The organism is Pedococcus sp. P2_A3, from assembly GCF_056405035.1.
Window position 1 is genome coordinate 1 of record NZ_JBFUCW010000021.1, and the last position, 83,087, is coordinate 83,087.

General features: G+C 71.3%; 81 protein-coding genes. 32 read left to right on the forward strand and 49 right to left on the reverse strand.

Annotation, left to right across the window (positions count from 1 at the left end; all coding sequences use genetic code 11):
* From AC1DX8_RS15990 to AC1DX8_RS16005, 4 genes are all read left to right on the forward strand, one after another.
* Positions 1-340, forward strand: a 340-nt coding sequence (locus tag AC1DX8_RS15990; protein ID WP_477630930.1) for a hypothetical protein, incomplete at its 5' end; no start/stop codon positions are given.
* 11 nt (positions 341-351) lie between these two features.
* Positions 352-765 (forward strand): hypothetical protein, encoded by a 414-nt coding sequence (locus AC1DX8_RS15995; RefSeq protein ID WP_477630931.1) that lies wholly within the window; start codon positions 352-354, stop codon positions 763-765.
* 16 nt (positions 766-781) lie between these two features.
* Entirely contained in the window at positions 782-2,482 is a 1,701-nt protein-coding gene (locus AC1DX8_RS16000) for a hypothetical protein (RefSeq protein WP_477630932.1), read from the forward strand.
* A gap of 104 nt (positions 2,483-2,586) precedes the next feature.
* Positions 2,587-2,709, forward strand: coding sequence for a hypothetical protein (locus tag AC1DX8_RS16005; RefSeq protein WP_477630933.1), 123 nt, complete (start codon positions 2,587-2,589; stop codon positions 2,707-2,709).
* A gap of 24 nt (positions 2,710-2,733) precedes the next feature.
* Here AC1DX8_RS16005 and AC1DX8_RS16010 read toward each other — a convergent pair whose 3' ends face one another.
* The gene (locus AC1DX8_RS16010) at positions 2,734-3,132 is read right to left on the reverse strand and encodes a hypothetical protein (protein ID WP_477630934.1); all 399 of its coding nucleotides are present in this window, start codon (positions 3,130-3,132) and stop codon (positions 2,734-2,736) included.
* Positions 3,133-3,288: 156 nt separating this feature from the next.
* Between AC1DX8_RS16010 and AC1DX8_RS16015 the strand changes: the two genes are divergently transcribed.
* The gene (locus AC1DX8_RS16015) at positions 3,289-4,143 is read left to right on the forward strand and encodes an ATP-binding protein (protein ID WP_477630935.1); all 855 of its coding nucleotides are present in this window, start codon (positions 3,289-3,291) and stop codon (positions 4,141-4,143) included.
* Between the two features lie 68 nt (positions 4,144-4,211).
* Here the strand turns inward: AC1DX8_RS16015 and AC1DX8_RS16020 are convergent, their stop codons facing one another.
* The gene (locus tag AC1DX8_RS16020; RefSeq protein ID WP_477630936.1) at positions 4,212-4,805 is read right to left on the reverse strand and encodes a YdeI/OmpD-associated family protein; all 594 of its coding nucleotides are present in this window, start codon (positions 4,803-4,805) and stop codon (positions 4,212-4,214) included.
* A gap of 124 nt (positions 4,806-4,929) precedes the next feature.
* On the opposite strand from AC1DX8_RS16020, the gene AC1DX8_RS16025 reads away from it, so the two are divergent.
* Positions 4,930-5,493, forward strand: coding sequence for a dihydrofolate reductase family protein (locus tag AC1DX8_RS16025; RefSeq protein ID WP_477630937.1), 564 nt, complete (start codon positions 4,930-4,932; stop codon positions 5,491-5,493).
* 43 nt (positions 5,494-5,536) lie between these two features.
* On the forward strand, positions 5,537-6,262 hold the full coding sequence (locus tag AC1DX8_RS16030) for a hypothetical protein (RefSeq protein WP_477630938.1): 726 nt from the start codon (positions 5,537-5,539) through the stop codon (positions 6,260-6,262).
* A gap of 25 nt (positions 6,263-6,287) precedes the next feature.
* Here the strand turns inward: AC1DX8_RS16030 and AC1DX8_RS16035 are convergent, their stop codons facing one another.
* The gene (locus AC1DX8_RS16035; protein WP_477630939.1) at positions 6,288-7,286 is read right to left on the reverse strand and encodes an AraC family transcriptional regulator; all 999 of its coding nucleotides are present in this window, start codon (positions 7,284-7,286) and stop codon (positions 6,288-6,290) included.
* An 83-nt stretch (positions 7,287-7,369) separates the two neighbouring features.
* Between AC1DX8_RS16035 and AC1DX8_RS16040 the strand changes: the two genes are divergently transcribed.
* Positions 7,370-7,636, forward strand: coding sequence for a hypothetical protein (locus AC1DX8_RS16040; RefSeq protein WP_477630940.1), 267 nt, complete (start codon positions 7,370-7,372; stop codon positions 7,634-7,636).
* An 18-nt stretch (positions 7,637-7,654) separates the two neighbouring features.
* Here AC1DX8_RS16040 and AC1DX8_RS16045 read toward each other — a convergent pair whose 3' ends face one another.
* The 3 genes from AC1DX8_RS16045 to AC1DX8_RS16055 form a co-directional block, all read right to left on the reverse strand.
* Positions 7,655-8,353 carry a class I SAM-dependent methyltransferase gene (locus AC1DX8_RS16045; protein ID WP_477630941.1) on the reverse strand — a complete coding sequence of 233 codons (699 nt, stop codon included), beginning with the start codon at positions 8,351-8,353 and terminating at the stop codon, positions 7,655-7,657.
* A gap of 62 nt (positions 8,354-8,415) precedes the next feature.
* Entirely contained in the window at positions 8,416-9,453 is a 1,038-nt protein-coding gene (locus tag AC1DX8_RS16050; protein ID WP_477630942.1) for an alpha/beta fold hydrolase, read from the reverse strand.
* Between the two features lie 8 nt (positions 9,454-9,461).
* Complete coding sequence (locus tag AC1DX8_RS16055) at positions 9,462-9,596, reverse strand: hypothetical protein (RefSeq protein WP_477630943.1); 135 nt, start codon at positions 9,594-9,596, stop codon at positions 9,462-9,464.
* Between AC1DX8_RS16055 and AC1DX8_RS16060 the strand changes: the two genes are divergently transcribed.
* Positions 9,595-10,077 carry an Hcp family type VI secretion system effector gene (locus tag AC1DX8_RS16060; protein WP_477630944.1) on the forward strand — a complete coding sequence of 161 codons (483 nt, stop codon included), beginning with the start codon at positions 9,595-9,597 and terminating at the stop codon, positions 10,075-10,077. The genes AC1DX8_RS16055 and AC1DX8_RS16060 overlap by 2 nt on opposite strands.
* A gap of 35 nt (positions 10,078-10,112) precedes the next feature.
* On the opposite strand, the gene AC1DX8_RS16065 is transcribed toward AC1DX8_RS16060, so the two are convergent.
* Positions 10,113-10,463 (reverse strand): hypothetical protein, encoded by a 351-nt coding sequence (locus AC1DX8_RS16065; RefSeq protein WP_477630945.1) that lies wholly within the window; start codon positions 10,461-10,463, stop codon positions 10,113-10,115.
* A gap of 195 nt (positions 10,464-10,658) precedes the next feature.
* Between AC1DX8_RS16065 and AC1DX8_RS16070 the strand changes: the two genes are divergently transcribed.
* A complete protein-coding gene (locus AC1DX8_RS16070) occupies positions 10,659-10,991 on the forward strand; it encodes a hypothetical protein (protein ID WP_477630946.1) in 333 nt (110 codons plus the stop codon).
* A 114-nt stretch (positions 10,992-11,105) separates the two neighbouring features.
* On the opposite strand, the gene AC1DX8_RS16075 is transcribed toward AC1DX8_RS16070, so the two are convergent.
* A complete protein-coding gene (locus tag AC1DX8_RS16075; protein ID WP_477630947.1) occupies positions 11,106-12,335 on the reverse strand; it encodes an AGE family epimerase/isomerase in 1,230 nt (409 codons plus the stop codon).
* Between the two features lie 80 nt (positions 12,336-12,415).
* Here AC1DX8_RS16075 and AC1DX8_RS16080 point away from each other — a divergent pair, with 80 nt between their 5' ends.
* Together AC1DX8_RS16080 and AC1DX8_RS16085 are read left to right on the forward strand one after the other, a co-directional pair.
* Positions 12,416-13,738 carry a DUF1727 domain-containing protein gene (locus AC1DX8_RS16080; RefSeq protein WP_477630948.1) on the forward strand — a complete coding sequence of 441 codons (1,323 nt, stop codon included), beginning with the start codon at positions 12,416-12,418 and terminating at the stop codon, positions 13,736-13,738.
* On the forward strand, positions 13,735-14,556 hold the full coding sequence (locus tag AC1DX8_RS16085) for a type 1 glutamine amidotransferase (protein ID WP_477630949.1): 822 nt from the start codon (positions 13,735-13,737) through the stop codon (positions 14,554-14,556). The genes AC1DX8_RS16080 and AC1DX8_RS16085 overlap by 4 nt, the downstream gene beginning before the upstream one ends.
* 113 nt (positions 14,557-14,669) lie before the next feature.
* On the opposite strand, the gene AC1DX8_RS16090 is transcribed toward AC1DX8_RS16085, so the two are convergent.
* From AC1DX8_RS16090 to AC1DX8_RS16100, 3 genes are read right to left on the reverse strand one after another with little or no spacing between them, the layout of a single operon-like run.
* A complete protein-coding gene (locus AC1DX8_RS16090; RefSeq protein ID WP_477630950.1) occupies positions 14,670-15,110 on the reverse strand; it encodes a hypothetical protein in 441 nt (146 codons plus the stop codon).
* Complete coding sequence (locus tag AC1DX8_RS16095) at positions 15,103-16,209, reverse strand: lysylphosphatidylglycerol synthase transmembrane domain-containing protein (protein WP_477630951.1); 1,107 nt, start codon at positions 16,207-16,209, stop codon at positions 15,103-15,105. Before AC1DX8_RS16095 ends, AC1DX8_RS16090 begins: the two co-directional genes overlap by 8 nt.
* Positions 16,206-17,027, reverse strand: a complete 822-nt coding sequence (locus AC1DX8_RS16100; RefSeq protein WP_477630952.1) for a PIG-L deacetylase family protein — start codon at positions 17,025-17,027, stop codon at positions 16,206-16,208. The genes AC1DX8_RS16095 and AC1DX8_RS16100 overlap by 4 nt, the downstream gene beginning before the upstream one ends.
* Positions 17,028-17,068: 41 nt before the next feature.
* Between AC1DX8_RS16100 and AC1DX8_RS16105 the strand changes: the two genes are divergently transcribed.
* Positions 17,069-18,190: a glycosyltransferase family 4 protein gene (locus AC1DX8_RS16105; protein ID WP_477630953.1), complete on the forward strand. Its 1,122-nt coding sequence runs from the start codon at positions 17,069-17,071 to the stop codon at positions 18,188-18,190.
* Positions 18,187-18,897: an NUDIX hydrolase gene (locus tag AC1DX8_RS16110; protein WP_477630954.1), complete on the forward strand. Its 711-nt coding sequence runs from the start codon at positions 18,187-18,189 to the stop codon at positions 18,895-18,897. The genes AC1DX8_RS16105 and AC1DX8_RS16110 overlap by 4 nt, the downstream gene beginning before the upstream one ends.
* A gap of 82 nt (positions 18,898-18,979) precedes the next feature.
* On the opposite strand, the gene AC1DX8_RS16115 is transcribed toward AC1DX8_RS16110, so the two are convergent.
* Both AC1DX8_RS16115 and AC1DX8_RS16120 read right to left on the reverse strand, forming a co-directional pair.
* Positions 18,980-19,534 carry a hypothetical protein gene (locus tag AC1DX8_RS16115; RefSeq protein ID WP_477630955.1) on the reverse strand — a complete coding sequence of 185 codons (555 nt, stop codon included), beginning with the start codon at positions 19,532-19,534 and terminating at the stop codon, positions 18,980-18,982.
* A 5-nt stretch (positions 19,535-19,539) separates the two neighbouring features.
* Positions 19,540-21,048, reverse strand: coding sequence for a PspC domain-containing protein (locus AC1DX8_RS16120; RefSeq protein ID WP_477630956.1), 1,509 nt, complete (start codon positions 21,046-21,048; stop codon positions 19,540-19,542).
* 125 nt (positions 21,049-21,173) lie between these two features.
* On the opposite strand from AC1DX8_RS16120, the gene AC1DX8_RS16125 reads away from it, so the two are divergent.
* Both AC1DX8_RS16125 and AC1DX8_RS16130 read left to right on the forward strand, forming a co-directional pair.
* Positions 21,174-22,643 (forward strand): ATP-binding protein, encoded by a 1,470-nt coding sequence (locus tag AC1DX8_RS16125; protein ID WP_477630957.1) that lies wholly within the window; start codon positions 21,174-21,176, stop codon positions 22,641-22,643.
* Positions 22,630-23,310 carry a LuxR C-terminal-related transcriptional regulator gene (locus AC1DX8_RS16130; RefSeq protein WP_477630958.1) on the forward strand — a complete coding sequence of 227 codons (681 nt, stop codon included), beginning with the start codon at positions 22,630-22,632 and terminating at the stop codon, positions 23,308-23,310. Before AC1DX8_RS16125 ends, AC1DX8_RS16130 begins: the two co-directional genes overlap by 14 nt.
* An 84-nt stretch (positions 23,311-23,394) precedes the next feature.
* On the opposite strand, the gene AC1DX8_RS16135 is transcribed toward AC1DX8_RS16130, so the two are convergent.
* The 3 genes from AC1DX8_RS16135 to AC1DX8_RS16145 all read right to left on the reverse strand — a co-directional run bounded on the left by AC1DX8_RS16135 (position 23,395) and on the right by AC1DX8_RS16145 (position 26,851).
* On the reverse strand, positions 23,395-24,567 hold the full coding sequence (locus AC1DX8_RS16135) for a DNA polymerase IV (protein ID WP_477630959.1): 1,173 nt from the start codon (positions 24,565-24,567) through the stop codon (positions 23,395-23,397).
* Positions 24,568-24,633: 66 nt separating this feature from the next.
* A complete protein-coding gene (locus tag AC1DX8_RS16140; RefSeq protein ID WP_477630960.1) occupies positions 24,634-25,626 on the reverse strand; it encodes a quinone oxidoreductase family protein in 993 nt (330 codons plus the stop codon).
* 22 nt (positions 25,627-25,648) lie between these two features.
* Positions 25,649-26,851 (reverse strand): hypothetical protein, encoded by a 1,203-nt coding sequence (locus tag AC1DX8_RS16145; RefSeq protein WP_477630961.1) that lies wholly within the window; start codon positions 26,849-26,851, stop codon positions 25,649-25,651.
* Between the two features lie 144 nt (positions 26,852-26,995).
* Between AC1DX8_RS16145 and AC1DX8_RS16150 the strand changes: the two genes are divergently transcribed.
* Complete coding sequence (locus AC1DX8_RS16150; protein WP_477630962.1) at positions 26,996-27,796, forward strand: response regulator; 801 nt, start codon at positions 26,996-26,998, stop codon at positions 27,794-27,796.
* Complete coding sequence (locus tag AC1DX8_RS16155; RefSeq protein ID WP_477630963.1) at positions 27,793-29,163, forward strand: HAMP domain-containing sensor histidine kinase; 1,371 nt, start codon at positions 27,793-27,795, stop codon at positions 29,161-29,163. Before AC1DX8_RS16150 ends, AC1DX8_RS16155 begins: the two co-directional genes overlap by 4 nt.
* A gap of 22 nt (positions 29,164-29,185) precedes the next feature.
* On the opposite strand, the gene AC1DX8_RS16160 is transcribed toward AC1DX8_RS16155, so the two are convergent.
* From AC1DX8_RS16160 to AC1DX8_RS16170, 3 genes are read right to left on the reverse strand one after another with little or no spacing between them, the layout of a single operon-like run.
* A complete protein-coding gene (locus AC1DX8_RS16160; RefSeq protein ID WP_477630964.1) occupies positions 29,186-29,755 on the reverse strand; it encodes a GNAT family N-acetyltransferase in 570 nt (189 codons plus the stop codon).
* Between the two features lie 2 nt (positions 29,756-29,757).
* Positions 29,758-30,591, reverse strand: a complete 834-nt coding sequence (locus tag AC1DX8_RS16165; RefSeq protein WP_477630965.1) for a uracil-DNA glycosylase — start codon at positions 30,589-30,591, stop codon at positions 29,758-29,760.
* The gene (locus tag AC1DX8_RS16170; protein ID WP_477630966.1) at positions 30,588-31,148 is read right to left on the reverse strand and encodes a GNAT family N-acetyltransferase; all 561 of its coding nucleotides are present in this window, start codon (positions 31,146-31,148) and stop codon (positions 30,588-30,590) included. Before AC1DX8_RS16170 ends, AC1DX8_RS16165 begins: the two co-directional genes overlap by 4 nt.
* Before the next feature lie 80 nt (positions 31,149-31,228).
* Here AC1DX8_RS16170 and pcrA point away from each other — a divergent pair, with 80 nt between their 5' ends.
* Positions 31,229-33,685 carry a DNA helicase PcrA gene (pcrA, locus tag AC1DX8_RS16175; RefSeq protein ID WP_477630967.1) on the forward strand — a complete coding sequence of 819 codons (2,457 nt, stop codon included), beginning with the start codon at positions 31,229-31,231 and terminating at the stop codon, positions 33,683-33,685.
* A gap of 151 nt (positions 33,686-33,836) precedes the next feature.
* Here the strand turns inward: pcrA and AC1DX8_RS16180 are convergent, their stop codons facing one another.
* Both AC1DX8_RS16180 and AC1DX8_RS16185 read right to left on the reverse strand, forming a co-directional pair.
* Complete coding sequence (locus AC1DX8_RS16180; RefSeq protein ID WP_477630968.1) at positions 33,837-34,616, reverse strand: M23 family metallopeptidase; 780 nt, start codon at positions 34,614-34,616, stop codon at positions 33,837-33,839.
* Between the two features lie 124 nt (positions 34,617-34,740).
* The gene (locus AC1DX8_RS16185; RefSeq protein ID WP_477630969.1) at positions 34,741-35,724 is read right to left on the reverse strand and encodes a lipase family alpha/beta hydrolase; all 984 of its coding nucleotides are present in this window, start codon (positions 35,722-35,724) and stop codon (positions 34,741-34,743) included.
* Between the two features lie 316 nt (positions 35,725-36,040).
* Between AC1DX8_RS16185 and AC1DX8_RS16190 the strand changes: the two genes are divergently transcribed.
* Positions 36,041-36,442: a cobalamin B12-binding domain-containing protein gene (locus tag AC1DX8_RS16190; RefSeq protein WP_477630970.1), complete on the forward strand. Its 402-nt coding sequence runs from the start codon at positions 36,041-36,043 to the stop codon at positions 36,440-36,442.
* An 89-nt stretch (positions 36,443-36,531) separates the two neighbouring features.
* Here AC1DX8_RS16190 and AC1DX8_RS16195 read toward each other — a convergent pair whose 3' ends face one another.
* The gene (locus tag AC1DX8_RS16195; RefSeq protein ID WP_477630971.1) at positions 36,532-37,113 is read right to left on the reverse strand and encodes a hypothetical protein; all 582 of its coding nucleotides are present in this window, start codon (positions 37,111-37,113) and stop codon (positions 36,532-36,534) included.
* Positions 37,114-37,314: 201 nt separating this feature from the next.
* Between AC1DX8_RS16195 and AC1DX8_RS16200 the strand changes: the two genes are divergently transcribed.
* Entirely contained in the window at positions 37,315-37,647 is a 333-nt protein-coding gene (locus AC1DX8_RS16200; RefSeq protein ID WP_477630972.1) for a helix-turn-helix domain-containing protein, read from the forward strand.
* 40 nt (positions 37,648-37,687) lie between these two features.
* On the opposite strand, the gene AC1DX8_RS16205 is transcribed toward AC1DX8_RS16200, so the two are convergent.
* The 3 genes from AC1DX8_RS16205 to AC1DX8_RS16215 form a co-directional block, all read right to left on the reverse strand.
* On the reverse strand, positions 37,688-38,290 hold the full coding sequence (locus AC1DX8_RS16205; RefSeq protein ID WP_477630973.1) for a ClpP family protease: 603 nt from the start codon (positions 38,288-38,290) through the stop codon (positions 37,688-37,690).
* Positions 38,287-38,904 (reverse strand): ClpP family protease, encoded by a 618-nt coding sequence (locus tag AC1DX8_RS16210; RefSeq protein WP_477630974.1) that lies wholly within the window; start codon positions 38,902-38,904, stop codon positions 38,287-38,289. The genes AC1DX8_RS16205 and AC1DX8_RS16210 overlap by 4 nt, the downstream gene beginning before the upstream one ends.
* 79 nt (positions 38,905-38,983) lie before the next feature.
* Positions 38,984-40,897 (reverse strand): CocE/NonD family hydrolase, encoded by a 1,914-nt coding sequence (locus tag AC1DX8_RS16215; protein ID WP_477630975.1) that lies wholly within the window; start codon positions 40,895-40,897, stop codon positions 38,984-38,986.
* A 395-nt stretch (positions 40,898-41,292) separates the two neighbouring features.
* Between AC1DX8_RS16215 and AC1DX8_RS16220 the strand changes: the two genes are divergently transcribed.
* Together AC1DX8_RS16220 and AC1DX8_RS16225 are read left to right on the forward strand one after the other, a co-directional pair.
* Positions 41,293-43,347 carry a M4 family metallopeptidase gene (locus AC1DX8_RS16220; RefSeq protein ID WP_477630976.1) on the forward strand — a complete coding sequence of 685 codons (2,055 nt, stop codon included), beginning with the start codon at positions 41,293-41,295 and terminating at the stop codon, positions 43,345-43,347.
* A 235-nt stretch (positions 43,348-43,582) separates the two neighbouring features.
* A complete protein-coding gene (locus AC1DX8_RS16225; protein ID WP_477630977.1) occupies positions 43,583-45,133 on the forward strand; it encodes a M4 family metallopeptidase in 1,551 nt (516 codons plus the stop codon).
* An 81-nt stretch (positions 45,134-45,214) separates the two neighbouring features.
* On the opposite strand, the gene AC1DX8_RS16230 is transcribed toward AC1DX8_RS16225, so the two are convergent.
* A complete protein-coding gene (locus tag AC1DX8_RS16230) occupies positions 45,215-45,697 on the reverse strand; it encodes a hypothetical protein (protein ID WP_477630978.1) in 483 nt (160 codons plus the stop codon).
* Positions 45,698-45,777: 80 nt separating this feature from the next.
* On the opposite strand from AC1DX8_RS16230, the gene AC1DX8_RS16235 reads away from it, so the two are divergent.
* From AC1DX8_RS16235 to sucD, 4 genes are all read left to right on the forward strand, one after another.
* Entirely contained in the window at positions 45,778-46,749 is a 972-nt protein-coding gene (locus AC1DX8_RS16235) for a threonine dehydratase (protein WP_477630979.1), read from the forward strand.
* A gap of 60 nt (positions 46,750-46,809) precedes the next feature.
* The gene (locus tag AC1DX8_RS16240) at positions 46,810-47,823 is read left to right on the forward strand and encodes a DUF3048 domain-containing protein (protein ID WP_477630980.1); all 1,014 of its coding nucleotides are present in this window, start codon (positions 46,810-46,812) and stop codon (positions 47,821-47,823) included.
* 180 nt (positions 47,824-48,003) lie between these two features.
* Positions 48,004-49,191, forward strand: coding sequence for an ADP-forming succinate--CoA ligase subunit beta (gene sucC / locus AC1DX8_RS16245; protein ID WP_477630981.1), 1,188 nt, complete (start codon positions 48,004-48,006; stop codon positions 49,189-49,191).
* A gap of 22 nt (positions 49,192-49,213) precedes the next feature.
* Entirely contained in the window at positions 49,214-50,104 is an 891-nt protein-coding gene (gene sucD, locus AC1DX8_RS16250) for a succinate--CoA ligase subunit alpha (protein WP_477630982.1), read from the forward strand.
* 103 nt (positions 50,105-50,207) lie between these two features.
* Here the strand turns inward: sucD and AC1DX8_RS16255 are convergent, their stop codons facing one another.
* Entirely contained in the window at positions 50,208-51,626 is a 1,419-nt protein-coding gene (locus tag AC1DX8_RS16255; protein ID WP_477630983.1) for a hypothetical protein, read from the reverse strand.
* Positions 51,619-52,119 carry an RNA polymerase sigma factor gene (locus AC1DX8_RS16260; protein ID WP_477630984.1) on the reverse strand — a complete coding sequence of 167 codons (501 nt, stop codon included), beginning with the start codon at positions 52,117-52,119 and terminating at the stop codon, positions 51,619-51,621. Before AC1DX8_RS16260 ends, AC1DX8_RS16255 begins: the two co-directional genes overlap by 8 nt.
* Before the next feature lie 168 nt (positions 52,120-52,287).
* On the opposite strand from AC1DX8_RS16260, the gene AC1DX8_RS16265 reads away from it, so the two are divergent.
* From AC1DX8_RS16265 to purH, 3 genes are all read left to right on the forward strand, one after another.
* Positions 52,288-53,523 (forward strand): cell division protein PerM, encoded by a 1,236-nt coding sequence (locus AC1DX8_RS16265; protein WP_477630985.1) that lies wholly within the window; start codon positions 52,288-52,290, stop codon positions 53,521-53,523.
* Positions 53,524-53,663: 140 nt separating this feature from the next.
* Entirely contained in the window at positions 53,664-54,275 is a 612-nt protein-coding gene (gene purN / locus AC1DX8_RS16270) for a phosphoribosylglycinamide formyltransferase (protein ID WP_477630986.1), read from the forward strand.
* Positions 54,272-55,912: a bifunctional phosphoribosylaminoimidazolecarboxamide formyltransferase/IMP cyclohydrolase gene (purH, locus tag AC1DX8_RS16275; RefSeq protein ID WP_477630987.1), complete on the forward strand. Its 1,641-nt coding sequence runs from the start codon at positions 54,272-54,274 to the stop codon at positions 55,910-55,912. The genes purN and purH overlap by 4 nt, the downstream gene beginning before the upstream one ends.
* A gap of 98 nt (positions 55,913-56,010) precedes the next feature.
* Here purH and bar read toward each other — a convergent pair whose 3' ends face one another.
* The 3 genes from bar to AC1DX8_RS16290 form a co-directional block, all read right to left on the reverse strand.
* On the reverse strand, positions 56,011-57,153 hold the full coding sequence (gene bar / locus AC1DX8_RS16280; protein WP_477630988.1) for a barbiturase: 1,143 nt from the start codon (positions 57,151-57,153) through the stop codon (positions 56,011-56,013).
* Positions 57,154-57,158: 5 nt separating this feature from the next.
* The gene (locus AC1DX8_RS16285; protein ID WP_477630989.1) at positions 57,159-58,184 is read right to left on the reverse strand and encodes a carbamate kinase; all 1,026 of its coding nucleotides are present in this window, start codon (positions 58,182-58,184) and stop codon (positions 57,159-57,161) included.
* 132 nt (positions 58,185-58,316) lie between these two features.
* Complete coding sequence (locus AC1DX8_RS16290) at positions 58,317-59,657, reverse strand: PucR family transcriptional regulator (RefSeq protein ID WP_477630990.1); 1,341 nt, start codon at positions 59,655-59,657, stop codon at positions 58,317-58,319.
* Positions 59,658-59,741: 84 nt separating this feature from the next.
* On the opposite strand from AC1DX8_RS16290, the gene AC1DX8_RS16295 reads away from it, so the two are divergent.
* A complete protein-coding gene (locus tag AC1DX8_RS16295; protein ID WP_477630991.1) occupies positions 59,742-60,851 on the forward strand; it encodes a ferredoxin reductase in 1,110 nt (369 codons plus the stop codon).
* A gap of 9 nt (positions 60,852-60,860) precedes the next feature.
* On the forward strand, positions 60,861-62,165 hold the full coding sequence (locus AC1DX8_RS16300) for a fatty acid desaturase family protein (RefSeq protein ID WP_477630992.1): 1,305 nt from the start codon (positions 60,861-60,863) through the stop codon (positions 62,163-62,165).
* A gap of 75 nt (positions 62,166-62,240) precedes the next feature.
* Here the strand turns inward: AC1DX8_RS16300 and AC1DX8_RS16305 are convergent, their stop codons facing one another.
* From AC1DX8_RS16305 to AC1DX8_RS16390, 18 genes are all read right to left on the reverse strand, one after another.
* Positions 62,241-63,092, reverse strand: coding sequence for a class I SAM-dependent methyltransferase (locus AC1DX8_RS16305; RefSeq protein WP_477630993.1), 852 nt, complete (start codon positions 63,090-63,092; stop codon positions 62,241-62,243).
* Positions 63,093-63,223: 131 nt separating this feature from the next.
* Positions 63,224-64,354 carry an alpha/beta fold hydrolase gene (locus AC1DX8_RS16310; protein ID WP_477630994.1) on the reverse strand — a complete coding sequence of 377 codons (1,131 nt, stop codon included), beginning with the start codon at positions 64,352-64,354 and terminating at the stop codon, positions 63,224-63,226.
* 29 nt (positions 64,355-64,383) lie between these two features.
* The gene (locus AC1DX8_RS16315) at positions 64,384-65,586 is read right to left on the reverse strand and encodes a CaiB/BaiF CoA transferase family protein (RefSeq protein WP_477630995.1); all 1,203 of its coding nucleotides are present in this window, start codon (positions 65,584-65,586) and stop codon (positions 64,384-64,386) included.
* Between the two features lie 8 nt (positions 65,587-65,594).
* Positions 65,595-67,523 (reverse strand): hydantoinase B/oxoprolinase family protein, encoded by a 1,929-nt coding sequence (locus AC1DX8_RS16320; protein ID WP_477630996.1) that lies wholly within the window; start codon positions 67,521-67,523, stop codon positions 65,595-65,597.
* Positions 67,520-69,712 (reverse strand): hydantoinase/oxoprolinase family protein, encoded by a 2,193-nt coding sequence (locus tag AC1DX8_RS16325; RefSeq protein ID WP_477630997.1) that lies wholly within the window; start codon positions 69,710-69,712, stop codon positions 67,520-67,522. Before AC1DX8_RS16325 ends, AC1DX8_RS16320 begins: the two co-directional genes overlap by 4 nt.
* Positions 69,713-69,787: 75 nt before the next feature.
* Positions 69,788-71,005 (reverse strand): FtsX-like permease family protein, encoded by a 1,218-nt coding sequence (locus AC1DX8_RS16330; protein WP_477630998.1) that lies wholly within the window; start codon positions 71,003-71,005, stop codon positions 69,788-69,790.
* Positions 71,002-71,802, reverse strand: coding sequence for an ABC transporter ATP-binding protein (locus tag AC1DX8_RS16335; RefSeq protein WP_477630999.1), 801 nt, complete (start codon positions 71,800-71,802; stop codon positions 71,002-71,004). The genes AC1DX8_RS16330 and AC1DX8_RS16335 overlap by 4 nt, the downstream gene beginning before the upstream one ends.
* Before the next feature lie 8 nt (positions 71,803-71,810).
* Positions 71,811-72,716, reverse strand: a complete 906-nt coding sequence (locus tag AC1DX8_RS16340) for an efflux RND transporter periplasmic adaptor subunit (RefSeq protein WP_477631000.1) — start codon at positions 72,714-72,716, stop codon at positions 71,811-71,813.
* Between the two features lie 68 nt (positions 72,717-72,784).
* Complete coding sequence (locus AC1DX8_RS16345; protein ID WP_477631001.1) at positions 72,785-73,279, reverse strand: hypothetical protein; 495 nt, start codon at positions 73,277-73,279, stop codon at positions 72,785-72,787.
* Positions 73,280-73,319: 40 nt separating this feature from the next.
* Positions 73,320-73,718 carry a hypothetical protein gene (locus AC1DX8_RS16350; RefSeq protein ID WP_477631002.1) on the reverse strand — a complete coding sequence of 133 codons (399 nt, stop codon included), beginning with the start codon at positions 73,716-73,718 and terminating at the stop codon, positions 73,320-73,322.
* A gap of 126 nt (positions 73,719-73,844) precedes the next feature.
* Entirely contained in the window at positions 73,845-75,353 is a 1,509-nt protein-coding gene (locus tag AC1DX8_RS16355) for a serine hydrolase domain-containing protein (protein ID WP_477631003.1), read from the reverse strand.
* A 131-nt stretch (positions 75,354-75,484) separates the two neighbouring features.
* A complete protein-coding gene (locus AC1DX8_RS16360) occupies positions 75,485-76,402 on the reverse strand; it encodes a carbon-nitrogen hydrolase family protein (RefSeq protein ID WP_477631004.1) in 918 nt (305 codons plus the stop codon).
* Positions 76,381-77,016 (reverse strand): SRPBCC family protein, encoded by a 636-nt coding sequence (locus AC1DX8_RS16365; protein ID WP_477631005.1) that lies wholly within the window; start codon positions 77,014-77,016, stop codon positions 76,381-76,383. The genes AC1DX8_RS16360 and AC1DX8_RS16365 overlap by 22 nt, the downstream gene beginning before the upstream one ends.
* Positions 77,013-79,460 carry an aerobic carbon-monoxide dehydrogenase large subunit gene (gene cutA, locus AC1DX8_RS16370; RefSeq protein ID WP_477631006.1) on the reverse strand — a complete coding sequence of 816 codons (2,448 nt, stop codon included), beginning with the start codon at positions 79,458-79,460 and terminating at the stop codon, positions 77,013-77,015. The genes AC1DX8_RS16365 and cutA overlap by 4 nt, the downstream gene beginning before the upstream one ends.
* Complete coding sequence (locus tag AC1DX8_RS16375; RefSeq protein ID WP_477631007.1) at positions 79,457-80,029, reverse strand: (2Fe-2S)-binding protein; 573 nt, start codon at positions 80,027-80,029, stop codon at positions 79,457-79,459. The genes cutA and AC1DX8_RS16375 overlap by 4 nt, the downstream gene beginning before the upstream one ends.
* Positions 80,026-80,928: an FAD binding domain-containing protein gene (locus tag AC1DX8_RS16380; RefSeq protein WP_477631008.1), complete on the reverse strand. Its 903-nt coding sequence runs from the start codon at positions 80,926-80,928 to the stop codon at positions 80,026-80,028. The genes AC1DX8_RS16375 and AC1DX8_RS16380 overlap by 4 nt, the downstream gene beginning before the upstream one ends.
* A gap of 115 nt (positions 80,929-81,043) precedes the next feature.
* The gene (locus AC1DX8_RS16385) at positions 81,044-82,525 is read right to left on the reverse strand and encodes a uracil-xanthine permease family protein (RefSeq protein ID WP_477631009.1); all 1,482 of its coding nucleotides are present in this window, start codon (positions 82,523-82,525) and stop codon (positions 81,044-81,046) included.
* A 314-nt stretch (positions 82,526-82,839) separates the two neighbouring features.
* A partial coding sequence (locus AC1DX8_RS16390; RefSeq protein ID WP_477631010.1) for an integrase core domain-containing protein occupies positions 82,840-83,087 on the reverse strand: 248 nt, incomplete at its 5' end.

Consider the following 83,087-nt stretch of genomic DNA (forward strand, 5'->3'; position numbering starts at 1 on the left):
TCCCCAGATCCAGGGTCGGTACGCCGAGCTCGGCGGCTACACCGTCGGCTTCGAGACCTATCCGGAAGACGCGGACCCTGCGCCGCTCTTCGTCGGGCTGGCGGACAACCGTTGCCAGTGCCCCCACTGGGGCGTCGTCCAGTCCGGCCAGATCACGTTCCGATGGGCCGACCACGTGGAGACCTACGCTGCCGGTGAGGCCTACTACGCAGCGCCCGGCCACCTGCCGCTGGTCTCGGCCGGCACCAGCGTCGTCGAGTTCAGCCCGACCGACGCTCTCGGCGAGACGATGGCGGTTGTCGAGCGCAACCTCGCCGCAGCGGGAGCGGGTGCGAGATGACGACCTCGACGATGTCATTGTCRCCCACCGTCCAGACCAGCCTCGACAAGTTCGTCGAGTTCCTCGAGAGCGGAGGCATTGCCCCCGAGGGCCTGTTCGCGCCGACCGTCTTCGGCGACCTGACCTTCCCGCACTGGCGCATCCAGACTGACGGTGCGGACGAGCTCATCGCCGGCCGGCGGCGGCTGCATGCCCCGCCCGGGCGCGTCCGGCTGGAGCGGGTCACGCCCACGGAGACCGGCTACCTGATCAAGCTGGAGGAGCGCTGGGACGATGGCGGCCAGCAGTGGTACTGCCGGGAGGGCTTCATCCTCGACCTCGACGAGAACGGTGCCGTTTCTGACTTCACGCTCTACTGCACCGGCGACTGGGACGAGGACCGCCAGCGCGAGCACGCGAGCACGGTGACCCTGCTGCGTCCGTAGTGCCACCATGGAGCCTGTGGGACCCACCGCGGGGGACCTCCCGAACCCGGCAGGCCAGGCGCTGCGCCTGGCTGAGACGTATGTCTTCGGCACCGAGCCCGGCAGGATCCCCGCGGTCCTGCACGAGGCCTTCGAGGCCTCCAGCGACGACCGCGCCCGCGCCCGGCTTGGCGCCACCCTGGCGCGCTGTTGGGCCTACGCCGGGGCCCACACCCGCGCGGTCCCGTTCGCGGATGCCGCCCTCACCCACGCGGCCGCAACCGGTGACGGGGCACTCCTCGCCGATGCGCTCGACGCCGCGCTGGCCACGCACTGGGGGCCCGACGAGCTGACGGTCCGCACGGGGTTGGCGCGGCAGCTCGACGATGTCACCGCCCACCTCACCGACGTGGAGGCACGCACTCAGGCCCACCTGTGGATGCTCACCGTCGCGATGGAACTGCTCGACCTACCGGCGATGAACCGCCAGATGCGTGCCCTGGAGGTGCTCGGGGAGGAATCGTCGCGAGCGATGTTCTTCGCGGCGTCACGACGCCTCACCCTCGACCTGCTTCGGGGGCGGACGGACACCGCCGCAGCACTCGTCGAGCTGGCAAGCAGGGCCTTGGAGCCAGCCGGGCTGGCCGACGGCTGGCTCGTGGTTTCCGGCATGCGTGGGTATGCCGCGGTCCACAGTGGCGACCGGGCCACGGCCGCCGAGCTGGCCCAGTTGGCAGAGGAATTCGCGACCGCTGAAGGCATCCGCGAGCTCTACGCCGAGGCGGCCTGGATGTGGGTCGGCGCGGGCGAGATCGAGCGCGCGCACGCGCTGGCGGCGACCTTCGATTTCGGTGTGCTGGCTGCACTGCCGCGCGACTTCAGCTTCCTGCCGACGGTCCAGCTGGTCCTGGACGTCGCTCTGCAGGCCGACGACGCTGACCTCATCGCTCGGGTTGCACCTCTGCTCGCGCCATACGCCGGCCGGCCAGTTGTCGCCTCAGGTGGGGTGATGTTCCACGGCGTCACCGACGACACGCTCTCCCGAGCCGCGGAGCTCCGCGGCGATCACGCGCAGGCCGCACGCCTTCGGGCGCAGGCGCTGGCGACGTACACGCGGATCGGCGCCACCTGGTGGCACCAGCGGCTCGAGCAATGGGCTCCCACGGTGCCGGCGGTCGGCAGCGTGAGCCGGACGACGGACAGCCGGATGACGCTGCGTCCCGGCCCTCCCGGGACGTGGCTGGTCGGCCACGGCGGCACCACGACCCCAGCGCCAGCACGCAAGGGAATGGCCCACCTGCACGTGCTGCTCTCCCGGCCGGGCACCGGGATCGACGCCTTCACGCTCGCCGGGGGTGCCGTGGCTGAGAGCGACCTCGGAACCCGAGCCGACGCAACGGCGCTAGCCGCCTACCGCCGTCGCCTCCGACAACTTGATGAAGCGCTCGATGCCGCCGACGCGACCGGCGACTCCACGGGCGCGGAGACCCTGGTCGCGGAGCGAGCCGCACTGCTGGCCGAGGTCTCGGCGGCCACCGGACTCGGTGGACAGCCCCGGCACGTCGGAGGCAGCAGCGAACGCGCCCGCGTGACAGTGCGCAAGGCGATCGTCTCTGCCATCGACACGATCACGACTGCCGATCCAGTCGTCGGCCGCCACCTGGCAACCCACATCCGGACCGGCTTCACCTGCAGCTACGAGCCGGACGCCGACCATCCGTCGACCTGGGAACTGTGACCCTGCCCTGAGGACGACCGAGGACAAGCCGCATCACACCGAGCGGTAGGCGGCCACCACTGCCCCGACTGACTCAGGTCCATGAGGCGGGGTAGACATGCCCCATGCGTATGGGAAGAGTCGACGTCCGGCCCCTCGGTGGCGCTGCAGGCTGCCTCACGATGATCCTCGTGTCAGTGCTTCTGTCGGTCGTGCTGACGGTCGTGCTCAACCTGCTCGTGCGCTGAGCTACGCATCGCAGCTTCGGCGAGTCAGGCGGCGAGCATGATCCCGACGAACAACGTGGCAAGCGCAGTGAGTCCGGTGAGCGCCCCGAAGATCGCCATTGCCTTGCGCGAGGCCACTCGAGCGTGCAGAAAGGCGGTCACGCCGGAGGCGATCACCAGGGTGTACTTGACCATCAGGGTGTGCTGGTATGCCGGTCCCTTGTCGCCCTCCGCGAGCACGTTCCAGATTCCGGTCAGCAGCAAGACCCCGAAGGCGGGCCAAGCGATTCGGTTGAAGGCATTGGCGGCAGCCTTCGGCACGTCGGTCCCGGCCACGCGAAGCGCCGGGACCAGTGCGGCGAGAGTGATCTGGCCCCCGACCCAGACCGTCGCGGCCAGTACATGCAGGAAGAGGCGCAACGTCTCCAGGTTCACAGGACTCATGCTGGGAGAGCCTGCCACGTCGCCGACAGACTTCGTGAGGTGCCCCCGCGGACGCCCGCGGGGTTTCGGGCTTCGGTGGCACGCCGCTAGCCTGCGAGGGTGACGCCTCACGTCGCAAGCAGACCCGTCCCTGAGGGGGAGCCATGGGCTCGGTCCGTGCTCGCACAGCTGGCCGATGTGCCAGGCGCCTATCGGGCGGGGCTGGCGCTCGCGGAGGGCGGTGGGCGACGGCTGTTGTTCACCGCGAGCGACCGCGACGGCGGCAGCAGCATCCCGTGGTGCGAGATCGACGCCTATGAGGACGTCCCGCTGACCCACACCGTACGCACCGGGAAAGCCGTGCTGGGGTCACTGCACGAGCTGGCTCGCCGCTATCGGGCATTCACCGAGCGCCAGCCCCCGAACACGCGAGCGCTGGCAACGGTCCCCATCGTCGCGGCCGGCCACGTCCTCGGCGGATTCGCGTTGTTCTTCGACACGCCGCAGCCCTTCGACCAGCCACAGTTGATGGACCTGGAGAAGCTGGGGGCACGGCTGGGCGCTGAGCTCCGCCGGATCCAGCGGGCCACCACCCGGGCCAGCCTGTCCTTGCAGGCAGAGCCGGTGCCCGAGGGTGCCCGCGCGGCCACCTTCTCCGTCACTGCGGACCCCCAGGCAGTCGCTCATGCGCGCCACTTCGCGTCCAGAACCCTGACGGCATGGGACGTCGACGGAGCCACGATCAGCAGCGCCCTCCTGTGCCTGAGCGAACTGGTCACCAACGCCGTGATCCACACCGAGGCCGGCTGCGAGCTTCGCCTCGTCCTCGACGAAGGGGTGCTCACCACCACCGTTCGCGACAGCGGCTCGAACGTCATCATCGATCCCACCCACGTCAGTCAGGATCCGTTGGCCGTCCACGGTCGGGGGCTGCAGCTCGTGGACGCCTTCTCCACGAGGTGGGGTTCCCAGCTGGACGCAGGAGGGATGGCTGTGTGGTTCGTGCTCGAGCCGGCGCAGCCAGCCGAGTGAGCAATGCGTCCACCGGTCACCCTGCACACTTCGACATACGCACGCGGTTCGCCGCAGCTCGCCACGAGTCAGTGGAGGGTCTCCTGGTCGTGGCACATCTGGACGAACTTCGCGATGCGCGCGGCCCGAGTCTCCGGCCGCTTCGCCTCGTGGACGCGGTAGAGGATCGCAAAGCGGTTGGAGCCCGAGAGGGTGTCGAAGAACGCCTTGGCTTGCGGGTCGGTCGCGAGCGCGGCAGCCAGGTCCTCGGGAACGGTCGCGCTGTTCTGGCCGGCATACGCCGCCGCCCACCGGCCGTCCGCCTTGGCCGCGTCGACCTGTGCCTGACCGGCGGGGTGCATGCGACCCGCCTTGATCAGCGCCTCGGCCTTGTCCCTGTTGATCTGCGACCACGTGCTCCGCGGCCCGCGCGGGGTGAAGCGCTGCAACCAGTAGGACTCGTCGTGTGCCCGCTTCTGCCCGTCGATCCAGCCGTGGCAGAGGGCGATCTCGAGCGCCTCGGCGTAGTTGACTGTCTCTGCCGCGCCCACCTTCCCGATCTTGAGCCAGAAGCCTCGATGGGGGACGCGCTGTTCGGCGAACCATGCCTCGCAGTCGGGCACACTCGCGAACGAGATCACTGGCTGGCCAGCCAGCTCCTCGGGCGTGTYGTCGCCTGACATGCTGCGATCCTGTCACCGCTCACCGACAGAGCTCTCGTCAGGTCAGCCTGGGATGCACCGCTGAGTTCCGGAGCCCGGCGCGGTCTCTTCTTCGCCCCACCCCACCAGCGATCCAGGAGTCCCCATGCGCAAGGTCGTGCTCTACACCCTGATGTCCCTCGACGGGGCCGTTGACGACCCGGACCGGTTCTTCGCCTCGAGCCAAGAGCAGGCCGAGGTCCCCGAGTTCGATGCCGTGATGGAGGAGAACGAGGCGAGCGTCATCGCGACGCAGGATGCGGTCCTGCTCGGTCGGACCATGTACGACCAGTGGTCACGGTTCTGGCCCACTGCGAAGTACGAGCCGTTCGCCAGCTTCATCAACGGCGTGCGGAAGTACGTCGTGACGTCATCGCCCTTGTCGACGCCATGGCACAACGCCGAGGCGGTTCATGGCCCCCTGGCGCAGGTCGTCGGTGACCTCAAGGCTGGGACCGGCGGCGACATCGGTGTCCACGGCAGCGTCCAACTGGCCCAGTCGATGCTGGCCGCGGGGCTCGTCGACGAGCTCCAGCTGGTGGTGGGGCCGACGGTCGGGTTCAGCGGACGACGCCTGTTCTCCGGTGTCGACGGCACCCGGCAGCTCGACCTCGTCAGCGCCAGACCCACGCCGAGTGGAGCACTGCTGCTGAACTACCGCGTGGGCTGAGCAAACGACGACGCCGGCCGAGTGTCCTTCGTATGCTCCCGGTGTGTCCAACCCGGCTCTCAAGGCGTGGCCTCCTCTCGTCGCCGACGGCTGGCGCAAGCGCGCCGACGCCTTCTACACGCTCCCCCTCAGTCCGGGAGTCAGCGGGCTGCTGGCGCTCGCCACCAACCGCGGGTTGCCGCACCAGTGGCGGCTCAACCCCTGGGTGGGAGTCATCCATGAGCGCGTGAACGCCATTGCCAGTGCACTCACCGCGGCCACGGCGAAGAGCCCGTACCCCCAGCCGACCATCCGCCACAGCCTCGTCGCGCTCCTGGATGGGCCGGATGACCTCACGCGTGATCGTTGGCTGATCGCGGCCGCGGCCCCGGAGGCCAATGAAGCCGTGAGCCACGAGGTGGCCCGTGCTGTGCGGGGATTCGGGCTCCCGTGGATCGAGCAGCGGACCAGTCTCGACGCGATGGTCCGTGAGCTGCGCGCAGGCCATGGACCGATGCGGCTCACGCCCTATCTGACCGCCGCGCTGTGGCTGCAGGGCGACGTGGCGGCCGCGGAGGAGCGCCTGACCGAGATCGCTGCGCGGTTCAGTGGTCCCCCTCCAGAGGTTCCGGAGCCGCTGCGCGGCCTCCGGGTGACCAGCTACGGATCCTCCGCGCCCCCCGAAGGCTGGCCACGCCACGCTTTCGATGCGTTCGCGGCGAGACTGCGCGAAGGCATGGAGCAGTACCCGCAGGGTCCACCGGAGCACTGGCTTCCTCGACCGGACTGACCCTCCCGAGGATGCCTCGGTGAAGTCAGCGCACGACGCGCCAGACGCTGGGCGCCGTCCCGTGGTCGCGCTTGAAGGCGCGGCTGAACGCCTCCTCCGACTCGTACCCGACCCGCGGGGCGATCGCGGCGACAGGCAACGTCGTGGTCCGCAGGAGATCCTCAGCCACGTGCATCCGCCAGCCGGTGAGGTAGCGGATCGGTGCGAGCCCGAGCGCCGCCCGGAATCGTTCGTCCAACACGGTGGATGAGGTGGTGGCCTCCCGGGCGAGGTCCGCGAGCGTCCACTTGCGGCCGGGATCCCCATGGATGGCAGCCAGCGCGGGCGCAACGACCGGGTCGCGGAGCGCGCCCAGCCAGCCGGTGTCCGTCGTCGGCGCGTTGGCCAGGTGCAGCTTGAGGACCTCACGCAGGAGCAGTTGAGGTATGTCGGTCGGTGCCGCGATGCGGTCGTCGGCGAGACTCGTCTGCTGGAGGACCAAGTCGCTGCTGGCCCTGACCCACGAGCGGATCGGCCCCTCGGGCGGCGTGACGACGAACACCGGAGGGAAGACACCGAGGCCCGGGTCGAACAACCGGTCGTCACACGCGAGGAAGCCGCACACGAGCTCACTGCGCGCGCCGCCGAGGCCATGGACGATGTGCGGCAAGGCATTCCACGGCGGTGGGTCGATGAGCTGCATGACGGGGACGATCTCCGCCGTCTCGTGCCCGCCCATCCGGTGCTGGTCGTTGTAGGGCAGCACGATGACGTCGCCCTCGTGGGCCCAGACCCTGTGGGACCCAGCCTCGACCCAGCAGCTGCCGGAGACGACGACGTGGAAGATGACGATCTGCGCAGCGTCGGGAGCCAACACCGCGGCCAGGTCGTGCGACGCCATCGACTCGTACGCCCACGCCTCGGTGTACTCGCTGTGCAGGAAGATCGCCCCGGTGAGGCGGATCCGTGCGAGGGCACCCGCCAGTCCGGCGGATCGGTCAACTGGTGCGGCATCCCGGTCATGGTCCGAGCGCGCCGTGGTCATGAGACTGAGTTTGTCACCACGACACACGGGAATCAGCACACGAAGGAGACCGCGATGACGCACTACGGGGATGGGCGACTCTGATGTCGCGCGCCGAGCGGTTCAACGCGAGCGACTTCTCCCGCTGGGTCAATGGACCCACCGGCCGCGCCTTCCGGCTGGGGGCCGGCGTGACCTGGTTGGCGTTCGGCATCCTCTTCCTCGACCGCTGGTGGGGGATTGCGGCGGTGGCCTGGAGCGTCTTCCCGCTCTCCGCCGGGCTGCTCGACATCTGCTGGATCAGTGCCGCCCTGGGTGGGCCCTTGCAGGGCAGGACGATCCGGGCGCGGCAAGGGGTGCACGCGTCGTGACGGGGCCCACCCTCACTGCTAGGAGATGGCGGTGCCGGCGATGTGGGTGTTGAACGGCACGAGCGGCGACCGGATCCGGTAGTGGGTGAGGTCGACGCTCGTGAAGCCGGCTGACTCGACCGCCCCGGCCAGATCCCTTTCGCAGGAGCAGCCTTCGAAGACCCACGCCCACGGCCGACGCAGGATCCTCTGCACGACGCGCGTCGGAGTGCCGGACTTCGCCGCCACGTGCTCGGCGAAGCTGAACCGCCCACCGGGCCGCAGGATGCGACGGACCTCGGCCAGGACCGCGTCGGGGTCGCGGACGCTGCACAGCACGAGGCTGGAGATCACCGCGTCGACGCTGGCATCGGGCAGGTCGATCCGCTCGGCGACGACACTGTGGATCTCGAGGTCGACGTCATGGGCGCCAGCCGCCTGCCGGAGCCGGGCGTGCATGTGGGGGTTGGGTTCGATCGCGACCAGGCGAGCCCCGGGCGGCAGGTAGCGCAGGTTCGCTCCGACGCCCGCGCCCAGCTCGACCACGGTCGACGGGAGGTYGGCGAACGCCGTGGACTTGCGGGCGTTCATGTGCCAGTTGATGTATCCACCCATGAGCCAGAAGAAGGCGGAGTTGAAGCGCCCGCGAACGGGGTGCTCGTCGAACGGGTCGGCGTCCGTGCGGGTCTCGGCGCGCGTGGTCGTGGATGTCTCGAACTGCTTGGGGTGAATGGTCATTCGTCGAGCCTGCCGGACGTGGGGTGACGCCGTCAGCAGTGGAAATACCGCAGTTGCGAGGGTCAGTCCGCCCGGTTGGACGAGACGTACCAGGCCGCGATCTGGGCTCGGGACCGGAAACCCAGCCGGGCGCGGATCCGTTCGACGTGCGACTCCGCGGAGCGCTCGGTGATGACCAGCGCGTCGGCGATCTGCCGATTCGACCGGCCCTGCGCCACCAGCTCCGCCACCTCCATCTGGCGCTGGGTCAACGAGGGCCGAGCTGCCTCGCGTTCCAGTGGGGGCAGGCCCAAGCCGTGACGCATGGCGTCCAGCACCGAGTGCGAGTCACCGGCGAACGGGATGTGGGTCCGTCCCGGCAGCACGGTCAGCGTGGCGCCGTCGATGCCTGCGGCCAGGCGTTGGCCCTCGGCAAGGGGCACGGCTCGATCGCCCTCGCGGTGGATGACCGACGTGCGTGCAGTGATCCTGCTCAGGTCGCCGGACACATCGATGGCGTAGCATGCCGCCAACAGCCGGTGCGCCCAGGCTGCGGGCGCGGACTCGCGCTGGTAACGCGAGAACATCCGGCGGAACCCGGCCTCCGCGTCGGGGGCGAAGATCTCGGTCAGGACGTCCGACGCGAATCCCCAGTGTTGGTCGACCAGCCCGAGCACGTGCTCTCGCACGGCAGGGTCGGCCACGCCGTCGCCGTCGACCCAGCCGCCGTAAAGGACCAGCCGATCCACCGACTCCGGATGGCGGGCAGCCCACCTCACCGCCAGTGGTGCGCCGAACGAAGCGCCAACCAGGTCGAAGGGCTCGACCCCGACCCTCACCCCGGCGGCGGTCGCGACGGCCTGGAGGACCTCGAGCTCCAGCTCGACCACGTCGGTGCGGGTGGTCTGTCCGGAGAGGCCGCAGCCGGGCCGGTCGTACCGCACCAGGGTCCGGCCGGTCGCGAGCCCTTCGTAGAACTGCCGCTCCGCCGGAACCGCCCACCCCAGGTCGAGGTGGGAGACCCAGCCCGGCACGTAGATCGCCACCGGGCCCTTGCCTGCGACAGCGAACCGGATCACTGTGCCGTCCGCCAGGGTGGTCTCGCCGAGCTCTTGCTCCACGGTCGACATCATGCCGTCGAGGACGCGGTGAAGACGACCCGGGGAGTGAGGCCCCACCCGTTGTCAGCGGGGCGGTTGACAGCAGCACCCGACAGGTCGACCTTGGGGTGGTCCGAGCGCCGAGCCCGAGGAGGACACGTCATGGCCAGCTCGATCTTCGCCCGGATCGGCACGATCAAGGGCGAGTCCAAGGACGCGAGGCACAAGGACGAGATCGAGGTCCTCTCCTGGGCCTGGGGCCTGTCCCAGTCGGGTGCCACCGGGCAGGGAGGCGGTGGCGGCGCCGGCAAGGTGAGCTTCCACGAGTTCACCTTCACCCACCACGTCGACAAGGCCTCGCCGAGCCTGATGAAGGCCTGCGCCACCGGCGCGCACCTCAACGACGCGACGATCACGGTGCGCAAGGGCGGCAGGGGTCAGCAGGAGTACCTCGTCATCACGATGACCGACCTCCTCGTGACGAGCGTGTCGACGAGTGTCACCGCAGAGGGCGACGCCACCCTCGAGAGCGTCGGGCTCTCGTTCGCGAAGGTCGACCTCGAGTACAAGCCGCAGAAAGCAGACGGCTCGCTCGACGCCGGCGTCCACTTCAGGTACGACCTCAAGACGCACAAGGAGGGATAGCCGGCGCCGCGCGAGCCGCGCTGGGCCTCAGCGGTTTACGGCTCTCCGCCGCCCCCGGCCAGGAAGCCGGTGTGACCGTTGCAGGAGTCTCCCGGCTGGAAGCCGGAGGCCTTGAGGTCCTGCACGGTGGCGCCGTTGGCCCGCTCCGCCTGCTGCACGTGTCCCCAGTTCTGGGGCGGTGCTCCACCGGGTCCGGGGAAGCCGGCACCATCGCCGTCCTCCAGACCGGAGAACGCACAGATGGAGTTGGCGTGGGCCGACCCGAGACCCTCACCGCCAGGTGGCTTGCCGCTGCCGGTGATCTCGCCGGCGCTGGCCGCCGACATCCCGACGAGAACGAGCGCCCCGGCGAAGGCCGGGACGATGACCAGACGAGAAAGGCGCATGGTGCTCCTCCGATTGCGGATGTCCGCCCTGCCCATCGCGGGGCGTGCCCCGACGCTAGAGCCAGCCCCGGTGGCACCGCCTCCACCTGCGCCATTAGAACTTCTGCAGTGTTCAGGGTGACATTTCAGGGCAATCTCGCCCAGCCGTCCCGTATTTCGGTTGCCGACGACCGGTCGGCCATGGACCCTCGGCACATGACCACAGCTGCCTTCGAACCGCCGTACGACCAGCTGCTCGCCACCGCCGCGCGGGTGTCACGGGAGCGACCCGAGGTGGATCCCGACATGGCACGGGAGGTGTTCGAGGAGGCGGCGACGTTGCTCTACAACGGGCTCGCCCTCGACGGGCTGGACGACCACGACGCCCACCTGGTCGTCGCAGGGCTGTGCGAGGACCTCGTGTCCGGCGCCCCGAGTGAGGCGGTGCGCCGACGTCCGCAGTCGGTGCTCGACGACCCGGGCGAGCTGCACGACCCCAGGGGCGTCGCCGCGGCATACGAGATCAGTGCTCGGGTCCTGCAGCTCTGAGGAGCCGCACGCGCGGCAAACCCGCCAGCGCGCGTGCGGAGTTTGAGTGATCCGACGGACCCTGGTCCGTCGGATCACTCAGACTCGCGGGGGTCAGGGGACCCTCGGGCAGTCCTACCCTCGGCGGAGCAGCGCGYCGGCGAAGGACCCTGCGGCGGGCAGTGACGGCAGGAGGGCGGCCTGGTAGGCGTGGTAGACGTCCGGCTTGCCGGCCCAGACGGTCGACGCGGGACGGTTCGACGGGTCCAGCTCGTGCCGCCAGGAGCCGTTCGTGCGGTCGATGAAGTGTCGTTCCGCCTGGGCCCACCACGCGGCATACCAGTCTCGGTATGCCGCGTCGTCGACCTGGAGCCCCAGCGCCCAGGCCGCGCCGATCCCCTCCGCGAGCACCCAGTGCAGGCGGTTGCGCACGACCGGCTGCCCGTCGAAGTCGGTCGTGTAGACGAAGCCGTCCTCGCCGTCGACGTGCCAGCCGGTGCCGACCGCGGTGTCGAAGAGCGACACCGCGTCGTCGAGCAGCCATGCCGGTGCGGCGTCACCGAGGGCGGCGCGCAGGTGCAAGGAGAGGCGCGACCACTCGAGGAGGTGGCCGATGGTGACGCCGTAGGGGCGGAACTGGTCGTTCGGCTGGTCACGGTTGTAGTCGGGCTGCGGCTGCCAGTCAGGGGTGTAGTGCTCGACCAGTCGCCAGTCGTTGCCCCGGGCGAACCCGTGCACGACCTGCTCGGTGATGCGCGCGGCCTGGGCCCTCGGCGCGGCATCACCGGTCACCTCGTGCACCGCGAGCAACGCCTCGACGGTGTGCATGTTGGCGTTGGCGCCGCGGTAGTCCTCGGGGGTGCGCCACCCACGGTCCCAGCTCTCCATCGCCAGGCCGTCTGACTCGCTCCAGAAGTGCGTGGCGAAGACGTCACGGGCGTCGTCGAGGAGGGCCTGCCCATCGGGGTGCCCGGCCGCAGTGGCGCTCGAGGCGGCCAGCAGCACGAAGGCGTGGGCGTAGCACTCCTTCGTCGACGACACCGGCTCGTGCGTGGTCGCGTCGACGGCGCTGAACCAGCCCCCGTGCTCCGGGTCGCGGAGCGCCCCGCGCAGGGCTCGGACGCCGTGGTCGAGCGCCGCCTCTGCCTCGGCGTTCCCCTGCATCACCTCGAGCGCCGCGACGTGCGTCATCCGGCATGTCAACCACGCGTGCACCGGTCGCTCGAGCTCGGGTGCGCCATGGTCGTCGAGCCAGGCGAAGCCACCGGCCGGGTGGACGGACCCACGCGCGAAGCTCCACAGCCGTCGGCGCTCACCCGCCAGCCAGGCCTCGTCGGGAGCGGACGGCAAGGGCGCGGACGACATGCGTGGATGGTATGCCGCGTGGCGCCGCAGGGCGCGGGGCGCTCCTAGCGGGTGCCACGGCACGCACTAGGGTTTGGGGCGTGCTGAGGACGACGGCGGCGGTGGTCGCGGGCAAGGCGGCGAGGGCTGTCTCGCGACTGCGGGGCGGCGGTTCCGCGCTCCCGGGTCTGGTCGCGGAGCGCGTCGACCCCGGGTTCCTGGCCCACGCGCTGGCCGACGTGCCCGGCGGGATCGTGGTCGTCACCGGGACGAACGGCAAGACCACGACCACGAAGATGCTGGTCGCGGTGCTGCGAGCGCACGGCCGGACCGTCTTCACCAACCCGACCGGCTCGAACTTCACCCGCGGCGTCATCTCGTCGATGCTCGGGGAGCTGCCCCTGCGGGGCCGGCTGGTGGCCGACATGGCGGTGCTCGAGCTCGACGAGGCGCACGCGCTCAAGTTCGCCGCCGCCGTCCGGCCCACGCACGCCCTGCTGCTCAACGTGGCCCGTGACCAGCTCGACCGCTTCGCCGAGATCGACCACACCGCCCAGCTGCTGGCGTCGCTGGCCGAGCAGGCGACCACCGGCGTCGTGCTCAACCTCGACGACTCCTTCGTGTCGCGGATCCGCGACCGGGTCGGCGAGGGCGTCGCCGTCCGCTACTTCGGGGTGGACGCCTCGATCGCCGACCGGCTTCCGGAGCTCCAGGAGCAGGACGTGCGGTTCGAGGACGACTTCGTGCCGCCGGTCGCGGGCCCTGAGGACGGCCTGCTCAAGCCGAGCGACGAGCGCACCTTCGAGGTGCTGTTCGGTGCTGGCGACGGCGGGCCGGGCTCAGGCACGGTCGGTCCGCTGGAGCTCCAACAGCGCGGGCTGGCCGCCATGATCAACGCCACGGCAGCCACGGCCACAGCCCGGATGCTGCTGGGCGATGCCTTCGACCCCGAAGCGGCCGCGACCGCCCTGCGTGCGGTGACGCCGCCCTTCGGTCGCGGCGAGGTGGTGATGGTCGACGGCCAGCCGCTGGAGCTCGTGCTCGTCAAGAACCCGGCCGGGTTCACCGTGGCGCTCGGCACCTACGGCTCGACCCCTGTCGCGACGATGATCGCCATCAACGACAACTACGCCGACGGCCGCGACGTGTCGTGGCTCTACGACGTGAGCTTCGAGAGCCTGCGCGAGCGCGGCGTCGCGGTGACCTCGGGTGTGCGCGGCTACGACATGGCGCTTCGCCTCCAGTACGACGACGTCCCCGTGGCCGCGGTGCAGCCTGACCTCGACGAGGCGCTCGACGCCTTCCTCGCCCAGCACCCCGACGAGCCGAAGCGGATCTTCTGCACCTACACCGCGATGATGGCGCTGCGCCGCACGCTCGCCTCGCGCTACGACCTGCCCGACATCGGCGAGGAGGCGTCATGAGCACCCCCGGTGACTCCGCGGCATACCCGCAGGACGTCCACATCCCCGGTGAGCCCGCCGGCTCCGCGCTCGTCCCCGACGCCGACCGCGCCGGCAAGGGCGCCATCCACGTCGTGCACCTCTACCCGCGGGAGATGAGCATCTACGGCGACCTCGGCAACACCCGCACGCTCGCGGCCCGCATCCGCCGCCACGGCTACAGCCCGGTCGTCCACCAGCACCACCCCGGCGGGGTGTTCCCCGAGCAGGCCCACCTCGTCGTCGGCGGTGGCGGCCAGGACTCGGGGCAGGTGCGCGTGGAGGCCGACCTCGAGCAGATCGCCGACCGACTGCGGGCGCTGGCCGACGGTGGCACCCCGATGCTGATGATCTGCGGCATGTACCAGCTGCTCGGCAATGCCTTCATCACCGTCGACGGCAAGCGACTCCCCGGGCTGTGCATCCTCGACGTCACCACGCAGGGCAACGCCAAGCGGATGATCGGGCCCGTGGTGCTCTCGACCGACTTCGGTGACGTCGTCGGCTACGAGAACCACTCAGGCTCGACGACGCTCGGCGACGGGCAGGCTCCGTTCGGGACGGTGCGGTCCGGGTTCGGCAACAACGGCAGCGACGGCACCGAGGGCGCGCGCACCGGCAACGTGTTCGGGTCCTACCTCCACGGCCCGATCCTGCCGGCCAACCCGCGGCTCGCCGACGCACTGATCGCGCTCGCCGCCGAGCAGGCGACGGGGCGACCCTTCGAGCCGGCCCCGCAGGACGACGCCATCGCCGACGAGGCGCGCTCGCGCCAGGTCCGTCGCCTCCTCAAGCGCTGAGTCCCGCCCCTTCCCCTGACTTCGGGCCACGGGTGCTGCACGAGACCCCTGAAACCGGCTGGCGCTGACGGCTGGGTGGCCAGAAGTGCCGGGGGTGAGAAGTGGCGGGTGGCTCAGGCGAACGTGGTGGGACCGGCGTCGAGCCGCAGCTTCAACAGGGCGTCGAGCGCGATCGACTCGCCGTCCCGGGCGCCCGCTCCGACCTGCAGCGGGGGAGGGCTCGGCTCCAGCGGCACCGTGCGCCACCGCCCGAAGCGCTGCGGCGCCGTGACGAGCACGTAGTAGCCACCGTCGGTCCCGACGCCGATGGAGAGGTCGCGCCGCAGGTACCAGCCCTGCACCCCGGTGCGGTAGCGCCCGCTTCCGGACCACGGCTTCGCGGTCAGCTCCTCCGTGGGGAACCCCGCCTCACGGGCGCTCGCCACGAACGCGTCGACCAGCACCTGGGCCTTCGCCGACTCGCGTTCACGCCGCTTGCGGTCCGCCTCGACGTGGTATGCCGCCCGCTCGGCTCGCTCGGCCTTCTCCCGTTCGACGTCGTCCGCGTCAGCCATCGAGGCGCTCCTCCAGCTCCTGCTCGGGCACCGCGGTCTCCTCGACCGGGGCCTTCTTCGGGCTGATCGACCAGGCCGCCCAGCCCAGGGCACCCAGCGGGATCTCGATGAAGTGCGTGAAGACGGAGAAGAGCACCACGGTCGCGGCGGCCTCGGGCCGACCCGCGCCCCACCCGACCAGCGCCACGGTCGTCGCCGCCTCGGTCACGCCCAGCCCGCCGGGGGTCACCCCGACCGCCGTCAGCAGTCGACCGATGGCGTAGGCCGCGAAGAGCTGCCCGTAGGGCAGGTTGACCCCGGTGGTGTGCGCGCACACGAGGAAGAGCAGGTAGTACACCCCGAAGAAGCCGACCAGCCCCAGCGTCATGCTCAGCCAGCCCGTGCGGACGACGTCGTTGATGCGCGTGCGCAGGTCGATGACCAAGGACCGAACGGCCATGCTGCGTCGTTTCCACAGCCGACCGATGACCTTGTCGATGCCCTGCCCGATCGCCACCGCCGCGCGCTCCGACGCGAGGATCGAGACGAACACCGCGAGGATGACCGACCCGCTGATCGCCCCTGCGACCGCCAGGTCCTCGAGCTTGCTGGGGACGTCCTGGTCGTTGCCGGCGAGCAGCCCGAGGATGGCCAGCACCGGCAAGGCGATGCGCGCCAACACGTTCCAGACCCCGGTGACGATCGCCGACGTCGAGATGTCGCGGCGGGAGAAGCCCCAGGAACGGCAGATCGTGTACGTCGCGGCCAGGCCTGCGGCGCCGCCCCCGGGCAGCAGGTTGCCCACCGAGGACCCTGCGACGTTGACGATCAGCGCCTGCCAGTGGCGCAGCCCGCGCATCGACCCGGTGAGGGTGAACGTGTAGCAGTAGAGCCCCACCACGACCCCACCCAGCAGCAGCACCGCCGAGCCGGCCGGCACCTGGGTCAGCACGTCCCAGATCTTCGACCACGAGGTCTTCGCGAAGTGCGGCACTCCCCACGCGAGCAGGAACGCCGCCAGTCCCAGCCCGAACGCCCCCTGCACCACGGTCCGCACGCGCGACCGCGGTCGCGTGCCCGGGCCGTCGGCGGGCGCTCCGCTGACCTCGGCCGTGCTCACGAGAGCCCCTCGAAGACGTCGTGCGACACGGGAAGGCCTGCTGGGCGGGCGCGGTCGACGAACCACTCGCGTCCGAACACGAGGTCGTAGACCGGCCTCGGGATCCGCAGGAACGCCGCCAGCGTGCGGTCGGCACCGTCCTGCGCGCTCGCCTGCGAGGCGTGCGCGCGCATGGAAGCCCGCTTCGCGGCGGCATACCGACGCACGTCGATGCGGTGGGTGATCTCGGAGCGGGCGCTGAAGGCGCGCCCGAACGCCGCCCGGTCGAACTCGGGCGGGAAGCGGTAGAACTTCGCGGCGAGGTCCACCGCGCGGGCGATCGTGTCGCGGGGGACCGTCGCCTCCAGGACGCGCGGCGTGCCCGCGAGGTATGCCGCCCGCTCACCGACCTCGTGCACGCGGACGTGGTCGCGGTGGCCGTAGCCGCCGTTGCGGTCGTAGCTGAGCAGGACGTCGGCGTGCTCCTCGCGCAGGATGTCGGCGAGGCGTCCTGCCGCCTCGTCGAGCGGGGCGTTGAGGAAGCGCAGACGGTCAGGCGGGTCGGGGTGGAGCTCGGGGCCCATGCCGCTGTCGGCGTAGCCGAGGTAGACGACCCGCGCGACCCCCAGGGCCGACGCCGAGCGGCGCAGCTCCTCGAGCCGGCGCGCACCCAGGTTGCCATCGGCCGTGAAGGCGTCGGACGCCAGCCCGAGGTTGCCGTCGGTGGCCACCACGACGACCACCCGGTGGCCCTCTGCGGCCGCCCGCGCCAAGGTGCCCGAGGTCAGCAGTGCCTCGTCGTCGGGGTGGGCGTGGAAGGCCACGAGCGTGTGGGTCATCACCGGCCATCCTGTCGCATGGCAGGCTCTTGCCTGTGAAGGTGGCCCTGCTGACGGACTGTTACCTGCCCAGGTTGGGCGGGATCGAGGTCCAGACGCACGACCTCGCGGCCCAGCTGCAGGCGCGCGGGCACGAGGTGGAGGTCTTCACCGCCACCCTCGGGGCGCAGGGCGAGCGACACGGTTTCGTCGAGGACGTCGACGGCGTCCCGGTCCACCGGATGGCGCTCCGGCTCCCGTGGCAGCTGCCCGTCAACCCGTTCGCCCCACCCGAGGTGCGGCGTCGGCTGACGGCCGGTGGGTTCGACGTGGCACACGTGCACATGGGGGTCGTCAGCCCGTTCGCCACCGACCTCGCCGGCGTCGCCCTCGGGCTCGGCATGCCCACCGCCATCACCTGGCACTGCCTGATGGAGCGCTCGCAGCCCGTCTTCAGGGCCCTCGGCCACGCCCGGCGGTGGGGTGCCCGAGGTGCCGCACTCTCGGCCGTGTCGGAGGTGGCGGCGGTCTCCGTGCAGGCGGTCGTCGGGCGCGGGCCCGAGGTGCGCGTGTTTCCCAACGGCATCGACACCGCGCTGTGGCGACCCCCGCAGCGGCCCTCGGTTGAGCCTGGGTCACCTGTCGAGATCGTGGCCGCCATGCGGTTCGCGGCACGCAAGCGACCGCTGGCGGTCCTCGAGGTCGCAGCCCGGGCTCGCGACCTCATGGCGGGCGACGTGCCGATGCGGCTGACGCTCTTCGGGGAGGGGCCGGAACGAGCGCGGCTCGAGCGGTTCGCCGAGCGCCACGACCTGACGGACTGGGTGTCGATGCCCGGACGCGTGGGGCGCGACGAGCTGCGTGAGCGCTACTGGCAGAGCGACATCTACCTCACACCGGCCCGGCTGGAGGCGTTCGGCATCGCAGCCCTCGAGGCCCGGACCGCAGGGCTTCCCGTCGTCGCCCGCGCTGACACCGGCGTGGGGGACTTCGTCGTCGATGGGGTCAGCGGCCTCCTCGGCGCCGACGACGACGCGCTCGCCGAAGGGCTGGCACGACTCGTCACCGATTCGGGGCTGCGCGCCCGCATCGCGGGCCACAACCGCGACGTGGCACCCGACCAGGACTGGCCGTCGGTGGCCGCGCTGGCCGAGAGTGAGTACCAGCGGGCGGGTGCCTCATGACCGAATCCGTTGTGCCGCAAGGAGACCCGATCATCGTCCGCGCCGACGTAGCCCACGGCCGGCGCGTGGCAGAGTTCGTCCTTGCCCACGGTGCCGACCCCGTGCGAGAGCTGGCCCGGCTCGGGTGGTCACGTCCGCACCTCCACGACGCGCGCCGCGGGGAGGACGGCTCGCTCGTCCTGCACTACACCGTGACGCCGGCCTCGGCCGTCTCGCACGTCGACGCACCGGTGCCCACCGACCCCGGCCTCGTGCTCGCACCCGGGGAGGAGGCGAGCCCCTACCAGCGCACCGCGGCATACGGGGTCGTCACCAGCGAGCGTGGGGTGCTGCTCACCGAGCTCTCCGAGCTCACCAGCGCCCCGGGTCGCTGGACGCTCCCCGGCGGCGGGTTGGACCCCGGCGAGGACCCGGTCGCAGGCCTGCACCGCGAGGTCTGGGAGGAGAGCGGGCAGGAGGTCGAGTCGGTCCGCCTGCTCGAGGCGCACACCTCGCACTGGATCGGGCGTGCCCCGAGCGGCCGGCTCGAGGACTTCCACGCCGTGCGCATCGTGTATGCCGCGTGGTGCCCGCAGCCGTCCGACCCGGTCGTGCACGACGTGGGCGGGTCCACGGCCGACGTGCGCTGGGTGGCCCGGGACCGGCTCGACCGCTACCACCTGAGCCGGTCGTTCTCCCCCCACATGCGGCGCTGGCTCGCGACCTGACGCCGCGATCCAGTCCCCACCCCTCACCAGCCAGCCCGGCCCCGTCCCACGCCGCCCAGCCCCGGGTGAGGTATGCCGCGGGTCAGCTGGTCTTGCTGTTGCGGCGGGAGGTGAGCAGGCCGACGAGGCCGAAGAGGACGAGCACGGCCCCGGTGAGGACGATGCCGAACGGGCCGATGTCGCCCCAGTCGACCGTCAGGCTGCCGAGCTCCTGGGCGAGGATGATCCCCGCGACGGCGAGGCAGACCAGTCCGAGCACGATGGCTGGGGCGTGCGGCCCGGTCGGCCGCTCCGGCAGGGGAGCGATGACGTGCTCGTCCGCGACGGCGGCGCTGGAGGTGGCGAACGGGGTATCGGCGTGGTGCACCGGGTTGCCGAACAGGTCGTGGCCGGTGGTCGACTCACCGACCCCGAGGGCCCGCGTGGCATCGGTGCCGTCGAGCTGCTCGGTGCGGTCGAACTGCTCGGTGCCTTCGAACTGCTCGGTCGTCTCGGACTGGTGGGTGGTGTCGCTGTGCACGGTCTGCTCCAACTGCTGGGTGTCGTCGGACGTGTCGCCGGCGGTCGTCTCGAACGTGGTGTCGTCGAGGGGGTCGTTCTGCTGGTCGTCGTTGCGGGGGGTGTCGGGCGTGGCCATGGGGATCACTCCTTGCCGATCAGGATCTGGCCGAGGCCCACGTGGGCATCGACGATGACGTCAGGGGTGCCGGTGCCGAAGGTCTCGACGGTGCTGATGTTGCGGCCGTCATTCCCGTCGAGCTGGATCGGGCCACCATCGCCGTTGACCCCGAGCGGGGCGACCGGGCCGAGGCCGGCCGTGTCCATCCGTGAGATGTCACCGGCGCCGACGGAGCTGTGCACCTCGACGGTGAGGTTTTCCGGGATGTAGATCCTGAGCTCGCCGATGCCGACCCGGGCCTCGATCGTGCGAGGGGTGCCGGGGTTGTCCGGGGCGTCGGCGAGGTCGAGTGCGGCCGAGCCGATGCTGAGGCGGTACCTGTCGGCCGTGTCGGTGGCTGACGGGCGCCACGTGCGCTCGCCGACCCCGCCGCCGAAGGTCACGTCGGGCACCACCGAGGCGGTCCAGGTGACCAGCGCCAGGACGATCGCCAGGAAGCCGGTGAAGCCGGCGCGGCGGCCCAGCAGGCCCAGCACGAGGGTGCCGAGGCCGAGGACGCCGAGAGCTGCGGCCAGGGCCACCGTCTCGTCACTACCCGGCCAGTTGGCCGCGTCGTGGATCGACAGGGYCGCACCGTAGGCCGCCAGGGCCAGTCCGCCGACGAGCAGGGTGGCGACGAAGCCTCCACTGCGACGGCGGGGCACCTTCGGCGGCTTGGGCCGCGGCGCGACCGGGGTGGGTGGCGGTCCGTAGACCCCACCGGGGGGTGTGGCCACGGGAGCAGTGGCTCCGGGGGCGGGGGCGTAGGTGGTGGACACGGCGGCATACTCCTGCGTCGGGGAATCGGTGGTCTGGGGAACGGCGCTGGTTTGCGCCTGGTCAGCGGGCGAGGTGGCGGTGGGCCACGCTGCGGCGGGCGAGGTGGCGGCGGGCCAGGAGGCTCCGGGCTGGGGGCCGTACGCCGGTGGTGCGGCGTAGGGAGCCGGTGGTGGTGCGTAGGGGGCGGACGGTGGGGTGTAGGAGGCGGGCGGCGGGCCGTAGGTCGGCTGGCCCACGCGCCCCTTGCGACCGTCACGGTTGCGGGTGACGAGCCACACGACGAGGCCGACCGGGACGACCACCCACCAGACCCAGCCGAGGCCGGAGTTGTCGCCGCTCAGGCCGGCGCCGCCGATGAGCGACAGGCCGATCACGACGAGCAGGATGATGCCGAGCACGTCACCGTCGCGCAGCGCCTTCTCGGCGATGATCTCCTCGTGGTTGTTGGGCAGGAACGCCCACGCGATGAGGTAGACGGTGATGCCGACGCCCCCGAGCACGACCAGGAGGACCAGGACCGCGCGGATCACGATCGGGTCGACGCCGAGGCGGGTGGCGATGCCGGAGCACACGCCGGCCAGCCACTTGTCGTCGCCGTCGCGGCGCAGGTCCACGGAGCGGATCCAGCCGAAGAAGCGGTCCAGCCCGCTGGCGTGGCCGTCGGGGTGGGTCTGGTTGGTCGGGCCTGCGGACGGCCCAGGGTTCTGCGTCATGTCATCCATGGTGTCGCCGGCGGGAGCGTGCTGCCATGAGGGTCGACCCTGAACCGACCCTGAAGGGTGCCGAGACCACCCTGAATACGTTCGGTATCCACGCGTTCGTGCGTCAGGATGAGGTCATGCCGACTCCCTACGAGCGGCCCGTCCCCCCAGCGGTGGCGAGGGCCGCAGAACGCCGCGCCGCACGTCCGCAGCTGACCCGCCCCGCCGAGGGCAAGGTCATCGCGGGGGTCGCGATCGGTCTGGCCCACCACCTGGGCTGGCCGGTGCGGTGGATCCGGTTGGCGTTCGTGCTGCTCTCGATCCCCACCGGCGCAGGCCTGGTCGCGTACATCTTCCTCTGGGCGCTCACGCCACAGTCCCGTGGAGGAGTCGTAGGTCGAGGTCGTCGGGCCGTCGACCCGGCCGACCCCGAGGCCGTCGCGAGGGCTGGAATCGTCGCCGAGCCCGTCACCGGCGCCGGCGAGCGTGACGCGACCCGGGTGCTGCTGGTCGGTGGGTTGATGCTCGGCATCGGACTCGTCGTCGTGGCCCAGAACGCCGGCCTCAACGCGCGCCTCGGCATCCTCGTGCCCCTGCTCGTCGTCGCCGCCGGAGCCGTCCTGGCGTGGTCCCAGCTCGATGACTCGCAGCGCGGTCGTTGGCTCGGATCCGAAACGGGCACCAGGAGATTCAGCGTTGCCCGCCTCGCGTTCGGTGGGGTGCTGGCACTGACCGGTCTGGTCATCATGGCTACTCGCGGTCGCTCCCTCGCCGCGATCTGGGACATCGGGGCAGCGGTGCTCGCCGTGCTCGCGGGCGTCGCGCTCATCGCCGCCCCGTGGGCGTTGCGGTTCTGGTCCGACCTGCGCCACGAGCAGGCCGAGCTGGCCCGGGCGACCGAGCGCGCCGACATCGCCGCGCACCTGCACGACTCGGTGCTCCAGACCCTCGCCCTCATCCAGCGCAAGGCCGGCGACGCGGGGGCGGTGACCCAGCTCGCCCGCGCCCAGGAGCGCGAGCTGCGCTCGTGGCTGTATGCCGGGCCCGCGGACTCCGATGCGACGCTCGCCACCGCGGTGGTCGAGGCGGCGCACGAGGTGGAGGACCTGCACGGCATACCCATCGAGGTGGTCTCCACCGGTGACCGTCCGCTCGACGACGGCGGCCAGGCCCTCGTGCGGGCTGTCCGCGAGTCGCTGCTCAACGCGGTCCGTCACGGTGCGGCGCCGGTCTCGCTCTACCTCGAGGTAGGACCTGCCGGGGTCGAGGCGTTCGTCCGCGACCACGGCCCGGGCTTCGAGGTCGGCGAGGTCCCCGAGGACCGCCTCGGGGTGCGCCAGTCGATCCTGGGGCGGATGGAGCGCCACGGCGGTGCGGCCAGGGTCCGCCGGCTCGAGCACGGCACCGAGGTCAGCCTCAGCCTGCCACCCGACCTGCGCCCGCCCCAGCCCGCGACCGACGCCGCCCAGCCACCGACCGCCCAGCCACCGACCGCCCAGCCACCGACCGCCCAGCCACCGACCGTCCCGCCCCCGCCCGTCCCGCCCCCGCCCGTCCAGCCCACGACCATCCAGCCCACTGCGGAGGAAACCCGTGAACACGCCTGAGAAGAAGTCCGTCGAGGTCGTCCTCGTCGACGACCACCGCATGTTCCGGTCAGGGGTCCGAGCCGAGCTGGGCGGCGCCGTGTCGATCGTGGGCGAGGCTCCCGATGTCGATGCCGCCATCGCGGTGATCCGTCAGGTGAAGCCGCCGGTGGTGCTGCTCGACGTGCACCTGCCCGGCGGCAACGGCAACGGCGGCATCGACGTCATCCACGGCTGCAAGGGACTGGAGACCGCTGACGGGCAGCCCGTGCGGTTCCTGGCGCTGTCGGTCTCCGACGCAGCCGAGGACGTGATCGCCGTCATCCGAGCCGGTGCCCGTGGTTACGTCACCAAGACCATCAGCGCCGTCGACCTCACCCGCGCCATCCAGCGGGTGGCCGACGGTGACGCGGTGTTCTCGCCGCGACTGGCCGGGTTCGTCCTCGACGCGTTCGGCGCTGCAGCCGGAGAGGTCGCCCAGGTGGACGAGGAGCTCGACCGGCTGTCGGCTCGGGAGCGCGAGGTGATGCGGCTGATCGCCCGCGGCTACCAGTACAAGGAAGTCGCCAAGGAGCTGTTCATCTCGGTCAAGACGGTCGAGACCCACGTCTCGTCAGTGCTGCGCAAGCTCCAGCTGTCGTCGCGCCACGAGCTGACCGCCTGGGCGATGGGACGCCGCCTCCTCTGAGCCTCGCTGCCGGCGCGACCTGTTGCGTTCTGGTGGTCACGGACGGCCGATCTGGCGGGCTGGTGACCACCGGGTCGCAACAAGTCAGGCCTCGGGGGTGAGGTCGTCGGTGCCGCCACCGGTGCCGGCTGCCCTGGCGCTCGGACCGCCGCGACCGGTGGTCCGGGGGTCGACGTACCCTCCCTCGGGCGGGACCATCTCGGCGCGCACGCCCAGCAGCCGGATCGGCCGGTCGTCCTCGAGTGCCCCGAGGAGGTCGAGCGCAGTCTGTGCGATGAGATCGGCGTCGAAGGTCGGCTCAGCCAGCTTGCGCACCCGGTTCGTGGTGAAGAACGGCGCGAACCGTACCTTGAGGAAGACCCGTTGGCAGGCCCGCTCCTCGCGCCGGATGTCTTCGACCACCTGACCGGCGAGCGAGCGGATCGCCTCAGCGATCTCGGAGGGTTCGACGAGGTTGGTCTGGTAGGTCGTCTCCCGACCGTGGGCCCTCGCGATCCACGGGGTGTCGTCGACCGTGGCCGAGCTCACCCCGCGGCCCAGCCGGGCGTAGTGCGGACCCATCGACGGACCGAACTCCGCCACGAGGGTCGCCTCGTCGGCGGCGGCCAGGTCGCGGACCGTGCTGTAGCCGTGGGACGCCAACCGCTGCGAGATCTTCGAGCCCACGCCCCACAGCGCGATGGTCGGCCGGTCGCCCATCACCTCGAACCAGTTGTCCCGGGTGAGGACGAAGACCCCGCGGGGCTTGCCGAAGTCGGTGGCGATCTTGGCCCGCACCTTGGTGTCACCCACCCCCACCGAGCAGTGCAGGTCGGTCGCCTCCAGCACGGCTGCCCGGATCGACTCGGCGTACGCCACCGGGTCCGAGGTCGTCACCCCGACGAACGCCTCGTCCCAGCCGAGCACCTCGACGACCGCACCCGGCATACCTCTCAGCGTCTCCATGACCCGCGCGGACGCCTCTTCGTAGGCCGACCCGTCGACGGGGAGGAACACCGCCTCCGGGCACCGGCGCACCGCCACCTTGAGCGGCATCCCCGACCGCACGCCGAACTCGCGCGCCTCGTAGGAGGCGGTGGACACGACGGCGCGTTCGGTGGGGTCGCCGCGCCCCCCGACGACGAGGGGCACCCCGGCCAGCTCAGGGTGGCGCAGGATCTCGACCGCCGCGATGAACTGGTCCATGTCGACGTGCAGCACCCACGGCCGCGCCGCGGGTGCTGGGGGCTCGGTAGACCCGGTGGGTTCCGTCGTCACGGGTCCATCCTGCCGCGTGCCGGTGTCAGCGCCCGGGAGCCAGGGCAGCTGGGGCAGCCGGGGGACTCAGGGGACCAGGAGCAGCTTGCCGGTGGTGCGGCGGGCCTCGAGGTCGTCGTATGCCGTGGCCGCGTCAGCGAGCGGGTAACGGCCCCCGATCTCCACGACGAGCCGGCCGGCCGCGATGTCGGCCAGCACGGACGTGCCGCGCTCGAGCAGCTCCTCCCGGGTCGCGGTGTAGCTGCCGAGCGTGGGACGGGTGAGGAACAGCGATCCGGCAGTGTTGAGCCGCTGGATGTCGAACGGCGGCACCTGCCCGCTCGCGCCGCCGAACAGCACGAGCATGCCGCGCGGCCGCAGCGACGAGAGCGACGCGTCGAAGGTCGCCTTGCCGACGCCGTCGTAGGCCACGTCGACCCCGGCACCACCGTTGGCTTCGCGCACCTGAGCGGCCAGGTCGTCGGCCTCGCGGTAGTTGATGACGGCGTCTGCGCCCAGTCCGCGGGCGATCTCCAGCTTGTCGGGTGACCCGGCCGTCGCGACCACCCGGCCGCCCTTGGCCTTCACCATCTGGACGAGCAGCTGGCCGACGCCACCCGCCGCGGCGTGGACCAGCGCCGTGGTGCCGGGCCCCACGGCATACGTGGAGTTGACGAGGTAGTGCGCGGTCATGCCCTGCAGCATCGCGGCCGCCGCGACGTCGAGCTCGACGCCGTCGGGCACCGGGACGAGGCTGTCGGCGGCCCGGTTCACCACGCTGGCGCCCGCGCCGAGGCCGGAGCCCCACGCCACCCGGTCGCCGACGGCGACGCCGGTCACGCCCGACCTGACCGCCGTGACCGTGCCGGAGCCTTCGGAACAGGACACGAAGGGCAGGGAGAGGGGGTAGATGCCCTGTCGTTGGTAGACGTCGATGAAGTTGACGCCCACCGCAGCGACCGCGACCTGAACCTCGCCGTCCCCCGGCGGCGAGACCTCCACGTCCTGGACCTCCAGGACCGAGGAGTCACCCGTGCGGGGGACGACGAGGGCGCGGGCCGTGGTCGAGTCAGAAGCCATGCTCCGACCCTAGGCGAGAGGCCTAGGAGAGCGCCCTCTGGTAGGCGGCCATGGCCTTGAGCGGAGGCTTGACCGCGAACGCCTGGGCCAGCTGCGACGGGTCGACGAACCACAGGTGGGTCATGGCGCCGGACGTGCGCAGCGTCGTGCCGGCGGCGCAGTTGCCGTTGGCAGGATTCAGCCCGTCGACCGGCTTGAGCTTCTGCACGCCGCCACCGACGCAGGCCTCATGGGTGTGCCAGCGGACGTACGGCTGGTAGCTGGTCGGCGGAGCCTTCTTCTCGGCGGTGAACATCACGCCCACGAGGGTGAACGACCCGTCGGCGCTGCGGCGGTAGATCAAGGTCTCGGGAGCGTTGGGGTCGAGGATCTTCCCGTCGGTGCGGTTGGCTTTGTTGGGCACGTGCACCAAGCCCTGCTTGAGCGTCTTGTCACTGCCCTTCTTGCCTGCGGCGGCCAGCAGCTTCTGCTTGCGGTCCCAGGCGGCCTGCACGTCGAACCCCGCCCTGGTGGCGACGGCCGGGTCGCGGTAGGCCGCGGTCGCAGCGATCGTCCGGGCGAGGAGGTCCTTCGCTGCGGCGGTCTGGGCAGGAGTCGCCGCCGTGGTGTCGGGCAGGTTCGGCACGTCGGCGTGGTCGTGTGCGGCAGTGCCGTCGGCGGATCCGTCGGCGGACCCGTCGGCGTCGGCGAGCAGGTGGCTGTGCCCCGCAGCCGCCCCGGCGACGTCGGCCGTCGGGTGGTCGTGGCTCGGTGCCGCGATCGCCGCACCGCTGGCCACGAGCGTCAGCGCGGCGACGGCGCCGGTGAGCACGGCTGCTCGGCGTGGTGTCGACGGCGCCTTGAGCCGCGCGGGCGCCCAGCCGGTCGCGGCCACGACAGCGAGCCCGGCGCTGAGCACCTCGAGTGCGACGCAGACCGAGTCGGCGACGCCCACGGGCTCGGCGACGCCGGCCCCCGGTCCGAACGGCAGGCCGCTGGTGCGCGACACCACCCAGACCAGGGCCAGCGCCACCGAACCCCCGGCCCCCGCCAGGAGTACGCGTCGCGACGACGGTCGCGACCAGCACCACCCGGCCCACCCGAGCTGCGCGGCTGCTGAGACGAGGAAGAAGAGGCCTGCGGCCCACCACTGCTGGAAGTGGTCGGTGCTGACCCCGACGTGGATGAGCGCGGCGCCCACGGTGAGCAGTGCCGCGCAGCGGATGAGGAGGGTTCGTGTGTCCATGGCTCGACGATGGACCGCCGATGTGCGAGCGAGGTGATCGCAGTGTTCGGGGAATGTTCGGGTTCGGCCACGACCGGGCACCGATTCGCCGGTATGCCGCGAGGCCGCTTGCCGACGCACCCTCGCGTCAGCGACCGTTGCGCCATGACGACGACCTCGGGCGCGACGCCGGGCGGCGAACCCTCGGGCGCGCGGCCGGGCGGCGAACCCTCGGGCGCGCGGCCGGGCGCTCAACCCTCGGGCGCGAACACCGGCGCGACCTCGCGGGTGCTGCTCGTCGAGGACGAGCCCGCCCTCGCCGAGCTCGCGCGCCTCTACCTCGAGCGCGACGGCCACCGCGTCGACGTGGTGGGCGACTCCGATGCCGCGCTCGCTGCCCTCGACCGCCGCGACCACGACCTGGTGCTGCTCGACATCGGCCTCCCCGGCAGCGTCGACGGGATCGAGCTGTGCCGTCGCATGCGCGCCCGGGACGACTGGACGCCGGTCATCTTCGTGACCGCTCGGGACGACGAGGTCGACCGGATCATCGGGCTGGAGCTGGGCGCGGACGACTACGTCACCAAGCCGTACTCGCCGCGTGAGCTCGCCTCGCGGGTGCGCGCGCTCCTGCGCCGCCAGCAGCGGGCCGCCCGGTCCGCGGGGGAGCAGCCGCGGTCGCTGGCCGTCGGCGCCCTGGTCCTCGAGACCGACACCCGCCGCGGCCGGCTCCACGACCGCCCGTTGCCCTTGACGACAACGGAGTTCGACCTGTTGGCGCACCTCATGGCACGGCCCGGGCGCGTGTACACCCGCGGCGAGCTGCTGGCGGCGGTGTGGGACTACCCGGCCGACGACCCGACCCGCACCGTCGACGTCCACATCGCCCAGCTGCGCGCCAAGCTCGGGGACGACAGCCCGATCCGCACCGTGCGCGGCGTCGGCTACAGCGTCGAGCGACCATGAGCGTCGGAGACCCGGTCGGCCGGGGTTCGCTGGAGCGTCGGACCGCCGCCCTGATGGCGGCTGTCGTCACCATCGCGGTCGTCGTCGCCGGACTGGTCTCGGTCGGCCTCGTGCGTGGCGCGGCACAGGACGAGGCGCGAAAAGCATTGCGTAGCAAGGCCGATCTCGTGAGTGCGGTGCTGGAGGCGAGCCGCCCTGTCGACATCGCGCCGGCCCTGCGCGTGGTCCGCCAGCAGGACACCCCCGTCGCCTGGGAGGGCCCCGGCGGGAGGCTGGCCGGGGACGCACTGGCCCGGACGGCATACGCCCAGCTGCCGCAGGCGCAGCGGACGACCAGCGGCTCGCACACCCTGCGCATCGACGGGCGGCAGGTGCTGGTGGAGGTGCGGACGCTGTCGACGGGCGCGACCGTCGTGTTCGCGCAACGGACCAGCCTCGCCACCGGCCAGAGCCTGCGTCTGCTCAACCGCGTGCTGCTGGCGTTGGTGATCGGGCTGGTCCTCGCGGTCCTCGCGTCGGTCCTCTTCGCCCGACGGCTGGCCGCTCCCTTGCGCAGCACCGCCGCCGCAGCGCACCGGATGGCGTCGGGGGAGCGGTCGGTGCGGGTGGTGCCCGAGGGCCCGGCCGAGGTCGCCGAGACGGGGGAGTCGCTCAACGCGCTCGCCGAGGCGCTGGAGCACAGCGAACGGCGGCAGCGCGAGTTCCTGCTCTCGGTCTCCCATGAGCTGCGCACTCCGCTGGGGGCGGTCAAGGGGTTCGCCGAGGGGCTGCAGGACGGCGTCATCACCGGCGCGGCGGTGGTCGCCGCTGGTCGCACGATCGTGGCGGAGTCGGCCCGGCTCGAGCGGCTGGTCGCCGACCTCCTCGACCTCGCGAGGCTGGGCGCCGACGACTTCCGCTTCGACGCCGTGCCCCTCGACCTGCGCGACGTCGTCGACCAGGCCGCCGAGGTGTGGGACGAGCGGTGCCGTCGGGAGGGCGTCCGCTTCACCGTCGAGCGACCGGCGGCAGCGGTGCCGGTCCGTACGGACCCCGTGCGGGTGCGCCAGGTGATCGACGGCCTGGCCGAGAACGCCTTGCGGGTCACGGAGGCCGGAGCCCCACTCGTCCTCGCCCTGCGGGCCGAGGGCGACCGTGCCGTGCTCGAGGTGCGCGACGGAGGTCCCGGCCTGACCGCCGACGACATGGCCGTCGCCTTCGAGCGGTCCGAGCTCTACCAGCGCTACCGCGGGGTGCGCCGGGTGGGCACCGGTCTCGGGCTGGCGCTCGTCAAGGCCCTCGTCGACGGGCTCGGTGGCGCGGTCGCCGTGCAGCCGGCGCCCGACGAGGGCGGCACGTGTTTCCGGGTCGAGCTGCCGCTCGCGTGAGCCGTCGGCCGTCGTTGGGGCCTCAGGCCCCCGTCGTGATCCAGTAGCGGCGCTTGCCGCGCAGCTCGCCCTCGAACTCGCCACCGTTCGCCTCGATGGTCCGCGCCGACGCCACGTTGTCCAGGTCGCACGTCACGAGCAGCCTCGGTATGCCGCGGGCGGCAGCCAGCGGCACGACCTGCCTCAGCGCGTCGCTGGCGAAGCCGCGGCGTCGGGCGCTGGGGCGCACCCCGTAGCCGACGTGCCCACCCACGGAGGCGAGCATCGGGTGGTCGATGCTGTGGCGCAAGGAGATCGCGCCCACGAACTCGTCCGGCCGGTCAGGGTCCGCCATCCACCAGTAGGTGGCCGGCGTCCAGCCCGGCGGACGCAGCCCGTCCTCCTCGGCGTCGCCCACCCGGTTGGCCACCAGGCGCGCGAACTCGGCGGGGTCCTCGAGCCCCTCGCGGGTGAAGACCACCCCCGGGAAGTCGCCCTCCGCAGGCCAGTGCACGATCCCGTCGTGCACCGCCTGGCCGGCCGCCCGGAACTCGTCGGCCGCAGCGAGGAAGGACCGGTGGAACCGGACGTGCGGGGTCGCGAGCAGCACCATGGTCAGTCCCGGCCCAGCAGGGCGATCGCGGCGTCGAGCATCGCCTCGGTGAGCTTGCCGGTGAAGGTGTTCTGCTGGCTGACGTGGTAGCTGCCGACCAGCCGGACCGACCGCCCCTCGGGGGTCGTGAGCTCGGCGTGGGCGGCGTGCCCGAAGCGGGGCTTGGGCCGCGGGACGGCCCAGCCGAGCCGTCGCGCGCTGCCGAGGGTGGCGTCCCAGGCGATCGACCCGAGGGCCAGCACCGACTGCAGCCGTGGGGCGGCGAGCTCGAGGTCGCGGTCGAGCCAGTGCGCACAGGTGGCCTTCTGGGCGGTGGTGGGCTTGTTGGCAGGCGGGGCGCAGCGGACCGCCGCGATGATCCGCATCCCGGTCAGCTCGAGGCCGTCGCCGCTGGCCAGGGACTGCGGCTGGTTGGCGTAGCCCGCGCGGTGCAACGCGGCATACAGCCAGTCGCCGGAGCGGTCACCGGTGAACATGCGGCCCGTGCGGTTGGTGCCGTTGGCGGCAGGCGCCAGGCCGACGACGAGGACCTCGGCGTGCGGGTCTCCGAAACCGGGTCCGGGCCTGCCCCAGTAGGGCTGGTCCGCGAATGACGCCCGGCGGCCTTGGGCCGCAACGGTTTCGCGCCACTCGACCAACCGAGGGCAGGCACGGCAGACGCTGACCCGCGCGTCGAGCTCGGCGACGTCGGGCGACGTGCAGGCCAGGGCGTCGGTCTGGGATGCGGTGCGGGCCACCGGCGTGCCCGCTGACGCCGGGTCGCCGGGCCATCCGGTGCCAGGTGGCGCCGGGGACTCGAAGGGTTGGCCCGTGACCGGGTGGGGGTCGAGGCTCATGTCGGCACCCAGTAACGACGCGTGCCGTTGCGGGTGTCCTCGTAGACCCCGCCGTTGGCCTCGATGGCTCGACGCGACCCCTCGTTGCCCTCGCGGCAGGTCACCAGCACCTGCTCGAGGCCGAGCTCGGCCCTGGCGACCCGGAGGGCCAGCCGCAGCGCCGCGCGGGCGTGGCCGCGGCGCCGGGCCGAGGGGCGCACGCTGTAGCCGAGGTGTCCACCCTCGCGGAGCAGGAACTCGGTCAGCTCGTGGCGCAGGGCGAGGGACCCGACGTACTCGTCGTCGTCATCCACGACCCAGAAGAAGTGGCAGGCCGTCCACCCGGACCTGCGCGGGGCGTGCTCGTCGCGGGCGCGCACCCGCTGCGCGACGAACCGGGCGAACTCGGCGGGGTCGGCCAGGCCCTCACGGGTGAACGCGTAGCCGGCATATCCGGGCTCGGCAGGCTGGGCGAGGTCGCCGTCGCCGTCGCGCTGCTCTCCCGACATCGCGAACTCGTCCGACGCGGCGAGGTAGCCCGCGTGGTAGCGGACGTGCGGGTCGACGAGGCGGGTCACGCCACGACGCTAGCCGGGTGTCCACGGGCGGGCCACGGGATATCGGGTCTGTCGCCCGCGCCACGTAGGCTGGGACCAACATGAGCACGCTCTTCGACGACCTCGCGCCCCTCAACGAACCCGGGTCCTCCGACCCCTCCACCCGCCGCCCCAGCGCGGCGGCAGCCCGGGCGACCGCCGTCGACGACCGCGGTGTCCCGACGTGGGCCCAGGCGGCGGCCGAGGGCCGCGGTCCCGACGACGGCGACTCCCACCGCGCCGACCCCGAGACCCTGCTCGAGGGCCTCAACCCCCAGCAGCGCGCGGCGGTCCTGCACGAGGGTGGCCCCCTGCTCATCGTCGCGGGTGCTGGCTCGGGCAAGACCCGGGTCCTCACCAACCGGATCGCCTACCTGCTGGCCGCCCGAGGCGTGCAGCCCGGCCAGGTGCTGGCCATCACGTTCACCAACAAGGCCGCGGCCGAGATGCGCGAGCGCGTCGCCGCCCTGGTGGGGCCGCGGGCGAAGGCGATGTGGGTCATGACGTTCCACTCCGCGTGTGTGCGCATCCTGCGCCGTGAGGCCGCCAAGGTCGGGCTCAAGTCGACCTTCTCCATCTACGACGCGGCCGACAGCCAGCGCCTGATGGCAATGGTCATGCGTGACCTCGACCTCGACCCCAAGCGCTACCCGCCCCGGTCGTTCAGCCACCAGGTCTCCAACCTCAAGAACGAGCTGGTCGACGAGGAGACCTTCGCCTCGCGCGTGGGGGAAGGCACGCACCAGGAGCGGATGCTGGCCGAGGCCTACACCGGCTACCAGCGTCGCCTGCGCCAGGCCAACGCCCTCGACTTCGACGACCTCATCATGACGACGGTCAACATCCTCCAGGCCTTCCCCGACGTCGCCGAGCACTACCGCCGCCGGTTCCGCCACGTCCTCGTCGACGAGTACCAGGACACCAACCACGCGCAGTACCAGCTCGTGCGCGAGCTGGTGGGTGGCGCGGCAGGCAGCCCCGGTATGCCGGTCGGTGACGGCCCCGCCGTCGAGCCCGCCGAGCTCGTGGTGGTCGGCGACGCCGACCAGTCGATCTACGCCTTCCGTGGCGCGACGATCCGCAACATCGTGGAGTTCGAGGAGGACTACCCGAACGCTAGGACGATCCTGCTGGAGCAGAACTACCGCTCCACCCAGACCATCCTGCAGGCGGCCAACTCGGTCATCGCCAAGAACCCCGAGCGCCGCAAGAAGAACCTCTGGACCGACAGCGGCAACGGCTCGGCGATCATCGGCTACGTCGGCGACAACGAGCACGACGAGGCCGCCTTCGTGGCCAAGACCATCGACGAGCTCGGCGACTCCGTGGGCGTCAAGCCCAAGGACGTCGCGGTCTTCTACCGCACCAACGCCCAGTCCCGTGCCCTCGAAGAGGTCTTCGTGCGAGTCGGCCTGCCCTACAAGGTGGTCGGCGGCACCCGGTTCTATGAGCGCCGCGAGGTCAAGGACGCCCTGGCCTACCTGCGCGTCATCTCGAACCCCACCGACACGGTCAACCTGCGGCGCATCCTCAACGTCCCGAAGCGCGGCATCGGAGACCGGGCCGAGGCATGTGTGGCCGCCCTCGCCGAGCGTGAGCGGATCCCGTTCATCGCGGCCCTCGGGCGGCCCGAGGACGCCCCCGGCATCGCCACGCGGTCCGTGGCGGCGATCAAGGGCTTCACCGGCCTGCTCGAGCAGCTGGGTCAGATCCACGCGGACGACGAGCAGGGGGTCGGCGCACTGCTCGAGGCCGTGATCGACAAGTCCGGCTACCTCGCCGAGCTCCGGGCGAGCCACGACCCGCAGGACGAGACCCGCGTCGAGAACCTCGCCGAGCTGGTGGCGGTGGCGCAGGAGTTCGACGAGACCCGCGCCTCGACAGGCGAGGTGGCCTCGCTCGAGGACTTCCTCGAGCAGGTGTCGCTCGTGGCCGACGCCGATGAGATCCCCGACTCCGAGGAGGCCGAGGACCTGGGCGTGGTCACGCTGATGACCCTCCACACGGCCAAGGGCCTGGAGTTCCCGGTGGTGTTCCTCACCGGCATGGAGGACGGCACCTTCCCGCACCTGCGCGCGCTGGGCGACCCCAAGGAGCTCGAGGAGGAGCGCCGGCTCGCCTACGTCGGCATCACTCGGGCCCGCGAGCGGCTCCACCTCTCGCGAGCGGCGGTCCGCTCGGCCTGGGGGGCGCCGCAGTACAACCCGGCCAGCCGGTTCCTCGACGAGATCCCGCCCGAGCTGGTCGAGTGGCAGCGCGCCGAGGCGGCGACCACCACCCGCCGACCCGGGCTGCCCGCGGTCGCCACGCTGGCCGCCCGGCCGGGCGTGCGCTCACCTGGCAACCGGCCGCTCATCGCGCTCCACCCGGGCGACAAGGTCACGCACGACAGCTACGGCATGGGCACCGTCGTCAAGACCGAGGGTGAGGGCGACAAGACGCAGGCCCACGTCGACTTCGGCGGCGACACCGGCGTGAAGCGGTTCCTGCTGCGCTACGCGCCGCTCGAGAAGCTCTGACCAGACCCTCCGAGATCCCAGCTCTCGGGCCGCTGCGGACCTCCCAGGCCCGAAAGGTGGGATCTCGGCGCGCCCGGCTGACGCGGCATACGCGAAAGGCGCCCCGGAGGGCGCCTGGCGTGGAGTGAGGTGGTCGGGTGGTGCGGGAGTGCTACTGCAGGCCGTGCTCGCGCAGCCACGGAGCGGGGTCGATCGCCGAACCGCCGTTGGGGTGGATCTCGAGGTGCAGGTGGGGCCCGGTCGAGTGACCCGAGTTGCCGGACAGCCCGACCAGGTCGCCGGGGGCCAGCTTCTGCCCGACCGTGACGTCGATCTCGCTCATGTGGCCGTACACGGAGACCGTGCCGTCCCAGTACTCGATCTCGACCTTGTTGCCGTAGCCACCCTGGTAGCCGGCGAAGGTCACCGTGCCCGTCGACATCGACCCGAGCCGGGTGCCGACCGGGGTGGCGAAGTCGTTGCCCTCGTGCATCCGGCCCCAACGCCAGCCGAACCCGGAGGTGAAGGTCGCGCCCTTGATCGGCATGAGCCACTGCTCCCGGGCCTTGCGCTGCGCCTCCGCCCTCTGGATCGCGGCGGCGAGGGCAGCCTTCTTCGCGACAGCCCTTCGCTCCGCGCTGCGGGCGATCTGCTGGGCCTCGAGGATGCGGGTCTGCGCGGCGGTGATCTGCACCTCGCGCTGCTGCTGCGCCTCGATCCGTGCGAACCGGGCCGTGGCCGCATCGGTCGCCCTGGCCTTGGCCGCCGCGCCGGTGAGGTCGAAGTACGCCGGCGCCGACTCCGCGACGGTGGCCCCGGTGGCGGTCACGACCAGCGCCGCCGCGGCAGCACTCGGCAGGAGGTAACCGCTCTTCGCAAAGCGGACACCTCTTCGAGGCGCGCGGTGACGGCCCGGGGCGCGGTGACGGCCCGAGTAGGAAGCGTTGCTCACAGAAGGGAAACCTTGCGTGCGGGGGGACACGGAAGCCAAGAGGTTAGCGTGATCAGTTCGTTATCCAAAATCCTTCGGGAAGAATCGTTACCCGGCGTGTCGACAAAGGACCGAACGGCTGAGGTCACGACGTGCGGCGCCGCAGCTCGGTCACGCCGGGGGTCAGGGTATGGCCCTCGGAGTCCAGGTGGGCCAGCGTGCTGGAGATCCCGTGCACGACGCTGCCGATGATCGGCAGTGACATGTGACCCACGCCGTGCAGGTCGATGTTGCGAACCTGCAGGTCAGGGTGGTTCAGGGCGGCGTTGCGCTGGGGGAAGACCATCTGGTCGAGGTCGGACCAGTAGACGACGAAGCGGGTGCGGCACTCCGGCACCGGCTGGTCGAGCTCTCGCATCAGACCGCTGCCGGGGCGCAGCTGCCGGGTCAGCTGGTTGTGCCACCCGTATGCCGTGTAGGTGCCCTGGTGGGGCGTGCCCAGGGTCACGAGGGTGTGGACGCGCTCGTCGCCCCCGAGCCGGGTCACGTAGTAGCGGGCGATGAGCCCACCCATCGAGTGCCCGACGACGTGGATCCGCTCGTACCCGGTCTCGGCCACGAGGGCCTCGACCTCCTCGGCGAGCTGGGCCGCGGCGACGCGGACGTCGGCGGTGAACGGGGAGTAGTTCATGCTCGTGACGCGACCGAAGCCCCGGCGACGCAGGCCGAGGCGGAGCAGGGTGAAGATCGACCGGTTGTCGACCATGCCGTGCACCAGGAGGATCGGGGTGCCTGCGGCCTCGACGTCGGAGATCACCAGACCCCGCTGGATCGGCGGGAGGTGCTCGACCCGGAAGCCGAGCTGGCTGTCTCGACCGTGTCGCCCGATCAGGCCCCAGGGGTAGAGCGCGAGATGGGTGGTCACCCAGGCTGCCTCGACCGCGGCCCCGAGGGCGCCGGTCGGGGTGGCCAGGGCCTTGGCGGCCCCACCGACGATGTCGCCGGCGGTCGAGGTGGCCGTCCGCACCCCGCGGGTCGCCCTCGCGAGCGCGCCGGGACGCGGGTCACCACCCGACGGGTGCCGCTTCGGTGCGGCAGGTCGGCGAGGGCGCGGGACGCTCTGCGACATCCCACTGAACCTAGTGGGTGAAACGACCACTTTCGAGACTTGTGGCCCAAGTGACACGCGTGTCCGGTTGCGCCATCCTGCGACGGGTTGCCACCTCATGGTCACGAGGAGTCCAGGGGAGGGCTTCGGTGACGCACCAGTGGCCAGAAGTCGGGGTGTTCCCGCACTTCTGGCCACCGGTGGGGCACGGGGGGCCGGTGGGAGGGGGTTGGTGACGCACCAGTGGCCAGGAGTCGGGGTGTGGGCGGAGCCGTCCGGCCGTGGCGTGCGCCACCCGGGAGCGGTGTCCCGGCCCGAGAGTGGCTAGTCTGCGGCCATGACTGACTCTCCACTGCGCGTCGTCGTGGCCAAGCCCGGACTCGACGGACATGACCGTGGCGCGAAGGTGGTGGCCCGGGCCCTGCGTGACGCTGGCATGGAGGTCGTCTACACCGGGCTGCACCAGACGCCCGAGCAGATCGTCGAGGCGGCGATCCAGGAGGACGCCGACCTCGTCGGGCTGTCCGTGCTGTCCGGCGCGCACATGACCCTCTTCGCCAAGGTGATGGAGCTCCTCAAGGAGCGCGACGCCACCGACATCGTCGTCTTCGGCGGGGGCATCATCCCCGAGGCCGACATCCCCGAGCTGGAGAAGATCGGCGTCGCCAAGGTCTTCACCCCCGGCGCCACGACCACCGACATCGTCGCGTGGGTCCGGGGCGCAGTCCCGTCCCGCTGACGCCGGCTGTCGACCGGGACGGCCCGGGATGCAGGCACGCACGAAGTGAGGGGCCAGACGCTTTCGTCTGACCCCTCGCTCTGTCCGTGCTACCGCAGGAACCTGTAGCGCCGGACGATCCCGGTGCGTGCCCACTTCTGGCCGAAGCCCCAGGTGTCGCCGGCGAGGAGGGCCGCCAGGGCAACCACGCTGATGGCACCGATCATGTGGTCATCGATGACCGGGTTGTTCTCCAGCGGCAGCGAGGCTGCCCACATCAGCGCGTAGAGCAGGGCGCCGGCGGCTGCGGCGAGCCGCATGCCGATGCCGAGCGTGAGCGCGAGACCGATGCCGAGCAGTCCGGCCATGAACAGCCAGTCGGCCCAGGCCTGTCCGGCCATGCCGTTGAAGAAACCTTGGAAGGGATTGTTCGCAGGGACCCCGAACTTCAGGAACCCTGTGGTGGGGCTGCCGCCGTGGATCCACGCGGCCGGACCGAAGCGGTCGGTCACGCCATCGGCGTTGACGCCGGTGTGGAAGCCGAGGGCGAACAGCTTGTCGACGAAGGCCCACAGGAACGTGAGGCCGAAGGCGACCCGCAGCACCGCAAGCGCCCTGCGGGCCGTGGAGTGGGTCACCACGTCGTGCTCGACGAGCACATCGAGCTTGGGGTGGCGCTGGATCGTTGTCATGACTGCTTTCCTCCTTGGTGGGCCGAGTTGCCCGGTTGCCTGCACCTCCATGCTCGAACCGGGTCGCGGCCCGCAGCAGGGCACTTGGTCCCGCCGCGAGGTCGTCGTCGTGTCTGTCACGTCACACCCGCGCCGGACCGCTCGTTATGCCGTGCGCGAACCCTGCTTCCGGGGTCGCGGACCCACGCCTAGCGTGGTGCCATGAGCGCTGCCCCGCCCCTACGCCTGGTGCACCCCGCAGACCTCCCAGGGCAACCCCTGTGGCGTGAGGTCGTCGGCGCCCGGCTGCGACACCTGAGGCGCCGGCGAGGACTGACCCTGGTCGAGACCGCCGCGCTCGCGGGCATCTCGCCGCAGTACCTGTCGGAGGTCGAGCGCGGTCGCAAGGACCCGACGTCCGAGGTGCTGGCGGCGATCACCGGGGCGCTCGGCGCGCCGCTGGTCGAGGTCACCCACCTCGCCTCGCTCGACCTGCGCCGCCAGCACAGCGGGCTGGCGACGCCCCCTCCGGGCGAGATCCGGCTGGCCGCCTAGCACCGGCCTAGTTCGAGGGCGGGCGTCTGATCGCCGCAGGCTAGAGGTCGGCGGCGGTCCGGTAGGCCACGAGCCGGTCGACCAACCCGTACTCGACGGCCGCCTCGGGGGTGAAGATCCGGTCGCGATCGGTGTCCCGCCGCAAGGTGTCCAGCGGCTGGCCGGTGTGGTGCGAGAGCACCCGCTCCGCCTCAGCGCGCAGCCTGATCACCTCGTCGGCCTCCAGGATGAGGTCGGGTATGGCGCCTTGGCTGCGAGCCGAGGGCTGGTGCAACAGCACGCGTGCGTGCGGGAGGATGCTGCGCTTCCCCGGGGCTCCGGCGGCCAGCAGGATGGCCGCGGTCGAACAGGCCTGCCCGATGCAGGTCGTCGCGATCGGCGCCCTGACGAACTCCATCGCGTCGTAGACCGCGAAGGTCGCCGTGAGCGATCCGCCGGGGGAGTTGATGTAGAGGTCGATGGGCTGCTCGGCGTCCTCGGACTCGAGGTGCAGGATCTGGGCGATCAGCGCGTTGGACACGCCGTCGTCGATCTCGGTGCCGAGGTAGACGATCCGCTCGCTCAGGAGGTGGCTGTAGACATCCATCACCCGGTCGCCCCGCGGATGCGTGCGGACGACGTTGGGGATCGTGTAGGTGCTCACTGCGGGCTCCCGAGGCCGGTGCGAGCCATTCGTCGCGGCCGGATGCTGTCGAGCGACTCGAGGACGCCGTCCACGAAGCCGTACGCCAGGGCCTGCTCCGCGGAGTACCAGCGGTCGCGGGCGGAGTCCTCGCGGACCCGCTCGAGCGGCTGACCGGTGTACTGGGCAATGAGGCCGAGCACCGTCTCGACGGTGTGGCGCAGGTCGTCTGCCTGCAGCTCGATGTCGACCGCCGTCCCCCCGATCCCGGCCGACCCCTGGTGCATGAGGATCCGTGAGTGCCGGAGCGCGTAGCGCTTGCCGTGCGTGCCGGCCGTGAGGAGGAACTGGCCGGCGCTGCACGCCAGGCCGAGCGCCAGGGTGGACACGTCGTTCGGGATGAGCCGGATCGCGTCGTGGATCGCGAGCATGGCCGGCACCGAGCCGCCGGGGGAGTTGATCCAGAGACTGATGTCGGCCCGCGGGTCCTCGGCCGACAGCAGGAAGAGCTGGGAGCACAGGCGGGTGCCGCCGTGGTCGTCGAGCTCGCCGTCGAGGACGATGATCCGTTGCTCGAGCAGGCGGGTGGTGAGGTGGTCGGACGGGGCGAGCGGGGAGCTGGTGGTGTCGCGCATGGAGCCACCGTGGGACGGGTCGTCCCACGGTGGCCAGCGCTTGCTGCTGTGAGCAGAACGCGTTGGGTGAGCCGTTCGGCTACGGCACCACGGGGATGCTGAGCGTCGCCGGCGCGGTGGGGGAGGCGCGCACCGTGACGGGCTGCACGGCATACGCGTTCTTGTAGGCCGCGTCGGTGCTGGCGAGCACCAGCCGCAACCGGTGCCCGGCTTCGACGCGGTGCACGATGGCCGGCAGCTCGATGTGCACCGGCTGGGTGACGTCTGCGACGCGCACCGGGCTGATCAGCTTGTGCACCAGCGTGATCGAGCCATCCGGGGCGACGTCGTAGAGCTTGGCGAAGACCTGGAGCTGGCCGCTGGGGCCGGCCGCCTGGGTCAGCGCCACGGCCGGCGACTCGAACTGCACGTCGAGGGTCGGGGCACCCACGACGGTCAGCGGCTTCGTCAGTGCGGGCGTCGACCACGCGCCGAAGGTGCCGGGGGTGTCGAAGGGGACGGTCAGCCCGTCGGGCACCGTGACCTGTCCCTCGAGTCCTGACACCTCGGTGTAGGACGCGGGCGCCCCCAGGCCGGGGTTGGTCCAGGACGTCGACCCGGGCAGGATCGCCGACCGCGACGACACGAGCTGGTCGGCCRCCGAGAGGTACCAGCTCGTGCGCGAGCCGACGGGGTAGCTGCTCGCGCTGGCGTAGGCCGGAGCGGCGGTGCCGGTGTAGGGCACCCAGTCGCGGAAGTAGGAGAAGCCGGGACCGGTCGAGACCGACGAGCCCTTGAGGTAGTGGTCGAACCAGTTCTTGATGCGCAGGCCGAGGTAGGTGTCCTCGATGTGCTCCCCGGTCAGGTCGAGCTCACCGGGAGCGGCTCCGGTGTTGGTGCCGGTGCCGCCGGAGTGGCCCCACGACTGCCACGCCATGGTCACCGGCACGCCTCGTGACTTGAGCGAGCGGTAGGTGGCGGTGGCCTCCTCGAGGTTGAACAGCGTGTCGTTCTCGCCCTGGATGAGGAACGTGGGCACCTTCACCTTGTCGATGTAGTGCCCCACGGACACGCGGTCGGTCAGTGCCGTGGTCGCCGCCGTCGGGTAGCCGAGCGTGTCGAGCGTCGCCTTGGCCTGACAGGCCTCCAGCACGAAGTTGGGGCACCCGACGTTGCGTGCCGGGTCGATGGCCGCGCCTTGGAGCCCGTCGAGGATGCCGACCCCGAAGAACAGGCCGGCCCACCCGATCTTCTCGGTGCCCGGGTTGGAGCCGGCGTAGGTCACGCCGCTCGTGAAGCTGGTGTTGTTCGGGGCCAGGGAGTAGCGCAGGTCGTTCCACGTGATGAGGGGGACGAGGGTGTCAACTCTGGGATCCGTTGCGGCAGTGGCGAACTGGATCTGGCCGCCGTACGACCCTCCGATCATCCCCAGGCGGGGGTCGTGGGTGGCAGGGTTGTCGAGGACCGTGAAGTCGACCGACAGCGTCCCTGCGCCGCCGGCGACCCCACCCACCTGCGACGAGGCGTATGCCGCCGGGCCGGCACCGCCGAGGAAGCTCACCAACGAGGTGGCCGCGACCCCGTCGACGCCGGGGTCGTCGAGCGAGATCTTGCAGCCGCTGTTCGGGAATCCGAGGCCGGTGTAGGACAGCACGGCGTAGCCGCGCTTGGCGAACGCGGCGCCGAGGCCGGCTTGGTCGGCCTTGCTCCCGCCGAACCCGTTGGTCGTGAGGATGGCCGGCACCCGGGCTCCGGGGTTGGCCGAGTGTGGCTTGTAGAGGTCGGCGTCGATGGTGCAGGTCTGCGGCTGCCCGAGGTCGTTCTTCCCCGCAGGGACGGTGAACGTCAGGCCGGAGTAGGTGTCGACGGTGTCGAAGGCCGCGGTGGAGGCGGCCGCTGTGCTCGTCGGTGGTGCAGCCGCTGACGCCTGGGTCGCGACGACAGCAGGGGTGGCCAGGGCGGCGACGGCCAGGACGGCGACGGAGCGGGGCAAGGACGAGGTGCGGCGCGACATCGGGCCTCCACGGTGGCGGGCGGGCCGGGCTGGCGCCGCTGCAGTGCCGTGACAACGACGGGGGGAGGGGTGCGGTTACGGTCGCTGACGGCGTCCGCATGATGAGTTGGCAGGTCCAGTGGCTGGACGGGCAGGGGGCGACGACCGAGCGGCGATGACGTGGCGATGACGCGATCTTGGGCAAGAGCAGAAGAAAAGTCGTTGTGGAACGTCCCATTCCGGAGGTTCCCACGCATTTGGTCAAGTCTTCGCAATAAACATTGACCCGCCGTTCGCGCGAAAGGTTAGGTCGGCACGGCGCGAAGCCCACGGCAAACCCTGTGCCGCCCCTGGAGGGGGATCCCGCCGCCCACGTGCAGGTCACCCAACCTGCGCATGTCCGAGAAGAGGATTTCGTGATCCGACTGTCCACCGGCGCCGCACTGGGCGTCGCAGTCGCCGCGGCCGTGGCCACTCCACTGTCTGCTGCATCAGCCTCCCCCCAGGCTGCGCCCTACCAGGCCGCGAGCTCAGCCTCCTCGCAGCCGAGTCCCGACCAGGACCACGCTGCGCTGGGTCTGTCCAAGGACGAGAAGCTCGTGGTGCGCAACGTCGTCAACGATGCCGATGGCACCCAGCACGTCCGCTACGACCGCACCTACAAGGGCCTGCGCGTCCTCGGCGGCGACCTCATCGTCGAGCACGCCAAGTCGGGCGCGACGGAGGACGTCCACTACAACGCCTCAGGCAAGGTCGCGGTCTCCTCGACCAGCCCGAAGGTGAGCGAGTCGTCGGCCGAGTCGTCGGGCGCGAAACGAGCCGGCTACTCAGCCAAGTCCAACGACGGCGAGCTCGTCGTCTGGGCCGGCCAGGGCAGCCCCCGACTCGCGTGGGACGTCGTGACGCAAGGCGTCAGGGCCGACCAGACGCCGAGCCGCCTCCACACCGTCGTCGACGCGAACAGCGGCGCCGTCATCACCTCGTGGGACGAGATCGTCAACGGCACGGGCAACTCGATGTACTCGGGCACGGTCACGCTCAACACCATCCAGTCCGGCTCGTCCTGGCTGCTCAAGGACAGCCACGGCAACTACACCACTGACCTGAACGGCTCGACGAGCTCGACGGCAGCCGGGACGCAGTTCACCGACGCCGACAACACCTGGGGTGACGGCACGGCGAGCAACCGCCAGACGGCCGGCGTCGACGCCGAGTACGGCGCGGAGAAGACGTACGACTACTACAACAACGTCCTGGGCCGCGCCGGCATCTGGAACACCGGAGCCGGTGCGCGCAGCCGCGTCCACTACGGCAACGCGTACGTGAACGCGTTCTGGGACGGCACGCAGATGACCTACGGCGACGGGTCGGGCAACACCCACCCGCTGACCTCCATCGACGTGGCCGCCCACGAGATGAGCCACGGTGTCACCGAGAACACCGCCGGCCTCAACTACAGCGGGGACGCCGGTGGCCTGAACGAGGCGACGTCAGACATCTTCGGCACCGCCGTCGAGTGGTACGCCAACTCGCCGGCCGACCCGGGTGACTACCTCATCGGCGAGAAGATCAACATCAACGGCAACGGCACCCCGCTGCGCTACATGGACAAGCCGAGCAAGGACGGTGCGTCGAAGGACTGCTGGTCCTCGACCCTGGGCAGCCTCGACCCGCACTACTCGAGCGGCCCGCTGAACCACTGGTTCTACCTGGCCTCCGAGGGCTCCGGCGCCAAGACCGTCAACGGCGTCAGCTACAACAGCCCCACCTGCGACGGCTCGTCCTTCACCGGCGCCGGCCACGGCAACATCGAGAAGGTCTGGTACCGCACGCTGTCAACGAAGCTGACCTCGGGCAGCACCTACCTCAACGCCCGGGAGGGCGCGATCACCTCGGCCAAGGAGCTGTACGGCGCGGGGAGCGCCACGTGCGTGGCGGTCGAGAAGGCCTTCACGGCCATCGCCGTCCCTGCGGGTGCGGCCACCTGTGGGGGCACCACGCCCCCGCCCACCGGCGGCAACCTGCTGCTGAACCCGGGCTTCGAGTCGGGTGCGGTGAACTGGACGGGCACCTCGGGGCCGATCACCAACAACACCGGACGTCCGGCCCGCACCGGCAGCTGGAAGCTGTGGCTCGGTGGCAACGGGTCGACCTCCACCGAGACGGAGCAGCAGAGCGTGGCGATCCCGTCGACCGTCACGGCCGCGACGCTGTCGTTCTGGCTGCGCACCGACACGGCCGAGTCCGGCAGCACGGCATACGACACCATGAAGGTGCAGGTGGTCGACGGGGCGACGACGACCACGCTCGCCACCTACTCCAACGTGGGCACCAACGCGACGTACACGCAGAAGTCGTTCGACGTCACCGCCTACAAGGGCAAGACGATCTCGGTGAAGTTCCTCATGAACGAGGACTCCTCACTGCAGACCTCGTTCGTCGTCGACGACACCGCGCTGGCGACCAGCTAGTCCGAGCCGGCCGGGSCGGCGCTCCCCCTGAGCGCCGGCCCGGTCTCTCGCCCCCGACGGGTGGCGGTGGGTCCGGGCACCTCCAGGCCGGCGCCCACCGCCACCACTGCAGGACCACCACAGCACCACCACCGCACCACAGCACCACCACCGCACCACAGCACCACCACAGCACCACCGCGCTGCCCCCGGGCGCCTGTCCGCACCACCATGCACGTCCCACGAAGGAGATCACGTGAAGAAGCTGTCAGCAGGCCTCGCGTTCGGTATCGCGGTGGCCACGGCCGCCGCCACCCCGCTCGCCGCGGCGCACGCCGCCCCGTCCGACCACGGACGCCAACCAGCGGCGGTCACCGCCGAGCAGTCGAGGACGGCCGATGCCGCCCGGGCGCTCGGCCTGGGCTCGGGCCAGCGGCTCCAGGTCAAGAGCGTCGTCACCGACGCCGACGGGACGAGGCACGTGCGCTACGAGCGCACCTTCCAGGGGCTCAAGGTCATCGGAGGTGACCTCGTGGTCGAGCGCACCGCCAGTGGGTCGATGAAGACGGTCCGCTGGAACGCCACCAAGGGCGTCGAGGTCGGCACCTCGCCGAAGCTCACCGCCGGTCAGGCCCGCAGCGCGGCCAAGGCCGACAGCGGTGCGCCCGCCGGTCTGGTGGTCTACGCCGGCGACTCCGGCCCGCGTCTGGCCTACGACGTCGTCGAGGTCGGGACCAAGGCCGACCAGACGCCCAGCCGGCTGCACACCGTGGTCGACGCGACGTCGGGCGCCACGCTCGACTCGTGGGACGAGGTCGTCGAGGGCACCGGCAACTCGATGTACTCCGGCACCGTCTCGCTCGGGACCACGCTGTCCGCGGGCAGCTACCAGCTCAAGGACACGGTGGGGAACTACACCACCGACCTCCTCGGGGCCACGACGGGCAACGGCACGCTGTTCACCGACGCGGACGACGTCTGGGGCAACGGCTCGACCAGCTCGCGCCAGACGGCCGGGGTCGACGCGCAGTACGGCGCGGAGAAGACCTTCGACTACTACAAGAACGTCCAGGGCCGCAACGGCATCTGGGACACCGGAGTCGGCGCGCGGAGCCGGGTGCACTACGGCAACGCCTACAACAACGCGTTCTGGGACGGCACCCAGATGACCTACGGTGACGGCGCCGGCAACGCCAAGCCCCTCACGGCCATCGACGTGGCCGGCCACGAGATGAGCCACGGGGTCACCGAGAACACCGCGGGCCTGGCCTACCGCGGCGACGCCGGCGGCCTCAACGAGGCCACCTCCGACATCTTCGGCACCGCGGTGGAGTTCTACGCCAACTCGCCCGCCGACCCGGGCGACTACCTCATCGGCGAGAAGATCGACATCCGTGGCAACGGCACCCCGCTGCGCTACATGGACCAGCCGAGCAAGGACGGCGCCTCCAAGGACTGCTGGAGCACCGGCCTGAAGAACCTCGACCCGCACTACTCGTCGGGTCCGCTCAACCACTGGTTCTTCCTCGCCTCCGAGGGCAGTGGGGCGCGCACCGTCAACGGCGTGGCCTACAACAGCCCCACCTGCAACGGCGCGACGATGAACGGTGCGGGCCGCGGGAACATCGAAAAGGTCTGGTACCGCACGCTTTCCACGAAGCTGACCTCGCGCAGTGACTACAAGGCCGCCCGGGAGGGCGCGATCACCTCGGCCAAGGAGCTGTATGGCGCCGGGTCGCCGACCTGCGTCGCGGTGAAGAACGCGTTCGACGCCATCGCGGTGCCGGCCGGTTCGGCCACCTGCTGACCACCGCTCACCGCGTGCGGTGACGACAGTGCGCCGTCGGCCCTCGGGCCGGCGGCGCACTGGTTTGGGGGCGGCGGTGCCTCAGGTGCAGACCTTGCGGTCGCTGGCAGGTCCCGTGACGTCGGCCAGCAGCTGGCTCACCACGGGCGCGGCCTTGGCGACCCGGGCGTCGTCGAGGGCCAGGAGCCCGGTGCCGGCCCCGAACACCACCGGCATCGAGTCGGACTGCCCGGCGGGTGGGGTGGTCGGCTGGTCRGTGTCGTGCACCTGGAGTGCGGCGTCGTTGAGGACCGCAAGGCTGTCCTTGTCGATCGTGCAGGTCACCTGTCCCTGCTTGGTCGTCGCGATGACCCCGCCGTCGTCCTGGATCGAGAGGGTGTCACGGAAGCCCGCGATCCCGCCCGTGCGCTGGACCGTGAGCGGGAAGCTCGCCTTCTTCGTGGCGCTCGACGATGGCGCCTGCGGCGGCTGGGGACCGGCCGTACCGCAGGCAGAGAGCGTCCCCGCGACGAGGACGCCGAGCAAGGACACGGCGGCAAGGGGCAAGGGGGAGGTTCGCGACATACCGCCCATCCTGCCCATTCCCAATCCCTTGCGCCACGTGCGTCGCGCCGACCTGCCACCCCTGGGGCAGACTGCGGGACATGCCGTTCACGCGCGCAGAGCTCGACGCAGCGACCGCCGTCGTGCGTCGCCACTTCCCCGCAACGCCACAGCTCGAGTGGCCGCTGCTCAGCGAGCACGTCGGCACGCAGGTCTGGGTGAAGCACGAGAACGCCACGCCCACGGGGGCTTTCAAGGTCCGTGGCGGTCTGGTCTACGCCGACCGCGCCAGCCGCGAGCGCCCTGACGTCAAGGGCTTCGTGTCTGCCACCCGTGGCAACCACGGACAGTCCCTCGCGTATGCCGGTCGGGCGGCCGGGCTGCGCGTCGTGATCGTGGTGCCGGAGGGCAACAGCCCCGACAAGAACGCCGCGATGCGCGGCTTCGGGGCTGAGCTCGTGGTGCACGGCCGTGACTACCAGGAGGCGCGCGAGCACGCCATGGGACTGGAGGAGGAGCTCGGGCTCGAGGCGGTGCCGCCGTTCCACCCCGACCTGGTCGTCGGGGTCGGCACCTACGCGCTCGAGCTCTTCGACGAGGCGGGGCCGCTGGACACCGTCTACGTGCCCGTCGGCATGGGTTCGGGGATCTGCGGGCTGATCGGGGTGCGCGACCTGCTGGGCCTCTCGACCGAGGTGGTCGGGGTGGTGTCAGACCGGGCGCCGGCGACCGCCCTGTCGTTCGAGGCGGGATCCGTGGTGACGACGCCCACCGCCGACACGTTCGTCGACGGGGTCGCCTGCCGCGCACCCGTGCCCGAGGCGGTCGCCGAGCTGGTGGGTGGCGCTGCCCGCGTGCTGGCGGTGCCGGACGACGACACCGCCGAGGCGATGCGGGTGCTCCTGCGCACCACGCACCAGCTGCCCGAGCCCGCTGGGGCCATCGCGCTCGCGGGGTTGCTGTCGGAGCGCGAGACCCAGGCAGGCAGGCGCGTCGCTGTGATCCTGAGCGGTGGCAACTGCGACGCAGACCTGCTCGCGACGGTCCTGGCCGGCCACACGCCGCACGCCTGATCCGGCGCGTCGTCTCTCGGGACGGCTGCTGGTCCACCCCTGGCTCGTATCCTCGGAGCCGTGCCCCGCCCCCGCGTCACACCCGTCCTCGCCGCACTGGCGGTGGTCGCCCTCGGCCTCTCGGCGTGCTCCGGCGACAAGCCAGCGGCGGCACCGACCACGAGCGCGACGTCGGCCACCAGCACGACCACCACGACCGCGCCCGCCCCGACGCCGACCGGACCCCTGCCGCTGGTGGGTGGCCCGGTGCTCGCGGTGAAGATCGACAACACGCCGGCCGCGCGTCCCCGGATCGGGCTCGACGTCGCCGACGTGGTCTACGTCGAGCCGGTCGAGGGCGGCCTGACCCGGCTGCTGGCGGTGTTCAGCCGCACCCAGGCGCCCGAGGTGGGGCCGGTCCGCAGCGGCCGCGAGTCCGACGTCGACCTCGTGGCCAACTACGGGAGGGTCGCGCTGGCCTTCTCCGGGTCGTCGAGCTACACCAAGCGGATCCTCGACCGGGGCAAGCAGGTCAACCTCAGCTTCGACCAGAGCACCCGCGGGTACCACCGCGACCGGTCGAGGCCGGCCCCCTACAACGTGATCGGCAACCCCAAGGAGCTGCTCGCGAGGGCGGGGGGCAGCGTCAAGCCGGCCGACATCGGGTTCCGCTATGGCGCCCCCACCGCCGGCGGCACACCCGCCACCTCGGTCGCCGCCCGCTGGCCCTCCTCGCGCGTCACCCTCACGTGGAGTGCCCAGCGCAAGCAGTACCTCGTCACCACGGACGGCCGCCCCGAGGTCAGCCCGAGTGGTCGTCAGTACGGCGCCAGCACCGTCGTGGTCCAGTACGTCGTCACGCACCAGTCGGGCAACCGCGACGTCAACGGCCAGCCCACCCCGGTGGTCGACGTCGTCGGGAACGGTCCTGCAGTGGTCCTGCGCGGCGGGCTGTCGTGGCAGGGCCGCTGGTCGCGCAAGGGCGTCACGGCACCGACCTCGTTCACGGTCGGCAAGCAGTGGCTGACCTTCGACCCGGTGGGCCCGGTGTGGGTCCTGCTCGTCACGCCCGGACAGAGCGTCGTCGTCCGCTGACAGAGGAGAGCCGTGTCCAGCCCGTGGGCACGGCAGGGACCGGCCCACGCGGCATACCCACGGCTGACGGTGAGATTGGTCCCACTTGGCTCCGAGGCCCGCACCCGAGGGGGCCACGGCGTCCTGACAGGGCTAGTCTCGGCGTCGAACCACACCCATCCGTAGACGAGGACGTCAGACGTGGATCTGTTCGAATACCAGGCCCGAGACATGTTCGAGAAGCACGGCGTGCCGGTGCTCGCCGGCGCCACCGCCACCACCCCGGAGCAGGCTCGCGCCGCCGCCGAGGAGATCGGTGCCAAGAGCGGCGGGGTGACCGTCGTGAAGGCCCAGGTCAAGACCGGTGGTCGAGGCAAGGCCGGCGGCGTCAAGGTCGCCAAGTCCGCCGACGAGGCACAGCAGCACGCTGAGGCGATCCTCGGCATGGACATCAAGGGCCACACCGTCGGCACCGTGATGATCGCCCAGGGCGCCCAGATCGCCGAGGAGTACTACTTCTCGGTCCTGCTCGACCGCGCGAACCGCACCTACCTCGCGATGTGCAGCAAGGAGGGCGGGATGGAGATCGAGCAGCTCGCCGTCGAGCGCCCCGAGGCCCTCGCCCGCATCGAGGTCGACCCGAACACCGGCATCGACGAGGCCAAGGCGCAGGAGATCGTGTCCGCGGCCGGCTTCGACGACGAGACCGCTGCGAAGATCGTCCCGGTGCTGCAGTCCCTGTGGACCGTCTACCGCGACGAGGACGCCACGCTCGTCGAGGTCAACCCGCTGGTCAAGACCGAGGCGGGCGACATCGTCGCCCTCGACGGCAAGGTGACGCTCGACGAGAACGCCGGGTTCCGCCACCCCGACCACGAGGCCCTCGAGGACAAGGCCGCAGCCGACCCGCTGGAGGCCGCCGCCAAGGAGAAGGACCTCAACTACGTCAAGCTCGACGGCTCCGTCGGCATCATCGGCAACGGCGCGGGGCTGGTCATGTCGACCCTCGACGTCGTCGCCTACGCCGGCGAGGAGTTCCCGGGTCAGCCGAAGCCGGCCAACTTCCTCGACATCGGTGGCGGCGCCTCCGCCGAGGTCATGGCCAACGGGCTGCACATCATCCTCGGCGACGAGCAGGTGAAGTCGGTGTTCGTCAACGTGTTCGGTGGCATCACCGCCTGTGACGCGGTGGCCAACGGCATCGTCGGCGCACTGAACAACCTCGGGGACGAGGCCACCAAGCCGCTCGTCGTCCGGCTGGACGGCAACAACGTGGAGGAGGGCCGGCGCATCCTCGCCGAGGCCAACCACCCGCTGGTGACCATCGAAGAGACCATGGACGGCGCGGCCCGCAAGGCCGCCGAGCTGGCTTCGGCCGCGACCAACTGACAAGGGCCGGGAGAACACACCAATGGCAATCTTTCTCGACGAGAACTCCAAGGTCATCGTCCAGGGCATGACCGGCTCCGAGGGCATGAAGCACACGCAGCGCATGCTCGCCTCCGGCACCGCCATCGTCGGTGGCGTCAACCCGCGCAAGGCGGGCACCACGGTCGACTTCGACGGCGGCGTCACCGTGCCCGTCTACGGCACGGTGGCCGAGGCCATCGAGGCGACCGGCGCCAACGTGTCGGTCATCTTCGTGCCGCCCGCGTTCGCGAAGTCTGCAGTGGTCGAGGCGATCGACTCCGAGATCCCGCTCGCGGTCGTCATCACCGAGGGCATCGCGGTCAAGGACTCCGCGGAGTTCTACAACTACAGCAAGGGCAAGGCGACCCGCATCGTCGGGCCGAACTGCCCCGGCCTGATCAGCCCCGGGAAGTCCAACGCCGGCATCATCCCCGCCAACATCGCGGGCGCCGGGCGGATCGGCCTGGTCTCCAAGTCGGGCACGCTGACCTACCAGATGATGTACGAGCTGCGGGACTTCGGCTTCTCCTCCGCGGTCGGCATCGGCGGCGACCCGATCATCGGCACCACCCACATCGACTGCCTCGAGGCGTTCGAGAAGGACCCGGAGACCGACGCGATCGTGATGATCGGCGAGATCGGCGGCGACGCCGAGGAGCGCGCCGCGGCATACATCAAGGACCACGTGACCAAGCCGGTCGTCGGCTACGTCGCGGGCTTCACCGCTCCCGAGGGCAAGACCATGGGCCACGCCGGCGCCATCGTGTCCGGCTCCGCGGGCACGGCCGCTGCCAAGCAGGAGGCCCTCGAGGCGGCCGGTGTCAAGGTCGGCAAGACGCCGTCCGCGACCGCCGAGCTGATGCGCGAGATCATGCGAGACCTGCAGAAGTAGCTTCTGCCGCAACGCAGTTCACGACGGCCGTCACCCTGGTGGGTGGCGGCCGTCGCGCTTCCGCGGTATGCCGTGGGGGTGCTGGTGGCGGTCCCGCGGAGGTCTACTTCTGGCGGGCGAGCGCCAGCAGGCGGTCGAGCTCGGCGAAGCCCTGCGTCGGGTCGGCGACCGCGGTCAGGACGATCGTGGTCACCGCGCCCGACGTCCTCTGGGCGGTCACGCCGACCCACTCAGAGAGGCTCGGCGACCCGTCGACGAAGACGGTGTCGAGGCGGAACGTCCCGTCGGTCGGTCCCGCTGTGGGCTTGACCGAGTAGTTGGGACCGTCGCACCCGTTGGCGTACAGCTGCTTGGCCTCCGAGATGCGGGCGCTCACGTAGCTCTTGCGGACGGCGGCGTCGGTCGCGTCGTCGAGCTGGACGCGCTGTCGGCCGATGTAGCCGGTGGTGCCGTTGCCGATGCGGACCGACACCACGCCGACGCGGCCCCCGATGCCGGCCTGCTGGGTGTCGGTCTCACAGCTCGCGACGGTGGTCGACCCCTCGAGGGCTCCCGGACCATCGGAGGTCTTGGCCCCGCGGGTGAGTGCCTGGGAGGCCCACTGCGAGGCGGCGACGAAGAGGGTGGACGACGGCAGGGGGTCCGGACCGGTGACGGTCATCTTCTGGTTGACGGGCTTGGCTCCGGGCGTGCCCGCGGTCCCCGACGTGGTGGCGGAGTCGCTGGCCGTCGCGTAGCGGTCGAGCCGCTGCTGCGCCACCAGCGCGAGAGCGCCCAGCTCGTCCGTCGTGAACCCTCCGGTCTTCACGTCCGGGAAGGCAGGGTCGATGAGCTGCAGCAGCTCCACCCCGTCCCGGCCGGGCACGACGGCGAACCATCCGGAGCCGGCGTCCTTGGTGCCGTAGGAGTACAGCGAGTAGGCGCCGACGTGCTCGGACCGCACCGTGAAGCTCGGACCGGCCTGGCACGTGGCCACCGAGTGCGACAGCGCGACGACCTTGGTCGGGTCGCCGCCGGTGCGCCAGTAGGTGGCGGCCGCGCTCACCGGCGAGCTGGCCTGCGTCACCGACTGCTGGAGGCTCGGCCTGCCCATCGAGTCGGCGCACTCCACCCCACCCTCGAGGGTCGTGGCCTGGGTGAGCCTGACCGAGTCAGCCGGCAGGTCGAGGGTGGTCTCCCACTCCCGGGCGAGTGGGAGCAGGCCCGGGGTGTCCAGCGACGACGTCGTGGTCGGTGACGCGGACGCGCTCGTGGTGGTGCCCGTGCTGGTCCGCGCCGCGGGAAGGTGTACGAGGTCGCCGTCCTGGCCCAGCAGGTCGAACCCGACCGTCCCTGCGACCACGGCGGCCGCAGCCGCTGCGGCACCTACCGCGAGAAACCGGCGGCGACGACGCGCCATACCCCTTGCCTTGACGAAGCGGACGTCGGGAAGGGGAGCCGCCTCCACGTCGGTGCGCAGGGAGGTCAGCGCAGCGCGGACCCGGGCGTCGTCTGCCGCCGTCCAGTCGTCGTGCTCAGCCATGGGGACTCTCCTGGTGCTGCAGGGCCTGGGCCAGCTGGGCCCGACCCCGGTGCAGGCGCGCCTTGACGGTGCCTGCGGGGGTGTTGGTCTCGTGGGCGATCTGCTCGATGCTCAGGTCGCCGATGTAGTGCATGGTCACGGCCTCGCGAACCGGTTCGGCCAGGGTGCGCAGCGCCGCCACCACCGCCACCCGGTCCTCCGTGGGCGGACCCACCGAGTCGTGGGCCCCGTGTCGTTCGTGGGCGCGGTCCTGGGTGGTCCGCTTGCGCCAGCCGGAGATCGCGACCCGGCGGGCGACCGTGCGGACCCAGGCGAGGGGGTCGTCGTGGGTGCGCACCGTGGACCACTGCTGCCACGCCCTCGCGTAGGCCTCCTGGGTGGCGTCCTGCGCGACGGTGAGGTCGCCGGTGAACGCGTAGACCAGGTGGACGACGCGACGGGAGGTGTCACGGTAGAACGCGTCGAACTCCGCCTCGGCGGACTGCGCGCCCATCGTCACCTCCTGCGTCGGCGTTGTCGCGCCGGTCGGAACCACCATGGCCATCACACCGCAGCAGACGCGCTCGCGCGAGGTTGGGTTGCGGCGCGTTCGGACATTTCTCACCCGTCCTCGGCGTTGCACGGCGGCTCAGGCAGCACGGTCGGAGACGATGGGGCAGCGATGACTGTGATGGAGATGTTGAGGGCGGGGACCTCGTCGACCGGCGACGGGCCGGGCTCTGCCGTGCACCGCAAGGCGCTCGTGGCCGGGGCCCTGGCCGCTGCGGGATCGGCCACGGTGTTCGTGCTGCCGGCCCTGCTCGTCTGGGTCGCCGCCTCCGAGAGCACCGTGACCTGGACCAGCTCGCTGGGCGTCGGAGCCAGTCTCTGGCTGCTCGCGGGGGGCGCGCACCTGGCCGTCGGCGGCACCCACCTCACGGTCGTCCCGCTGCTGGCCTTGGCACTGAACGTGGCCGTCGGGGCGTGGGCCGCGACCCGCGCTGCCCGCGAGACCGCCGACGCGCGCACCATCCGACTGGCGCGCGACCTGCTCCACCGCCCCCTCGGCGCAGCGCTCCTCGCCTGGGCCACCGGGTATGCCGCGTGCGCCCTGCTGTGGGTGGCCGTCGCCTACCTCGCCGGTCCCCACCCGGTCGTCTGGACCCTCGTCTTCCCCGTGCTCGTCGTCCCCGTCGTCTCGGTGCTGCTGGCCCTCCAGCGACTGCTCAAGGGGCGACCGGAGCTGGCGGGTCCGGGCCTGACCCGTCCGGCCTGGCTGCCCGAGGCGGTCCGCCGGGCCCTTCGACCGGGCCTCGAGGGGGCTGGCGTGCTGCTCGGGGCGGGCACCGTGATCTGCCTCGTGCTGCTCGTGCTGCGGTTCAGCGAGGTCCGCCACCTGCAGGCGGAGCTGGCGCCCGGGGTGATCGGGGGAGTCGCGTTGACCCTGGCCCAGGTGGCCGTGCTCCCCAACCTCGCCCTCTGGGCCGTCTCGTTCGTCGCCGGTACCGGGTTCTCCGCGGTCGAGGGCGCCTCGGCCACCTGGACCGGCAGCCGCACCTCGCTGATGCCGATGGTGCCGGCTTTCGGTGCGCTGCCCCAGCCGGGTGCCTTCCCCGGCTTCCTGCCCGTGGTGGTCCTGCTCCCGGTGGCCGTCGGTGCCCTGGTTGGATGGCGTTCGCTGCGCGCGGTGGCTCGGCTGTCCACCGAGCGCACCAAGCTGACCGTCGCGGGGACGTCGGTGGTGGTCGCCGCCGGGGCGATCGGACTGCTCGACGTGCTCGGGGGCGGGTCGCTCGGGAGGGCTCGGCTGTCCGACATCGGCGCCCCGGCCGGCGCGATGACCCTGGCCCTGCTGGTCGAGCTGGGCCTCGGTGCCGCGATCGTGCTGGTCTGGGACCGCTGGAAGCTGCGCCGCTGACCCACCTCGGACCCACTGACCCCCGGTTCGATGTAAACACGCCGGAGATTCCCGGCGTGTTTACATCGAACGAGTGGCCCGGGCAGCGCGTCGTGGACGCGGGTGCGGCCGCGCGGCCGTGGCTCGGTATCGTCTCCCGCGTGACTGCCCCCGAGCCGACCGGGATCGTCGTGCTCGTCTCCGGATCGGGCACCAACCTCCAGGCCCTCATCGACGCCACCGCGGACCCTGCGTACGGCGTGCGGATCCTCGCCGTCGGTGGCGACCGCGCGGGCATCGCCGGCCTGCACCGCGCTGGGGCGGCCGGCATCACCGTGTTCGTGTGCCGGGTGGAGGACTACGACACCCGGGCCGAGTGGGACGCGGCCCTCGCCGAGCGGATCGCCGACCACCAACCCGCCTTCGTGGTCTCCGCCGGCTTCATGAAGCTCCTGGGACCCGAGGTCCTCGGACGGTGGACCGTCCTCAACACCCACCCCGCCCTGCTGCCGTCCTTCAAGGGCGCCCACGCGGTGCGTGACGCGCTCGCGGCCGGTGCCACCCAGACCGGCTGCACCGTGCACGTCGTGGATGCCGGGATCGACACCGGGCCGGTGCTCGCCCAGGCCACCGTGGACGTCGAGCCCGGCGACACCGAGGACACCCTCCACGAGCGCATCAAAGCCGTCGAGCACCCGCTGCTCGTCGAGATCGTGGGCCGCGCGGCCCGCGAGGGAATCACCGTTTCCGATGGGAAGGCCACCATTCCGTGACCGCACAGCCAGCCACCACCTCCACCCCTGACGCCGCGGACGCGGGACGCAGGCCGATCCGCAGGGCACTGGTCTCGGTCTACGACAAGACCGGGCTCGAGGAGCTGGCGCGCGGGCTGCACGAGGCCGGCGTCGCCCTGGTCTCGACCGGCGGGTCCGCTGCCCTCATCGAAGGACTCGGACTCCCCGTCACCAAGGTCGAGGACCTCACGGGCTTCCCCGAGTGCCTCGAGGGCCGGGTCAAGACGCTGCACCCCCGCGTGCACGCCGGGATCCTCGCGGACACCCGCAAGGCCGACCACGTCGCGCAGCTGGCCGACCTCGGGGTCGAGCCGTTCGAGCTGGTCGTGGTGAACCTCTACCCGTTCCGCGAGACGGTGGCCTCGGGTGCCGGCCCCGACGAGGTGATCGAGCAGATCGACATCGGCGGTCCCTCGATGGTGCGGGCCGCGGCCAAGAACCACCCCAGCGTCGCGGTCGTCACCGACGCCGCGGCATACCCGGCGGTGCTCTCGGCCGTCGCGAACGGCGGGTTCACGCTCACCGAGCGCAAGCGCCTGGCCGCCCAGGCGTTCGTGCACACCGCCGACTACGACAACGCCGTCGCGAACTGGATGGGCAACGCCTACGTCGACACGAGCGACGGCACCGGCTTCCCGGCCTGGACGGGCGCCACCTTCCACCGGGCCAACGTGCTGCGCTACGGCGAGAACCCCCACCAGCCGGCCGCCCTCTACACGCACTGGCGCCCCGGCGTCGCCTCCGCGGAGCAGCTGCACGGCAAGGACATGTCCTACAACAACTACATCGACACCGATGCCGCCGTGCGCGCCGCGTACGACCACGGCGACCAGCCGACGGTGGCGATCATCAAGCACGCCAACCCGTGCGGGATCGCCGTGGGCGCGACCGTGGAACAGGCGTATGCCGCGGCTCACGCGTGCGACCCGGTGTCCGCGTACGGCGGCATCATCGCGACGAACCGGCCCGTGACCAAGGCAATGGCGCTCGCCGCGAACGAGACCTTCAGCGAGGTCATCGCGGCTCCGTCGTTCGACGCCGACGCGCTGGAGGTGTTGCGGGAGAAGAAGAACCGGCGACTGCTACAGCTCCCTGCCGACCTGGCGGCGCACCGCGACCCGATCGAGACGCGGCCGATCAGCGGCGGGCTGCTCGTGCAGGTGCCCGACCGGATCGACGCGGTCGTCGAGGGCGAGACGCCCGGCGGGGACGACGCCTCGAGGTGGCGGCTGGTGGCGGGTCAGGCAGCGGACGAGGCGACGCTCGCCGACCTCCAGTTCGCCTGGCGCGCGGTGCGTGCGGTGAAGTCCAACGCGATCCTGCTCGCCAAGGACGGCGGCTCCGTCGGCATCGGCATGGGTCAGGTCAACCGCGTCGACTCCTGCCACCTCGCCGTGTCACGGGCGAACTCCGACGGCGCCGACCGGGCGCGGGGTGCGGTCGCCGCGTCGGATGCGTTCTTCCCGTTCGCCGACGGGCTGCAGGTGCTGCTCGACGCCGGGGTGCGAGCCGTCGTCGCCCCCGGTGGGTCGGTGCGGGACGAGGAGGTCGTGGCCGCAGCCGAGGCCGCCGGCGTGACGATGTACTTCACCGGGACCCGTCACTTCGCCCACTAGGTCCCCCTCTCCGACTTGTTGCGTTCAGGTCGTCACGAGACCCGGAATTCTCGGGGTCGGTGACCACCGGAGCGCAACAAGTGGGGGGAGAAGGGGGGTCAGTCCGGGGTGGGGGCGCGGTAGCCGGTCGGCTCGCCGGAGCCCAGGTCGACGATGGCTGCCACGGGGCCTCCGCCGTCAGGGCCCTGGTGCGCGGCCGACACCGAGACGAACACCGCCGGGTCGCCGGTCACGGAGGCGGTGACGCCACCGACCGCCGACTTGATCTGGCGGTGCCAGTGCACGTCGGAGTCGTCGAGCATGGCATTGCGGCGGCCGCGGACCTCGCCGTTCTGGCTGACCTCGCACTTGAGGAACACGTTGACGAGCCGACCCTGGAGGTCGGAGGAGTGCGGCCGCTCGGGGAGCTCGAGCCCGGCGTCCTTGATGGCCGACCACACGCCGTCGGCGTCGAGGGCGTCACGCATCACCGAGTGCCCGATGCGGTAGCGGCCACCGATGCCCTTGGTGTTGCCCACCACGACGACCTGCGCCTGGTCGAGCTCGACGCCGGAGGAGCACGAGGCCACGGCGGAGAACAGCGACCGGTTGTTCATCACGTCGGCGTCGGTCGGCATCTCGATCTCGCCGAGCGCGACCGCGATCCCGAGACCGGTCGTGCCGTTCGACAGGTCCATCGACTCGTGGGTGTGGTGGGTCCAGACCGACTTGCCGCGTGACTCGGCGTCGCGGATCGTGTGGATCGTCAGCAGCGGGGTCTTGGTCTGCACGTAGTGGACGTCGGCAGGGTCGGTGATGCCGGCCTTCTCCATCGCCACTTTCACGGCGTCGGCGACCTTGGTGATCATGCCGGTGTAGCCGATCTCCTCGGGCAGGATCGGCTCGCTCATCGCGAACCCGACGGTCAGCCGCAGGTCGTCGGACTGCTCAGCCTGGTCAGCCGGCACGGTGGCGAAGATCGTGGCGTGCGGGCTGATGATGCCGTCGGTGCCGCCGGACCACACGATCGGCACCTGCTTCACCTGGTCGGCCGGAGCCCCCTTGGCGACCAGGACCTCCCGGAACGCGCGGTCGGCGATGATCCGGGTGTAGTCGTTGACGCCACCGTTGCCCTCGGTCTTGCCGATGATGGCAATCACCCGGTTGGCGTCCATCACCCCGTCGTCGATGAGCTTGGCCAGCTCACTCGCGTCGGACACGTGGTGGATCGGGACCTTGCGGACCTCAATGGGTTCGGGCATGGCGGTCACCTCTCTGGTTCTCTGACAGCTGGTGGCGGGTCGTCGGCTGCCGGGGCGGCATCGTCGCCGGTGGGCTCGGTGGGCTCGGTGGGGATCGAGGGGTTGCCGATCACGGTGCCGACGTCGCCGTGCAGCGCGTCGGCGATCCGGTCGAGAGCGGTGATCACGCTGCGTCGGCCACCGTGGCGCACGAACCGCATGGCGGCCTCGACCTTGGGCCCCATCGACCCCGACGCGAACTGGCCGTCCGCGGCATACGCCTCCATGTCGGCCAGCCGCACCCGCCCGACAGGTTGGGCCCCGGGAGTCCCGAAGTCGAGGACGGCGTTCTCGACGTCGGTGGCGATGACCAGGACGTCGGCGCCGATGGCGCTGGCGAGCACCGCTGCGGTGAGGTCCTTGTCGATCACGGCCTCGACGCCGTGCACCGTGCCGTCGGCTTCGCGGACGACGGGTATGCCGCCGCCCCCGGCCGCGACCACGACGTAGCCCGCGGCGAGCAGGGTGTGCAGCGTGTGGGTCTCGAGCACCTCGATGGGCTCGGGGGAGGCGACGACCCGGCGCCAGCCCTGGTGGCCGCGGTCCTCCCACGTCTCGCCGTGCTCGATCAGCGGCTGGGCGAAGTCACGGCTCAGGAACCGCCCGATCGGCTTGGTGGGATTGGCGAAGCCGGGGTCGTCGGCCGCCACGAGGGTGCGAGAGACGATGGCGGCGACCCGCCCGTCCACGCCCTGCGCGGCGAGGGCGGCTTCGAGGGTGTCGAGGATCGTGAACCCGATGGTTCCCTGCGTCTGGGCGCCACACCAGTCGAGCGGGACGGGCGGCACGACGTGGGCGGCGATCTCGTTCTTGACGAGCAGGTTGCCGACCTGCGGGCCGTTGCCGTGGGTGAGGACGACCTCGTGCCCGGCCGCGACGACGGTGGCGACGTGCTCCATGGCGCGGGAGATGGCCTCCCGCTGGGCCTGCGGGGTGGCGCTGCCGTCGGGACCGGTCATGGCGTTGCCGCCGAGCGCGATCAGGACCCGCATGCCACCTCCGTTCGTCGTCCGTGCGGCGAGCCTAGGGATGCCCGGCGTCGCGTGACGTTGGCAGGACCTGCCCAATGGCACGGGTCGACTTGGCACTTCTGCGGCGGCGACCGGTCCTGGGCCGCGCGCCGGTCAGCGCGGCGCCTCTGCGCCGCCGCTGACCGGCGCCTGGGCGACCCCGAGCGCGATCACCAGGTCGGCCACCCGGAGCGGGTCGTCGAGGGCGTCGCCGAAGAGCTCACGCAGCTGGCCCACGCGGTAGCGGACGGTCTGCGGGTGGACGAACAACGCCTCGGCGACCGGCTCACGACGACCGCGGTGCAGCAGCCAGAGCCGCAGCGTCTCCTCGAGCCGTTCGCGGCTCGCCGGGGTGGAGTCGTCCAGGGGGGCCAGCGCCTGCGCGCGCAGGTCGGCCAGGGCGGCCGGGTCGGCGCCCAGCACGATCTCGGCCAGGTGGGCGTCCGTGTCGTATGCCGTGCGCCGCCCCGTGCGCGTCGCCCGCCCGCGCAGGGCGCGCTGGTGGGAGGTGGCGGCCTCGCGCCACGGCCGCGTGGGGCCCAGGACGACGTCGTGGCCGTCCAGCGCCTGCACGAGGCGGCGGCGGGCGGTCGGGGTGAGCCGGGGCACGATGAGAGCCGCGACGTCCTCGCGGGCGTCGACCCCCGGGACGTCCTCGGTCAGGACGAGCGACCTGCCGTCGACCAGCGTGCGGGTGTGGTGCAGCTCGGAGTCGGGGGCCAGCAGCACGGTCACGCTGCGGGGGAGGTCCCAGCCGGCTCGCTCGGCCCGCCGGCTGACCAGCTCCTCGGAGGCACCCCGCAGCATCTCGAGGGCGAGCCGCTCGAGCTGGCGCTGCTGGACGCGTTCGGCGGTGGCGAGCTCGTCGGCGTGGCCGGCCACGCTGGCCGCGGACAGCTCGTCGATGTAGGCGAAGACCAGCTCGGCGAACCGGGCGAGCAGCTCGGCACTCATGCCTGCCCGGACACTCTCCTCGGACAGCCCCCGCCAGGAGACCCGGGCGCCGATCCGGTAGGCGGACAGCAGGGCGTCCATGCTGCGTCCGCTGCGGGCCTCGCCGCGACCGAGGTTGTACGACGCCTCGCGCGCGGGGCCGAGGGGGGTGCTGGGGTCGTCGGAGCGTGCTGCGATGGAGAGGAACGTGCCGAGCGCGACCTGCACGGCGGTCTCGATGTTGCCGACGAGGTACTCGCGTGCGCTGGCGTAGCTCGGCACCTCCTCGATGATGGCCTCCACCGCGTGGCTGGCGACCGCGGGAAGGGCGCCCTTGAGTCGGGCGAGGACCTCGGGGGACATCGTGAGGCCGGCCGCCCGCTCCGTGGCGGAGGCGGCCGTGGCGACGGCGGCGGCCGTGGAGGTCGGCGTGGTGGAGGTGGGCGTGGTGGAGGTGGCGCCAGTGGACGGGGTGACCGATGTGGCGGAGGATGAGGCTTGAGACGGCGGTTTGACGCTCATATTGTTCCTAGCGAACAAAAGACTGCGGATCTGTCACTCTGACAGGTCAGGAAATTAGCCTACCTGATCGCTCATGATGGAACCATGACCGCAGTTCTCCCACTCCGCACGACGTCAGGGTCCACCAGCCCCCTGCCGTCCCTGCGCACGGTCCTCCGTCGAGTCGCCGAAGCAGTCGCCACCCCCGTGCTGCCCGACGACTACCTCGACCTCATCGCGCCCATGCGGGCCGGCGCCGACCTGCGTGGCCGGGTCGTCTCGGTGACCCCCGAGACCCGCGACGCCGTCACGGTGCAGATCAAGCCGGGCCGCTCCTGGGCCGGTCACGTCCCCGGGCAGTACATCCGCATCGGGGTCGACGTCGACGGCGTCCGCAACTGGCGCGCCTACTCCCTGACCTCGCCGGTGGCGTCGCCCGACAGACTGATCTCGATCACCGTCAAGGCCATCCCCGACGGCAAGGTCAGCAACCACGTGGTGCGCGCGCTGCAGCCCGGCACGCTGATCCACCTCGACCAGGCGACCGGCGAGTTCGTGCTCCCGACGCCCCGTCCGGCCAGGGCGCTGTTCGTCACCGCCGGCTCCGGTGTCACGCCCGTGATGGGCATGCTGCGCAACCACCTCGACGAGCTGCACGACGTCGTCGTCATCCACTCCGCGCCCACCGAGGCCGACGTCATCTTCGCCGCCGAGCTGCGCGAGTGGGCCGAGGCCGGACGCATCCGCCTCGTCGAGCGGCACACCGACATCGAGGGCATGGTCGGCACCGACTCCCTCGACGAGCTCGTGCCCGACTGGCGCTTCCGCGAGACCTGGGCCTGTGGCCCGGCCGGCATGCTCGACGCCTTCGAGGCGGCCTGGGCCGATGCCGAGATCACCGACCGACTCCACACCGAGCGCTTCCGCCCGGTCGTCATCGCCGAGGGTGAGGGTGGCACCGTCACCTTCGGCGGCCAGCGCATCACCGTCGATGCCGACGGCTCGACCCCGATCCTCGACGCCGGCGAAGCCGCCGGTGTCCTGATGCCTTCCGGTTGTCGGATGGGCATCTGCTTCGGCTGTGTCGTGCCCCTGAAGGAAGGTGCCGTGCGCGACCTGCGCAACGGCGACCTCACCATTGCCGCCAAGGGCGACGGCATCCGCATCCAGACGTGTGTGTCGGCTGCTGCCGGCCACTGCGAGATCGACCTCTAAGGAGACCTCATGACTGCCACCGCAGAGACCTATGACCTCACCATCGACGGTTCCGCCGCCTCGACCCCCAAGGCCCCCGGCACCCCGACGCCCCGCTCCACGAACAGCCGGCTGTCCACCGCCATCGCCGAGCGCCGCCACGTGCCGAAGCGCTCCGGCAAGGCCGACCCCACCGGTCACCTGAGCGCCGAGGACGTCGAGGCGCTGGCCATGGAGCTCGACGCGCTGCGCCAGGAAGTCCTGGAGTCGCGCGGAGCCAGCGACGCGGCATACATCCGCAAGGTGATCGACGTGCAGCGCAAGATCGAGCTCGCCTCGCGCGCCGTGCTGCTCTTCTCGATCTTCCCGCCGGCCTGGATCGTCGGCACCGCCGGTCTCTCCGTCGCCAAGATCCTCGACAACATGGAGGTCGGCCACAACATCCTCCACGGCCAGTGGGACTGGATGCGTGACCCCAAGATCCACTCCACGACCTGGGAGTGGGACAGCGCCACCCCGGCCGCGCTGTGGAAGCACAGCCACAACGAGCTGCACCACACGTACACCAACGTGATCGGCAAGGACAACGACCTCGGCTACGGCATCATGCGCGTCGACGAGGACCAGCGCTGGACGCCTGCCTACCTCGGTCAGCCGCTCTACAACTTCCTCAACATGTGCTTCTTCCAGTACGGCATCGCCGCGTACGACCTGGAGATCGGCAAGCAGCTCGCCGGCCGCGGCGACAAGGAGGAGTTCAAGCGCAACGGGAAGATGGTGCTGCGCAAGGTCGGTCGCCAGGCCCGCAAGGACTACCTCATCCACCCGCTGCTGTCGGGTCCGTCGTTCTTCCACACCATCGCCGCCAACGCGACGGCCAACTTCGTCCGCAACGTCTGGACGCACTCGGTCATCATGTGCGGTCACTTCCCGACCGGGGTCGAGACCTTCGCCCGCGCGTCCATCGAGGGCGAGAGCCGTGGCGAGTGGTACCTGCGCCAGATGCTCGGGTCGGCCAACATCTCGGGAAGCAAGGTCATGCACATCATGACCGGCAACCTGAGCCACCAGATCGAGCACCACCTGTTCCCCGACCTGCCGAGCAACCGCTACGGCGAGATCGCCCCGAAGGTGCAGGAGATCTACCAGCGCTACGGCCTGACCTACACGCAGGGACCGCTGCCCAAGCAGGTCGCCTCCGCGTGGAGCCAGGTCATCTCGCTCGCGCTCCCGAACCCCGAGCCGGGTCGTCACCGCGTCGGCCTCGCCGCGGAAGCCATCGGCAAGCAGGTGCGGCGCAAGCTGCGCAACCGCAAGCCGCTGCGGGCGATCTGAGGTCCAGCGTCCACGGACATTCCCGTTCGAGGTGATACCCGACCGCAATCCGGTCGGGTATCACCTCGAACCGCGTCAGGCGCGGCGGGCGGTGACCAAGAGGTACTCCCAGTCGAGCACGGTGTGCCCGTCGCCGCGGTCGAACCGCTCCGCGAGCGCGACCAGGTCACGGTCCAGCGCGGCCACCTTCTCGGGGTCGTCGGCGATGGCCCGGTAGACCGCGATGGTCGGTCCGTAGTTCGCCTTGAAGAAGTCGCGGAACTCCTCGGGCGTCGCGAACTGGTCCACCACGAGGTCCTGCTGCCGAGCCGTGAGGTCGGTGACCCGATCGCCCAGGAGCTCACTGACGTGGTCGACGTGGCCCCACAGCGGGGGCGGCTGCGCACCGGGCGGTGGGGCCGGCGCATAGGGCTTCATGGTCGTGAACATCTGCCCGATGAACCCCTCGGGCGTCCAGCTGACCAGCCCGATCGTCCCGCCGGGGCGGACGCACCGCACGAGCTCGTCGGCCGCGGCCTGGTGGTGGGGCGCGAACATGATGCCCACGCAGGACACGGCCGCGTCGTACGCGCCGTCCTCGAAGGGGAGCGCCTCGGCATCGGCCACCCGCCAGGTGATGGTCAGGCCCTCGGTCTCGGCGTCCGCACGCCCCTTGTCGAGCAGCTCGGGAGTGAGGTCGGTGGCCGTGACCTGCGCCCCGGTGCGTGCTGCCGGGATCGCGACGTTGCCCGACCCGGCCGCCACGTCGTGCACCCGCTGGCCGGCGGTGATGCCGGCTGCCTCCACGAGCAAGGGCCCGAGCGAGGCGATGACGTCACTGGCCACCACCGGGTAGTTGCCCAGCGCCCACATGGCCGCGTGCCGCCCCTTGAGCGCGCGATCCTCGTCGGTGTCGGTGACCGCCGTCGCTGATGTCTCTGTACTCATGGTGCTGGTCCCCTTCGGTCTGCGGCGTCACGGGTGGTTTCCCCCGCGATCACGAAGGTAGGAGCGGCGCACCGCTGCCGGCATCGGTGGATGCACCCATTGCGGGCGTGCAGACGACTACGTGTATGCCGTCAGGCGCGGGTGAGGAGGCGGGCGACGGCGCCGGCGCGGGCTGACTTCCCGTGCAGGTCGAGCTTCGTGTAGATGTTGCTCAGGTGCCGCTCGACGGTCCGGACGCTGAGGGTGAGCGCGCGGGCGATGGCGTCGTTGTCGAGCCCCTCGGACGCGAGCCGGAGGATCTCGACCTCCCGTGTCGAGAGCTGGTCGAGGCCCTCGGTGCCGCCGCCTCCCGACCCGGCCACTGCTGTCGCCCGCGCGGAGGGCGTCGGTGCGGAGGGCGCCGGGGCCCCGTCCTCGGCCAGGAAGTCACGCAGCTCCGCGACGTAGGCCGACCACGCGGGCTCGTCCTCGAGCACGATGTGGTTGTCGCTCTCGAGCGCGACGAGGCGGGCACCGTCGATCCGTGCCGCGAGGTAGCGGGCCTCCTCGAAGTCGTTCATCCGGTCGCCCAGCGAGTGGATCACCAACGTGGGCACGTCGAGCTCACCCAGGAGGGCGCTGCTGTCGGCTGCCAGCCGCTGCCGACGTGAGCTCCGCGCGGTGTCGGCGTCCGTGGCGACGCGCTGCAGCTCGTCGAGCCAGGTGTGCTGCTCCTCGGTGGCCTGCGGGATCATCAGCGACGTGAACACCCGCCGGAACGCCGAGTCGGGGCGGGCCCACCCGACCTTGATGAGCGCGTCGAGGGTGTCGTTCAGTTCGGCCTCGGTGGGGTCCTTCGACTGCTGCCCGGAGTAGCTGCCGTAGAAGACCAGCCGGGACACGCGTTCGGGGTGCCTGGCGGTGTAGGCGATCGCCACCGGTCCGCCCTGGGCCATCGCCTGGAGCGCGAACCGCTCGAGGCCGGCGTCCTCCACCACGGCCTCCAGGTCGCCGAGCCTGGCCTCCAGGCTGTGGTCGGTGACGCCGCGGTCGGACAGCCCGTGACCACGCTCGTCGAAGCGGATGACGGTGTGGTCGCGACCCCACTCGGTGAGGTAGTGCCGCCAGACCGGCGACTGCCAGTCGTACTGGAGGTGGCTCAGCCAGCAGGAGTCCACGACCATCGGCGGACCTGAGCCGTGCACGGCATACGCGATCCGCACCCCGTCAGGGGCGCGGCAGAACCGGATCTCCTGGCGGGAGACGCTCGCGCTCGCGGCCACCCGACGATGGTACGACTGCGGCCCGGCCCTCAGGGTCCGCTCGGCTCCGAGTCCTTGTTGCTGGGCTCCGAGTCCTCCAGCCACGCACGGATGCTCGCACCGTGCTGGTCGAGTGTGGGGGGCGCGGCGTGCTCGCTGCGCCCACCGGCATACGCGTTGTCGTCGAAGCGGATCGGCGGCCCGGGCAGCTCGATGTGGCCGAGGACCGGGTGGTCGACGTCGAGCACGAGACCCTGCGACCGGGTCTGGTCCCAGTCGTAGACCCGGTCGATGGTGCGGACCTCGCCGGCCGGGATGCCGAGCGACGCGAGGAGGGGGAGCAGCTCGGCGAGGGGGTGTGCCGCGAAGGCGGCGTTGAGGGCCGCGGTGACCTGGTCGCGGTTGACGGTGCGCTCGCGGTTGGTGGCCATGCCCGGGGTCGCGGGGTCGATGTCGAACGCCTCGGCGAGCTTGCGCCACAACGACTCGCTACCGCAGGCCACCTGGATGTCGCCGTCCTGGCAGTGGAACAGGCCGTAGGGCGACAGCGACGGGTGGTGGTTCCCCTGGGCGCGACCGACGTGACCGGCCACGGTGTAGGCCGTGCCCTGGAAGGCGTGGGCGCCGACGAGCGCGGCCAGCAGGCTGGTGCGCACGACGCGGCCGACGCCGGTGGTGTGGCGCTCGTGCAGGGCGGTGACGACGCCGTACGCGCCGTACATGCCGGCGAGCAGGTCGCCGATCGGGACGCCGACGCGCTGGGGGGTGTCGGCGTCGGGGCCGGTGACCGACATCAGGCCCGACTCGCCCTGGGCGATCTGGTCGTAGCCCGCCCGGCCACCCTGCGGCCCGTCGTGTCCGAAACCACTGATGCTCAGCAGCACCAGCCTCGGGTTGAGCTCGTGCAGCCGCTCGGCGGAGAAACCCAGCCGGTCGAGGACGCCGGGCCGGAAGTTCTCGATCAGGACGTCGCCGCGCTGCACCAGCTTGGTGAGGATGTCTCGGCCGTCGTCCGACTTGAGGTCGAGGGTGATCGACTCCTTGTTGCGGTTCGCGGCGAGGAAGTAGGTGGAGATGGGTTCGTCATCGGGTCCGACGAACGGTGGCCCCCAGCCGCGGGTGTCGTCACCAGTGCCCGGTGACTCGACCTTGATGACGCGAGCGCCCATGTCTCCCAACATCATCGCTGCATGCGGGCCGGCCAGGGCTCGCGACAGGTCGATGACGACGATGTCCTCCAGCGGTGCGTTCACAAGTGTCCTCAGAGCCAGTCGACGTCGGCGGCGTCCTTGCCGTCGGCGAGGCGAGCGTAGCCCGGCCCGCGGTCGAAGAACGGCGCCGCGTCGGGTCGGGCCTCGCGCAGCTGCTGGCGCAGCGTGTCGCTCGCCGCGGTGTCCACGGCCGGTTCGTCCTTCGTCCCCGACGCGACCACGCCGTATGCCGTGCGCGCGCCCTCGAACGACACCTTGCCCCAGCGCAGGTCGCGTTCGACGTCCTCGTACGGGCGTTCGAGCGGGTCACCCCAGCCACCACCACCGGTGGTACGGATGCGGATGACCTGGCCCGCCTTGACCGGCTCGGCGTCGGCCAGGGCGTCGACCTCGCGCTCGTCGGGGCCGCCCACGTCGATGGTGACGCTGAACGAGCTGCCGGCCTTGCCACCCTTGACGCCCCAGCAGGCGAGGATCGAGCGGTCGGCGATGGACATGAAGTGGGCGTCCTTGAGCATCCGGATCTGCTTCTCGTAGCCCAGCCCGCCGCGGTAGCGCCCCGCGCCGCCGGAGTCGACGGCCAGCCCGAGCCGCTCGACGATGAACGGGAACCGGCTCTCGGTGAACTCGGTCGGGAGGTTGCGCGAGTCCGGCACGACGTGGATGGTGTCCTCACCATCGGCGTAGTAGCGGCCACCCGAGCCCCCACCGAGCACCTCGCGCATCAGGTAGTCGTTGCCGTCCCGGTCCTTGCCGTAGACGCCGGTGTAGCGGATGGTCTCCTGGTCGGCGGGCATCTTGCCGTCGACCGCCTTCGCCACGACCCCGGCCAGCACCCCGAGCAGCCGTAGGATGACGAAGGTCCGCGCGTTGGTGGGGGCCGGGAAGATCGGGGTGAGCAGGGTCCCCTTGTCGGGGAACCGCATCTCGATCAGCGGCACGACACCCTCGTTGACGTCCAGCTCGGCCATCCGCTCAGGGGTGTCGGCGAGGTTGCGCAGGATCGGAGCCAGCCACTTCTTGAGGAAGTTGCCCCCGACGTAGTCGCCGCAGTGGTTGATCGGGCCCTTCGCCTGGGGTGCGGTGCCGGTGAAGTCGATGACCAGGCGCGGACCTCCGTCGCCGGGGCCGGGTCCGCCGGTGGGCTCCTTGGTCAGGGTGATCCGCTGGGTGTGCAGCCTGGGTTCGTCGACGCCGTCGTGCTCGGCGTAGTCCTCCCAGACGTAGGTGCCGTCGGGGATCTTCGAGAGGATCTCGCGCCGGTAGGTCTCGGTGGTCTGGTCGAGGATGGTGTCGAAGGTCGCCTCGATGGTGTCGCGGCCGTAGCGCTCGAACAGCTCGGACAGCCGCCGGGCGCCCATCAGGCAGGCCGAGCACTCGGCGTCGAGGTCGGCGGCCAGCGAGTCGGGCATCCGGCTGTTGCGGGTCATGATCCGCAGTGCCGCCTTGTTGGGAACCCCCTTGTCCCACAGCTTGATCGGCGGGACGGCCAGTCCTTCCTCGAAGACGCTGGAGGCGTTGCTCGGCATCGAGCCCGGCACCGCTCCGCCGATGTCGTCGTGGTGGCCGAACGCCTGGACGAAGGCCACCACCTCGCCCCCGCTGAACACCGGGACCGTCACGCACAGGTCGGGCAGGTGACCGATCCCGCCCTCGGACTCGTAGACGTCGTTGTGGAAGAAGACGTCGCCCTCGGCCATCTCGGCCAGGGGGAAGTCACGGACGATCGGGTGGACCAGGGCGCTGTAGGAGCGACCGGTCAGCTTGCGCAGCTGGCGGTCGTGGATGCCGGCCCGGAAGTCGTGGGCGTCGCGGATCATGGGCGAGCGGCTGGTGCGCGCGATCGCCGTCTCGACCTCCATCTCGACGCTGGCCAGCGTGCCCTGCACGATCTCGACGAGGATCGGGTCGACCTGCGTGCCCAGCGGGGTCAGCCGGTTGCCGTGCTCGTATGCCGTGGGCAGGCCAGCGGGGTTCATCGGGCACCTTCCGTCGTCGTCGTGGTCGTCGAGGTCGTCGTGGTCGCCGGGGTCGTGGCGGCGGTCGGGGTATCCGGGGTGCTCCGCGTGATGACCAGGTTGCCGATCGCGTCGACGCGCACCGTGAAGCCCGGGTGCACCGGGACAGTCGACCCGAACTCCTCGACGATGGCGGGACCGTCGAACGTGTCCCCGGCTCGCAGGTCTGGCCGCCAGAGCACCGGGGTGTCGCGGTAGCCCTCGCCCGCGTCGAAGCAGACGGGCCGGCTGACCCCGGTCTTTGAGCGATCCGACGGGTCCTGGTCCGCCGGATCGCTCAAAGACCCGGCTTCGGAGTCGCGGGTCGGCAGGTCGCGCAGCTCGGGGCGGGTGATCGGGCCGACGCCGGTGACCCGCAGGTTGACCCACTCCACCTGCTGGCTCGGGTCGGTGGCGAAGTCGTAGCCGTAGAGCGCGCGGTGCGCCTCGTGGAACGACTCGGCGACGTGCGCGGCATACGCCTCGTCGACGGGGCCGTCGGGGGCGGTGACGCGCACTTCGAAGGCTTGGCCGAAGTACCGCAGGTCGACGGTGCGGGTGTAGCGGTGGGCGTCGCGGGGGAAACCTTCTGCGTCAAGGGCTTTGGCGGCTCGGTCGGTGAGGTGGTCGAAGGTCTTCTGGACCGCGGCGTGGTCGAGTGCGGTGTGCTTCGACACCATGGTCTGGACGTAGTCGTTCTTCACGTCGACGGTGAGCAACCCGAACGCGCTGACGTTGCCGGGGTTCTGCGGGACGACGACGCCGGCGAGGTCGAGGATGTCGACGAGCCGGCAGGCGAGCAACGAGCCGGACCCGCCGAACGTCGTCAGCATGAAGTCGCGGACGTCGAGCCCGCGCTTCACCGAGACCTGGCGCAGCGCGTTGGCCTGGTTCCAGGCCGAGATCTCGAGGATGCCGGTCGCGCACCGGACGGAGTCGATGCCCAGCCTGGCCGCGAGCGCGTCGATCCCGCGGCGGGCGGCCGCCACGTCGAGGGGGATCTCGCCACCCAGCAGGTGTGGGGGGATGCGGCCGAGGACGACGTGCGCGTCGGTGATGGTCGGCTCGGTGCCGCCCTTGGCGTAGCAGAGCGGTCCCGGGTCGGCTCCTGCCGAATGGGGACCGACCTTGAGGGTGCCCTCGGGGGAGACCCAGGCGACCGAGCCACCGCCCGCGCCGACGGTGACGACGTCGATCATGGGGATCTTGCTGGGGTAGGCGCCGATGGTGCCCTCGGTGGTCAGCGTCGGCTCGCCGTCGAGCACCACCGACACGTCGGTCGAGGTGCCACCACCATCACAGGTGAGCACCTTCGGGAAGCCCGCGCGTCTCGCGATCAGCCCGGCCCCCAGCGCGCCGGCGGCAGGTCCCGACAGCACCGTGGTGATCGGTTGGTTCACGACCTCGTCGGCGGACAGCACGCCGCCGTTGGACTTCATGATCGAGAAGGCGGCGTCCGGGGCGATCTGCGACAGGCGCTGCTGGATGTTGGTGACGTACCGGCTGACGTTCGGCTTGACCGCGGCGTCGACCAGGGTGGTCATCGAGCGCTCGTACTCGCGGTACTCACGCAGCACCTCGCTGCTGATCGAGACGATCGCGTCAGGGTGCTCTCGACGCAGCACCTCACGCATGGCCAGCTCGTGGGAGTCGTCGGCATACGAGTGCAGGAAGCAGACGCCGAGGGTGGTGATGCCGTGGTCGCGGAACCAGTGCGCTGCGGCCACGGCGGACGCCTCGTCGAAGGGACGGATCTCGTTGCCCTGGAAGTCCATCCGACCACCGACGGTGCGGACTGCGTCGGCGGGCACGATGCGCGGGGGCTTCACCCAGAAGTAGGAGTTGCCGTAACCGTCCGGGACCGCCTGGCGGGCGATCTCGAGCATGAACTCGTAGCCCTCGCTGGTGACGAACCCGAGCCGCTCGACCTTGCCCTCGAGGAGCTTGTTGGTGGCGACGGTGGTGCCGTGGGCGACGGCGGTGACGTCCGCGCCGGTGGCGCCCATCAGGTCGAGGACCTTGGTGACGCCGGTGATGAAACCGTCGGCCGGGTTGCTGGGCGTCGACGGCGTCTTGGTGGTGACCAGCTCGCCGGTGCCTTCCTCGAACGCGACGACGTCGGTGAACGTGCCCCCGGTGTCGATCCCGATCCTGATCCGTCGCTGCGCCATGCGTGAGATTCAACCGGTCGGGCGGTCGCGTCGCCTTGGCACAAGTTGCCAACAGGCCTCGCCAGGGCTGTGTCGTCAGTTGGCCCGTACGAGGCGGTACGCGCGCAGGGCCGGCAGCAGGCCGGTGACGAGGCCGACGAGCACGGTCACGGTCCCGGTGCGCAGGTAGACGCCCAGGGGCGGGTGGAACCGCTCGAGCTTGACGGCGTCGATGTGGTTCAGCAGGTCGGGGTCGAGCCGCGCCATCGCCACGCTGGCGGCCATCGCCAGCACCCCGACGGCCACGGCGACGACGAGTCCCTCGAGCAGCGCCGCGCCGAAGAGGGTCGAGCGAGTGGCCCCGAGGGTGCGCAAGGTGACCAGCTCGGGGGTGCGCACCTCCACGAGGGCGGTGGCCACGACGGCGACCGCGATCGCGCCGAGGCCGAGGGCGACCCACGCGAAGAGGTCGCCTTGCTCGCGTTGCTGACGGAGCACTGGTGTGAGCGTGTCGTGGCTGTCGACCCGGTAGCCAGCGGCCAGACGCAGCCCGGCGGTGCGCGCGATGGCCTCCGCGATCCCCGCGACGTCGGGACACTCGGCAGCGGTGCAGCGCCAGTAGAGCGAGGCGCTGTCGGGCGCGGCCCCCAGGAGCTGCACCAGGCTGCGACTGGCCAGGACGTCGTTGACCAGGGCTTTGTCCTGCTCCGCCGACCCGCGGTGGGCGGGGACGTCTGGCAGGACGACCGGGCTGTGGGCCCACCCGTCGACGAGAGGAGCGGTCGCAGCGTCGGCAGCCGTCACGGTGACCAGGGTCGTGGGGCTCACGCCCAGCCGGTCGGCCAGGGGTCCGCTCACGACCAGCCGAGGCATGGCTCGCCCACCGTCCACCTCGCTGAACGCCCGCGACCGGGCCGTCGTGGCGCTGATCTGGGTCCACGGGCCGTGGAAGGAGGTCAGCGTCGCCGACGTCTCCGGGCCTGTCGTCGGCGCCTTGGCCGAGGTCAGGCCGGCCGGCACACCGGCCTGGAGCACCACCACTGCCGCGGGGTGCGCGCGGAGCTCGTCGTCGAGGGTGGCGTCCATCGTCGCCAGCTGCGCCAACGAGGGCGGCGCCTCGAAGTCGGCGCGGAAGGTCTGTTCGTAGCCGAAGACCGCCGCACCATAGGTGGTCACGGCCTGCTCACTCGCCTCGGCCGCCAGCGAGGTGAACAGCTGGGTGCCGATGGCGCCGAGCAGGATCGCTGCCTTGACGAGGACCCGGCCCCGGTTGCCCCTGACCTCCTGCCCGGCCAGGATCGCGGCCTGCCTCACGTGGCAGACCCCCCGACCGCGCCTGCGGACGCGTCCTCCTCGTCGCACCCCACGACCGCGCCCCGGTCAGACGCCTCGTCAGGGCCCAGCCCGGGGGGCGCCACCAGGGGCGCCAGCTGACCGTCGCGCAGCACCAGCAGACGGTCGCACTCACCCGCGACCACCGGGTCATGGGTGACGACGACCAGGGCCGCCGCGGTCTCGGTGACCGCGTCGCGCAGGATGTCGAGCACTGCACCGGCCGTGGCGTCGTCGAGCGCGCCGGTCGGTTCGTCGGCCAGGATCAGCGAGGGCCGCTTGACGAGCGCTCGCGCCAGCGCCACCCGTTGCTGCTCCCCGCCGGACAGGGTGCGCGGCCGGGCCCGGAGCCGGTGCGACAGGCCCACCAGCTCCAGGGCCCGATGCGCCTCGCGGCGACGGGTGCGGGTCGGCAGCCCGGCCAGGACAGCGGCGGTCTCGACGTTGCCGGTCGCCGTGAGGTGGGGCAGGAGCCGGAACTCCTGGAAGACGAACCCGATGTGCCGAGCGCGCAGGTGCGAGCACGCCCGGTCGGACAGGCCGGCGACGTCGGAGCCGAGCAGCCGGTAGGTGCCCCGGTCGAACGGCTGGAACAGGCCGAGGGCTCGCAGCAGCGTGCTCTTGCCCGCCCCGGACCGTCCCATCACGGCGACGGTCGTGCCCGGCGCGACCTGCAGGGTCGCCTCGGCGAGGAGCTCGGTCACCCCACCTCCGCGGGTGCGGAACGACTTGGCCAGACCGGTGGCATCGATGACGAGAGCGCCCGGCGGTTCGCTCACGGAACCGGTCACGGTGCCGCGAGGAAGTCGGAGGCGAGGGGGAAACGCAGCACCCGCGCCGCCGCCGGCAGACCGGTCACCTCGATGCGTGCCCCGTCGTGCTGGCCGAGCGTCACCGCGGTCACCACGCGGGTGCCGTCGTCGACCACCACCACCTGCCCCACCCCGCTCGTGCCCTGGACCGCAGTCACGGGAAGGGTGGGGACGTCCGTGCGTCGGCTCACGACGAAGGCCGTGGAGGTGCGCAGCCCCTCCACCACGTCGACGTCGTCCGGCACGGCGAGGACGAGCTCGACGGACCCGTCGGTGGGGTCGTAGGTCCGCGCTTCGTAGCGCACGCTGAACCCCGCTGGGCCGCCGAGGATCCTGGTCTTGCCCGTCGGCGGTGGACGCATCAGGTCGTACAACGCGGCGGGGTCGGTGACGGTCGCCCGGATCACGAAGCCGGGCGGCCGGATCCGGACCACCTCGGCACCCTCTGTCACCGGCGCCCCCGCCACCGTCGTGACGGTGCCTGCGACCGGCGTGCGCACGGCATACCAGTGCTCGTGGCACGCCGGCGTCGCGGCGGTGGCGGGACCTGTCGCGACCGCAGCGGTCGCACCTGCGCTCGCCGCCGTTGGCTCGGGCGTCGGCACGCAGACGCGGACGGTGCCCACCTGCGTTCCCGGGCGCACCACGCTGCCCCGGCGTAGGCCGCGGGCCGGCGTGAACGTGCCTGTCCACGCCGATCGGACCGCGCGTTCCGGCCGTTGTTCGACCACGCCCGCGACCTCGCGCGCCCGGTAGAGGTCGGACTTCTCGACACCGACGGTCTCCGGAGCGCTCGCCGACGCACGGACCAGCGGCGGCTCGTCGGGTGACGAACCCGGCGACGTCGAACAGGCCGCGGCCAGCCCCAGGCTGAGCGCCACGACGAGACAGGAGACACCGCTCCGGACCAGGCCTGCCACTGGGGCCAGTGGCAGGCCGTCGCGGGGGACTACTCGAATCCGTCGTGACACGTGTTGGCCGTGACGAACGCCTGCGTGCTCTCGAGGTTGCCCACCGCCAGCTGGTCGGCCAACCCTGCGAAGTACTCGTCGCCCCCCGGCATCAGCTGACCGGCGCGCACGAGGCCCGCGCGCACCTCGGTCGTGTCGGCGTCTGACCTGACGGCGTCGATGGCCTTGAGCGCCCACGCGCACTGGTTCACGATGGCGACCTGGCCCTCAGCGGCCGTGTCATCGAGGACGACGTCGCCAGCGGCTGCGGCGACCTGCTTCCACATCTGCTCCGGTGTCATGTCGTACCCCTCCGGCCAGGTGGCCCGGTCGTGGTACTTGCGCAACAGCGGGAGGAAGCGCCCGCCCGCCCCGGCACCAGCCGTCTTCACCACCGTGGCGTCGGCGCTCTGCTTCTGCTCGACCGACCCGACCGGGTCGTCCTTCCCGCCGCAGCCAGTGAGGGTCAGGAGTGCGACCATCGCGCTGGACACCCCCAGCACCGCTGCTGTCCCGCCCCGGGGGCGGCTGCCCTCACGCAAAGTTGTAGTTCCAGTACTGCGTGGACGTGAAGCTGCCGGTCTTGGCGTAGCCCCGGTACTGGACGCGCAGGCAGGTGCCCGCCAGGAAGTCGGTGCCGAGGACGCGGCGGCCCTCTGCGACGGTGATGTCGTACTTGGTGGCCCCGGTGCCGCCGCTGATCTTGCAGCTCGCCCAGCGCGCGTCGATGGCGATCCCGGAGATCACGTCGAGGCCGAAGTCGTCGTTGGTGTGGTTCTGGTAGTAGCTGGTGCCCCCGATCGTCCACGCGGTGATCGACCCGGTGGTCGAGGTCGACGTCGTGGTGTTCGCGCTGGCGCTCGCCGTGGTGGCTGCAGCCAGGCCGATCGCGGCGAGCGTGGAGATCGCCGCCCTACGGATGGATGTCCTCATCTGTCCCCCTGGTGATGTCATGTCCCCATGTTGGTGGTCAGTTCTATAAGGGCATGGCCAGAGGTGTCAAGGAAAGTGCGTCCGTTTGGGTGTGCAGTGCTGCGTTGGTGACGGTTTGGGTCCGGGTCAGTGCTGGCGCGGGAGGGCCGAGCCACGCACCGCGAGGTCGAGCGGGTCGGCGCCGTAGAGCGGCACCACGCGCCAGCCGAGGTGCACGGTCCCGTCGTGGCGGGTCCGCAGGCGCAGGGTGTGGGGTGTCTCGATGACGCGGATGTCCACGCTGAAGCAGCCTTCGCCGTCCCATCCGCCCGAGGCGACGACGGGCAGCTCGATGCCGCCGACGGCGAACGTCGACGACGCCCACTCGCCGTCCCCCACGTCGAGGCGCACCTGGGTGCCCCGACACTCGACGACCACCTCGTATGCCGCGCCCCCGGGCGCGAGGCTCATGCCGGCATACGCGGGGGGCAGGGTGCTGTCGTCGGCCCGCACCCATGACCCGGTCGACGGGCCGGGGGCGGACGACGACGGGGTCGGGACGGCCACCGTCTCGAGCCGCTCCTCGAGCGCGGCGTCGGCCAGCTCGTCGCCCTGCTCGCCCTCGCTCCCGACCGCGGGCAGCACGTGGTCCCACACGAGGTCGAGGACGGCCTGCATGTCGAGGGTCTCGCTGGTGATCGCGATCGCGAGGTCCTGCTCGGGCAGCACGATGGCGTACTGGCCGTAGGCCCCGTCACCGCGGTAGCCGTGGCGGGCCATCCAGAAGGAGCAGCCGTAGCCCTCACGCCAGTCGGGGTTGGGGTCGGCCTCACGGTTGGGCAGCCCGGTCGACGCCGTGGCCGTGGTGACCCATTCCGGGGACAGCAGGGCAGACCCGTTCCACCGCCCGTGGTCGAGGTACAGCTGGGCCAGGGCGAGGATCGCGTCGGTGCCGATGTGGATGCCCGAGAACCCGAGCTCGCGGCCGGTGGCGGTGCGGTGCCACACCACGTCTGCCCCGCGCGAGGGGTCGAGCAGGGGGAGGACCCGTTCGCGCAGGAGCGAGAGCACCGACGAGCCGGTCACGCCGCGGACCGCGCCGGCGGCGAGGTAGGTGGCGATCTGGTTGTAGGCCCACGCGGTGCCGGGCTCGTGCTCCTGTGGGGTCGCGAGGATCGCCGCCAGCACGGGGTCGGAGCCGTCGTCCGCGCCGGTGGCCTCGTGCGCGGCGCGGAGCACCTCGGGACCCCAGCCCTCGACGTCGTGGCCGGTGGCCATCGTCAGGCAGTGGCCCAGGGTCAGGCGGCGGTAGCGATCAGGCACCTCCACCCCAGCCGGCAGGTCGCCCGGTGGGAGGAGGTCGAGGACCGGCTGGTCGAGCGACAGGCGACCTTCGTCGACGAGCAGGCCGACGGCGGTGGCGGTGAACGACTTGCTGAGGGAGTAGACCAGCTGGACGTGCTCGGGAGCGTAGGGCGCCCACCACCCGCGTGCGATGACGTGCCCGTGCCTGGCGACCAGGAGGCTGTGGGGGTCATGGCCGCCGGCCTCGAGGGCGTCGACGAGGGCCAGCAGGCCGAGCGCATCGACCCCCTCGGCCGAGGGCGTGCTGGTCGGGAGGCTGGCGCCCCTCGGTCCGAACCCTCGCTGCGCCATGCCTGCGATTCAACAGGTGCAGCGCCCCCGACGCCATTCGGGGTGGGTGCCGGGCACTGGTCAGTCCGCCTTCAACTGCCACGAAGTCGAGGGTGGGTCGGGCTCGCCGGCCACGCGTGGCGCACGCCGGCTCAGTGGGGGAAGGAGGTCTCCGCCGGGCGCTCGAGCTCGTCGCGGTGGTTGCGGATGAGGTCGAGGTTGCGGTCGCGCAGGTGGTCGAAGCCCTGGCCGATGTTGGAGCCGGGCGTGAGCGACGACAGCGCCGTGGCAGGGTCGAGGACGGCCGACACCCAGCCCTCGTGGGAGGCGGCCTTCGCGGCGATGTGCGCAGTGGGCGTGACAATGTGCGAGTTGCCGAAGTAGAGCACCCCGGCCGGGTCGATCCCCGTGGCGTTGGCCCCGACGACGAACACGTGGTTGTCGTAGGCGCGCGCCCGCGAGGTCAGCTCCCAGATGTCGGCCGACCGCAGCAGCGCACTCGGACGACAGATCACCTCGGCGCCCTGCACGGCCTGGATGCGGGAGAGCTCGGGGTAGTCGCCGTCGAAGCAGATGATCATGCCGATCCGCCCCAGGTCGGTGTCGCACACCGTGACCGTGTCGCCCGGCGTGACCCAGCCGCCGCCGTCCACGTGCTCGGTGCAGAACGGGTGGGTCTTGCGGTAGACGCCGAGCACCTCCCCGTCACGCCCGATGAGCACCGAAGAGTTGTAGATGACGCCGCGCTCGGGGCCACGCTCGTAGGTGCCCAGCACGGCATACACACCCAGGTCCTTCGCGACCTGCTGCATCGGCTCGGTGACGGGGCCGGGGACCTCCGACACGAGGTCCCACAGCTCCTCGACGGTGCAGTCCGGGGTGAACCCGGTCGTGGCCGACTCGGGCAGCACGACGAGCTCGGCCCCGGTCGCGTCGACGCAGCGCCGGGTGAAGTCGACGCACTTGTCGAGGTTCTTGCGGACCGACTCCGGGGACAGGGGTCCCGGCGCCGGCGCGAGCTGGACGGCAGCCGCCGTGAATGCGCGCATCATCGTCCTCCGATCAGCCATCCCACGATAACCCCGGCGAGCGCGACGGCACCGCCGGTCACCACCCCCCAGGCGTACGGCTTGCCGCCGAAGGCCGCGGTGGACGTGCCGACACCCTGGAGCGGTCGCGTGCCGGTTGACACCTCCTCGACCTGGACCCCAGGGCTGACCGCCTTGGGCTTCTTCTCCTTGCGCACCCCGGCGATGTCGTCGTCGACGGCGTCGAAGAACTGCCCGGCCATCTTCCTGGTGACACCCGAGAGCATCCGCTGGCCGACGCCGCCGATCATCCCGCCGACCGCCGCGTCGGCGTCGTAGGTCAGGTCGGTGCCCCCGGTCGCCGACGGAGCGAGGTGGACGACGACGTCGGCGTCGACCGTGCCGGGGCCGCCGGCTCCCTGCGCCTTCATCGTGAACCGCTCGGGGTGCTGCGGGTCGAGCAGGGCCACCTTGCCGTCGTACGTGCCCTTGATGGCGGCGACGCCGGCGGTCACGGTCATGGCGTACTCGTCGGGCCCCACCTCGCTGAGCGCCTCGCAGCCCGGCAGGCACCGGGCGAGCACCTCGGGGTCGTGGAAGGCGTCCCACACCTGCTGCGGCGTGGCCTTGAGGGCGGCGGTACCGGAGATCTTCATGGCGCCTCCTGGACGGGCGTGGCAGGTGCAGTGGTGGTATGCCGCGTGCGGGCGAGTGACGGGATCTCGCCGCGGGCGTGGCGCTGGCGCAGCTCCCACAGCTCGACCGGCGAGATCGGCATCGACGTGATCGCGAAACCCTCGGCGTCGGAGATCGCCGAGGCGATGACGGCGGTGACGGGGATGCACCCGGCCTCACCGGCTCCCTTGATCCCCAACGGGTTCAGTGGCGACGGTGTCTCGAGGTGGTCGGTCTCGATGTGGGGGACCTCAGAGGCGTAGGGCATGAGGAAGTCCATGAAGCTGGCGTTGAGCAGCTGGCCGGACTCGTCGTAGACCATCCGCTCGTAGAGCGCGCCGCCGACGCCTTGCGCCACCCCGCCGTGCACCTGGCCCTCGACGATCATCGGGTTGATCATCGTGCCGCAGTCGTGGATGACGCAGTACCTCAGGATCTTCACCTCGGCGGTGACGGGATCGGTCTCGACGATCGCTGCGTGCATGCCGTTGGCGAAGGTCGCCTGGGTGGGGGAGTAGAAGTCCTTGCCCTCCAGCCCGGGCTCGTCGTCGTCCGCCACCGGCGGCTTGGAGGGGTCGGTGTTGCCGGCGAACTGCGTGGCTGCCTTGGCCGCCTCGTCGAAGGCGTAGCGCAGGGGGTTGGACATCACCGAGACGGTGCCGAGCGACAGGTGGGTGTCGGGGGCGCCCTTGACGCGGATGTCGCCGTCGACGATCTCCAGGTCCTCCGCCGACACCTCGAGCGCGTTCGCCGCGATCCGCAACGCCTTGGCCCGCACGTTGCGCGCCGCGAGGGCGATCGCGTTGCCGCTCATCACCGCCGCGCGCGAGGCGAAGGTGCCGACGGCATACGGCATGCGGCGGGTGTCGCCCGTGGTGACGAAGACGTCCTCGATGGACACCCCGAGCTCCTGCGCGACGATCTGCGCGAACGACGTCTCGTGGCCCTGGCCCTGCGACGTGAGGCCCGTGGAGACGTTCACCCGACCGCTCGTCTCGATCTGGATGTGGCCACCCTCGTAGGGCCCGACACCGGTGCCCTCGACGTAGCAACCGATCCCGAGGCCGACCCGGCGACCTTCCGCCTCGGCCTGCTCGCGGTAGGCGGCGAAGTCGTCCCACCCGACGAGCGCCTTGAGCTTGGCGAGGCTGGCCGGGAAGTCGCCGGAGTCGTACTTCAGTGGACGGCCGTCCTGGAAGAGCAGCCCGTGGTCGTAGGGCATCTCGCTCGGGAGGATGAAGTTGCGTGAGCGCACCTCGGCGCGGTCGAGGCCGAGCCGGTCGGCGATCGCGTCCATGGTGCGTTCCATCGCGAAACAGCCCTGCGGCCGTCCGGCGCCGCGGTAGGGAGTCACGAGCACCGTGTTGGTGTAGAGCGACCAGAACTCGCACCGGTAGGCGCCGGGCTTGTACGGCCCGAGCAGCTGCGTCGACGTGATGATCGGGACGATGATGCCGTAGGGCGTGTAGGCGCCGTTGTCGTGCCAGAACCGCACGTCCAGCCCGAGGACCCGGCCGTCGTCGTCGAAGCCGACCCGGATCTTCTGGAGCTGGCCGCGCTCGTGGGCGCTGGAGATGAAGTGCTCGCGCCGGTCCTCGGTCCACTTCACCTCCTGGTCGAGGAGCCTTGCGGCCCAAGGGACCAGGACCTCCTCGGGCCACGGGTGGTTGATCTTGACGCCGAACCCGCCACCCACGTCGGGGGCGATGCACTCGACCTTCGCCAGGGGCAGGTCGAGCTTGGCCGCCACGGCCGCCCGCACCCCGGTGGAGGTCTGGGTCGACGAGAAGATCCGCAGCTCGCCCTTGTCGGAGTCCCAGCGGGCCAGCACCCCCTTGCCCTCCATGGGCATGCAGGCACTGCGCTCGATGTCGAGGTCGAGCTCGAGGGTGTGGGGGGCCGCCGCGATGGCGGCGTCGACGTCGCCGACCTCCTGGACCATGTGGCACGCGACGTTGCCGGGCACGTCGTCGTGGACCAGCGCCGCGCCGTCACGGGCGTTCGCGATGCCGACGACCGGGGTGAGCAGCTCGTAGTCGACCCGGATGCGCTGGCAGACGTCCTCGGCGACGTAACGGTCGCGCGCGACGACCATGACGATGGCCTCACCGACGTAGTTGACCTCGTCGCGGGCCAGCGCGAACTGGGTGCGGCCGTGGGTCAGTGTCGGGTGGGGGATGAGCAGGGGCAGCGGCTCGCCGACGCGGCCGGGCAGGTCCTCGTGGGTCCAGATGCCGACCAGTCCGTCGACCTCGAGCGCGTCGGTGACGTCGATGTCGACGATGCGGGCGTGGGCGTGCGGGCTGCGGACGAACGCCGCCGCGAGCGCGGTGTGACCCAGGTCGTCGAGGTAGCGGCCGCCCCCCGTCACGAGCCGCGGGTCCTCGCGCCGCTTCACGGGAGCGCCGAACATCTGGCTGGTCACGGGGCCGACTCCTCATCGACGCCGGTATGCCGCGTCGCCGGCGCCGCGGCATACCCGGCGCTCGCGCCCTCGGCGCGGAGCTCGGCGGCGCGCAGGACCGACTTCACGATGTTCTGGTAGCCGGTGCAACGACACAGGTTGCCGGAGATCGCCTCGCGTGCCTCGTCGGCGGTGGGGTGCGGGTGGTCCTCGAGGTAGGCCGTGATCGTGGTGAGGAACCCCGGGGTGCAGAACCCGCACTGGAGGCCATGGCACTCGATGAACGCCTGCTGGACCGGGCCCATCGAGTCGATGCCGCCGAGCCCTTCGACCGTGGTCACCTCGTGGGCCTGCGCGGTGACGGCGAACATGAGGCACGACCGCATCGGTTGGCCGTCGACCWGCACCGTGCACGCCCCGCAGACGCCGTGCTCGCAGCCGACGTGGGTGCCGGTGAGCCGCAGGTCGTGGCGCAGGAAGTCTGACAGCAGGCGTCGCGCAGGGGCCTTGGCGTGCCGCGGCACTCCGTTGACGACGACGGTGAGGTCGAGGAGCTCCTCGGTCCCGGGCTCGACGGTGGGCTCGGTCATGCGGCCGGTCCTTCGTGGTCGGGCGAAAGCCGTTGCAGGGCAAGGGAGTTGGCTGCTGCAGCCGCAAGGGTGAGGCGTGACAGCTCGACGGCGAGCATCGCGCGGTAGGCGGCGGTGGCGTGGATGTCGCCGTCGGGCTCGATGGCCCCGCGGATGAGGTCGGCCGCCGCTGACCAGTCCACGGCCTCGGGCTCACGGCCCTCGAAGGCCTGCGTGACGTCGACGGTGCGAGGCACGTCCGTGACGGAGACGAACGACAGCCGGGCCCCGGCCACCACTCCGTCCTCGACCCGGACGGCCGCCGCGACGCCCGCCATCGCGTAGTCGCCGTGCCGGCGCGCCCGCTCCATGAACGCCGTACCCGTGCCGGTCGCGAAGCGCCGGAAGCGGACGGCGGTGACCAGCTCGTCCTCGGAGAGGGACGTCTCCAGCGCGCCTTGGAAGAAGTCGGCCACCTCGATCTCCCGGGTGCCGCCGGCCGACACCGCCTCGACGATGCCGTCGGTCAGGGCGAGCACGGCCGGCATCTCCCCGGCAGCGTCGGCGTGCGCGATGGAGCCGACCGTGGTGCCACGGTTGCGGATCACCGGGTGGGCGACGTTGACCAGCGCCTGGCGCAGCAGGGGCACCGCGGCATACGCCTCGTCGTGGTGCTCGAGCTGCGCGTGGCGCACGAGGGCGCCCACCCGCACCTCGGTGGCGGTGACGACCACGTCGGCGAGGCCGGTGACCTGGTTGATGTCGACGAGGTGGCCCGGTGAGGCCAACCGCATGTTGAGGATCGGGATCAGGCTCTGCCCTCCCGCGAGCACCTTGCCGTCGTGGCCGACCCGCGCCAGCACCTCGACCGCCTCGGCGACCGAGTGCGGTGCGTGGTGCACGAAGGGTGCTGGCTTCACGGACTGATCCTGCCGTCTGGAGTCGGTGGGGGCTAGGGCCGGGTCGAGGGTGTCGGGCGGAGAACCACGTGGGCCCCCGACCTCGATCGGGGGCCCACGTGGGTCGTTCAGGGGGTCAGCGGCGGTCGTCACCCTGGTAGAGGTCGTCGATGCCGTCGCTGTCGCCGTAGGTCTCGTTGCCGCCGACGGTGAGCACCGTCCCGCCCGGGACGCTTCGCGCCGCGGCCCGGTCGCGGAGCTCGCGCGGGGCGACTGCCTTGGCGAGGTGGTATGCCGCGACGGCCACGATCGTGCCCAGCGCGATCCCAGAGAGCGAGAAGCTGTCGGAGAACTTCAGCGTCACGTTGCCGATGCCGATGACGATGCCGGCTGCGACGGGCACCAGGTTGATCGGGTTGGCGAAGTCGACGCCGTTCTCCTTCCAGATCTTGGCCCCGAGCAGGCCGATCATGCCGTACAGCACGACCGTGATCCCGCCGAGGACGCCACCTGGGGTGGACGCGACGAGCGCGCCGAACTTCGGCGACAGCCCGAAGAGGATCGCGACGACGGCGGCGACGTAGTAGGCAGCGGTCGAGTAGACGCGGGTGGCGGCCATGACCCCGATGTTCTCCGCGTAGGTCGTGGTGGGCGAGCCGCCCACGGCAGAGGCCAGGACGGTGCCGATGCCGTCTGCCGCGATGGCCCGACCCATCACGGGGTCGAGGTCGGTCTTGGTCATCTCGGCGACGGCCTTGACGTGTCCGGTGTTCTCGGCGATGAGCGCGATGACGGCGGGGATCACGAGCAGGATGGCCGCCATCGAGAACGACGGGGCGTGCCAGCCCACGATCTCCTTGCCGGCGACGATCTCGGTGTGGGGCGGGAAGCCGAACCAGGCGGCGTCCTTGATGCCCTGGAAGTTGGTGCGGAAGTGGGTCGTGATCTTGCCGGCACCGGCGTCGTAGGCGGTGATCTGCCCGAAGCCCTTGTCGAACAGCCAGGACAGGACGTAGCCGAAGATCAACGCGAGGAAGATCGCGATGCGTCCGACGAAACCCTTGAACGCCACGGCGCAGATGATGACGAAGGTCATCACCAGCAGGGCGACCCACTGGTCCTGCGGCCAGTAGATGTTGGCCACCACCGGGGCGAGGTTGAACCCGATGAGCATGACCACCGCGCCGGTGACGACGGGCGGCAGCACCGTGTGCAGCACCTCCGAACCGAGGAAGTGGATGAGCACCCCGACCAGCGCCAGCACGACGCCGGCGACGAGGATGGCACCCGTGACCGTGGCGGAGGTGGCACCCTGCTGGGCCCGGATCGCCACGACGGCGCCGACGAACGACGCCGAGGTGCCCAGGTAGCTGGGGACCCGACCCTGGACGATCAGCAGGAACGCGATCGTCGCGATGCCGCTCATCATGATCGCGAGCTGGGCGTTGAGGCCCATGATCAGGGGGAAGACGAAGGTGGCTCCGAACATCGCCACCACGTGCTGGGCGCCGAGCCCGACGGTCTTGCCCCAGCCGAGGCGCTCGTCCGGGGCGACGACGTCGTCCGGTCCGGAGAGGTTGCCGTCTCCGTGCAGTTTCCAACCCAGGCCCAGTGACATGCGGACTCCTTCTCCACGGGTGCGGCCACCGAGCCGTGGCCCCACGGTCCCTTCCGGGATAGGCGAAAACTAGCGGCCCGGGCGCCCGGTGCATTGGGCAATTGTTGCTATCGGGCGCGGCGCGCGTTTCGGCAGAGTATGCGGAGTGGCGCGCTCGCGTTCGAGGCCCGGCAGGAGTGCAATGGGCTGTGCCGCGTCCCTCCCGCCAGAGGGCGCGGCATCTTCGTGCCCCCGCGGCATACAAGCAACCTTTGCTAGCAGGGGTTGCTTGCTCGTGGACAGGCTGCAACCTGTCCGCCATCAAGGAAGGTTTGCTAGCTGTACTGACCTGACAGGTTGGTCAAGCGGGTGATGGGTGGCTTGTTCTCGCAGGCGGTGTGGGGTCGGTGGTGGTTGTACTCGTGGATCCATGCTGACAGGGCGGCTCGTCGCTCGGCTTCGGATTCGTAGCAGCGGGCGTAGCCCCACCCTTCGGCCATGGTGCGGTGGAAGCGCTCGATCTTGCCGTTGGTCTGTGGGCGGTAGGGGCGGGTCTTGCTGACCTTGATGCCCAGCTCGGCGC

Bases quoted from the DNA above. Each gene is read 5' to 3' on its own strand.
- AC1DX8_RS16005 (WP_477630933.1), top strand. From the start codon at position 2,587: ATGCGTATGGGAAGAGTCGACGTCCGGCCCCTCGGTGGCGCTGCAGGC.
- AC1DX8_RS16010 (WP_477630934.1), bottom strand. From the start codon at position 3,132: ATGAGTCCTGTGAACCTGGAGACGTTGCGCCTCTTCCTGCATGTACTG.
- AC1DX8_RS16025 (WP_477630937.1), top strand. From the start codon at position 4,930: ATGCGCAAGGTCGTGCTCTACACCCTGATGTCCCTCGACGGGGCCGTT.
- AC1DX8_RS16035 (WP_477630939.1), bottom strand. From the start codon at position 7,286: ATGACCACGGCGCGCTCGGACCATGACCGGGATGCCGCACCAGTTGAC.
- AC1DX8_RS16040 (WP_477630940.1), top strand. From the start codon at position 7,370: ATGTCGCGCGCCGAGCGGTTCAACGCGAGCGACTTCTCCCGCTGGGTC.
- AC1DX8_RS16060 (WP_477630944.1), top strand. From the start codon at position 9,595: ATGGCCAGCTCGATCTTCGCCCGGATCGGCACGATCAAGGGCGAGTCC.
- AC1DX8_RS16055 (WP_477630943.1), bottom strand. From the start codon at position 9,596: ATGACGTGTCCTCCTCGGGCTCGGCGCTCGGACCACCCCAAGGTCGAC.
- AC1DX8_RS16065 (WP_477630945.1), bottom strand. From the start codon at position 10,463: ATGCGCCTTTCTCGTCTGGTCATCGTCCCGGCCTTCGCCGGGGCGCTC.
- AC1DX8_RS16070 (WP_477630946.1), top strand. From the start codon at position 10,659: ATGACCACAGCTGCCTTCGAACCGCCGTACGACCAGCTGCTCGCCACC.
- AC1DX8_RS16085 (WP_477630949.1), top strand. From the start codon at position 13,735: ATGAGCACCCCCGGTGACTCCGCGGCATACCCGCAGGACGTCCACATC.
- AC1DX8_RS16090 (WP_477630950.1), bottom strand. From the start codon at position 15,110: ATGGCTGACGCGGACGACGTCGAACGGGAGAAGGCCGAGCGAGCCGAG.
- AC1DX8_RS16100 (WP_477630952.1), bottom strand. From the start codon at position 17,027: ATGACCCACACGCTCGTGGCCTTCCACGCCCACCCCGACGACGAGGCA.
- AC1DX8_RS16110 (WP_477630954.1), top strand. From the start codon at position 18,187: ATGACCGAATCCGTTGTGCCGCAAGGAGACCCGATCATCGTCCGCGCC.
- AC1DX8_RS16115 (WP_477630955.1), bottom strand. From the start codon at position 19,534: ATGGCCACGCCCGACACCCCCCGCAACGACGACCAGCAGAACGACCCC.
- AC1DX8_RS16125 (WP_477630957.1), top strand. From the start codon at position 21,174: ATGCCGACTCCCTACGAGCGGCCCGTCCCCCCAGCGGTGGCGAGGGCC.
- AC1DX8_RS16140 (WP_477630960.1), bottom strand. From the start codon at position 25,626: ATGGCTTCTGACTCGACCACGGCCCGCGCCCTCGTCGTCCCCCGCACG.
- AC1DX8_RS16145 (WP_477630961.1), bottom strand. From the start codon at position 26,851: ATGGACACACGAACCCTCCTCATCCGCTGCGCGGCACTGCTCACCGTG.
- AC1DX8_RS16150 (WP_477630962.1), top strand. From the start codon at position 26,996: ATGACGACGACCTCGGGCGCGACGCCGGGCGGCGAACCCTCGGGCGCG.
- AC1DX8_RS16155 (WP_477630963.1), top strand. From the start codon at position 27,793: ATGAGCGTCGGAGACCCGGTCGGCCGGGGTTCGCTGGAGCGTCGGACC.
- AC1DX8_RS16160 (WP_477630964.1), bottom strand. From the start codon at position 29,755: ATGGTGCTGCTCGCGACCCCGCACGTCCGGTTCCACCGGTCCTTCCTC.
- AC1DX8_RS16165 (WP_477630965.1), bottom strand. From the start codon at position 30,591: ATGAGCCTCGACCCCCACCCGGTCACGGGCCAACCCTTCGAGTCCCCG.
- pcrA (WP_477630967.1), top strand. From the start codon at position 31,229: ATGAGCACGCTCTTCGACGACCTCGCGCCCCTCAACGAACCCGGGTCC.
- AC1DX8_RS16185 (WP_477630969.1), bottom strand. From the start codon at position 35,724: ATGTCGCAGAGCGTCCCGCGCCCTCGCCGACCTGCCGCACCGAAGCGG.
- AC1DX8_RS16190 (WP_477630970.1), top strand. From the start codon at position 36,041: ATGACTGACTCTCCACTGCGCGTCGTCGTGGCCAAGCCCGGACTCGAC.
- AC1DX8_RS16195 (WP_477630971.1), bottom strand. From the start codon at position 37,113: ATGACAACGATCCAGCGCCACCCCAAGCTCGATGTGCTCGTCGAGCAC.
- AC1DX8_RS16200 (WP_477630972.1), top strand. From the start codon at position 37,315: ATGAGCGCTGCCCCGCCCCTACGCCTGGTGCACCCCGCAGACCTCCCA.
- AC1DX8_RS16210 (WP_477630974.1), bottom strand. From the start codon at position 38,904: ATGCGCGACACCACCAGCTCCCCGCTCGCCCCGTCCGACCACCTCACC.
- AC1DX8_RS16235 (WP_477630979.1), top strand. From the start codon at position 45,778: ATGCCGTTCACGCGCGCAGAGCTCGACGCAGCGACCGCCGTCGTGCGT.
- sucD (WP_477630982.1), top strand. From the start codon at position 49,214: ATGGCAATCTTTCTCGACGAGAACTCCAAGGTCATCGTCCAGGGCATG.
- AC1DX8_RS16255 (WP_477630983.1), bottom strand. From the start codon at position 51,626: ATGGCTGAGCACGACGACTGGACGGCGGCAGACGACGCCCGGGTCCGC.
- AC1DX8_RS16260 (WP_477630984.1), bottom strand. From the start codon at position 52,119: ATGGGCGCGCAGTCCGCCGAGGCGGAGTTCGACGCGTTCTACCGTGAC.
- AC1DX8_RS16265 (WP_477630985.1), top strand. From the start codon at position 52,288: ATGACTGTGATGGAGATGTTGAGGGCGGGGACCTCGTCGACCGGCGAC.
- bar (WP_477630988.1), bottom strand. From the start codon at position 57,153: ATGCCCGAACCCATTGAGGTCCGCAAGGTCCCGATCCACCACGTGTCC.
- AC1DX8_RS16285 (WP_477630989.1), bottom strand. From the start codon at position 58,184: ATGCGGGTCCTGATCGCGCTCGGCGGCAACGCCATGACCGGTCCCGAC.
- AC1DX8_RS16290 (WP_477630990.1), bottom strand. From the start codon at position 59,657: ATGAGCGTCAAACCGCCGTCTCAAGCCTCATCCTCCGCCACATCGGTC.
- AC1DX8_RS16295 (WP_477630991.1), top strand. From the start codon at position 59,742: ATGACCGCAGTTCTCCCACTCCGCACGACGTCAGGGTCCACCAGCCCC.
- AC1DX8_RS16300 (WP_477630992.1), top strand. From the start codon at position 60,861: ATGACTGCCACCGCAGAGACCTATGACCTCACCATCGACGGTTCCGCC.
- AC1DX8_RS16305 (WP_477630993.1), bottom strand. From the start codon at position 63,092: ATGAGTACAGAGACATCAGCGACGGCGGTCACCGACACCGACGAGGAT.
- AC1DX8_RS16320 (WP_477630996.1), bottom strand. From the start codon at position 67,523: ATGAACCCCGCTGGCCTGCCCACGGCATACGAGCACGGCAACCGGCTG.
- AC1DX8_RS16325 (WP_477630997.1), bottom strand. From the start codon at position 69,712: ATGGCGCAGCGACGGATCAGGATCGGGATCGACACCGGGGGCACGTTC.
- AC1DX8_RS16350 (WP_477631002.1), bottom strand. From the start codon at position 73,718: ATGAGGACATCCATCCGTAGGGCGGCGATCTCCACGCTCGCCGCGATC.
- AC1DX8_RS16355 (WP_477631003.1), bottom strand. From the start codon at position 75,353: ATGGCGCAGCGAGGGTTCGGACCGAGGGGCGCCAGCCTCCCGACCAGC.
- AC1DX8_RS16360 (WP_477631004.1), bottom strand. From the start codon at position 76,402: ATGGCTGATCGGAGGACGATGATGCGCGCATTCACGGCGGCTGCCGTC.
- AC1DX8_RS16365 (WP_477631005.1), bottom strand. From the start codon at position 77,016: ATGAAGATCTCCGGTACCGCCGCCCTCAAGGCCACGCCGCAGCAGGTG.
- AC1DX8_RS16385 (WP_477631009.1), bottom strand. From the start codon at position 82,525: ATGTCACTGGGCCTGGGTTGGAAACTGCACGGAGACGGCAACCTCTCC.